The organism is Klebsiella sp. R390 (assembly GCF_051131745.1).
GTDB lineage: Bacteria > Pseudomonadota > Gammaproteobacteria > Enterobacterales > Enterobacteriaceae > Klebsiella.
This window is the reverse complement of sequence record NZ_CP180445.1, coordinates 1087263-1202605: the sequence shown is the minus strand read 5'-3', so window position 1 is coordinate 1202605 and position 115343 is coordinate 1087263. Positions and strand designations below refer to the sequence as shown.

General features: G+C 56.3%; 107 protein-coding genes, 12 tRNA genes, 1 other RNA gene, 1 pseudogene and 1 riboswitch (2 of these 122 cut by a window edge). Of the genes and pseudogenes, 69 read left to right on the top strand and 52 right to left on the bottom strand.

Features of this window, described 5'->3' with window-relative positions; genetic code table 11:
• Window positions 1-966, bottom strand: the 5' portion of a protein-coding gene (locus tag ACMYSP_RS05645; RefSeq protein WP_434585911.1) for a PhoH family protein. It extends 81 nt beyond the left edge of the window; 966 of the gene's 1047 nt are visible here — the first part of the coding sequence; it begins with the start codon at window positions 964-966; its stop codon lies off the left edge, out of view.
• On the opposite strand from ACMYSP_RS05645, the gene ACMYSP_RS05640 reads away from it, so the two are divergent.
• Window positions 959-1132 carry a hypothetical protein gene (locus tag ACMYSP_RS05640; protein ID WP_174508389.1) on the top strand — a complete coding sequence of 58 codons (174 nt, stop codon included), beginning with the start codon at window positions 959-961 and terminating at the stop codon, window positions 1130-1132. The two genes, ACMYSP_RS05645 and ACMYSP_RS05640, sit on opposite strands and share 8 nt — an antisense overlap.
• Here ACMYSP_RS05640 and miaB read toward each other — a convergent pair.
• Complete coding sequence (miaB, locus tag ACMYSP_RS05635; RefSeq protein ID WP_434585910.1) at window positions 1120-2553, bottom strand: tRNA (N6-isopentenyl adenosine(37)-C2)-methylthiotransferase MiaB; 1434 nt, start codon at window positions 2551-2553, stop codon at window positions 1120-1122. The two genes, ACMYSP_RS05640 and miaB, sit on opposite strands and share 13 nt — an antisense overlap.
• Window positions 2554-2852: 299 nt before the next feature.
• Between miaB and ubiF the strand changes: the two genes are divergently transcribed.
• A complete protein-coding gene (gene ubiF / locus ACMYSP_RS05630) occupies window positions 2853-4028 on the top strand; it encodes a 3-demethoxyubiquinol 3-hydroxylase (protein WP_434585909.1) in 1176 nt (391 codons plus the stop codon).
• 101 nt (window positions 4029-4129) lie between these two features.
• Here ubiF and ACMYSP_RS05625 read toward each other — a convergent pair.
• The 12 genes from ACMYSP_RS05625 to nagB form a co-directional block, all read right to left on the bottom strand.
• A tRNA-Gln gene (locus tag ACMYSP_RS05625) sits at window positions 4130-4204 on the bottom strand.
• Between the two features lie 35 nt (window positions 4205-4239).
• A tRNA-Gln gene (locus ACMYSP_RS05620) sits at window positions 4240-4314 on the bottom strand.
• Window positions 4315-4359: 45 nt separating this feature from the next.
• Window positions 4360-4436 (bottom strand) — tRNA-Met (locus tag ACMYSP_RS05615).
• Window positions 4437-4457: 21 nt separating this feature from the next.
• Window positions 4458-4532, bottom strand: a tRNA-Gln gene (locus ACMYSP_RS05610).
• 37 nt (window positions 4533-4569) lie between these two features.
• A tRNA-Gln gene (locus ACMYSP_RS05605) sits at window positions 4570-4644 on the bottom strand.
• Window positions 4645-4752: 108 nt separating this feature from the next.
• Window positions 4753-4837: transfer RNA gene (locus ACMYSP_RS05600), tRNA-Leu, on the bottom strand.
• 8 nt (window positions 4838-4845) lie between these two features.
• Window positions 4846-4922: transfer RNA gene (locus ACMYSP_RS05595), tRNA-Met, on the bottom strand.
• 225 nt (window positions 4923-5147) lie between these two features.
• Window positions 5148-6812, bottom strand: a complete 1665-nt coding sequence (gene asnB, locus ACMYSP_RS05590; RefSeq protein ID WP_123755957.1) for an asparagine synthase B — start codon at window positions 6810-6812, stop codon at window positions 5148-5150.
• A gap of 279 nt (window positions 6813-7091) precedes the next feature.
• The gene (locus tag ACMYSP_RS05585) at window positions 7092-7844 is read right to left on the bottom strand and encodes an HAD-IIA family hydrolase (RefSeq protein ID WP_123755958.1); all 753 of its coding nucleotides are present in this window, start codon (window positions 7842-7844) and stop codon (window positions 7092-7094) included.
• Window positions 7845-7890: 46 nt separating this feature from the next.
• On the bottom strand, window positions 7891-9111 hold the full coding sequence (gene nagC / locus ACMYSP_RS05580; RefSeq protein ID WP_434585908.1) for a DNA-binding transcriptional regulator NagC: 1221 nt from the start codon (window positions 9109-9111) through the stop codon (window positions 7891-7893).
• Between the two features lie 7 nt (window positions 9112-9118).
• Window positions 9119-10267: an N-acetylglucosamine-6-phosphate deacetylase gene (nagA, locus tag ACMYSP_RS05575; protein ID WP_434585907.1), complete on the bottom strand. Its 1149-nt coding sequence runs from the start codon at window positions 10265-10267 to the stop codon at window positions 9119-9121.
• A gap of 125 nt (window positions 10268-10392) precedes the next feature.
• Complete coding sequence (nagB, locus tag ACMYSP_RS05570; RefSeq protein ID WP_123755961.1) at window positions 10393-11193, bottom strand: glucosamine-6-phosphate deaminase; 801 nt, start codon at window positions 11191-11193, stop codon at window positions 10393-10395.
• Between the two features lie 312 nt (window positions 11194-11505).
• On the opposite strand from nagB, the gene nagE reads away from it, so the two are divergent.
• Together nagE and glnS are read left to right on the top strand one after the other, a co-directional pair.
• A complete protein-coding gene (nagE, locus tag ACMYSP_RS05565; RefSeq protein WP_434585906.1) occupies window positions 11506-13527 on the top strand; it encodes an N-acetylglucosamine-specific PTS transporter subunit IIBC in 2022 nt (673 codons plus the stop codon).
• Window positions 13528-13705: 178 nt separating this feature from the next.
• Window positions 13706-15373, top strand: a complete 1668-nt coding sequence (gene glnS, locus ACMYSP_RS05560; RefSeq protein ID WP_434585905.1) for a glutamine--tRNA ligase — start codon at window positions 13706-13708, stop codon at window positions 15371-15373.
• Window positions 15374-15501: 128 nt separating this feature from the next.
• Here glnS and ACMYSP_RS05555 read toward each other — a convergent pair whose 3' ends face one another.
• Complete coding sequence (locus ACMYSP_RS05555) at window positions 15502-16161, bottom strand: DUF1345 domain-containing protein (protein ID WP_434585904.1); 660 nt, start codon at window positions 16159-16161, stop codon at window positions 15502-15504.
• 475 nt (window positions 16162-16636) lie between these two features.
• Between ACMYSP_RS05555 and chiP the strand changes: the two genes are divergently transcribed.
• Window positions 16637-18040: a chitoporin ChiP gene (gene chiP / locus ACMYSP_RS05550; RefSeq protein WP_434585903.1), complete on the top strand. Its 1404-nt coding sequence runs from the start codon at window positions 16637-16639 to the stop codon at window positions 18038-18040.
• 47 nt (window positions 18041-18087) lie between these two features.
• Complete coding sequence (gene chiQ, locus ACMYSP_RS05545; RefSeq protein WP_434587021.1) at window positions 18088-18420, top strand: ChiQ/YbfN family lipoprotein; 333 nt, start codon at window positions 18088-18090, stop codon at window positions 18418-18420.
• 83 nt (window positions 18421-18503) lie between these two features.
• On the opposite strand, the gene fur is transcribed toward chiQ, so the two are convergent.
• From fur to ybfF, 4 genes are all read right to left on the bottom strand, one after another.
• Entirely contained in the window at window positions 18504-18956 is a 453-nt protein-coding gene (gene fur, locus ACMYSP_RS05540; protein ID WP_123755968.1) for a ferric iron uptake transcriptional regulator, read from the bottom strand.
• Window positions 18957-19248: 292 nt separating this feature from the next.
• Window positions 19249-19779, bottom strand: coding sequence for a flavodoxin FldA (gene fldA / locus ACMYSP_RS05535; RefSeq protein WP_174508395.1), 531 nt, complete (start codon window positions 19777-19779; stop codon window positions 19249-19251).
• A gap of 149 nt (window positions 19780-19928) precedes the next feature.
• Window positions 19929-20222, bottom strand: a complete 294-nt coding sequence (ybfE, locus tag ACMYSP_RS05530; RefSeq protein ID WP_434585902.1) for a LexA regulated protein — start codon at window positions 20220-20222, stop codon at window positions 19929-19931.
• A gap of 133 nt (window positions 20223-20355) precedes the next feature.
• Window positions 20356-21129, bottom strand: a complete 774-nt coding sequence (ybfF, locus tag ACMYSP_RS05525; RefSeq protein ID WP_434585901.1) for an esterase — start codon at window positions 21127-21129, stop codon at window positions 20356-20358.
• A gap of 183 nt (window positions 21130-21312) precedes the next feature.
• Here ybfF and seqA point away from each other — a divergent pair, with 183 nt between their 5' ends.
• Window positions 21313-21861 carry a replication initiation negative regulator SeqA gene (seqA, locus tag ACMYSP_RS05520; protein WP_434585900.1) on the top strand — a complete coding sequence of 183 codons (549 nt, stop codon included), beginning with the start codon at window positions 21313-21315 and terminating at the stop codon, window positions 21859-21861.
• A gap of 32 nt (window positions 21862-21893) precedes the next feature.
• Window positions 21894-23534: a phosphoglucomutase (alpha-D-glucose-1,6-bisphosphate-dependent) gene (pgm, locus tag ACMYSP_RS05515; RefSeq protein ID WP_434585899.1), complete on the top strand. Its 1641-nt coding sequence runs from the start codon at window positions 21894-21896 to the stop codon at window positions 23532-23534.
• Window positions 23535-23625: 91 nt separating this feature from the next.
• Here pgm and kdpE read toward each other — a convergent pair whose 3' ends face one another.
• The 6 genes from kdpE to kdpF form a co-directional block, all read right to left on the bottom strand.
• Complete coding sequence (gene kdpE, locus ACMYSP_RS05510; protein WP_123756234.1) at window positions 23626-24303, bottom strand: two-component system response regulator KdpE; 678 nt, start codon at window positions 24301-24303, stop codon at window positions 23626-23628.
• A 92-nt stretch (window positions 24304-24395) separates the two neighbouring features.
• On the bottom strand, window positions 24396-27083 hold the full coding sequence (gene kdpD, locus ACMYSP_RS05505; protein ID WP_434585898.1) for a two-component system sensor histidine kinase KdpD: 2688 nt from the start codon (window positions 27081-27083) through the stop codon (window positions 24396-24398).
• 1 nt (window position 27084) lies between these two features.
• Complete coding sequence (gene kdpC, locus ACMYSP_RS05500; protein WP_434585897.1) at window positions 27085-27660, bottom strand: potassium-transporting ATPase subunit KdpC; 576 nt, start codon at window positions 27658-27660, stop codon at window positions 27085-27087.
• A 10-nt stretch (window positions 27661-27670) separates the two neighbouring features.
• Window positions 27671-29719 (bottom strand): potassium-transporting ATPase subunit KdpB, encoded by a 2049-nt coding sequence (gene kdpB / locus ACMYSP_RS05495; RefSeq protein ID WP_434585896.1) that lies wholly within the window; start codon window positions 29717-29719, stop codon window positions 27671-27673.
• A gap of 20 nt (window positions 29720-29739) precedes the next feature.
• Complete coding sequence (gene kdpA, locus ACMYSP_RS05490; RefSeq protein WP_434585895.1) at window positions 29740-31419, bottom strand: potassium-transporting ATPase subunit KdpA; 1680 nt, start codon at window positions 31417-31419, stop codon at window positions 29740-29742.
• Window positions 31419-31508, bottom strand: a complete 90-nt coding sequence (kdpF, locus tag ACMYSP_RS05485; protein WP_123755977.1) for a K(+)-transporting ATPase subunit F — start codon at window positions 31506-31508, stop codon at window positions 31419-31421. Before kdpF ends, kdpA begins: the two co-directional genes overlap by 1 nt.
• Before the next feature lie 309 nt (window positions 31509-31817).
• Here kdpF and ACMYSP_RS05480 point away from each other — a divergent pair, with 309 nt between their 5' ends.
• The 3 genes and pseudogenes from ACMYSP_RS05480 to phrB all read left to right on the top strand — a co-directional run bounded on the left by ACMYSP_RS05480 (window position 31818) and on the right by phrB (window position 34075).
• Window positions 31818-32024 (top strand): DUF2517 family protein, encoded by a 207-nt coding sequence (locus ACMYSP_RS05480; RefSeq protein WP_123755978.1) that lies wholly within the window; start codon window positions 31818-31820, stop codon window positions 32022-32024.
• Window positions 32025-32152: 128 nt separating this feature from the next.
• Window positions 32153-32605: pseudogene (locus ACMYSP_RS05475) on the top strand (YbgA family protein); the annotation flags it as partial.
• A 27-nt stretch (window positions 32606-32632) separates the two neighbouring features.
• Window positions 32633-34075, top strand: a complete 1443-nt coding sequence (phrB, locus tag ACMYSP_RS05470; protein ID WP_434585894.1) for a deoxyribodipyrimidine photo-lyase — start codon at window positions 32633-32635, stop codon at window positions 34073-34075.
• On the opposite strand, the gene dtpD is transcribed toward phrB, so the two are convergent.
• Window positions 34047-35525 (bottom strand): dipeptide permease DtpD, encoded by a 1479-nt coding sequence (gene dtpD / locus ACMYSP_RS05465; protein WP_434585893.1) that lies wholly within the window; start codon window positions 35523-35525, stop codon window positions 34047-34049. The two genes, phrB and dtpD, sit on opposite strands and share 29 nt — an antisense overlap.
• A 270-nt stretch (window positions 35526-35795) precedes the next feature.
• Here dtpD and ACMYSP_RS05460 point away from each other — a divergent pair, with 270 nt between their 5' ends.
• From ACMYSP_RS05460 to nei, 8 genes are read left to right on the top strand one after another with little or no spacing between them, the layout of a single operon-like run.
• Window positions 35796-36539, top strand: coding sequence for a type 2 GTP cyclohydrolase I (locus tag ACMYSP_RS05460; protein ID WP_434585892.1), 744 nt, complete (start codon window positions 35796-35798; stop codon window positions 36537-36539).
• A gap of 14 nt (window positions 36540-36553) precedes the next feature.
• Window positions 36554-37210 (top strand): 5-oxoprolinase subunit PxpB, encoded by a 657-nt coding sequence (gene pxpB, locus ACMYSP_RS05455; RefSeq protein WP_434585891.1) that lies wholly within the window; start codon window positions 36554-36556, stop codon window positions 37208-37210.
• On the top strand, window positions 37204-38136 hold the full coding sequence (pxpC, locus tag ACMYSP_RS05450) for a 5-oxoprolinase subunit PxpC (RefSeq protein ID WP_434585890.1): 933 nt from the start codon (window positions 37204-37206) through the stop codon (window positions 38134-38136). The genes pxpB and pxpC overlap by 7 nt, the downstream gene beginning before the upstream one ends.
• The gene (gene pxpA, locus ACMYSP_RS05445; RefSeq protein ID WP_434585889.1) at window positions 38126-38872 is read left to right on the top strand and encodes a 5-oxoprolinase subunit PxpA; all 747 of its coding nucleotides are present in this window, start codon (window positions 38126-38128) and stop codon (window positions 38870-38872) included. Before pxpC ends, pxpA begins: the two co-directional genes overlap by 11 nt.
• A 59-nt stretch (window positions 38873-38931) precedes the next feature.
• Window positions 38932-39657: a DUF969 domain-containing protein gene (locus ACMYSP_RS05440; RefSeq protein WP_434585888.1), complete on the top strand. Its 726-nt coding sequence runs from the start codon at window positions 38932-38934 to the stop codon at window positions 39655-39657.
• Complete coding sequence (locus ACMYSP_RS05435) at window positions 39654-40649, top strand: DUF979 domain-containing protein (RefSeq protein ID WP_434585887.1); 996 nt, start codon at window positions 39654-39656, stop codon at window positions 40647-40649. The genes ACMYSP_RS05440 and ACMYSP_RS05435 overlap by 4 nt, the downstream gene beginning before the upstream one ends.
• Before the next feature lie 9 nt (window positions 40650-40658).
• The gene (gene pcp / locus ACMYSP_RS05430; protein ID WP_434585886.1) at window positions 40659-41303 is read left to right on the top strand and encodes a pyroglutamyl-peptidase I; all 645 of its coding nucleotides are present in this window, start codon (window positions 40659-40661) and stop codon (window positions 41301-41303) included.
• Between the two features lie 24 nt (window positions 41304-41327).
• Entirely contained in the window at window positions 41328-42119 is a 792-nt protein-coding gene (gene nei, locus ACMYSP_RS05425) for an endonuclease VIII (RefSeq protein WP_434587020.1), read from the top strand.
• A gap of 606 nt (window positions 42120-42725) precedes the next feature.
• On the opposite strand, the gene ACMYSP_RS05420 is transcribed toward nei, so the two are convergent.
• Window positions 42726-44012: a citrate synthase gene (locus ACMYSP_RS05420; RefSeq protein ID WP_434585885.1), complete on the bottom strand. Its 1287-nt coding sequence runs from the start codon at window positions 44010-44012 to the stop codon at window positions 42726-42728.
• A gap of 181 nt (window positions 44013-44193) precedes the next feature.
• Entirely contained in the window at window positions 44194-44325 is a 132-nt protein-coding gene (locus tag ACMYSP_RS05415) for a hypothetical protein (RefSeq protein WP_419144718.1), read from the bottom strand.
• A gap of 324 nt (window positions 44326-44649) precedes the next feature.
• On the opposite strand from ACMYSP_RS05415, the gene sdhC reads away from it, so the two are divergent.
• The 27 genes from sdhC to pnuC all read left to right on the top strand — a co-directional run bounded on the left by sdhC (window position 44650) and on the right by pnuC (window position 67350).
• Complete coding sequence (sdhC, locus tag ACMYSP_RS05410; RefSeq protein WP_165905667.1) at window positions 44650-45054, top strand: succinate dehydrogenase cytochrome b556 subunit; 405 nt, start codon at window positions 44650-44652, stop codon at window positions 45052-45054.
• Window positions 45048-45395, top strand: a complete 348-nt coding sequence (gene sdhD, locus ACMYSP_RS05405) for a succinate dehydrogenase membrane anchor subunit (protein ID WP_123755993.1) — start codon at window positions 45048-45050, stop codon at window positions 45393-45395. Before sdhC ends, sdhD begins: the two co-directional genes overlap by 7 nt.
• Window positions 45395-47161, top strand: a complete 1767-nt coding sequence (gene sdhA / locus ACMYSP_RS05400) for a succinate dehydrogenase flavoprotein subunit (RefSeq protein WP_123755994.1) — start codon at window positions 45395-45397, stop codon at window positions 47159-47161. The genes sdhD and sdhA overlap by 1 nt, the downstream gene beginning before the upstream one ends.
• A 15-nt stretch (window positions 47162-47176) precedes the next feature.
• Window positions 47177-47893 (top strand): succinate dehydrogenase iron-sulfur subunit SdhB, encoded by a 717-nt coding sequence (gene sdhB / locus ACMYSP_RS05395; protein ID WP_123755995.1) that lies wholly within the window; start codon window positions 47177-47179, stop codon window positions 47891-47893.
• 354 nt (window positions 47894-48247) lie between these two features.
• On the top strand, window positions 48248-51055 hold the full coding sequence (gene sucA / locus ACMYSP_RS05390) for a 2-oxoglutarate dehydrogenase E1 component (protein ID WP_434585884.1): 2808 nt from the start codon (window positions 48248-48250) through the stop codon (window positions 51053-51055).
• Window positions 51056-51069: 14 nt separating this feature from the next.
• A complete protein-coding gene (gene odhB / locus ACMYSP_RS05385) occupies window positions 51070-52293 on the top strand; it encodes a 2-oxoglutarate dehydrogenase complex dihydrolipoyllysine-residue succinyltransferase (RefSeq protein ID WP_434585883.1) in 1224 nt (407 codons plus the stop codon).
• A gap of 116 nt (window positions 52294-52409) precedes the next feature.
• Window positions 52410-53576: an ADP-forming succinate--CoA ligase subunit beta gene (sucC, locus tag ACMYSP_RS05380; RefSeq protein ID WP_434585882.1), complete on the top strand. Its 1167-nt coding sequence runs from the start codon at window positions 52410-52412 to the stop codon at window positions 53574-53576.
• Window positions 53576-54445 (top strand): succinate--CoA ligase subunit alpha, encoded by an 870-nt coding sequence (sucD, locus tag ACMYSP_RS05375; RefSeq protein WP_434585881.1) that lies wholly within the window; start codon window positions 53576-53578, stop codon window positions 54443-54445. Before sucC ends, sucD begins: the two co-directional genes overlap by 1 nt.
• Window positions 54446-55283: 838 nt before the next feature.
• The gene (gene cydA / locus ACMYSP_RS05370; protein WP_434587019.1) at window positions 55284-56852 is read left to right on the top strand and encodes a cytochrome ubiquinol oxidase subunit I; all 1569 of its coding nucleotides are present in this window, start codon (window positions 55284-55286) and stop codon (window positions 56850-56852) included.
• A 15-nt stretch (window positions 56853-56867) separates the two neighbouring features.
• Window positions 56868-58007, top strand: a complete 1140-nt coding sequence (gene cydB / locus ACMYSP_RS05365) for a cytochrome d ubiquinol oxidase subunit II (RefSeq protein ID WP_434585880.1) — start codon at window positions 56868-56870, stop codon at window positions 58005-58007.
• 15 nt (window positions 58008-58022) lie between these two features.
• Window positions 58023-58136: a cytochrome bd-I oxidase subunit CydX gene (gene cydX, locus ACMYSP_RS05360; RefSeq protein WP_004100325.1), complete on the top strand. Its 114-nt coding sequence runs from the start codon at window positions 58023-58025 to the stop codon at window positions 58134-58136.
• Window positions 58136-58429: a cyd operon protein YbgE gene (ybgE, locus tag ACMYSP_RS05355; RefSeq protein WP_434585879.1), complete on the top strand. Its 294-nt coding sequence runs from the start codon at window positions 58136-58138 to the stop codon at window positions 58427-58429. Before cydX ends, ybgE begins: the two co-directional genes overlap by 1 nt.
• A 160-nt stretch (window positions 58430-58589) precedes the next feature.
• Window positions 58590-58994, top strand: a complete 405-nt coding sequence (gene ybgC / locus ACMYSP_RS05350; RefSeq protein ID WP_004859689.1) for a tol-pal system-associated acyl-CoA thioesterase — start codon at window positions 58590-58592, stop codon at window positions 58992-58994.
• Window positions 58991-59683: a Tol-Pal system protein TolQ gene (gene tolQ / locus ACMYSP_RS05345; protein WP_123756003.1), complete on the top strand. Its 693-nt coding sequence runs from the start codon at window positions 58991-58993 to the stop codon at window positions 59681-59683. Before ybgC ends, tolQ begins: the two co-directional genes overlap by 4 nt.
• 3 nt (window positions 59684-59686) lie before the next feature.
• Window positions 59687-60115: a colicin uptake protein TolR gene (gene tolR, locus ACMYSP_RS05340; protein ID WP_434585878.1), complete on the top strand. Its 429-nt coding sequence runs from the start codon at window positions 59687-59689 to the stop codon at window positions 60113-60115.
• 103 nt (window positions 60116-60218) lie between these two features.
• Window positions 60219-61556 (top strand): cell envelope integrity protein TolA, encoded by a 1338-nt coding sequence (tolA, locus tag ACMYSP_RS05335; RefSeq protein WP_434585877.1) that lies wholly within the window; start codon window positions 60219-60221, stop codon window positions 61554-61556.
• 129 nt (window positions 61557-61685) lie between these two features.
• The gene (gene tolB / locus ACMYSP_RS05330) at window positions 61686-62978 is read left to right on the top strand and encodes a Tol-Pal system beta propeller repeat protein TolB (protein ID WP_434587018.1); all 1293 of its coding nucleotides are present in this window, start codon (window positions 61686-61688) and stop codon (window positions 62976-62978) included.
• Between the two features lie 34 nt (window positions 62979-63012).
• Complete coding sequence (pal, locus tag ACMYSP_RS05325; RefSeq protein WP_004859700.1) at window positions 63013-63537, top strand: peptidoglycan-associated lipoprotein Pal; 525 nt, start codon at window positions 63013-63015, stop codon at window positions 63535-63537.
• Window positions 63538-63546: 9 nt separating this feature from the next.
• Window positions 63547-64338, top strand: a complete 792-nt coding sequence (cpoB, locus tag ACMYSP_RS05320) for a cell division protein CpoB (RefSeq protein ID WP_434585876.1) — start codon at window positions 63547-63549, stop codon at window positions 64336-64338.
• Window positions 64339-64500: 162 nt separating this feature from the next.
• Window positions 64501-64576: transfer RNA gene (locus ACMYSP_RS05315), tRNA-Lys, on the top strand.
• 127 nt (window positions 64577-64703) lie between these two features.
• Window positions 64704-64779 (top strand) — tRNA-Val (locus ACMYSP_RS05310).
• A gap of 3 nt (window positions 64780-64782) precedes the next feature.
• A tRNA-Lys gene (locus tag ACMYSP_RS05305) sits at window positions 64783-64858 on the top strand.
• A gap of 45 nt (window positions 64859-64903) precedes the next feature.
• A tRNA-Lys gene (locus ACMYSP_RS05300) sits at window positions 64904-64979 on the top strand.
• Window positions 64980-65108: 129 nt separating this feature from the next.
• Window positions 65109-65184: transfer RNA gene (locus ACMYSP_RS05295), tRNA-Lys, on the top strand.
• A 31-nt stretch (window positions 65185-65215) separates the two neighbouring features.
• Window positions 65216-65341, top strand: a non-coding RNA gene (locus tag ACMYSP_RS05290) — RtT sRNA.
• Between the two features lie 209 nt (window positions 65342-65550).
• Window positions 65551-66594: a quinolinate synthase NadA gene (gene nadA, locus ACMYSP_RS05285; protein ID WP_123756008.1), complete on the top strand. Its 1044-nt coding sequence runs from the start codon at window positions 65551-65553 to the stop codon at window positions 66592-66594.
• 36 nt (window positions 66595-66630) lie between these two features.
• A complete protein-coding gene (gene pnuC / locus ACMYSP_RS05280) occupies window positions 66631-67350 on the top strand; it encodes a nicotinamide riboside transporter PnuC (RefSeq protein WP_434585875.1) in 720 nt (239 codons plus the stop codon).
• Here the strand turns inward: pnuC and zitB are convergent.
• Entirely contained in the window at window positions 67347-68285 is a 939-nt protein-coding gene (zitB, locus tag ACMYSP_RS05275; RefSeq protein ID WP_434585874.1) for a CDF family zinc transporter ZitB, read from the bottom strand. The two genes, pnuC and zitB, sit on opposite strands and share 4 nt — an antisense overlap.
• Window positions 68286-68682: 397 nt before the next feature.
• Here zitB and aroG point away from each other — a divergent pair, with 397 nt between their 5' ends.
• Window positions 68683-69735, top strand: coding sequence for a 3-deoxy-7-phosphoheptulonate synthase AroG (aroG, locus tag ACMYSP_RS05270; protein WP_434585873.1), 1053 nt, complete (start codon window positions 68683-68685; stop codon window positions 69733-69735).
• 89 nt (window positions 69736-69824) lie between these two features.
• On the opposite strand, the gene gpmA is transcribed toward aroG, so the two are convergent.
• The 7 genes from gpmA to modE form a co-directional block, all read right to left on the bottom strand.
• Complete coding sequence (gpmA, locus tag ACMYSP_RS05265) at window positions 69825-70577, bottom strand: 2,3-diphosphoglycerate-dependent phosphoglycerate mutase (protein WP_004859709.1); 753 nt, start codon at window positions 70575-70577, stop codon at window positions 69825-69827.
• Window positions 70578-70784: 207 nt separating this feature from the next.
• On the bottom strand, window positions 70785-71828 hold the full coding sequence (gene galM, locus ACMYSP_RS05260) for a galactose-1-epimerase (RefSeq protein ID WP_434585872.1): 1044 nt from the start codon (window positions 71826-71828) through the stop codon (window positions 70785-70787).
• Window positions 71822-72970 (bottom strand): galactokinase, encoded by a 1149-nt coding sequence (gene galK, locus ACMYSP_RS05255; RefSeq protein ID WP_434585871.1) that lies wholly within the window; start codon window positions 72968-72970, stop codon window positions 71822-71824. The genes galM and galK overlap by 7 nt, the downstream gene beginning before the upstream one ends.
• A 2-nt stretch (window positions 72971-72972) precedes the next feature.
• Window positions 72973-74019 carry a galactose-1-phosphate uridylyltransferase gene (galT, locus tag ACMYSP_RS05250; RefSeq protein WP_434585870.1) on the bottom strand — a complete coding sequence of 349 codons (1047 nt, stop codon included), beginning with the start codon at window positions 74017-74019 and terminating at the stop codon, window positions 72973-72975.
• 9 nt (window positions 74020-74028) lie between these two features.
• Window positions 74029-75045 (bottom strand): UDP-glucose 4-epimerase GalE, encoded by a 1017-nt coding sequence (gene galE / locus ACMYSP_RS05245; protein ID WP_434585869.1) that lies wholly within the window; start codon window positions 75043-75045, stop codon window positions 74029-74031.
• Window positions 75046-75250: 205 nt separating this feature from the next.
• Window positions 75251-76726 carry a molybdate ABC transporter ATP-binding protein ModF gene (gene modF / locus ACMYSP_RS05240; RefSeq protein ID WP_434585868.1) on the bottom strand — a complete coding sequence of 492 codons (1476 nt, stop codon included), beginning with the start codon at window positions 76724-76726 and terminating at the stop codon, window positions 75251-75253.
• A 67-nt stretch (window positions 76727-76793) separates the two neighbouring features.
• Window positions 76794-77582, bottom strand: a complete 789-nt coding sequence (modE, locus tag ACMYSP_RS05235; RefSeq protein ID WP_434585867.1) for a molybdenum-dependent transcriptional regulator — start codon at window positions 77580-77582, stop codon at window positions 76794-76796.
• Between the two features lie 153 nt (window positions 77583-77735).
• Between modE and ACMYSP_RS05230 the strand changes: the two genes are divergently transcribed.
• The 4 genes from ACMYSP_RS05230 to modC all read left to right on the top strand — a co-directional run bounded on the left by ACMYSP_RS05230 (window position 77736) and on the right by modC (window position 80560).
• Window positions 77736-77885: an AcrZ family multidrug efflux pump-associated protein gene (locus ACMYSP_RS05230; RefSeq protein WP_123756019.1), complete on the top strand. Its 150-nt coding sequence runs from the start codon at window positions 77736-77738 to the stop codon at window positions 77883-77885.
• 151 nt (window positions 77886-78036) lie between these two features.
• Complete coding sequence (gene modA / locus ACMYSP_RS05225) at window positions 78037-78810, top strand: molybdate ABC transporter substrate-binding protein (RefSeq protein WP_434585866.1); 774 nt, start codon at window positions 78037-78039, stop codon at window positions 78808-78810.
• Entirely contained in the window at window positions 78810-79499 is a 690-nt protein-coding gene (modB, locus tag ACMYSP_RS05220) for a molybdate ABC transporter permease subunit (RefSeq protein WP_123756021.1), read from the top strand. Before modA ends, modB begins: the two co-directional genes overlap by 1 nt.
• Before the next feature lie 2 nt (window positions 79500-79501).
• A complete protein-coding gene (modC, locus tag ACMYSP_RS05215; protein ID WP_434585865.1) occupies window positions 79502-80560 on the top strand; it encodes a molybdenum ABC transporter ATP-binding protein ModC in 1059 nt (352 codons plus the stop codon).
• Here modC and ACMYSP_RS05210 read toward each other — a convergent pair whose 3' ends face one another.
• Window positions 80561-81379 (bottom strand): pyridoxal phosphatase, encoded by an 819-nt coding sequence (locus ACMYSP_RS05210; RefSeq protein WP_434585864.1) that lies wholly within the window; start codon window positions 81377-81379, stop codon window positions 80561-80563.
• 310 nt (window positions 81380-81689) lie between these two features.
• On the opposite strand from ACMYSP_RS05210, the gene pgl reads away from it, so the two are divergent.
• Window positions 81690-82685 (top strand): 6-phosphogluconolactonase, encoded by a 996-nt coding sequence (gene pgl / locus ACMYSP_RS05205; protein WP_434585863.1) that lies wholly within the window; start codon window positions 81690-81692, stop codon window positions 82683-82685.
• Between the two features lie 385 nt (window positions 82686-83070).
• Here the strand turns inward: pgl and ACMYSP_RS05200 are convergent, their stop codons facing one another.
• From ACMYSP_RS05200 to ACMYSP_RS05165, 8 genes are all read right to left on the bottom strand, one after another.
• The gene (locus ACMYSP_RS05200; RefSeq protein ID WP_434585862.1) at window positions 83071-83700 is read right to left on the bottom strand and encodes an NrsF family protein; all 630 of its coding nucleotides are present in this window, start codon (window positions 83698-83700) and stop codon (window positions 83071-83073) included.
• Window positions 83687-84244, bottom strand: coding sequence for a sigma-70 family RNA polymerase sigma factor (locus ACMYSP_RS05195; RefSeq protein WP_434585861.1), 558 nt, complete (start codon window positions 84242-84244; stop codon window positions 83687-83689). The genes ACMYSP_RS05200 and ACMYSP_RS05195 overlap by 14 nt, the downstream gene beginning before the upstream one ends.
• Before the next feature lie 17 nt (window positions 84245-84261).
• Window positions 84262-85500, bottom strand: a complete 1239-nt coding sequence (locus ACMYSP_RS05190) for a protein-disulfide reductase DsbD family protein (RefSeq protein ID WP_434585860.1) — start codon at window positions 85498-85500, stop codon at window positions 84262-84264.
• Window positions 85501-85515: 15 nt separating this feature from the next.
• On the bottom strand, window positions 85516-86088 hold the full coding sequence (locus tag ACMYSP_RS05185) for a peroxiredoxin (RefSeq protein ID WP_434585859.1): 573 nt from the start codon (window positions 86086-86088) through the stop codon (window positions 85516-85518).
• 133 nt (window positions 86089-86221) lie between these two features.
• Window positions 86222-87025: an anti-sigma factor family protein gene (locus ACMYSP_RS05180; RefSeq protein WP_434585858.1), complete on the bottom strand. Its 804-nt coding sequence runs from the start codon at window positions 87023-87025 to the stop codon at window positions 86222-86224.
• Window positions 87022-87537 carry a sigma-70 family RNA polymerase sigma factor gene (locus ACMYSP_RS05175; protein WP_434587017.1) on the bottom strand — a complete coding sequence of 172 codons (516 nt, stop codon included), beginning with the start codon at window positions 87535-87537 and terminating at the stop codon, window positions 87022-87024. Before ACMYSP_RS05175 ends, ACMYSP_RS05180 begins: the two co-directional genes overlap by 4 nt.
• Before the next feature lie 22 nt (window positions 87538-87559).
• Window positions 87560-88111: a tetratricopeptide repeat protein gene (locus ACMYSP_RS05170; protein WP_434585857.1), complete on the bottom strand. Its 552-nt coding sequence runs from the start codon at window positions 88109-88111 to the stop codon at window positions 87560-87562.
• A gap of 212 nt (window positions 88112-88323) precedes the next feature.
• Complete coding sequence (locus ACMYSP_RS05165; RefSeq protein WP_434585856.1) at window positions 88324-89607, bottom strand: putative acyl-CoA thioester hydrolase; 1284 nt, start codon at window positions 89605-89607, stop codon at window positions 88324-88326.
• Window positions 89608-89931: 324 nt separating this feature from the next.
• Here ACMYSP_RS05165 and hutI point away from each other — a divergent pair, with 324 nt between their 5' ends.
• The 6 genes from hutI (at window position 89932) to ACMYSP_RS05135 (ending at window position 97775) form a co-directional block, all read left to right on the top strand.
• Window positions 89932-91191: an imidazolonepropionase gene (gene hutI, locus ACMYSP_RS05160; RefSeq protein WP_434585855.1), complete on the top strand. Its 1260-nt coding sequence runs from the start codon at window positions 89932-89934 to the stop codon at window positions 91189-91191.
• On the top strand, window positions 91188-92144 hold the full coding sequence (hutG, locus tag ACMYSP_RS05155; RefSeq protein WP_434585854.1) for a formimidoylglutamase: 957 nt from the start codon (window positions 91188-91190) through the stop codon (window positions 92142-92144). Before hutI ends, hutG begins: the two co-directional genes overlap by 4 nt.
• Before the next feature lie 56 nt (window positions 92145-92200).
• On the top strand, window positions 92201-92926 hold the full coding sequence (locus ACMYSP_RS05150; protein ID WP_434585853.1) for a histidine utilization repressor: 726 nt from the start codon (window positions 92201-92203) through the stop codon (window positions 92924-92926).
• A gap of 142 nt (window positions 92927-93068) precedes the next feature.
• Window positions 93069-94754 carry a urocanate hydratase gene (hutU, locus tag ACMYSP_RS05145; protein ID WP_434585852.1) on the top strand — a complete coding sequence of 562 codons (1686 nt, stop codon included), beginning with the start codon at window positions 93069-93071 and terminating at the stop codon, window positions 94752-94754.
• Window position 94755: 1 nt separating this feature from the next.
• A complete protein-coding gene (gene hutH / locus ACMYSP_RS05140; RefSeq protein ID WP_123756032.1) occupies window positions 94756-96288 on the top strand; it encodes a histidine ammonia-lyase in 1533 nt (510 codons plus the stop codon).
• Window positions 96289-96386: 98 nt separating this feature from the next.
• Entirely contained in the window at window positions 96387-97775 is a 1389-nt protein-coding gene (locus ACMYSP_RS05135) for an amino acid permease (RefSeq protein WP_434585851.1), read from the top strand.
• A 102-nt stretch (window positions 97776-97877) separates the two neighbouring features.
• Here ACMYSP_RS05135 and ACMYSP_RS05130 read toward each other — a convergent pair whose 3' ends face one another.
• The gene (locus tag ACMYSP_RS05130; protein WP_434585850.1) at window positions 97878-98354 is read right to left on the bottom strand and encodes a kinase inhibitor; all 477 of its coding nucleotides are present in this window, start codon (window positions 98352-98354) and stop codon (window positions 97878-97880) included.
• A 69-nt stretch (window positions 98355-98423) separates the two neighbouring features.
• Window positions 98424-99713: an adenosylmethionine--8-amino-7-oxononanoate transaminase gene (gene bioA / locus ACMYSP_RS05125; protein ID WP_434585849.1), complete on the bottom strand. Its 1290-nt coding sequence runs from the start codon at window positions 99711-99713 to the stop codon at window positions 98424-98426.
• An 85-nt stretch (window positions 99714-99798) separates the two neighbouring features.
• On the opposite strand from bioA, the gene bioB reads away from it, so the two are divergent.
• From bioB to bioD, 4 genes are read left to right on the top strand one after another with little or no spacing between them, the layout of a single operon-like run.
• The gene (bioB, locus tag ACMYSP_RS05120; RefSeq protein ID WP_434585848.1) at window positions 99799-100839 is read left to right on the top strand and encodes a biotin synthase BioB; all 1041 of its coding nucleotides are present in this window, start codon (window positions 99799-99801) and stop codon (window positions 100837-100839) included.
• Window positions 100836-101993, top strand: coding sequence for an 8-amino-7-oxononanoate synthase (gene bioF / locus ACMYSP_RS05115; RefSeq protein ID WP_434585847.1), 1158 nt, complete (start codon window positions 100836-100838; stop codon window positions 101991-101993). Before bioB ends, bioF begins: the two co-directional genes overlap by 4 nt.
• On the top strand, window positions 101977-102732 hold the full coding sequence (gene bioC / locus ACMYSP_RS05110) for a malonyl-ACP O-methyltransferase BioC (RefSeq protein WP_434585846.1): 756 nt from the start codon (window positions 101977-101979) through the stop codon (window positions 102730-102732). The genes bioF and bioC overlap by 17 nt, the downstream gene beginning before the upstream one ends.
• Window positions 102725-103447, top strand: coding sequence for a dethiobiotin synthase (gene bioD, locus ACMYSP_RS05105; RefSeq protein WP_434585845.1), 723 nt, complete (start codon window positions 102725-102727; stop codon window positions 103445-103447). The genes bioC and bioD overlap by 8 nt, the downstream gene beginning before the upstream one ends.
• Here bioD and ACMYSP_RS05100 read toward each other — a convergent pair.
• Entirely contained in the window at window positions 103389-104111 is a 723-nt protein-coding gene (locus ACMYSP_RS05100; RefSeq protein ID WP_434585844.1) for an ABC transporter ATP-binding protein, read from the bottom strand. The genes bioD and ACMYSP_RS05100 overlap by 59 nt on opposite strands.
• Before the next feature lie 736 nt (window positions 104112-104847).
• Between ACMYSP_RS05100 and uvrB the strand changes: the two genes are divergently transcribed.
• A complete protein-coding gene (uvrB, locus tag ACMYSP_RS05095) occupies window positions 104848-106869 on the top strand; it encodes an excinuclease ABC subunit UvrB (RefSeq protein WP_434585843.1) in 2022 nt (673 codons plus the stop codon).
• A gap of 219 nt (window positions 106870-107088) precedes the next feature.
• On the opposite strand, the gene pmrB is transcribed toward uvrB, so the two are convergent.
• The 4 genes from pmrB to yvcK all read right to left on the bottom strand — a co-directional run bounded on the left by pmrB (window position 107089) and on the right by yvcK (window position 111536).
• Complete coding sequence (pmrB, locus tag ACMYSP_RS05090) at window positions 107089-108198, bottom strand: two-component system sensor histidine kinase PmrB (protein ID WP_434585842.1); 1110 nt, start codon at window positions 108196-108198, stop codon at window positions 107089-107091.
• Between the two features lie 4 nt (window positions 108199-108202).
• Window positions 108203-108874 (bottom strand): two-component system response regulator PmrA, encoded by a 672-nt coding sequence (gene pmrA / locus ACMYSP_RS05085; RefSeq protein ID WP_174508433.1) that lies wholly within the window; start codon window positions 108872-108874, stop codon window positions 108203-108205.
• The gene (eptA, locus tag ACMYSP_RS05080) at window positions 108874-110517 is read right to left on the bottom strand and encodes a phosphoethanolamine transferase EptA (RefSeq protein ID WP_434585841.1); all 1644 of its coding nucleotides are present in this window, start codon (window positions 110515-110517) and stop codon (window positions 108874-108876) included. Before eptA ends, pmrA begins: the two co-directional genes overlap by 1 nt.
• Before the next feature lie 113 nt (window positions 110518-110630).
• Window positions 110631-111536: a uridine diphosphate-N-acetylglucosamine-binding protein YvcK gene (yvcK, locus tag ACMYSP_RS05075; protein WP_434585840.1), complete on the bottom strand. Its 906-nt coding sequence runs from the start codon at window positions 111534-111536 to the stop codon at window positions 110631-110633.
• A gap of 210 nt (window positions 111537-111746) precedes the next feature.
• Window positions 111747-111885, top strand: a riboswitch (molybdenum cofactor riboswitch).
• Between yvcK and moaA the strand changes: the two genes are divergently transcribed.
• The 6 genes from moaA to ACMYSP_RS05045 form a co-directional block, all read left to right on the top strand.
• Window positions 111873-112862 carry a GTP 3',8-cyclase MoaA gene (moaA, locus tag ACMYSP_RS05070; RefSeq protein WP_434585839.1) on the top strand — a complete coding sequence of 330 codons (990 nt, stop codon included), beginning with the start codon at window positions 111873-111875 and terminating at the stop codon, window positions 112860-112862. It overlaps the preceding riboswitch by 13 nt.
• A 22-nt stretch (window positions 112863-112884) precedes the next feature.
• The gene (gene moaB, locus ACMYSP_RS05065) at window positions 112885-113397 is read left to right on the top strand and encodes a molybdenum cofactor biosynthesis protein B (RefSeq protein ID WP_434585838.1); all 513 of its coding nucleotides are present in this window, start codon (window positions 112885-112887) and stop codon (window positions 113395-113397) included.
• A gap of 3 nt (window positions 113398-113400) precedes the next feature.
• A complete protein-coding gene (moaC, locus tag ACMYSP_RS05060; RefSeq protein WP_434585837.1) occupies window positions 113401-113889 on the top strand; it encodes a cyclic pyranopterin monophosphate synthase MoaC in 489 nt (162 codons plus the stop codon).
• Window positions 113882-114130: a molybdopterin synthase sulfur carrier subunit gene (moaD, locus tag ACMYSP_RS05055; RefSeq protein ID WP_434585836.1), complete on the top strand. Its 249-nt coding sequence runs from the start codon at window positions 113882-113884 to the stop codon at window positions 114128-114130. Before moaC ends, moaD begins: the two co-directional genes overlap by 8 nt.
• 1 nt (window position 114131) lies before the next feature.
• The gene (gene moaE, locus ACMYSP_RS05050; protein ID WP_434585835.1) at window positions 114132-114584 is read left to right on the top strand and encodes a molybdopterin synthase catalytic subunit MoaE; all 453 of its coding nucleotides are present in this window, start codon (window positions 114132-114134) and stop codon (window positions 114582-114584) included.
• Between the two features lie 193 nt (window positions 114585-114777).
• Window positions 114778-115343, top strand: the 5' portion of a protein-coding gene (locus ACMYSP_RS05045; protein ID WP_434585834.1) for a Bax inhibitor-1/YccA family protein. The gene runs 139 nt beyond the window's last position; 566 of the gene's 705 nt are visible here — the first part of the coding sequence; it begins with the start codon at window positions 114778-114780; its stop codon lies beyond the right edge, outside the window.

Here is a 115343-nt window from a genome sequence, read left to right as displayed (position 1 = left end):
TGCTTCATACGCATTGACGATACGGGCAACCACCGGATGGCGGACCACGTCTTCGCTGTGGAAGAAATTGAAGCTGATTTCATCGACTTCGGCCAGCACTTCAATGGCGTGGCGCAGGCCGGATTTGGTGCTGCGCGGCAGGTCAATCTGTGTGACGTCGCCGGTGATCACCGCTTTGGAGTTAAAACCGATACGGGTCAGGAACATCTTCATCTGTTCGATGGTGGTGTTCTGGCTTTCATCGAGAATAATAAAGGCATCGTTGAGCGTACGGCCGCGCATATAGGCCAGCGGGGCGACTTCGATAACGTTGCGCTCAATCAGCTTTTCGACTTTCTCGAAGCCAAGCATTTCGAACAGCGCATCGTACAGCGGGCGCAGGTACGGATCGACTTTCTGACTCAGATCTCCTGGCAGGAAGCCCAGTTTTTCCCCGGCTTCCACGGCAGGGCGGGTCAGCAGAATACGACGCACATCCTGACGTTCAAGCGCATCAACCGCCGCAGCCACTGCCAGATAGGTTTTCCCGGTCCCGGCCGGGCCGACGCCGAAGGTAATATCATGGTCGAGGATATTGGCGATGTATTGCGCCTGATTTGGCGTACGTGGCTTGATGACGCCACGCTTGGTCTTGATATTGATGGCCTTGCCATAGTCCGGCACGCTCTCAGCGCTTTGCTCCAGCACCCGGGCTTCTTTGATGGCCAGGTGGATCTGCTCCGGTTCAATATCCTGAATCTGGCCGCGCATAGGGGCGGTATCGACGTACAGGCTGCGTAAAATATCGGCCGCTGCGTTCACGCAGATCATGCGTCCGGTCAGTTTGAAGTGATTGTCACGACGATTAATTTCGATGCCCAGGCGGCGCTCCAGTTGCTTGATGTTGTCATCAAACGGGCCGCACAGCCCCAACAGGCGTGCGTTATCCGCTGGCTCCAGGGTTATTTCACGGGTTTCTATGTTCAAGCTGTTCCTCTTTACACGTTTTGCCGGACGGCGAACGTCTCCGGCCAGTAAGGAAATTATTCACGTCATGGAAAAATGGCGCAAGCATTGCGATAAATATTGGGCCAGGGAGAGGAAAAACAAGGCCCGCCAGGTTTGGCAGGCCTCTGCGGATCACGGCTGGTAAGTGCTCACGCCAAGATCGTTTTCTTTGCGGGTACGGGCGATAACGGATTCCGGAGATTCCACGATACGCAGCCCCATTTCCTCTTCAGTACGCACAATTTTGCCGCGTAGCGAATTGGTGTAGACGTCCACGATTTCGACATCGACAAACTTGCCAACCATATCCGGGGAGCCTTCAAAGTTGACCACGCGGTTATTCTCGGTGCGCCCGGAAAGCTCCATGATGCTCTTACGCGAGGTGCCTTCCACCAGAATACGCTGGGTGGTGCCGAGCATGCGTCGGCTCCAGGCCATGGCCTGCTGGTTGATGCGTTCCTGAAGAATATGCAGACGCTGTTTTTTAACCTCATCCGGCACGTCGTCAACCATATCAGCCGCCGGCGTACCCGGACGCGCGGAGAAGATAAAGCTGTAGCTGACATCCATATTGACGTCAGCAATGACCTTCATGGTTTTTTCGAAATCGTCGTTGGTTTCACCCGGGAAGCCGACGATAAAGTCGGAACTTATCTGGATGTCCGGGCGGGCTTCGTACAGCTTGCGGATGATGGCTTTATATTCCAGTACCGTGTGCGTACGGCCCATCATATTCAGTACCCGGTCAGAGCCGCTTTGTACCGGCAGGTGCAGGAAGCTCACCAGCTCTGGCGTATCGCGATAGACGTCAATGATGTCATCGGTGAATTCGATCGGATGGCTGGTGGTAAAGCGGATACGGTCAATGCCGTCGATCGCGGCCACCAGACGCAGCAGGTCGGCAAAGCTGCCGGTGGTCCCGTCGTAGTTCTCACCGCGCCAGGCGTTCACGTTCTGGCCCAGCAGGTTGACCTCACGGACGCCCTGAGCCGCCAGTTGGGCGATTTCAAACAGGATATCGTCAGAAGGGCGGCTGACTTCCTCACCGCGGGTGTAAGGTACCACGCAGTAAGTGCAGTATTTGTTGCAGCCTTCCATGATGGAGACAAAGGCCGTCGGACCTTCGGCTTTTGGTTCCGGCAGTCGGTCGAATTTTTCGATTTCCGGGAAGCTGACGTCGATGATCGGCTTACGATGATCGCGCATGCCGCGAATAGTGTCGATCATTTCCGGCAGACGGTGCAGAGTCTGCGGGCCAAAAATAATATCGACGTAATGCGCGCGCTGGCGGATGAGTTTACCTTCCTGAGACGCCACGCAGCCGCCAATGCCGATGATGACATCCGGGCGTTTGGCCTTAATCAGCTTCCAGCGTCCCAGTTGGTGGAAGACTTTTTCCTGTGCCTTCTCACGAATTGAGCAGGTATTGAGCAGCAGCACATCCGCTTCTTCAGCCACTTCGGTCAGTTGATACCCGTGCGTGGCATCCAGCAGGTCGGCCATCTTTGATGAATCGTATTCGTTCATCTGACAGCCCCAGGTTTTAATATGGAGTTTTTTTGTCATCGACTTGCTCATGCTTAATGATAGAAATTCAAAATGACGGGTACGTATACTTTTATTCTGTGAATGTCGAATTGCAGGAAGGCGGCAAGTCCGGGAAGCCACAGCAGTAGAGAAAACGTTCTCACTGAGGCCGGCGGGTGCTGCCAACACGTCTGCAATTTGAAAGACGACGAGTAAGCCCGAATTGCAGGACGGGTATTGTAATGCTTTGGTCGCGCCCTGACCAGTACGAGCGTTATCACCGCAAGGTGACGGAAAATCCGGTAAACTGAGCAGATTCTGGTTTAAGGATAATCACCATGACAATTCATGCAACAGATGTCGCCATTGTCGGTGGCGGAATGGTGGGCGGCGCCCTGGCGTTGGGGCTGGCGCAACACGGGTTTACAGTGACGGTCATTGAGCCGTCGATACCGCCGGCATTTGACGCTTCAGCAGCGCCGGATGTGCGTATTTCGGCCATCGGTGCCTCGTCGGTCGCGCTGCTCAAAAGCCTCGGCGTCTGGGATGCGATGCGCGCAATGCGCGTGCATGCCTATCGCCGTCTGGAGACCTGGGAGTGGGAATCTGCGCATGTGACGTTTGATGCGGCGGAGCTGAAGCTGCCCGAGCTGGGCTATATGGTTGAAAACAACGTGCTGCAGCTCGCCCTGTGGCAGGCGCTGGAGGCGCATCAGCTGGTCACGCTGCGGGTCGGGTCTGCGTTGCAGGCGATGCAGCGCGAGCCTACGGGCACGACGCTGCGACTGAACGATGGCAGCGAGTGTGCTGCGGCACTGGTGATCGGGGCGGATGGCGCAAATTCTCAGGTACGCCAGCTGGCCGGCATCGGCGTCCAGGCGTGGCAGTATCGGCAATCCTGCATGCTCATCAGCGTACAGTGCGCAAACGACCCCGGAGACAGTACCTGGCAACAGTTTACACCAACGGGACCGCGGGCTTTTCTGCCGCTGTTTGACGACTGGGCGTCGCTGGTGTGGTACGACACGCCAGCGCGTATTCGCCAGCTGCAGACTATGAGTATGCAGCAGCTACAGCTGGAGATTATGCGTCATTTCCCTTCGCGGCTTGGTCAGGTGACACCGCGTAACGCCGGAGCCTTTCCGCTGACCCGCCGCCATGCGATGCAGTATGTTCAGCCGGGACTGGCGCTAGTGGGGGATGCGGCGCACACCATTCATCCGCTGGCAGGGCAGGGCGTTAATCTGGGCTATCGGGACGTCGATGCGCTGTTGGACGTGCTGGCTGAGGCGAAAAGCCACGGCGAGACGTGGGCGGGGGTATCCGTGCTTGAGCGTTATCAGGCGCGACGTCGGGCGGATAATTTAATGATGCAGTCGGGGATGGATCTGTTTTACGCCGGCTTCAGCAACGATCTGCCACCTGTGCGGGTGTTGCGTAATATCGGCCTAATGGCGGCGGCCCGCGCCGGCGTCGTTAAGCGTCGGGCGTTAAAGTATGCGTTAGGTTTGTAATCCCGGGCTCCCGGCTGGCGTTGCGCGCCGTCGGGGGCTATCTAAAATGACCGACAGCAGAAAGCAAAAAAGCCCGCCGAAGCGAGCTTTTTTACTATAAGTGGCTGGGGTACGAGGATTCGAACCTCGGAATGCTGGTATCAGAAACCAGAGCCTTACCGCTTGGCGATACCCCAACGGGTGCGCTCACAGTGTGAACGACTTTTTAAATTGGCTGGGGTACGAGGATTCGAACCTCGGAATGCTGGTATCAGAAACCAGAGCCTTACCGCTTGGCGATACCCCAACAATTTTTTTAGATTTATCGAACTGAATCAATAAATACTTTATATGGTGGCTACGACGGGATTCGAACCTGTGACCCCATCATTATGAGTGATGTGCTCTAACCAGCTGAGCTACGTAGCCAAATACTATCATATTCTTCGATGGCTGGGGTACCTGGATTCGAACCAGGGAATGCCGGTATCAAAAACCGGTGCCTTACCGCTTGGCGATACCCCAATGACCGTCGCGGTGAACCGCAAATATCGAAGAAATATGGCTGGGGTACCTGGATTCGAACCAGGGAATGCCGGTATCAAAAACCGGTGCCTTACCGCTTGGCGATACCCCAACAGAAAATCTTTTACTGCCAGAAGAGGTATCTACAAACTTATTGCCGGTAGCCTTATGGCTATCTTACAACCAGGAGATACCCCATCCGTGCAACGCTTTGGGTGAATGGTGCGGGAGGCGAGACTTGAACTCGCACACCTTGCGGCGCCAGAACCTAAATCTGGTGCGTCTACCAATTTCGCCACTCCCGCAAAAAAGATGGTGGCTACGACGGGATTCGAACCTGTGACCCCATCATTATGAGTGATGTGCTCTAACCAGCTGAGCTACGTAGCCATCTTTTTTCGCGTTACCTTATCGGCGTTGCGGGGCGCATTATGCGTATTGGGCCTGCGAGCGTCAACCCCTTTTTCACGGAAAATCGCCGGAATGTGACTGTTTGGTTAGGTTGCGAACAGCGTGATGCAATAATCGGCAATTATTAGTTATTTCTCGTTTTTTATGCGGAAAAAAACCATAAAAAAAACGGACCCCTGAGGGTCCGTTGTCGCAGTAAAACGCTTATTTGTACGCTGACTGGTGAACGCCGACGGCGCGTCCTGATGGATCGTTCATGGTTTTGAACGCTTCATCCCATTCAATCGCTTTGGCGGAAGAACAGGCCACGGAAGGACCACCAGGCACGCATTCAGCGGCGCTAGGAACCGGGAACAGCTCTTCGAAGATTTCGCGGTACAGGTACGCCTCTTTTGATGACGGCGTGTTGTACGGGAAACGGAAGCTGGCGGTTTCCAGTTGCTGGTCAGTAACCTGTTTCGCTGCGACTTCTTTCAGCGTATCGATCCAGCTGTAACCTACGCCGTCAGAGAACTGCTCTTTCTGGCGCCAGGCGACGCTGGCCGGCAGGTAGGATTCAAAGCATTCACGCAGAATATGCTTTTCCATTTTGCCATTGCCGCACATTTTATCCTGCGGGTTGATGCGCATCGCGACATCAAGGAACTGTTTGTCCAGGAACGGTACGCGGGCTTCCACACCCCAGGCCGACATCGCTTTGTTGGCACGTGCGCAGTCAAACATATGCAGCGACTGGAGTTTACGCACGGTCTCTTCATGCAATTCTTTGGCGTTCGGGGCTTTGTGGAAATAGAGATATCCACCGAACACTTCATCAGAACCTTCGCCGGACAGCACCATTTTGATGCCCATGGCTTTGATTTTACGCGACATCAAATACATCGGCGTGGAAGCGCGGATGGTGGTCACATCATAGGTCTCGATGTGGTAGATAACGTCACGAATGGCATCAAGGCCTTCCTGCACGGTGAAGTGGATCTCGTGGTGTACGGTCCCCAGATGGTTTGCCACTTCCTGCGCGGCTTTCAGGTCCGGTGAGCCCTGCAGGCCGACGGCGAAGGAGTGCAGCTGCGGCCACCAGGCTTCACTGCGTTCCTGATCTTCAACCCGGCGCGCGGCAAATTTTTTGGTAATAGCAGAAATCACCGATGAATCCAGGCCGCCAGACAGCAGTACACCGTAAGGGACGTCGGACATCAGATGGCTTTTGACGGATTCTTCCAGCGCCTGGCGCAGTTCGTTTTTATCGGTGACGTTGTCTTTTACCGCGTCATAGTCAAACCAGTCGCGCTGATAGTACTCACGGATTTCACCGTCTTTGCTCCACAGGTAGCTACCTGCCGGGAACTCTTTAATGGTGCGGCAAACTGGCACCAGCGCTTTCATTTCAGAAGCAACGTAGAAGTTACCGTGTTCGTCGTGGCCCATATACAGCGGAATGATACCGATATGGTCGCGGCCAATCAGGTAGGCGTCCTGCTCACTGTCGTACAGGGCGAAGGCGAACATCCCCTGCAGATCGTCGAGGAATGCCGGGCCTTTCTCCTGATACAGCGCGAGGATCACTTCGCAGTCAGAGCCGGTCTGGAAGGTGTAGCGGTCGCCGTATTCTGCGCGCAGCGCCTGGTGGTTGTAAATTTCACCGTTGACCGCCAGGGCGTGGGTTTTTTGTTGGTTGTACAGCGGCTGAGCGCCGGCGTTCACGTCAACGATAGACAGACGCTCATGGACCAGAATTGCTTTATCACTGGCGTACACACCGGACCAGTCAGGACCGCGGTGGCGCATCAGGCGGGAAAGTTCCAGTGCCTTTTTACGCAGTTCGACCGCGTCAGTTTTAATATCCAGTACGCCGAAAATTGAACACATAACCTTCTCCATTACCCTATCGTGTTGTGATGTTGTGCAGACGTCGTCTTACTGCGATGTCTTAGTGCATGGATAAGAAAATGCCGCAAAGGAGAGAGGGGCGCAAGGGATTTAGGGTCGCTAAAACAAAAAACGCAATGACGATTGTTGAATAGTAAAAAAAGCACATCTTTTGAGCTTGTTTATTGACGAATTCTCAATAGTAAGACGTTTTTATTGGATGGGAGGGGTTTCTGGTGAGTTGTAAATGAAAAACCACGTCCTGAGACGTGGTTTTATTCAGAAAACATCAATTTCGGCGACGGAAGGATAGATCCACGATGGTCGGAACGGCAGGCTGTCGATATCGTCGAGGGTCGAGACGCCGGAGAGCACCAGGATTGTCTCCAGGCCTGCCTGGAACCCCGCCAGGATATCGGTCCGTAAGTTATCGCCGACGATGACCGTCTGCTCGGAATGCGCCTGCATTTTATTCAGCGCAGAGCGGATAATCCACGGGCTCGGTTTGCCCACGTAGAAAGGTTTGCGTCCGGAGATTTTCTCAATACCGGCACAGAGCGCGCCGCAGGCCGGGTAGAAACCGCGCCCGTGCGTATCCGGGTTGGTGGCAATAAAACGTGCGCCATTAGCGACGAAGAAGGCGGCTTTATGCATCATCTCCCAGTTAAAGGAGCGGGTCTCACCGACAATAACAAAGTCCGGATTAACGTCGGTAATGGTGAAGCCGGCTTTATACAGTTCGTGGATCAGCGCGCCTTCTCCGACGACGTAGGCTTTCTTGCCTTCCTGACGACGCAGGAAGTCCGCCGTCGCCATCGCGGAGGTGTAAAAGGCGCTATCCGGTACATCGATCCCGGCGGTGGCGAAACGGTTTGCCAGATCCTGTCCGGTCTGAGAAGGGTAGTTGGTCAACATCACCAACGGCATCCCTTTATCGAGGATACGTTTGATAAATTCAGCCGCGCCCGGTACGGCCACGTTGTCGTGCATCAGCACGCCGTCAATATCACAGATTACGTTTTGAATGGTCATCGACTGTCCGACATCATTAAAAGAAAGGCGAAACTATATAGCCGCATCAGCTTTCCAGCAAACGCTGGAGCAGAATACCGTTGAGCATGGCGCGTTTCACCAGGGCAAAAGCGCCGATGGCAGAACGATGATCCAGCGTGGATCGCACCACCGGCAAGTTTTTACGAAACGCCTTCAACGCCTGCGCATTAATGCAGCCTTCGATCGCGGGTAACAGCACTTTCTCTGCTTCGACAATCTCGCCCGCAATCACCACTTTTTGTGGGTTAAACAGGTTAATCGCAATCGCGATGGTTTTCCCGAGGTGGCGACCGACGTGTTCGACGACTTCACAAGCCAGCGCATCGCCCTTATTGGCGGCTTTGCAGATGGTTTTGATCGAGCAGTCATCGATGGTCAGCCGGCTCTGGTAACCCTGTTCGAGCAGGTGCTGTACGCGGTGCTCAATAGCAGCATTCGCCGCCACGGTTTCCAGGCAGCCGAAATTGCCGCAGTGGCAGCGCTCGCCGAGCGGGTCGACCTGGATATGGCCGATTTCACCAACGTTGCCGTTACGGCCGATAAAAATACGGCCATTGGAGATAATTCCCGCGCCGGTCCCGCGATGAACGCGCACCAGAATTGAGTCTTCGCAGTCCTGGCTTGCACCAAAATAGTGTTCTGCGAGTGCCAGACTACGAATGTCGTGTCCGACAAAACAGGTGACTTTAAAGCGTTTTTCCAGCGCTTCGACCAGCCCCCAGTTCTCGACCGGAATATGCGGCATGTAGCGAATCACACCGCTTTCCGGGTCAACCAGACCGGGAAGAATCACCGAGATGGCGATAAGCTCGCGGATTTTGCGCTGACAGCGTTCAATAAAGGCGGCAATGATGTTGAGCAGGGCGTGCTCCAGGGTTTCCTGGGTGCGCTCCGGCAGCGGGAAGTGCTCTTCTTCCAGCGTCTTACTGCTCAGATCGTACAGGGTCAGGGTGGCGTCATGGCGACCAAGACGTACCCCGATTGCGTGGAAATTACGGGTTTCCGCAATAATAGAGATGGCGCGGCGGCCTCCGGTGGAGGCCTGCTGATCGACTTCTTTGATCAGTCCGCGTTCAATCAGTTGACGCGTGATTTTTGTCACGCTGGCAGGGGCAAGCTGGCTTTGTTCCGCAATCTGAATGCGTGAGATAGGGCCGTGCTGGTCAATAAGCCGGTACACGGCCGCGCTGTTCAGCTGTTTTACGAGATCAACGTTACCAATTTGAGCATGTCCGCCTGCTGTCATACTTTACTTACTCAGTGACGACCTCGTTACCATTAACGATGGTCTTGATGATTTTATAATCGCGGGTAAAGGCGGTCAGGTTAGCGACCATTCCCGGTGCGATGCTGCCGAGCTGCTGTTCTACGCCGATTGCGCGTGCAGGGTAGAGGGTTGCCATTCGCAACACTTCGTCCAGTGCAATACCGCAATGTTCGACGAGGTTCCGGACACCTTCAATCATGGTCAGTGAAGACCCGCTGAGGGTACCGTTTTCATCTACGCACAGCCCATTCCGGTAGTATATTGTTTTACCAGCAAAAATGAACTGCTCAATCTCTGCACCCGCCGGGGCGGTGGCATCGGTAACGAGACACAGCTTGTCGCCTTTAAGGCGTTTTGCATTCCGCACGTTAGCATAATCGACGTGCATGCCGTCGACGATAATACCGCAGTAAACGTCCGGCTCGTCAAAAATCGCGCCCGCCAGGCCTGGTTCACGCCCGGTAATATACGGCATAGCATTATACAGGTGCGTGGCGAAGGTGATGCCAGCGCGGAAGCCTGCTTTTGCCTCTTTCAATGTGGCGTTGGAGTGCCCGGCGGAAACGACGATCCCGGCCGCGACTAACTGACGAATCACTTCGCTGTCGACGCGCTCAGGCGCAAGCGTCACCTTGGTAATCACATCGGCGTTTTCACACAGGAAATCGACCAGCGCCGCATCCGGTTTGCGAACAAAATCCGGGTTGTGCGTGCCTTTCTTCACCATGTTCAGCCACGGGCCTTCGAGGTGCAGGCCCAGCGCCTGGTTCGGATGTTTTTGCAGGTACTCGCGCATCACGCGCACGCCCTGTTTCATCAGGTCGTCGCTGGAGGTGATAAGCGTTGGCAGATAGCTGGTGCAGCCAGAACGTTCGTTGGCTTTTTGCATGATTTCCAGCGTGTCGACAGTGACCGCATCAGGGCTGTCGTTAAACTGCACGCCGCCGCAGCCATTCAGCTGGACGTCGATAAAACCGGGGGCAAGAATGGCGCCATTGACCGAGCGTTGCTCAATCCCAGACGGTAAATCAGCCAGTGAACAGATACGTTCGATAAGGCCATCAGCGATAACAATCGCATGGTCATCCAAAATTTCATGACCGGTATAAATCCGGCCTTGGGTTAATGCATACATTACGACCCCCGGTTCACACACGCTCCTGCCGCTGGCGTCTCCAGGTCTGGCCTGGGGCGCGCGAGGGGAGCGGGCGCATCAAAAAAATGAAATGTCCCGCGGACGTGCCGCAGGACCAGACTACCTTACAGCCCTTTGACGTTTTCGGCTTCTAATTCATTGAAGTATTTCAACGTCTTCACTTTCAGCTCCATGGTGGACGGTTCGTCACAGACCACAACCGCTTTCGGGTGCAGCTGCAGACAGGTGATGGTCCACATATGGTTGACGTTGCCTTCTACCGCCGCCTGCAGCGCCAGCGCTTTCTGATGGCCCAGCACCAGAATCATCACTTCTTCGGCATCCAGCAGAGTACCGACGCCAACGGTCAGGGCGTATTTTGGTACCAGGTCAACGTCGCCGTCGAAGAAGCGGGAGTTTGCCACGCGGGTGTCATGGGTCAGGGTTTTAATGCGGGTACGGGAAGCCAGAGAAGAGGCTGGTTCGTTGAACGCGATATGTCCGTCGTTGCCCACGCCGCCCATAAACAGGTTAATTTTGCCGTAAGAGCGGATTTTTTCTTCATAACGACGGCATTCTGCATCGATATCTGGCGCGTTGCCATTCAGAAGGTTAATGTTTTCCGCAGGAATATCAACGTGATCAAAGAAGTTACGATGCATGAAGCTATGATAGCTTTCCGGGTGCTCTTTCGGCAGACCAACGTATTCGTCCATGTTGAAGGTGACAACATGCTTGAAGCTGACCTGGCCTGATTTGTGCATCTCAACCAGCGCTTTGTAAGCGGTCAGAGGGGTACCACCGGTAGGCAGACCGAGGACAAACGGACGGTCCGCTGTCGGTTTGAACGCATTGATGCGATTAACGATATGGCGAGCGGCCCATTTGCCAACTTGTTCAGCGGTTACCAGGGGGATCAGTCTCATTCTTCACCTCTATAGTTAAATTAGAACCTGGCGGATTGGCGCCAGCATACTATTAAGAGTATTGCAGTCTCTACGCCGACCGGGGTCAATCCGTGTTGATTTTTTGAATGATAAAATAAGTTTTCGAAGTTAGCCAGTCATTGGGAGGGGTTAATACGATATTTGGTGATTATAGTCACAAAAAATACGTAATTAATTTGCGATACGAATTAATTTTCAACACACTTTACCAGTAAGTTAAAAATCTGACCTGGTTACACAATAAAAAAATGGCTTTACACGAGCCTTACGGGGTCTAATAGGGGGAATAAAGTGAGCATTCTAGGCTATTTACAAAAGGTTGGTCGCGCACTGATGGTGCCGGTCGCCACGCTGCCAGCGGCAGCGATCTTAATGGGTGTCGGTTACTGGATTGACCCGGTTAGCTGGGGTGGGGACAACGCACTTGCGGCGCTGTTCATCAAGTCCGGTTCTGCCATCATCGACAACATGTCCGTACTGTTCGCCATTGGTGTGGCTTATGGTATGTCCAAAGATAAAGATGGTGCTGCGGCACTGACCGGTTTTGTGGGCTTCCTCGTGTTGACCACGCTTTGTTCTCCTGCTGCGGTCGCGATGATCCAGAAGATCCCTGCGGACCAGGTTCCTGCTGCTTTCGGTAAAATCAGCAACCAGTTCGTTGGTATTCTTGTCGGTATTATCTCCGCCGAGCTGTATAACCGCTTCAGCGGCGTTGAACTGCCGAAAGCACTGTCGTTCTTCAGCGGTCGCCGTCTCGTGCCGATCCTCACCTCCTTTGTGATGATTGTCGTCGCGTTTATCCTGATGTACATCTGGCCGGTCATTTTTGATGGTCTGGTAAACTTCGGTGAACACATTCAGAAACTCGGCTCTGCTGGCGCAGGTATCTATGCGTTCTTCAACCGTCTGCTGATCCCGGTTGGTCTGCACCACGCGCTGAACTCCGTATTCTGGTTTGACGTTGCCGGTATCAACGATATTCCTAACTTCCTCGGCGGCGCACAGTCTATCGCTGCGGGTAAAGCGGAAATCGGTATCACCGGTCGTTATCAGGCGGGCTTCTTCCCAATCATGATGTTCGGTCTGCCGGGTGCGGCGCTGGCAATTTACCACTGCGCGCGTCCTGAGAATAAAGCGAAAGTGCTGGGTATTATGATGGCGGGTGCATTTGCTGCCTTCTTTACCGGTATCACCGAACCGCTGGAATTCTCCTTCATGTTTGTGGCGCCGGTGCTGTATTTCATCCACGCCGTACTGACGGGGATCTCCGTATTTATCGCGGCGAGCATGCACTGGATTGCCGGTTTCGGCTTCAGCGCCGGTCTGGTGGATATGTTCCTGTCCACCCGTAACCCGCTGGCAACTCACTGGTACATGCTGATCCCTCAGGGTCTGGTGTTCTTCGTGATTTACTACGTGGTGTTCCGCTTCACCATCACTAAATTCAACCTGATGACCCCGGGTCGTGAACTGGCGGTTGCCGGCAGCGAAGCGGATGGTCAGGATGTGAATGTGAGCGGTGATAAAGAGCAGGATGTTGCAGGCCTGGCGCGTCAGTACATTGCCGCCGTCGGCGGTTCTGACAACCTGACCGGTATCGACGCCTGTATCACCCGTCTGCGTCTGAACGTCAAAGACTCCGCATTAGTGAATGAAGCACTGGCGAAAAAACTGGGGGCTTCCGGCGTGATTCGCCTGAACAAAACCAGCGTCCAGATCATCGTAGGCTTCGTCGCCGAAAAAATTGCTAACGCGATGAAGAGCACGGGTCCGGTTGCAGCAGCAGCGGCCACGGCAAGTGCACCCGCAGCGACAGCGGCCGCAAAACCGCAGGCTGTGGCGAATGCTAAAACTATCGAGGCGCTGGTATCGCCAATCACCGGTGACATCGTGGCGCTGGAGCAGGTGCCTGATGAAGCCTTCGCCAGCAAAGCGGTCGGCGACGGTGTGGCGGTGAAACCGACGGATAAAACCGTGGTCGCACCAGCAGCAGGTACCGTGGTTAAGATCTTCAATACCAACCATGCGTTCTGTCTGGAAACCGAAAACGGCGCGGAAATTGTAGTCCATATGGGCATCGATACCGTCGCGCTGGAAGGCAAGGGCTTCAAACGTCTGGTAGAAGAGGGGGCGGAAGTCAAAGCCGGCCAGCCAATTCTGGAAATGGATCTCGACTTCCTGAATGCCAATGCACGCTCAATGATCAGCCCGGTAGTCTGTAGCAACAGCGATGACTACAGCGCGCTGGTGATTCTGGCGACCGGTAAGGTTATCGCCGGCCAGACGCCACTGTATGAGATTAAAGGCAAGTAAGGCTCCTGAGTAGAGTTTATGCCTGAGCGGCGGGGGGAAACCTCCGCCGCTTTTTTTTGCCGCAAATGACCCCATAATCATCTTCAGATAGCGATTTTGCGTAACTAATAGTTGTCACTACGCCCTGCTTGTAAGATCATGTGCCGTTATACGTTGTTTACGCTTTGAGGAACCCACGATGAGTGAGGCAGAAGCCCGCCCGACTAACTTTATTCGTCAGATCATTGATGAAGATCTGGCTACTGGTAAGCACACCACCGTTCACACGCGTTTCCCACCGGAACCGAACGGTTATCTGCACATTGGCCATGCAAAATCTATTTGCCTGAACTTCGGTATTGCTCAGGATTATCAAGGCCAATGCAATCTGCGTTTCGATGACACCAACCCGGTGAAAGAAGATATCGAATACGTTGAGTCGATTAAAAACGACGTGCAGTGGTTAGGTTTCCACTGGTCCGGGGAAGTTTGCTACTCGTCTGATTATTTTGATCAACTGCATCAGTATGCCGTTGAGCTGATTAACAAAGGCCTGGCCTATGTTGACGAACTGTCGGCGGATGAAATTCGCGAGTACCGTGGTTCGCTGAAAGCGCCGGGTAAAAACAGCCCGTACCGCGATCGCAGCGTCGAAGAGAACCTGGCGCTGTTTGAAAAAATGCGTGCCGGTGGTTTTGAAGAGGGTAAAGCCTGCCTGCGTGCGAAAATCGATATGGCCTCGCCGTTTATCGTGATGCGCGATCCGGTGCTGTACCGTATTAAATTCGCCGATCACCACCAGACCGGCAGCAAGTGGTGCATCTACCCGATGTACGACTTTACCCACTGCATCAGCGATGCGCTGGAAGGCATTACTCACTCGCTGTGTACTCTGGAGTTCCAGGACAACCGTCGCCTGTATGACTGGGTGCTGGATAACATCAGTATCCCGGTTCACCCGCGTCAGTATGAATTCTCGCGCCTGAATCTCGAATACACCGTGATGTCTAAGCGTAAGCTGAACCAGCTGGTGACCGAGAAACACGTTGAAGGCTGGGATGACCCGCGTATGCCGACCATTTCTGGTCTGCGTCGTCGTGGCTATACCGCTGAGTCCATCCGCGAGTTCTGCAAGCGCATTGGCGTGACCAAGCAGGACAACACCATTGAGATGGCGTCGCTGGAATCCTGCATCCGTGAAGACCTCAATGAAAACGCTCCGCGTGCGATGGCAGTGATCGATCCGGTTAAACTGGTTATCGAAAACTACCCGCAGGGCAGTAGCGAAATGGTGACGATGCCGAATCATCCGAACAAGCCGGAGATGGGCAGCCGTGACGTTCCGTTCAGCGCCGAGATCTGGATTGACCGCGCTGACTTCCGTGAAGAAGCCAACAAGCAGTACAAGCGTCTGGTGCTGGGCAAAGAAGTGCGCCTGCGCAATGCCTACGTGATCAAAGCCGAGCGCGTAGAGAAGGATGCAGAAGGTACTATCACTACCATCTTCTGTACCTATGATGCCGATACGCTGAGCAAAGATCCTGCCGATGGCCGTAAGGTGAAAGGCGTAATTCACTGGGTGAGCGCAGCACACGCGCTGCCGGTTGAAATCCGTCTTTACGACCGTCTGTTCAGCGTGCCGAACCCGGGCGCAGAGGACGATTTCCTGACGGTTATGAACCCGGAGTCACTGGTGATTAAGCACGGCTTCGCGGAGCCGAGCCTGGCGGATGCACAGGCCAGCAAAGCCTATCAGTTCGAGCGTGAAGGCTATTTCTGCCTCGATAGCCGTTATGCTACCGCTACCCATCTGGTGTTTAACCGCACCGTGGGCCTGCGTGACACCTGGGCGAAAATCGGCGCATAATCCGCGTCGCAGATTGCCATCAAAAACGCCGCGCTGAGCGGCGTTTTTTTTATCTCACCGTAACGACCTCTTCGCCGATAACAGCCGTTCAGACGAAGCCTGACGCATCCAGCCAGCCATTCCCGTCGCTAACTTAATAACCCGGCCCCGACATTTACCGATAGACCAAGAATAATGAGATTAAAGATGAATGAGATAACCGACTGGAGCAGGGTTATTTTACGCATGTCGGTGGTCCCGGTGGCCACATCTGCGGTTTGCGAGGCCACGGCGATAGTAAAGGAGTAGTAGAGAAAATCCCAATAACCCGGCGCGTCGGGCTTTTCCGGGAAAATCATCGGCGTGACCTTATCACTGAGGGTCAGGTAATGTCGGTGAGCGTAGTGCATGGCGAAAGAGCTTGGTAATAAGGTCCAGGAAGCAATCAGCGTGGTTGCCGTCAATACCAGATGCAGTACCCGGGTGCCACCGGTAAGGTCCTTCAGGGTGGAAAGCTCGCTGAGAATGGTAATGATGCTGGCCGAACAGGCCAGTATCATCAGGGTTAATACCAGCGTCGCGCTCTGGTCTTGTATTCTGGCAATACGCGGGATGTCGGTGACGTTGGTTAACAGCATTCTCAACCACATAAACAGCAGATATAGCCACGCCAGTACGTTCCAGCTAATCAACGCGCGCTGAATAGTCCCCAATCCTCGCGGTAGTAAGAAATAGCTTATTAATGCCGCGCACACCGCCAGCAGCAGCCAGAATCGCCCCTGAAAATAGGTCGTTAACTCAAAACGCATGGCTTCAATAACTTTATAAGGCAATGAATAGATTAACTGTAGATCATTGAATTTCGCCGGGAGGAGGGGACGACAAATATTCCCGCTGAAACGATGCGCCAACAAGCAGGGGCAGTAATTTTCGTGATGCGAATTAATCTTGTTTGCAGCTGGTTGAATTTTCCGCCGGGTCTGCCGGCGATGTTGGCGTGAAAAAGCGTTGTAAGCGCTTTCATTTCTTTTTTGTCCTGATTTTGCAAGCACTTCCGCGATAAAAGTATGACGGCTAATATTGTAACAAAAAGAAATAGAATATGTGCGCTTTGTCATAATCTTAAGCTTTGGTCGGCGAAAGAGATTGATAATTCGCGTCACGAAAAATAGTCTATCAATAGTGGTTATGCGGATTTTTACCGCTCCACTTTTTAGCAGTCTTATTTATTTTTTCGCGGTTTGCCCTTGGCACCGCTTTTAAAACGTCAAAGAGGATATGCACATGCGTACGTTTAGTGGCAAACGTAGTACGCTGGCGTTGGCTATTGCCGCCGTCACCGCGATGTCGAGCTGGATCGTTGTTCCGCAGGCCAGCGCAACAGGATTTATTGATGATTCCACATTAACCGGCGGTATCTATTACTGGCAGCGTGAGCGTGACCGTAAAGATGTGACCGACGGCGATAAGTACAAAACTAACCTTTCTCACTCCACCTGGAACGCCAACCTCGACTTCCAGTCTGGTTATGCTGCCGATATGTTCGGTATCGACGTGGCAGCCTTTACCGCCATCGAAATGGCGGAAAGCAGCGAAAGCGGACACCCGAACGAAATTGCCTTCTCTTCACGAAATAAAGCGTATGACGAAGATTACTCTGGCGATAAGAGCGGGATCAGCCTGTATAAGGCCGCGGCGAAATTTAAATACGGCCCGGTATGGGCGCGTGCTGGTTATATCCAGCCAACCGGGCAAACGCTGCTGGCTCCGCACTGGAGCTTTATGCCGGGTACCTACCAGGGTGCTGAAGCCGGGGCCAACTTTGATTACGGCGACGCCGGTGCGCTGAGTTTCTCCTACATGTGGACGAACGAATATAAAGCGCCGTGGCACATTGAGATGGATGAGTTCTATCAGAACGACAAGAAAACCAAAGTCGATTATCTGCACTCACTGGGCGCCAAATACGATTTTAAAAATGACCTCGTGCTGGAAGCGGCGTTTGGTCAGGCTGAAGGCTATATCGACCAGTATTTTGCCAAAGCCAGCTACAAATTTGATATTGCCGGTACGCCGTTAAACACCAGCTACCAGTTCTACGGTACGCGTGACAAAGTCAGCAACGGCGGCAGCAACGATATTTACGACGGCACCGCCTGGCTGCAGGCATTGACCTTCGGTTACAAGGTCGCTGATGTGCTTGACCTGCGTCTGGAAGGGACCTGGGTGAAAGCCGACGGTCAGCAGGGTTACTTCCTGCAGCGTATGACCCCAACCTATGCGTCGTCCAACGGTCGTCTTGATGTGTGGTGGGATAACCGCTCTGACTTCAACGCCAACGGTGAAAAAGCGGTGTTCTTCGGCGCGATGTATGACATGAAAAACTGGAACATGCCGGGCTGGGCGTTTGGCGCGTCATACGTTTACGCATGGGATGCTAAGCCGGGCAGAATGTCCACGCCGGACGCTTATTACAACGCGGATACCCGTCTGAAAGAGTCTGCCTACAGCCTGGATGCCATGTATACCGTCCAGGACGGGCGAGCCAAAGGTACGCTGTTCAAACTGCACTTTACGCAATACGACAACCACTCCGATATCCCGAGCTGGAGCGGTGGTTATGGCAACATCTTCCAGGATGAGCGTGACGTGAAATTCATGGTTATTGCCCCGTTCACTATTTTCTGATGCCGTCGCGGCAGGCCTGAACCTGCCGCAACTCTGAGAGGTTAATGATGAAGAAACTATTGCTCATCGCACTAATGGCATCAGGGCTGGTAGCCTGTACGCAGTCTCCTGCGCCGAAAGAAGATACAAAACTGAAAGATGCCTACAGTGCCTGCATTAATACGGCGGAAGGTAACCCGGACAAAGTCCAGGCCTGCCAGAGCGTGCTGGATGTGCTGAAAGAAGATAAGCAGCATCAGCAGTTCGCCAACCAGGAAAGCGTACGAGTCCTCGATTACCAGCAGTGTATTCTGGCGACCCGCACCGGCAACGATCAGGCGGTTAAGGCGCGTTGCGACCAGATCTGGAAAGAGATCCGCAGCAACAATACCAAACCCTGATAATCTCCCGCCAACTTCGCATAATCAGTGCATAAAAAAAGCCAACCGTCAGGTTGGCTTTTTGCTGTTTGCACGCGGGAAACTTATTTTTCCACCGCGTCGTGTGCATGCTCATCTTCGCGGCAATCGCCTTCTGCACAGTGGCCGTACAGGTACAGGCTGTGGTTGGTCAGACGGATGCCGTGACGGGTAGCGATTTCACGCTGGCGCGCTTCAATAGAGTCATCACTGAACTCGATCACTTTGCCGCAATCGAGGCAGATAAGGTGATCGTGATGATGCTGCTGCGTCAGTTCGAAAACAGATTTACCGCCTTCGAAATTATGGCGGGTAACAATGCCTGCATCATCAAACTGGTTCAGTACGCGGTAAACGGTAGCCAGACCAATTTCTTCACCCATGTCGATCAGGCGTTTGTATAAGTCTTCCGCACTGACGTGATGGTTATCCGGTTCCTGCAAAACTTCCAGGATTTTTAATCGTGGAAGTGTGACTTTCAGGCCAGCCTTCTTTAATGCGGTATTGTTGTCAGTCATGCGGAATCTGTCCTGTTGCTAATCGATCTACTTCCATCAGCGGAAGTAATACAGAGAATCACCCGATGTAATGCGTCTCATTATAGAACTGCCATGTTGAAATGAAAACCGCAAGCATCGTGCCTTGTATGCTGTTAAAAACGAGGTGCCAGTTACAAACTGCGTCACCTGACCTCATCGAATCAGAGGACATTGTACAGATATGTGGTTAAAAGTTAAAAACTTGTAGCTATTAGTTTTATTGCTTTTACCTATCAAAACGGCGAAACCATAAGGTAACGCCGTTTGATCATTATGCGTTTTTGATTTCTTCGAGATGCAGCTCTTCAGAAACCTGCTTCACCCACTGCGAGACACGTTCGTTGGTCAATTCAGGCTGGCGGTCTTCATCGATAGCCAGACCGACGAAGTGGTCGTCATCTGCCAGGCCTTTAGAGGCTTCAAAATGGTAGCCCGCCGTCGGCCAGTGGCCCACGATAGTGGCGCCGCGCGGCTCGATAATGTCGCGAATGGTGCCTAATGCATCACAGAAATATTCTGCATAGTCTTCCTGGTCGCCGCAGCCAAACAGCGCAGCCAGTTTACCGTTGAAGTCGACCTCTTCCAGTGTAGGGAAGAAATCGTCCCAGTCACATTGTGCTTCACCGTAGTACCAGGTAGGAATGCCGAGCAGCAGAATGTCGTAGGCTTCCAGATCTTCTTTGCTGCTCTTGGCAATGTCGTGAACATCAGCAACATCTTTACCAAGCTGCTTCTGAATCATTTTTGCAATATTCTCGGTGTTGCCCGTGTCGCTGCCAAAAAAGATGCCGATGATTGCCATGAGTAAAATAACCTCTTGAAACTTAATAATGTGGTAGTGGCGTAATGCCCGCAGATAACGGCAATCATAGCAGAACAGGCGAGGGCGCGGAAACAGCAATCACGCCCGACTGCACACTCTGCTACATGAAAGCGCTTTTTTGAGGATTTTCAGGCTTTATCCTGGTGATGCAGGGCTGCCAGCTGAGTCATGAGTATCTCTTCGATCAAATCGCTGCGGTTCATATTGCGTGCTTCCGCCAGCTCATTGAGTGCGTCTACTGCCTCCGCGTTGAGTTTTAGCTCAACACGCTTCAGCCCGCGAACTTTATCGCGCTTGAGCTGGTTACGTTTGTTGATGCGCAGCTGTTCATCGCGCGCAAGCGGATTGGTCTTTGGTCTTCCCGGGCGCCGCTCGGTTGCGAACAAATCTAATGTCGTACGGTCCGTTTGTTCTTTTGCCATGATTCTGAGTGACTTCGGGGAAACAGGTTGTCGGGCTATAGCCGACACAGATAGCGCGCCATAATACATCAGGCGAACCGCTGCGCCAACGACCGCGGGCATTCTGCTGCGCGGTCGGGCAGTTTTTAGCCAGTTAGGCCTGTCGCGTGCTCAGATAGCGGCGAATTGCGCGTAAAACGGCCTCCGGTTTCTCGGCATGGACCCAGTGACCGGCTCCGGCAATCACATGGGCCCGCGCCTGCGGGAACTGGGCGAGCAGGGTGTCACGATAGGCATCGGTGACGTAAGGTGAATTCCCGCCTGGGATAAACAGCGCCGGATGCGGCCACGCCGGGATGGGTTCCCAACCCACAATATGCGGGTACTGATCCCATAACACCGGCACGTTAAAGCGCCACTGGCCGTCGACGAAGGATTTCAGCAGGAACTGAATCACACCTTCTTCCTGCAAATGTTCACGCATAACGGCCGCTGCCTGCTGGCGGGTGGTCGCGGCGGCGGCGGTGACGGCATTAATGGCGGCAAAAATTTCGTCGTGGCGCCGCACGTGATAATCCACAGGGGCAATATCGATAGCGACCAGGCCATCAATGCGCCCGGCTGCCACGGCGCTGAGCGCCATCACTGCTTTGCCGCCCATCGAATGACCAATAAACGTGGCTTTCTCAATCTGCCGATCGTCCAGTGTATCGATCAGATCCTGCGCCATTGCCGCGTAGGTCATCTCTGACGAACGTGGGGAAAGCCCATGATTGCGCATATCAACCTGCACAACATCGTGGTCACTGACCAGATCGCGAGCGAGGATCCCGAGGTTGTCGAGACTGCCGAACAGACCGTGGACGAGGATAACAGGAGAATTATTGTGCGGATTTTGTGCAGATTGCGCGCGGCTATTTAATTTCATGGCAAAGTTCTTTTTTTCGCTTCGTCGGGTTAGGGTATTATGTTGGACATTCTGCCATCCGGCTGCAAGACCCAGAGCTATCTGAGTTTTACCGCCATCCTGGTTTGACGCTATTCGCGGTCAGGATTTGTCCTTATAATCCTGACAACTTGTATTCAGAATAAGATATCGCACTGGATTAAGATGAAAACAATTGAAGTTGATGATGATCTCTATCGCTATATTGCCAGCCACACCCAGCATATTGGTGAGAGTGCATCCGACATTTTACGGCGCATGCTGAAATTTTCCGCCGCTTCCCAGACTACCGCACCGATCGCGAAAGCGGTTCCGGCACCGTCAGCGACTCCTGTCGTTGAGGTTAAACCTGCGAACCCGGCGAAAGATAAAGTCCGCGCCATGCGTGAACTGCTGTTATCAGATGAGTACGCCGAACAAAAACGCGCGGTTAACCGTTTTATGTTGATCCTGACGACGCTCTATTCTCTGGATAATAAAGCGTTTTCCGAGGCGACCGAGTCTCTGCACGGACGTACCCGCGTCTACTTTGCCGAAGATTCACGGATCCTGCTGAAAAGCGGCAACCAGACCAAGCCGAAACAGGTTCCGGGTACGCCGTGGTGGGTCATCACCAATACTAATACCGGCCGCAAATGCAGCATGATCGAACACATCATGCAGTCGATGCAGTTCCCTGCGGAATTAATTGAGAAAGTCTGCGGCACGATCTAGTTTTATTCACCTTGCATCAGAAGGATCAGGCAATGGCAATCGATAAGCGTGCGGGGCAACCTGCACAACAGAGTGATTTGATTAACGTCGCTCAGTTGACCGCGCAGTACTATGTACTGAAGCCGGAAGTGGGCAATGCAGAGCATGCAGTGAAGTTCGGGACCTCAGGCCATCGCGGTAGCGCGGCTCGCCATAACTTCAATGAGCAGCACATTCTGGCGATCGCTCAGGCGATTGCGGAAGATCGCGCGAAGAACGGTATCACCGGTCCATGCTACGTTGGTAAAGACACCCACGCGCTCTCTGAACCTGCTTTTATTTCCGTACTGGAAGTGCTGGCGGCGAACGGTGTTGATGTTATCGTGCAGGAAAACAACGGTTTCACCCCGACACCGGCCATTTCCAACGCTATTCTGGTGCACAATAAAAAAGGCGGCCCGCTGGCTGATGGCATCGTGATTACGCCGTCCCACAACCCGCCGGAAGATGGTGGCATCAAATACAATCCGCCAAACGGCGGCCCGGCTGATACCAACGTCACCAAAGTGGTTGAGAATCGTGCCAACGAACTGCTGGCTGCCGGCCTGCAGGGCGTCAAGCGCATCTCTCTCGACGCGGCGCTGGCATCGGGTCATGTGAAAGAGCAGGACCTGGTGCAGCCGTTTATCGAAGGGCTGGCGGATATCGTCGATATGGCGGCAATCCAGAAAGCTGGCTTGAAGCTCGGCGTCGACCCGCTGGGCGGTTCCGGTATCGAATACTGGAAACGCATCGCTGAATTCTACAAGCTTGATCTGACCATCGTTAACGATCACGTCGATCAAACTTTCCGCTTTATGCACCTCGATAAAGACGGCGCGATCCGTATGGACTGCTCCTCTGAGTGCGCAATGGCGGGCCTGCTGGCACTGCGTGATAAGTTCGATCTGGCCTTTGCCAACGATCCGGATTATGACCGCCACGGTATCGTGACGCCGGCTGGCCTGATGAACCCGAACCACTACCTGGCAGTGGCGATCAACTACCTGTTCCAGCACCGTCCGCAGTGGGGACAGGATGTGGCCGTCGGTAAAACGCTGGTCTCTTCAGCGATGATTGACCGGGTGGTAAACGACCTGGGCCGCAAGCTGGTGGAAGTGCCGGTTGGCTTCAAATGGTTTGTTGACGGGCTGTTCGACGGCAGCTTCGGCTTCGGCGGCGAAGAGAGCGCCGGTGCATCGTTCCTGCGCTTTGATGGTACGCCGTGGTCGACCGACAAAGACGGGATCATCATGTGCCTGCTGGCCGCTGAAATCACCGCGGTCACCGGTAAAAACCCGCAGCAGCACTATGACGAACTGGCTGCCCGCTTCGGCGCGCCGAGCTACAACCGTCTGCAGGCATCGGCAACCTCCGCACAGAAAGCGGCGCTGTCGAAACTGTCTCCGGAAATGGTCAGCGCCAGCCAGCTGGCAGGTGACCCGATCACCGCCCGTCTTACTGCGGCACCGGGCAACGGCGCCTCGATTGGTGGTCTGAAAGTGATGACCGACAACGGCTGGTTTGCCGCGCGTCCGTCAGGCACGGAAGATGCCTATAAGATTTACTGCGAGAGCTTCCTTGGCGAAGCCCACCGCAAGCAGATCGAGAAAGAAGCGGTTGAGATCGTCAGCGAAGTGCTGAAAAACGCCTGAGTCAGGTGACAATCTGGCGCATGGGTTAAGCGGCAGATCGTGATAAAAGGGTTCCATGATTTTCATGGAGCCCTTTTTTGTTGCACCCGGATTACGGCATAAAGCGATAACCGATGCCGGTTTCGGTCAGCAGATGCTGCGGACGCGCCGGATCGACCTCCAGCTTTTGCCGCAGGTGCCCCATATAAATGCGTAAATAGTGGCTGTGTTCTACCGCATTCGGTCCCCACACCTGATTGAGCAGGTGACGTTGGGTGAGCACTTTGCCGGGATTACTCAACAGGGCGGTCAGCAGCCGAAACTCAATGGGCGTCAGGTGAATCTCTTCCTCGCCGCGAACAATTCGCCGGGCCGGGATATCGACCTGGATATCCGCGAAACGCACCACCGGCTCATCCGCCTGGGTCCCGCCGTGGCGGCGCAACGCCACCCGCAGTCGGGCCTGCAGCTCACCGATACCAAAAGGTTTACTGAGATAGTCATCGGCCCCAGCGTCCAGCGCCGCGATTTTATCGTGCTCCTCGGTGCGGGCCGACAGCACCAGAATCGGCATCTGGCTCCACTGGCGCACCTCACGGATAAATTCATTGCCGTCGCCATCGGGCAGGCCAAGGTCAAGGATCGTTAAGTCGGGTTTGCGGGTGGCGGCCTCAATCAGGCCCCGTTGCAGGGTATCGGCTTCAAATACGCGCATGCCGTCGGCTTCCAGCGCGGTGCGCAGAAAGCGGCGGATGGCATGTTCATCTTCGATAATGAGTACGTTAATCACCAGTTCTTCCCGTTCAGACAGATAAGCGATACTGCGCCTGAAACGCCCAGGATAAACACGGACTCGTACCGGGGAATGTCACCGCTGCCGGGTCAGGCAGCACCATGCCACTCATCCAGCTCCGGGGGCGTTTCTCGCGGCAGTGTAACACGGAAGCAGGCGCCGCCTTCCGGTCGCGTGTGGGCGCTGATGGTTCCACCGTGTACTTCGACGATTGCCCGGCAGATAGCCAGCCCCAGCCCAACCCCCGGGATTGCCGACTCTTTATGGCCGCGGGCGAACTTATCAAAGATAGCCTGTTCCTTGCCGCTTGGGATCCCGGGGCCGTTATCCCACACGCTCAACAGTAGCTGGTTCTCGTCGGCCTGTGCGGTAATGCCGATCTGCGCCTGGGAACCCGCATATTTCCAGGCATTCTCCAGCAGGTTGATCAGCACCCGTTCAAACAGCGGGCCATCGACGTGAACCAGCAGCAGCGGGTCGGGTAACGCCAGCTGAATATGTTGACCGCCAAGGCCCGGCTCCAGCATCCGTAAGGCACTGCCAATGACCTCTTCGAGGGTCAGCCACTCTTTATTCAGGTTAAAGCCGCCGGACTGGATGCGTGCCATATCCAACAGATTGTTCACCAGCCGGGTGGTGTTCAGCACGTGCTGGCGAATTTCATTGGCCTGGGGCGCATGTTTCGAGCCCTCGCTGGCGAGGTCGAGGGTCAGAATTTCCGCCTGGCCGAACAGCACGGTCAGCGGCGTACGTAAATCATGGGAGAGGGCTGCCAGCAGTGAGTTGCGTAAGCTTTCCCGCTCGCTGTTGAGCCGGGCCTGCTCCTCGCTGGCGGTCAGCGTCAGGCGCTCCAGCGCGCTGGCGACCAGCAGCGTAAAGGTCTCCAGCAGGCGCTGTTGTTCGGGGATCATTAACTGGCGCAGATTATCCGGCTCAACCACCAGCAGGCCCCAGGTGCGGGAGGCGCTTTTCAGCGGTAAAATTTGATAGGGAACGCCGGGCAGCGTGTCGGTACCGGCCCCGGCCGGCTGGCCCTTATCGAAGCTCCAGTGGGCGATGGCATCATCCCACGAGCTCAGGCCGGGCTGTTGGGTCAGCGGATGCAGTTTGCCGCTGCCGTCGGGCAGCAGTAGCTGGCCGCGGGCCTGAAAGGTCGAGGCGATAAAGCGCTCGCTGGTGGCGGCAATATCATCCTCGCTGCGCCCGACAGCCAGCGCTTTTGACATCTCATACAGATGACGGGTGCGCTGCTCGCGGTAGCGCGCGACACGCGCCTGATAGCGAACGCCGGCGGTGAGATTGCCGATCAGCAGGCCGACGGTCAGCATCACCCCGAAGGTCAGCAGGTATTGCACGTCGGAAACCGCGAGGGTGCCACGCGGCGAGACAAAGAACAGGTCGAAGCTGACCACGTTAATCACCGTCGCCAGCACCGACGGCCAGCGCCCGTACAGCAGGGCGATGATCACCACGCCGAGCAGATAGAGCATTACCAGGTTGGCGGCTTCGAAACCGACCAGCCATTGCATTGCCACCAGCGTAATCACTGCGCATAGCGCGAGTGCCACAAAGCAGCCCTGGATCTGCAGGCGCCACTTTTCCATGGTGGTTCGGCTATCGTTCGCCCGTGCGGGCAGGGGGGCGCTTTTTTCATCGAGGGCGATGACCACCAGATCGAGATCTGGCGCATAGCGCGCAAGGCGGTCTGCAAACCCGGTACGGTTCCACCAGCGGCGTTGACCCTGGCGGCCGATGACGATTTTGCCGAGGTTATGCTCCCGGGCGTAGTGCAGCACCGCCTTTTCTTCGTGCGGGTCGGAGAGGGTCGCCGTTTCCGCTCCCAGTTCCTGCGCGAGCCGCAGGGCCGCAAGGATAGCCCGGCGTTTGGCTTCCGGCAGGCGGTGCAGGGACGGGGTTTCGACGTACACCGCGTGCCAGATGCTGCCGAGTCGGGCCGCCAGACGCGCGGCGGCGCGCACCAGTTTTTCACTGCCGGTGTTGTGGCCAATGCACAGTAAAATGGTATCGCGGGTATGCCAGACTTTCTCCTGGCCCTGGTGGTCGCGCCAGGCGCGCATCTGTTCATCCACCCGGTCGGCGGTGCGCCGCAGCGCCAGCTCACGCAGGGCGATCAGGTTTCCTTTGCGGAAAAAGTTTTCGATAGCCCGCTCGGCCTGGCCGCCAATATAGACCTTGCCGTCGTTCAGGCGCTGGCGGAGATCGTCCGGAGGCAGGTCGACCAGCACCACGTCGTCGGCGGCGTCAAAGAAGGGATCGGGGACGGTTTCGCGCACCTGCACGCCGGTAATGCCGCTGACGACATCGTTCAGGCTCTCCAGATGCTGGACATTTACCGTGGTAAAAACGTCGATCCCGGCATCAAGCAGCTCTTCGACATCCTGCCAGCGTTTGGGATGACGCGATCCCGGGGCGTTGCTGTGGGCCAGTTCGTCCACCAGGATCAGTGCCGGGCGACGTGCCAGTGCGGCGTCGAGATCGAACTCGTGAACGTAGCGCCCACGATGCGAAAGGCGGCGCTGGGGGAGGGTACTAAGCCCCTCAAGCATCGCCGCGGTTTCTTTACGGCCGTGAGTTTCCGCCACGCCGATTAGAATATCCAGCCCCTGAGCGCGGAGCCGCTGCGCTTCCGCTAACATGGCCCAGGTTTTTCCGACCCCGGCACAGGCGCCAAAGAACACTTTTAGCTTGCCGCGATGCGGCTCGCCGGTATGTTGCAACAGGCGGTCCGGGTCAGGGCGCAGCGGCTCGTCACTCATGTTACTTATCCTTCAGGGCATCCAGTGCCATATTCAGTTGCACTATATTTACCACAGGTTGACCAAGAAAACTGACCAGCGGTTTTTGGGTTGCCTCATTGACCATCCGGGTTAGCTGTTCAGCGCTGAGGCCGCGGGCTTTGGCGATGCGCGGCACCTGCCAGAGCGCCGCCGGTGGCGTAAGATGATTATCCAGTCCGCTCGCCGACGCGGTGACCAGCTCTACCGGAACGCGTGGATCCGCATCCGGGTTGGCCTGACGCAGCGCGGCGACACGCTCGCTGATAGCCTTGTCCAGTGCTGGATTACTGGCGGCGAGGTTACTGCCGCCGGAGGCCAGCGGATTATCCGGCGTCCCGGAGGTGGCAGACGGGCGCCCCTGGAAATAGCCCGCGTCGGTAAAATTCTGGCCAATCAGGCTGGAGCCGCGCACTTCACCGGCGATACGGATCAACGAACCGTTGGCCTGCTGCGGGAACCACCACTGCCCGAGCGCGGTGGTCAGCAGGGGATAGACGCCGCCGGTGATCAGCATTAACAGAATAAATAGCACAAGTGCCGGTCGAATCAATGTCATGGTCATTTCCTCACAGCAGCCCGGTCAGGGTCAGTAACAGATCGATAGCTTTGATACCGATAAACGGCACCAGCAACCCGCCGAGGCCATAGACCCACAGGTTGCGTCGCAGCATGGCCGAAGCGGACAGCGGACGGTAGCTCACCCCCTTCAGTGCCAGCGGGATCAGGAAGACGATAATCAGCGCGTTAAAGATAACCGCGCTCAGAATGGCCGACGCCGGCGAGTGCAGGTGCATGACGTTCAGCATCGCGAGCTGCGGATAAACCGCGGCAAAGGCGGCCGGAATAATGGCAAAATACTTCGCCACGTCGTTGGCGATACTGAAGGTGGTTAACGAACCTCGGGTCATCAGCATCTGCTTACCGATATGGACCACTTCAATCAGCTTGGTCGGGTTCGAGTCGAGGTCCACCATGTTACCGGCCTCTTTCGCCGCCTGGGTACCGGAGTTCATCGCCACCGCCACATCCGCCTGCGCCAGCGCCGGGGCGTCATTGGTGCCGTCGCCGGTCATTGCTACCAGTCGTCCTTCGGATTGATACTGGCGAATCAGCGCCAGTTTGGCTTCCGGAGTCGCTTCGGCAAGGAAATCATCGACGCCCGCTTCGGCGGCAATCGCCGCGGCGGTCAGGCGGTTATCACCGGTGATCATCACCGTTTTGATGCCCATCTTACGCAGCTGAGCAAAACGTTCTTTAATCCCGCCTTTGACGATATCTTTCAGCGAAATGACCCCCAGCACGCGTTCACCTTCGGCCACCACCAGCGGCGTTGCCCCCAGACGGGCAACCTCTTCCACCTGCTTATCGACATCGGCCGGAAAGTGCCCGCCGTTGGCCTCAACGTGGCGACGAATGGCGTCGACGGAACCTTTACGGATCATGCGGCTATCGATATTAATGCCGCTCATTCGGGTCTGGGCGGTAAAGGGGACAAAGGTCGCGTGCAGCGACTGCAGATCCCGTTCACGCAGGTTAAAGCGCTGTTTCGCCAGCACCACGATGCTGCGTCCTTCCGGTGTTTCATCCGCCAGCGAGGAGAGCTGGGCGGCATCGGCGAGGGTTTTTTCTTCCACCCCCTGGGCCGGCAGGAAAGCCGAGGCCTGGCGGTTACCGAGGGTGATCGTACCGGTTTTATCCAGCAGCAGTACGTCAACGTCACCCGCCGCTTCCACCGCCCGCCCGCTGGTGGTGATGACGTTGGCACCCAGCATGCGGCTCATCCCGGCGACACCGATGGCGGATAGCAGACCGCCGATGGTGGTGGGGATCAGGCACACGAGCAGGGCGACCAGCACCGTGACGCTGACCGCGCTACCGCTCCAGGCCGAGAACGGCCAGATGGTGGCGGTGGCGAGCAGGAATACCAGCGTCAGGGCGATCAGCAGGATCGTCAGCGCAATTTCGTTGGGGGTTTTACGGCGTTGCGCGCCTTCCACCATGGCGATCATCCGGTCGAGGAAGGTTTCCCCGGGGTTGACGCTGCAGCGGATCACCAGCCAGTCAGAGAGAATGCGCGTCCCGCCGGTCACCGAGGCAAAGTCGCCGCCGGATTCGCGGATCACCGGCGCGGATTCGCCGGTAATGGCGCTTTCGTCCACCGAGGCGCCGCCTTCAATCACTTCGCCATCACACGGGATGATATCGCCGGCTTCTACCAGCACGATGTCGCCTTTGCGTAAATCGTCGGCCGGAATATGGTCGATGGGGGCATCATGCTGCGGCGCGCGCAGCTTACGGGCAAAGGCGGTCTTTTTAACCCCTTTGAGGCTATTGGCCTGAGCTTTACTGCGACCCTCGGCCATGGCTTCAGCGAAGTTGGCGAACAGTACGGTAAACCACAGCCAGATACTCACCGCGGCAGTAAAGCCGGCGCTGCCGGTGAGATGCCCGCTGGCCATCGCCACCGCCAGCAGGGGGGTGATCAGGCTGCCGATCCAGACGATGAACATCACCGGATTTCGCCACTGAACCATTGGGCTGAGTTTCTTCACCGCGTCCAGCAGCGCCTGGCGCACCAGCGTCGGCTCCAGCAGGGCTAATTGTTTGCGACTCATAACAGATTGCTCCGCATCACTTAAAGTAAGGAAAAGTGTTCCGCCAACGGGCCGAGCGCCAGTGCGGGAATAAAGGTCAGGGCGCCGACCAACAGCACGGTGCCAATCAGTAGACCGACAAACAGCACGTCGTGGGTGGCGAGGGTACCGGCGCCGGTGGGCTGGATTTTTTTCGTCACCAGCGAGCCGGCGATAACCATGACCGGCACGATGACGCCAAACCGACCGACCAGCATGCAAAATGCCAGCAGCAGGTTCCAGAACGGGGTGGCGGCGCCGAGACCGGCAAAGGCGCTGCCGTTGTTGTTGGCGGCGGAGGTCACGGCGTACAGCACTTCGCTAAAGCCGTGAGGGCCGGGGTTAAACATCCCTGCGCGTCCGGCGTCGGTCATCATCGCCAGCGCGGTGCCCAGCAGGACCAGCGTTGGCGTGACCAGGATCGCCAGAGCGATCATCTTCATTTCACGCACGTCGATCTTCTTACCGAGATATTCCGGCGTACGGCCGATCATCAGCCCGGCGATAAACACCGCCAGCATGACAAACAGCAGCATGCCGTACAGACCGGAACCGACGCCGCCGAAGACCACTTCACCGATCTGCATCAGCCACATTGGGACCATGCCACCGAGGGCGGTAAACGAGTCGTGCATGGCGTTCACCGCGCCACAGGAGGCGGCGGTGGTGATAACCGCAAACAGGCTGCTGGTTAAGATGCCAAAGCGGCTCTCTTTACCTTCCATATTGATGCTGCTGTCCGCGCCCAGCGTCAGCAAGTGCGGGTTACCCTGGGTTTCCGCCCACATCACCACCGCCACGCAGACGATAAAGATCAGGGTCATGGCCCATAAAATCGCATGTCCCTGGCGGCGATCGCCGACCACGTCGCCAAAGGCAAAGCACAGCGCCGCGGGGATCAAGAAGATCGCCAGCATTTGCACCATGTTGCTCAGCGCGGTGGGGTTCTCAAACGGGTGGGCGGAGTTGGCGTTAAAGAAACCGCCGCCGTTGGTGCCGAGCATTTTGATCGCTTCCTGTGAGGCGACTGGCCCCATGGGCAGCGACTGATGCAGGCCTTCCAGCGAGGTGAAAGCCTGATACGGCAGGAGGTTCTGCGGCACGCCCTGCTGGATAAAGAACACGGCAATCAGTAAGGAGAGCGGCAGCAGCAGCCACAGGGTGATGCGGGTGAGATCGACCCAGGCGTTGCCCAGGGTCGTGACCTGCTGGCGGGACCAGGCGCGGGTAAAGGCAAAAATCACCGCGATGCCGGTCGCCGCTGAGAGGAAGTTCTGTACCGTCAGCCCGACCATCTGACTGAGGTAGCTCATGGTGCTTTCCCCGGCATAGGCCTGCCAGTTGGTGTTGCTGATAAAGCTTACCGCGGTGTTCAGCGCCAGATCCCAGGAGAGTCCGGGCAGATGCTGAGGATTGAACGGTAGCGCCCCCTGGCACAGTAACAGGACGAACAGCACCAGCAGCCCGAGCGCATTGAACAGCAAAATGGCCAGCAGATACTGGCACCAGTTCATCTGCCGGGTGCCGATACCTGAGATCCGCCATATTCCACGTTCAATACCGGCAAGACCCGGGAGCGGGGTATCGTTGATCATCCTGGCAAGCAGCATCCCTGTGGGACGTGCCAGTACCATCAGCAGCAAAAGAAAACTGGCGATAAGTAAAAATCCTTGTGCGGCCATCAGAATGCCTCCGCATTTATCAAGGCGTAGACCAAATAAGCCAGCAACAGGAATACCAGCGTAACGCCAGCAATGACGCCTGCACTCACAATCCACCTCCGGGTGTCTTTACGATTTACCCGGAGGATAGGAATTTTGGTGCAAAGATTTTGCAAAAATCAGAATCGGCGGTGTAAAAAAAATATAAAAATTGCAAAAACCACAATTTAACCAATGGTTAGTATTAATTTAACCGTTTCGTAACTTATTTACCTGATGAATGTAAATAAAGGCTAAATCGACAGCTTTTAGTGGTCGGATGAGTAGTAAAATTACACGCAAAGCGGTATTATTTTAGCCAGAAAGACATTGTTACTTTACCGGCGTCGATTGCCGGCCTGACAAAGGGGAGAGAAATTATGACGTTGTACAAAAATTATCCTGCTCACGTAATCTTTTTACGTCGTGCCTTCGCCGTTGTGGCTGGCGTAGCGGCATTTCCGCTGATGCTGTTCTGGAAAGATCGCGCCCGCTATTACAGCTGGCTGCACCGCGTCTGGGCGAAAACCAGCGAGCAGCCGGTGTGGATGGCCCAGGCTGAAAAAGCCGCCGCTGACTTTTATTGATCGTCTCCGCCAGACACCACGACCGCCGGTTTTCCGGCGGTTTTTTTATGGTTTCTGACTACACTTATGGCGTGCAACCTTAAGGAGCAGCAATGAGTGAGAGTTGGTTAGAGGACGATGATAAAACCCGTTTGTACACCCTGCATGAACTGGATGCGCTACAGCGCGAGGGCCTGACCCGCGGCAAGCTGATCGATTTCCACAGTCGCTATAAACTTATCCTGCTGGCCCATTCACAACCTGAATATCGCAAAATCGGGCCGTTTGTTGCCGATATCGCACAATGGCCGTCGCTGGAGGCCTTTTTTGTCGCCTACCGTGAACGTCTGGTGAGCCTGCTGGCACACCCGTCAACCCGCCGCAATCATACTAACGTGCTGATGCACGTTCAGGGCTATTTCCGTGAGCATTTGAGCGCGTCGCAAAAGCAGGAGCTGGTCGCCTTGATTGATGACTATCGCCTGGGCCGACAGCCTCTGCTTGCGCCGGTGCGCCTCCTGCAACACTATATGACTGAATTTCCTGATACTTACCTTGCCGGGCAGCGTTATTTTAATCCCTGGCCGGAAGCATCGGACTAACACGACGTCACTGATTGCAGGAGTTTTATGGCCACTCATTTGGTCTGGTTTCGTGCGGACTTACGTATCCATGACAACCTGGCGCTGGCTGCGGCCTGTCGCGATCCCCACGCGAAGGTACTGGCGCTGTTTATCGCCACGCCGGAACAATGGCGCCAGCACGGCATGGCGTCGCGCCAGGCGGCATTTATCACTCAGCACCTGCACAGTCTGCAACTTGCGCTGGCCGAGCGCGGTATTCCGCTCGAGGTGATTGAGGCCGACGACTTCGCTGCCAGCGGCGAACGACTGGCGGCGTACTGCGATCGGCAGCAGGTGAGCCACCTGTTTTATAACTACCAGTACGAAATTAATGAGCGTCAGCGCGATGCACAGGTGGAAAAAAGGCTGAGCGGCCTGGTGTGTCAGGGATTTGACGATGCGCTGCTGCTGCCACCCGGCAGCGTGATGACCGGCAATCGTGAGATGTACAAGGTGTTTACGCCGTACAAAAATGCCTTCCTGCGCCGGCTACGCGAGGCGCTGCCGGAATGTGTTGCCGCGCCAAAAGTCCGTCCCGACGGGCCGTTGCAACCGCTGCAGCTGCCGGAGATTCGCTACCCGCAGCAGGCGTTTGATGCGCAGCTGTTTGCCGCCGACGAAAAAACAGCCATTGCCCGGCTACGCACCTTCTGCCAGCAGCAGGTCGCTGACTATGACCAGCAGCGTGATTTCCCCGCCCTGGAAGGCACCAGCCGGCTGTCGCCCTGTCTGGCCGTTGGCGTACTTTCTCCGCGTCAGTGCCTGCATCGCCTGCTGGTTGAGCAACCCGCGGCGCTCGATGGTGGGGCAGGGGCGGTGTGGCTGAATGAGCTCATCTGGCGTGAGTTTTACCGCCATTTAATGGTGTTCTACCCACGGTTATGCAAAGGGCGACCGTTTATCTCGTGGACCGATAACGTTGCGTGGCGGGACGATAAACAGGGGTTACAGGCGTGGCAAAACGGCCAGACTGGTTTTCCGATTGTCGATGCCGCCATGCGTCAGCTCAATGCCACGGGCTGGATGCATAATCGTCTGCGGATGATTGTCGCCAGTTTTCTGGTGAAGGATCTGCGCATCGACTGGCGTGCGGGCGAACGCTATTTTATCAATCAGCTGATTGATGGCGATCTGGCGGCCAATAACGGTGGCTGGCAGTGGGCCGCATCGACCGGTACCGATGCGGCGCCCTATTTTCGAATTTTTAATCCCACCACGCAGGGGGAGAAGTTTGATAAGGCGGGAGCGTTTATTCGTCAATGGCTGCCTGAGCTGGCGGAGGTGCCGGAGAAAGCGCTGCATCAGCCGTGGCTGTGGGCGGATAAGCAAGGCGTGACGCTGGCGTATCCGCGACCGCTGGTCGATCACAAGCAGGCGCGGCTGGAGACGCTGGCAGCCTGGGAGGCCGCCAGCAAAGGGTCTACTCCACCGCCAGCGCGCGAGTCTTAACGCGCAGGGCAGAGTACAGCCAGATCGCCAGCACCAGACCGACGCAGGCTAAGGCGCCCCAGGTGATCTGGCTGAAGACATGAATGTAGGCATCAATGGCGTAACCGGCCGCGCCGGCTTCATCAAAGGAACCCTGGGCGGTCTGGTCAGCAATCACTCCCGCCAGATAGTTGGCGATGGCCCCGGACAGCAGCATATAGATGCCGGTCAGCACGCCGGTCACGCCGGGGATCTCGATGCGGGTGATTTGCGCCATCGCCACCGGGTCGATAAACAGTTCGGCAAAGCCCATCACCGCCAGACCCAGCACCATTAACGGCATCGAAGACTGGCCGTAGGTCGCTGACCAGCGGGCGCTTAGGGTCAGAATGCAGAACCCGGCGCTCATCAGGCCGAGGCCGAGTGCAAACTTACCCCAGATCCGCACGGTGCGATTCCCGCTAACCGTCTCTTTCACCAGCCAGGCCAGCACCATTCCACAGAGCATCACCGCGAAGGCGTTCACCGACTGGAACATGGCCGTCGGAACTTCGTAGCTCATCACATGACGGTTAACAAAGCGGTCGATATACAGGCTGATAGAGCTACCACCCTGCTGCGCAAAGGCCCAGAACAGCAGACTGAAGCCGGTCAGAACGATAATCAGCCGCAGGTCGCTGCGCTGTTTTGCCGTTTCTGCCCGCCGATAAATACGGGCCAGCACCAGCAGACCAATGACGGTGGCGACAACCAGCGCATAGACCGACCACTCTTTCCAGAACAGAACGGTAATTAGCAGCGGTGCGGCGACCAGCAGCACCAGCAGCCAGCCCCAGTTCGGCAGCAGAAAGTGGCGTGCGCGCAGGGCTTCGCGATTGACGCCGGCGGTATGGCGGAAATGGCGGCCACCGCAGAGGAAGATAACCAGCCCGGCAATCATCCCGATGGCGGCGAGGGCAAAGCCCATGGCCCAGCTGTACTCTTCCTGTACGTAACCGCAGGCGATCGGGGCGACGATCGAACCGATATTCCCCGCGGCGTACATCAGCGAGAAGCCGCCATCGCGGCGCGGATCGGTCGGTTCATACAGTTCGCCCAGCAGGCAACTGACGTTGGATTTAAACAAACCGTAACCGCAGACGATGATCGCCAGCGACAGGTAGAGGAAGGTCGGGGCAATTTCGCTGGCGCCTAGCACCAGATGGCCGATGGCCATCAACAGCGCGCCAAGCATCACAGCCATCCGGTTGCCGAGCAGCTTATCGGCCAAAAATCCGCCGAGAATTGGCGTGACGTAAACCAGAGAGCAGTAGGCGCTGAACAGGGCATAGGCGTGGTTATCGTCATACTTAAGCTGATTGGTGAGGTATAAAATCAGCAGTGCCCGCATGCCGTAGAAACTGAAATACTCCCAGATTTGCAGCGCGACAACGTAATAAATTGCCCGCGGCTGCGATGATTGTCTGTTCATGTAACGTTTTATTCCTGCCAAAAAATGAAAGTCGATCTTTCTGCATGAATAGCGATTTCGTAGTGATATTCATGGCTTACCAGGCTTTCTGGTTATTTAATATGCTTTAATAGTGCATAAATATACACTAATGCGTTGCGGGGTGGGTAGACAAATTGCGGGTTTACGCTAAAAGTCAACATAGCGCGTGTTGCGCAGGTGCTATCGACGACCTCCGTGGATCCCGTTATGTTATGCCTGTGCACACGATGATGACCTGATGGAGCGGCAATGAAAAATAGCGAACTGGAACAACTGATTAACGAAAAGCTTAACAGCGCGACATTCAGCGACTACGGGCCAAACGGCCTGCAGGTCGAGGGGCGTGAAACGGTGCAAAAGATTGTCACCGGCGTGACCGCCAGCCAGGCGCTGCTGGATGAAGCCGTGCGCCTGCAGGCGGATGCGGTGATTGTCCATCATGGTTACTTCTGGAAGGGGGAATCGCCGATCGTTCGCGGCATGAAACGCCAGCGTCTGAAAACGCTGCTGGCTAACGATATCAACCTCTACAGCTGGCATCTGCCGCTGGACGCCCACCCGGAGCTGGGCAATAACGCCCAGCTGGCACAGCTTCTTGGCATCAACATCATGGGCGAAATTGAACCGCTGGTGCCGTGGGGCGAGCTGTCGATGCCGGTTTCCGGGCTGGAGCTGGCGTCGTGGATTGAGGCGCGTCTGGGGCGCAAACCGCTGTGGTGCGGCGATACCGGACCGGATAAAGTCGCACGGGTGGCCTGGTGTACCGGCGGCGGCCAGGGATTTATTGATAGCGCTGCCCGTTTTGGGGTGGATGCTTTTATTACCGGTGAAGTGTCGGAACAAACTATTCACTCCGCTCGCGAACAGTCCCTGCATTTTTATGCCGCCGGTCACCATGCCACCGAACGTGGCGGTATTCGCGCTTTAAGCGAGTGGTTGACGGAAAATAGCGATCTGGATGTGACCTTTATTGATATCCCTAACCCGGCCTGATGAGAGAGAAAAAAGTGCAGCGAGCGCGTTGTTATATGTTAGGCGAAACCGCCGTCGTCCTCGAACTTGAACCTCCGGTGACGCTGGAGAGCCAAAAGCGCATCTGGCGCCTGGCCCAGAGACTGGCGGATCACGAAGAGGCACTGGATGCGATTCCGGGGATGAATAATATTACCGTCGTCCTGCGCGATCCGCAGACGATGGCATGGGATGCTATTGAGCAGCTGCAACGCTGGTGGGAAGAGAGCGAAGCGCTGGAGCCGGAGTCCCGGGAGATGACGATCCCGGTGATCTACGGTGGTGAAGACGGGCCTGATTTGGCAGAAGTGGCGCGCCACTGCGGGCTGAGCGAGAAACAGGTGGTTGAGCTGCATTCCTCGGTCGAATACGTGGTGTGGTTCCTTGGCTTTCAGCCGGGATTCCCCTATTTGGGCGGGCTGCCTGAACAGCTGGCTACGCCGCGTCGGGCGGAGCCGCGACTGCTGGTTCCAGCAGGATCTGTGGGTATTGGTGGTGTGCAAACCGGGGTCTATCCTCTGGCCACCCCAGGAGGCTGGCAGCTGCTGGGCCGCACGCCGCTGGCGCTGTTTGACCCCACGCGACAGGAGCCGGTGCTGCTACGTTCCGGCGATAAAGTTCGCTTTGTACCGCAAAAGGAGGGGGTATGTTGAAGATGATCCGCGCCGGCATGTATTCGTCAATACAGGACGGTGGACGCGAAGGAAAGCGACAGTCGGGGATCAGCCTCTGTGGCGCTCTGGATACCCCCTCACTGGTGACCGCCAACCTGCTGGTGGGTAATGACCCCAACATGGCTGCGCTCGAGATTACGCTTGGCCAGGTCGATATCCAGTTTGAACGTGACTGCTGGTTTGCGTTGACCGGTGCCGCCTGTGAGGCGCTGCTCGACGACAAACCGGTGTGGGTGGGCTGGCGAATGGCAGCGAAGGCCGGCCAGCATCTGATATTGAAAACCCCGCAGTACGGTATCCGTAGCTACCTGGCGGTAGCTGGCGGCATCGATGTGCCGGTGGTGCTGGGGTCACGCAGTACCGACCTGAAGGTGGGCATTGGCGGCCTCGAAGGACGACGCCTGCAGGATGGCGATCGGCTGAAGCTGGGTAAAACGTCCCGTCAGTTCAAGGCGGCGCGCGGGGTTAAACAGCTGCCGTTGAGTAATCGTATTCGAGCGTTACCGGGGCCTGAATACCAGGAGTTTGATACGCCGTCTCAGGGGTCGTTCTGGCGTTCGCCCTGGCAGCTGAGTCCCCAAAGCAACCGGATGGGCTACCGTCTTCAGGGCCAGCCGCTCAAACGTACCACCGATCGCGAGATGCTTTCGCACGGCCTGCTGCCGGGCGTGGTGCAGGTTCCGCATAACGGTCAGCCGATCGTGCTGATGAACGATGCGCAGACCACCGGGGGCTATCCGCGTATCGCCTGCATTATCGACGCCGATATGTACCAACTGGCGCAAATTCCGTTGGGTCAGCCGATTCATTTTGTCCCCTGCACCCTGGAAGAGGCGTTGAAAGCGCGTGCCGATCAGCAGCGTTATCTGGAACAACTGGCGTGGAGGCTGAGCGATGATCATTGATTTGAATGCCGATCTGGGAGAGGGCTGTGCGAACGACAGCGCGTTGTTACAGCTGGTCTCCTCGGCCAATATCGCCTGCGGGTTCCACGCCGGCGATGCGTTGCTGATGCATCAATGTGTCCGTGAGGCGTTGAAAAACGGCGTCGCCGTTGGTGCCCATCCCAGTTTTCCCGACCGGGAAAACTTTGGCCGCACGGCGATGCAGCTGCCGCCGGAAACGGTTTACGCCCAGACGCTGTATCAGATTGGCGCGCTGGCGGCGATCGTTCGCGCTGAAGGCGGTGAGCTGAAGCACGTCAAACCGCACGGTATGCTCTACAACCAGGCGGCGAAAGAGGTGCCACTGGCCGAGGCGATTGCCAGAGCCGTACGCGATTTTGATCCAGCGCTGATCCTGGTGGGGCTGGCGGGCAGCGAGCTAATTCGCGCGGGCCAGCACTACAAGCTGACCACGCGGCAGGAGGTGTTTGCCGACCGTGGATATCAGGCCGATGGCAGTCTGGTGCCGCGTTCGCAGCCCGGCGCGCTGATTGACAGCGAAGAGCAGGCGCTGGCGCAGACCCTGGATATGGTCCAGCACAACCGGGTGCGCAGCATCACCGGGGAATGGGCGCCGGTGATTGCAGAAACCGTTTGTTTGCATGGCGATGGTGCGCACGCGCTGGATTTTGCTCGCCGTTTACGGGCCGCGTTTGCCGGACGCAACATTCAGGTCAGCGCGGAAACAACAGCATAAAACTATAATTATTAAGTCGTTAACAACACAACCAACACAACAACTAACAGGACGTTATTATGGGAGAGGCAATATCTCTTTGGCCACTGATCGGCATTGCCGTGATTGTGGTCGGGTTTATTCTACGTTTTAATCCGGTGCTCGTGGTCATTGTCGCCGGGATCGTCACTGGTGTGGCGGCACATATGCCGATCGCTACCATTCTGGAAAAGCTGGGGGAGGGGTTTCTCAACACCCGCAACCTGCCGTTTATTCTGTTGCTACCGCTGGCGGTGATTGGCTTGCTGGAACGGCACGGTCTGAAAGAACGCGCCCAGGCATGGATCGCGAAGATCCACAGTGCTACCGCTGGACGCCTGCTGATCGTTTATCTGTTTGTCCGTGAAGCGACCGCCGCGTTGGGCTTAACCAGCCTGGGGGGCCACCCGCAGATGGTGCGTCCGCTGCTGGCGCCGATGGCGGAAGGGGCGGCGGAAAAAACCTTTGGCCCGCTGCCCGGTAGCGTGCGCTATCGCCTGCGGGCAATGTCGGCGGCGACCGACAATGTTGGCCTGTTCTTCGGTGAGGATATTTTTGTCGCCTTCGGGGCGATTATCTTCATGCACAACTTTATGCTGGAATCCGGCGGCATCCAGACCGAACCATTGCACATTGCACTGTGGGGGATCCCTACCGCTATTTGCGCCTTCCTGATCCATTCCGCCCGTCTGTGGCGCCTCGATCGTCATCTTCAGCGTGAGCTGGATAAGGTTAACGCCGGGCAGGCAAAAGGCGGTGCGGTATGAATTTCCAACAAAACTGGCTGTACTGGCTGGCAGGACTGGTGCTGCTGGCAGTCGCGGTGATGTCCTGGCGCGACAAAAGCAACCCTCGTCGTCTGACTACCGGCCTGTTCTGGGGGCTGTATGGCGTGCTGTTCCTGTTGGGCGACTGGACTTATCAACTGGCGGGCGATAAGCGTACCATTCATATTGCCGTCGGCGTGGCGGTGGTGGTGCTGGCGCTGATTGCCGGCTTTGGCGGCGTGCGGTTGGGCAGCTATCACCAGCGCACTCAGGAGGAGCGCAGCGCCAGCGCGTCTCGTTTGGGTAACCGCTTATTTTATCCGGCACTGGCGATTCCGGTTGTCACGGTGATCGGCGTGCTGATGTTTAATAACCTGCCGTCGTGGCAGGTCTGGGTGTTTGGCCCGGGCAACCATGCCACGCTGATTACCCTGTTCTCGATGACCGCCGGCACGCTGATTGGTCTGGTGATGGCTATCCGTATGACCCGGGAGCACGTTGCTCAACCGCTGCAAGAGGCTCGTCGGCTGCTCGATTCAGTCGGCTGGGCCTTTATCCTGCCGCAGATCCTGGCGGTACTGGGATTGCTGTTTACCTCGGCCGGCGTGGGCAGCAGCATCGCCTGGCTGACCGAGCACTACCTGGCGGTGGATAGCCGCTTTATTGCCGTGGTGGTCTACACCCTCGGCATGGCGCTGTTGACGATGGTGATGGGCAATGCTTTTGCGGCGTTCCCGATTGTGACGGCGGGTATCGGTATTCCGATTCTGGTGCTCCAGCACGGCGGTAACCCGGCGGTGATGGCGGCAATTGGGATGTTCTCCGGCTACTGCGGTACGCTGATGACGCCGATGGCGGCCAACTTCAATATCGTACCCGCGGCCCTGCTGGAGCTGCCGGATAAAAACGCGGTCATTAAGGCGCAGATCCCGACCGGCGCGCTGCTGTTGATCGTCAACGTATTCTTACTTTATTTCCTGATGTTCCTGTAAGGAGGGGCGATGGCGGGCGTATTAATTACCGGATTTGAACCGTTTGGCGGCGAGGCCGTTAACCCTTCATGGGAGGTGGTTCGTCAACTTGATGGCGTCACTCTTGCCGGCGAGCGCGTGGTGGCGCTGCAGTTGCCCTGCGTCTTTGGCGAGGCGCTGGCGGTGTTGAGTGCGGCGTTAGAGGCGCAACAACCGCGGCTGATCATCGCGGTGGGGCAGGCAGGTGGCCGTGTCGACATTACCGTCGAACGGGTGGCGATCAACGTCGATGATGCGCGCATCCCGGACAATAAAGGCCAGCAGCCCATCGACGAGCCGATTGTCGCGGGTGGGCCAGCGGCGTATTTCAGCAGCCTGCCGGTTAAAGCCATTGTTGCGGCGCTGCGCGAGCAGGGGATCCCCGCTTCGGTGTCGCAAACGGCGGGGACGTTCGTCTGCAACCATGTGATGTATGGCCTGCTGGATGCGCTACAGGATAAAACCGGAACCAAAGGTGGCTTTATCCATATTCCGTACCTGCCAGAACAGGCGGCAGCCCACCCCGGTGAGGCGAGCATGGCGGTCGGGACGGTACGGGCAGCGCTGGAGACGGCAATCGCCGTCTCGCTACGGCAGGACGGTGACGTGAAAGCGGTCGGTGGGGCAACCCACTAATCGCCAGAACAAAAGGATAAGATGATGCCGGAAGGTCCGGAGATCCGCCGGGCGGCGGATAGCCTGGAGCAGGCGATCAAAGGCGAACCTCTGACCGAAGTGTGGTTTGCCTTTGCCGCGTTACAGGATTTTCAGTCGCAGCTGGTGGGCCAGCGGGTGACGCACATAGAAACCCGGGGCAAAGCTCTGCTGACGCACTTTTCCGGCGGGTTGACGCTGTACAGCCACAATCAGCTGTACGGCGTCTGGCGCGTGGTGGAGGCCGGGGAACAGCCGGTGACTCAGCGGGTGCTGCGGGTCAGGCTGCAGACCGCAGAGAAGGCGATTTTGCTCTACAGCGCGTCAGATATTGCTCTGCTGACGCCCGCACAGCTTGCGGTGCATCCGTTTTTGCTGCGGGTGGGGCCTGACGTGCTGGATATGCGCTTAACGACGGACGCCGTCAAAGCGCGTTTACTGTCGACCACCTTTCGTCGCCGACAGTTTGCCGGCTTATTGCTGGATCAGGCTTTTCTGGCCGGGCTGGGAAATTATCTCCGCGTTGAAATTCTCTGGCAGGTTGGGCTAACCGGGCGACATAACGCATCAGAGCTTGATGATGAGCAACTTGATGCGTTGGCCCATGCGCTGCTGGATATTCCTCGCTTGTCATATCGCACCCGCGGGACGGTAGATGAGAATAAGCATCATGGTGCGCTGTTCCGCTTTAAGGTTTTCCATCGTAATGGAGAGGCCTGTGAACGCTGCGGTGGGATTATTGAGAAAACGATGCTGTCGTCGAGGCCGTTTTACTGGTGTCCGGGATGCCAGCGTTAGCAACAGGGTGAGTCACAGGATCGCTCTTTTTTAGGCATCGGTCCCGTTTTACGCGAAAGTGGTCTATCGCGTAGGTTCCGTGGAGTATATCGTTCACTTTTGTGGCATGTTCCGTTCACGGTGAATCCGGCACTTTTCTCACACCCGCAGCGGGTGAACGGCATGGGGGGCGTTTCGCTCGCCCCCCATGGCCCCCGGCATTGCGCTGAAAACGGCCGCTACGCGGTATGCTCCACTCCGGCTTCATCTGGCGGACCGGGTCGGACTCGACGTCCCTGTCTCGACCGACCCTCTGACCACCGTCCTGGTGGTCAGTCCTGGATGTGCACCTGCGTTCCCGCCCGTTTTCTTGACGCGCCTTAACCCCCGAGCTGTCATACCTTGGCTGTTCCGACGCAGTATCATTGCGGCAGGAAACTGTCGCGTGCGGAACCTCACGTGAACGGAATATTCCACAGAACACATGCCCCGAAGTACGAAAATGACTTTCGCGCAAACTACCGTTTACCGGCATTCCTCAGGTCAGCGATTAGCCAAAAAAAAGCTGGCCACCTTAGGTGACCAGCTTTCCGCCCGAAGGCGTGCTTTTTTGCTTCAGTTCCGGACTTAGCCTTTGGCCACGTCGGATTTGAAATCGCGTTTTTCGTAGCCGGTATACAGCTGACGCGGACGCGCGATTTTCATACCGTCGCTGTGCATTTCGTTCCAGTGTGCAATCCAGCCCACGGTACGCGCCATCGCAAAGATAACGGTAAACATGGAGGACGGAATGCCCATCGCTTTCAGGATGATACCGGAGTAGAAATCGACGTTCGGGTAGAGTTTCTTCTCGATGAAATACGGGTCGTTGAGCGCAATATGCTCAAGCTCCATGGCCACTTCCAGCAGATCGTCTTTGGTACCCAGCTCTTTCAGCACTTCGTGGCAGGTTTCACGCATCACGGTGGCACGCGGGTCGTAGTTTTTGTACACGCGGTGGCCAAAGCCCATCAGGCGGAAAGAGTCGTTCTTGTCTTTCGCGCGACGGACAAATTCCGGAATGTGCTCAACGGAACTGATCTCTTCCAGCATCTTCAGTGCAGCTTCGTTCGCGCCACCGTGCGCCGGTCCCCACAGGGAAGCGATACCCGCGGCGATACAGGCGAACGGGTTCGCGCCAGAAGAGCCTGCGGTACGGACGGTAGAGGTCGATGCGTTCTGTTCGTGGTCAGCGTGCAGGATCAGAATACGGTCCATAGCGCGTTCCAGTACCGGGTTAACCTCATAGGTTTCACACGGTGTGGAGAACATCATATTCAGGAAGTTGCCCGCGTAGGAGAGGTCGTTGCGCGGATAGACGAAAGGCTGGCCGATTGAATATTTGTAACACATGGCTGCCATTGTCGGCATTTTAGACAGCAGACGGAACGCGGCGATATCACGGTGGCGTGGATTATTGACATCCAGGGAGTCGTGATAGAACGCGGCCAGCGCACCGGTAATACCGCACATCACCGCCATCGGGTGAGAATCGCGGCGGAACGCGTGGAACAGACGGGTGATCTGCTCGTGAATCATGGTGTGGCGGGTAACGATAGTCTTGAATTCTTCGTACTGTTCCTGGCTCGGTTTTTCACCGTTCAGCAGGATGTAACACACTTCGAGGTAGTTGGACTCGGTCGCTAACTGATCGATCGGGAAACCACGGTGGAGCAGGATACCTTCATCACCGTCGATAAAAGTGATTTTAGATTCACAAGATGCGGTTGAAGTGAAACCAGGGTCAAAGGTGAAAACCCCTTTTGAACCAAGACTACGAATATCAATTACATCCTGACCGAGCGTGCCCTTTAGCACATCTAGTTCGATAGCAGTATCACCGCCTAGGGTGATTTTTGCTTTAGTATCAGACATTTATGGTCTCCTTAGCGCCTTTATTGCTTAAGACTGCCTGGGGTGGATTTGCCTTCGGCCCGCGTCTGCTTACGTTACCAGTTTGTTATGTTGCACACAGCTCTGCGTCAGCGAAATGGGCAGGGTACAGAGCAAAGGCGCTTGATGGTACGTCTTCAGTCTACGACGAAATAGCAGCAAATCAGCGTTTTAGCAGTCCGAATTTGAAAATCTGTATACCACTAATAACTGTCCTGATTACATCGGTCAATACCAACACACTGTTGCATAACTTATTCTCAGGTGAAAGAGTGACCCCATAACTTTTGAGCATTATTGCATTTATCTGGTAATGGTTGTAACAAGAATGTTTAATATTTGTCAAATCAGGTGATTAAATTTTAAAATAATGTTGTTATCGTGACCTTGATCACTGTTCGGGACAAAACCCGACAAACTATATGTAGGTTAATTGTAATGATTTTGTGAACGTCCTATACTGCCGCCAGGTCTCCGGAACACCCTGCAATCCCGAGCCACCCAGCGTTGTCTGGTCACGTTTTAGCTCTTAATTAAGGGTTTAATCATGACCACAGGTTATAGAAAGGACGCTGTCTGACCCGCAAGCAGACCGGAGGAAGGAAACAATAAGAACAGCATGTGGGCGTTATTCATGGTAAGAAATGTGAAAAAACAAAGACCTGTCAATCTGGATCTGCAAACGATCCGGTTCCCAATCACTGCGATAGCGTCCATTCTCCATCGCGTTTCCGGTGTGATCACCTTCGTGGCGGTCGGAATTCTGCTTTGGTTGCTGGGCACCAGCCTTTCCTCTCCCGAAGGTTTCCTCGTGGCGTCATCCATTATGGATAGCTTCTTTGTGAAGTTTATCATGTGGGGCATTCTGACCGCGCTGGCATACCACGCCGTTGTGGGCATCCGCCACCTGATGATGGATTTTGGTTACCTGGAAGAAACCCTCGAAGTAGGGACACGCTCCGCTAAGATTTCTTTTGTTATTACTGTCGTGCTTTCACTTCTCGCAGGAGTCCTCGTATGGTAAGCAACGCCTCTGCACTGGGACGTAACGGCGTACATGACTTCATTCTGGTCCGTGCTACCGCCATCGTTCTGACCCTTTACATCATCTATATGGTCGGCTTCTTTGCCATCTCAGGTGACATTACATGGGAAGTCTGGACAGGCTTTTTCTCCTCCGCGTTCACAAAAGTCTTCACCCTGCTGGCTCTGATCTCCATTTTGATTCACGCGTGGATTGGGATGTGGCAGGTATTGACGGACTACGTTAAACCACTGGCTGTGCGCTTAGTTCTGCAACTGGTTATCGTTGCGGCGCTGGTGGCTTACGTTCTTTATGGATTTGTTGTGGTGTGGGGTGTGTGATGAAATTGCCAGTCAGAGAATTTGATGCAGTTGTGATTGGTGCCGGTGGCGCAGGTATGCGCGCGGCACTGCAGATTTCCCAGAGCGGCCAGACCTGTGCGCTGCTCTCCAAAGTGTTCCCGACTCGTTCCCATACCGTTTCCGCGCAGGGTGGCATCACCGTTGCGCTCGGTAATACCCATGAAGATAACTGGGAATGGCACATGTACGACACCGTTAAAGGGTCGGACTATATTGGCGACCAGGACGCCATCGAATATATGTGCAAAACCGGTCCGGAAGCGATTCTTGAACTGGACCATATGGGCCTGCCGTTCTCACGTCTTGATGACGGTACCATTTATCAGCGTCCGTTTGGCGGCCAGTCGAAGAACTTCGGCGGCGAGCAGGCGGCACGTACTGCGGCGGCGGCTGACCGTACCGGTCACGCACTGCTGCACACGCTGTACCAGCAGAACCTGAAAAACCACACCACAATTTTCTCCGAGTGGTATGCCCTGGACCTGGTGAAAAACGCCGATGGTGCCGTGGTGGGTTGTACCGCGCTGTGTATTGAAACCGGCGAAGTGGTTTACTTCAAAGCCCGTGCGACGGTGCTGGCGACCGGCGGTGCAGGTCGTATCTATCAATCCACCACCAACGCCCACATCAATACCGGTGACGGCGTCGGTATGGCTATCCGTGCCGGTGTTCCGGTACAGGATATGGAAATGTGGCAGTTCCACCCGACCGGTATTGCCGGCGCCGGGGTTCTGGTCACCGAAGGCTGCCGTGGTGAAGGTGGCTATCTGCTGAACAAACACGGTGAGCGCTTCATGGAGCGTTATGCACCGAATGCTAAAGACCTGGCGGGTCGTGACGTGGTGGCGCGTTCCATCATGATCGAAATCCGTGAAGGTCGTGGCTGCGATGGTCCGTGGGGCCCGCATGCGAAACTGAAACTTGACCACCTGGGTAAAGAAGTTCTGGAATCCCGCCTGCCGGGCATCCTTGAGCTCTCCCGTACCTTTGCCCACGTTGACCCGGTGAAAGAGCCGATTCCGGTTATCCCAACCTGCCACTATATGATGGGCGGTATTCCGACCAAAGTAAGCGGCCAGGCGTTGACCGTGAACGAGCAGGGCGAAGACGTGGTGATTCCAGGGCTGTTTGCGGTCGGTGAAATCGCCTGCGTATCGGTCCACGGTGCGAACCGTCTGGGCGGCAACTCGCTGCTTGACCTGGTGGTGTTTGGTCGTGCGGTGGGTCTGCATTTGCAGGAATCTATCGCCGAGCAGGGTGTACTGCGCGACGCCACCGAAGAAGAGATCGATGCGTCTCTGGAACGTCTGAATCGCTGGAACGGCAACCGTAACGGCGAAGACCCGGTCGAAATCCGCAAAGCGCTGCAGGAATGTATGCAGCACAACTTCTCGGTCTTCCGTGAAGGGGATGCGATGGCTAAGGGCCTTGAACAGCTGAAAGCGATTCGTGAGCGCCTGAAAAACGCCCGTCTGGATGACACATCCAGCGAGTTCAATACCCAGCGCGTTGAGTGTCTGGAGCTGGATAACCTGATGGAAACCGCTTACGCCACTGCGGTGTCTGCAAACTTCCGTACCGAGAGCCGTGGCGCGCATAGCCGCTTCGACTTCCCGGAACGCGATGACGAAAACTGGCTGTGCCATTCCCTGTATCTGCCAGAGTCGGAATCCATGACGCGTCGTAGCGTCAACATGGAGCCGAAACTGCGTCCGGCATTCCCGCCGAAGATTCGTACTTATTAATGCGGAGACAGGAATATGAAACTCGAGTTTTCAGTTTATCGTTATAACCCGGACGTAGACGATGCTCCGCATATGCAGGATTACACCCTGGAAGCGGAAGAAGGTCGTGACATGATGCTGCTCGATGCCCTGATGCAGTTGAAAGAAAAAGACCCGTCTCTCTCTTTCCGTCGTTCCTGCCGTGAAGGGGTCTGTGGCTCCGACGGTCTGAACATGAACGGCAAAAACGGTCTGGCGTGTATCACGCCGATCTCCGCGCTGAATCAGCCGGGTAAGAAGATTGTCATCCGTCCGCTGCCTGGTTTACCGGTGATCCGCGATTTGGTTGTGGACATGGGGCAATTCTATGCACAATATGAGAAGATTAAGCCTTACTTGTTGAATAATGGGCAAAATCCTCCGGCTCGTGAACATCTGCAGAAGCCAGAGCAGCGTGAAAAGCTCGATGGCCTGTATGAGTGTATTCTGTGCGCATGTTGTTCAACGTCTTGCCCGTCGTTCTGGTGGAACCCGGACAAGTTCATCGGTCCGGCCGGTCTGCTGGCAGCGTATCGTTTCCTGATTGACAGCCGCGATACCGAAACCGACAGCCGCCTGGAAGGGTTGAGCGATGCTTTCAGCGTATTCCGCTGTCACAGCATTATGAACTGCGTCAGTGTATGTCCTAAGGGGCTGAACCCGACGCGCGCCATCGGCCATATTAAGTCGATGCTGCTGCAGCGCAGTGCGTAAGTAGTAAGAGGGGAGCGCAGCTCCCCTCATCCTGACCCTTTCCCTAAGGGAGAGAAGACAGGTAGCAGGAAATCTTTAAAAACCGCCAAATATGTACCAGTAATCAAGGCGTTCAGAGCGAGGTAAGACGGCAACTGAGCGCATCCCCGGGAGCATAGTGAACTATGTGACCGGGGTAAGCGAAGGCAGCCAACGCAACCGCAGCCTGAACGCAGAAGATTAATGGCAGTTTTTAAAGGTTCCTTAGCGGATAGAACCACAACTCGTCCGCGACAAGTGAACCCCGGCACGCACAATTATTGTGCGTGGTAGTTTCTACGGCGAAATAAGCATATAAATGCTTAAGGGATCACGATGCAGAACGGCGCAATGAAAGCCTGGCTGGACTCTTCTTACCTCTCTGGTTCGAACCAGAGCTGGATAGAACAGCTCTATGAAGACTTCTTAACCGATCCTGACTCTGTTGACGCCAACTGGCGTTCTATGTTCCAGCAGTTACCTGGCACCGGAGTCAAACCGGATCAATTTCATTCGAAAACGCGTGATTATTTCCGTCGACTGGCGAAGGATGCCTCACGTTACACTTCTTCGATTTCCGACCCTGATACCAATGTGAAGCAGGTTAAAGTCCTGCAGCTCATCAACGCATATCGCTTCCGTGGTCACCAGCATGCGAATCTCGATCCGCTGGGACTGTGGAAACAAGACAAAGTAGCGGATCTCGATCCTGCCTACCACGATCTGACTGAGGCCGATTTCCAGGAAAGCTATAACGTAGGTTCTTTTGCCATCGGTAAAGATACGATGAAGCTGGGCGATCTGATCGCCGCGCTTAAGCAAACCTACTGCGGCGCAATCGGCGCAGAATACATGCACATCACCTCTACTGAAGAAAAACGCTGGATCCAGCAGCGTATCGAGTCAGTAGCAGGGAAAGCCAGCTTTACCGCCGACGAGAAAAAACGCTTCCTGACTGAACTGACCGCAGCGGAAGGGCTGGAACGTTATCTCGGCGCAAAATTCCCGGGTGCTAAACGTTTCTCGCTGGAAGGCGGCGATGCGCTGATCCCGATGCTCAAAGAGATGATTCGCCACGCTGGCAAGAGCGGTACCCGTGAAGTGGTTCTGGGTATGGCCCACCGTGGTCGTCTGAACGTACTGGTCAACGTGCTGGGCAAACGCCCGCAGGAACTGTTTGACGAATTCGCGGGCAAACATAAAGAACACCTCGGCACCGGTGACGTGAAGTACCACATGGGCTTCTCTTCTGACATGGAGACCGAAGGTGGCCTGGTGCACCTTGCCCTGGCGTTTAACCCGTCGCACCTCGAAATCGTTAGCCCGGTAGTTATCGGTTCCGTGCGCGCTCGTCTGGATCGCCTCGACGAACCAAGCAGCAATAAAGTACTGCCGATTACCATCCACGGCGATGCCGCAGTGACCGGCCAGGGCGTGGTTCAGGAAACCCTGAACATGTCCAAGGCGCGTGGTTATGAAGTTGGCGGTACCGTGCGCATCGTTATCAACAACCAGGTGGGCTTCACCACCTCGAACCCGCTGGATGCGCGCTCCACGCCATACTGCACCGACATCGGTAAAATGGTTCAGGCTCCGATCTTCCACGTTAATGCAGACGATCCGGAAGCGGTCGCTTTCGTTACCCGCCTGGCACTGGATTTCCGTAATACCTTTAAACGCGATGTCTTTATCGACCTGGTGTGCTACCGCCGTCACGGCCATAACGAAGCCGATGAGCCGAGTGCAACCCAGCCGCTGATGTATCAGAAAATCAAAAAACATCCGACGCCGCGCAAAATCTACGCCGACAAACTTGAGCAGGATAAAGTGTCGACGCTGGAAGATGCCACCGAACAGGTTAACCTCTACCGTGATGCGCTGGATGCTGGCGAATGCGTGGTTGAAGAGTGGCGCCCGATGAATCTGCACTCCTTTACCTGGTCGCCGTACCTCAACCACGAATGGGATGAGAGCTACCCGAGCAAGGTAGAGATGAAACGTCTGCAGGAGCTGGCCAAACGCATCAGCACCGTGCCGGACAGCATCGAAATGCAGTCTCGCGTGGCGAAGATTTATGGCGATCGTCAGTCAATGGCTGCCGGTGAGAAACTGTTCGACTGGGGCGCTGCTGAAAACCTGGCTTACGCCACGCTGGTTGATGAAGGGATCCCTATCCGTCTGTCCGGTGAAGACTCCGGTCGCGGCACCTTCTTCCACCGCCACTCGGTCATTCATAACCAGGTGAACGGTTCAACCTACACTCCGCTGCAGCATGTGCATAACAGTCAGGAACATTTCAAAGTCTGGGACTCTGTGCTGTCTGAAGAAGCGGTACTGGCCTTTGAATACGGCTACGCTACTGCAGAACCACGCACGCTGACCATCTGGGAAGCGCAGTTTGGTGACTTTGCCAACGGCGCTCAGGTCGTTATCGACCAGTTCATCAGCTCCGGTGAGCAGAAGTGGGGCCGTATGTGCGGTCTGGTGATGCTGCTGCCGCACGGTTACGAAGGCCAGGGTCCGGAGCACTCCTCCGCACGTCTGGAACGTTATCTGCAGCTGTGTGCTGAACAAAACATGCAGGTTTGCGTACCGTCAACCCCAGCTCAGGTTTACCACATGCTGCGTCGTCAGGCGCTGCGCGGTATGCGCCGTCCGCTGGTGGTGATGTCGCCGAAATCGCTGCTGCGCCACCCGCTGGCGGTTTCCAGCCTCGACGAACTGGCGAACGGGACCTTCCAGCCGGCTATCGGTGAGATCGACGATCTCGACCCGAAAGGCGTGAAGCGTGTTGTGCTGTGCTCTGGTAAGGTTTACTACGACCTGCTGGAACAACGCCGGAAGAATGACCAAAAAGATGTCGCTATCGTGCGCGTAGAGCAGCTCTATCCGTTCCCGCATCAGGCGGTACAGGAAGCGCTGAAGCCTTATGCTCACGTCCATGACTTTGTCTGGTGCCAGGAAGAACCGCTCAACCAGGGCGCGTGGTACTGCAGCCAGCATCACTTCCGCGAAGTGATTCCATTTGGGGCCTCTCTGCGTTATGCAGGCCGCCCGGCCTCTGCCTCTCCGGCAGTAGGGTATATGTCCGTTCACCAGAAACAGCAACAAGATCTGGTCAATGACGCGCTGAACGTCGATTAATTAAAGGATACATAATGAGTAGCGTAGATATTCTGGTTCCCGATCTGCCTGAGTCCGTCGCTGATGCGACCGTTGCGACCTGGCATAAAAAACCGGGCGATAGCGTCCAGCGTGATGAAGTGCTGGTAGAAATCGAAACTGACAAAGTGGTACTGGAAGTACCGGCTTCAGCGGACGGCATTCTGGATGCAGTACTGGAAGATGAAGGCGCCACCGTGCTTTCTCGCCAGATCCTTGGTCGCCTGCGTGAAGGCAACAGTGCGGGCAAAGAGTCTGCCGCGAAAGCCGATGCGAAAGAGTCCACTCCGGCTCAGCGTCAACAGGCGTCCCTGGAAGAGCAGAGCAACGACGCACTCAGCCCGGCGATCCGTCGCCTGCTGGCTGAGCACAGCCTCGATGCTAACGCGATCAAAGGTACCGGTGTTGGCGGCCGTCTGACCCGTGAAGATGTTGAGAAACATCTGGCAGCGGCACCGGCGAAAGCTGAAGCGAAAGCACCGGCAGCCGCAGCGGCTGCTCCAGTTGCACAGCTGGGTCACCGTTCAGAAAAACGTGTTCCGATGACCCGTCTGCGCAAACGCGTCGCCGAGCGTCTGCTGGAAGCGAAAAACTCTACCGCCATGCTGACGACCTTCAACGAAGTCAACATGAAGCCGATTATGGATCTGCGTAAGCAGTACGGCGATGCCTTCGAAAAACGTCACGGTATCCGTCTGGGCTTTATGTCCTTCTACGTGAAAGCTGTGGTTGAAGCGCTGAAACGCTACCCGGAAATGAACGCGTCCATCGATGGCGATGACGTGGTTTACCACAACTATTTCGACGTCAGCATGGCTGTGTCCACGCCGCGCGGCCTGGTAACACCGGTTCTGCGTGATGTTGACCTGCTGGGCATGGCGGACATCGAAAAGAATATTAAAGAGCTGGCAGTGAAAGGCCGTGACGGCAAGCTGACCGTAGATGACCTGATCGGCGGTAATTTCACTATTACCAACGGTGGCGTCTTCGGTTCTCTGATGTCCACGCCAATCATCAACCCACCGCAGAGCGCCATTCTGGGTATGCATGCCATTAAAGATCGCCCGATGGCGGTCAATGGCAAGGTAGAAATTCTGCCGATGATGTACCTGGCACTCTCCTACGACCACCGTCTGATTGATGGACGTGAATCGGTAGGCTTCCTGGTTGCTATCAAAGAGCTGCTGGAAGACCCGACTCGTCTGCTGCTGGACGTGTAGTGATAATGGCCCGGTAGCGTTCAGCTCACCGGGCCAATAAAAACATCATCAGCGCTGTGGGCCTGCGGGCTTTACAGACTACATGATAACGATTACCTGAAGGATGGACTGAACACATGAACTTACATGAATATCAGGCAAAACAACTGTTTGCCCGCTATGGCTTACCGGCGCCGGTGGGTTATGCCTGTACTACTCCGCGTGAAGCAGAAGAAGCTGCATCAAAAATCGGTGCGGGTCCGTGGGTAGTGAAATGTCAGGTTCACGCTGGTGGCCGCGGTAAAGCGGGCGGTGTGAAAGTAGTTAACAGTAAAGAAGACATTCGCGCCTTTGCCGAGCATTGGCTGGGCAAACGCCTGGTGACCTACCAGACAGATGCTCACGGTCAGCCGGTTAACCAGATCCTGGTTGAAGCTGCGACTGATATCGCGAAAGAGCTGTATCTCGGTGCTGTTGTGGACCGTAGCTCCCGTCGCGTAGTGTTCATGGCGTCCACCGAAGGTGGTGTGGAAATCGAAAAAGTGGCGGAAGAAACGCCGCACCTGATCCACAAAATTGCGATCGATCCGCTGGCCGGCCCGATGCCGTACCAGGGACGTGAACTGGCGTTCAAACTGGGTCTGGAAGGTAAACAGGTTCAGCAGTTCACCAAAATCTTCATGGGTCTTGCGACCATTTTCCTTGAGCGCGACCTGGCGCTGATCGAAATCAACCCGCTGGTTATCACCAAGCAGGGCGACCTGATCTGCCTCGATGGCAAACTGGGTGCTGATGGCAATGCGCTGTTCCGCCAGCCGGATCTGCGTGAAATGCGCGACCAGTCTCAGGAAGATCCGCGTGAAGCACAAGCGGCTCAGTGGGAACTGAACTACGTTGCACTGGACGGCAACATTGGCTGCATGGTTAACGGCGCTGGCCTGGCGATGGGTACTATGGACATCGTTAAGCTGCACGGCGGCGAACCGGCTAACTTCCTGGACGTTGGCGGCGGCGCAACCAAAGAACGCGTTACTGAAGCGTTCAAAATCATCCTCTCTGACGACAACGTTAAAGCGGTTCTGGTTAACATCTTCGGCGGTATCGTTCGCTGCGACCTGATTGCTGATGGCATCATCGGCGCGGTTGAAGAGGTGGGTGTTAACGTTCCGGTTGTCGTACGTCTGGAAGGTAACAACGCCGAACTGGGCGCGAGAAAACTGGCTGACAGCGGCCTGAATATTATTGCAGCGAAAAGTCTGACGGACGCAGCACAGCAGGTTGTTGCCGCAGTGGAGGGGAAATAATGTCAGTTTTAATTAATAAAGATACCAAGGTTATCTGCCAGGGCTTCACCGGTAGCCAGGGTTCATTCCACTCTGAACAAGCCATTGCTTACGGTACTCAGATGGTTGGCGGCGTTACGCCTGGTAAAGGCGGCACCACACATCTGGGCCTGCCGGTGTTCAACACCGTGCGCGAAGCCGTTGAAGCGACCGGCGCAACTGCGACCGTTATCTACGTTCCGGCTCCGTTCTGTAAAGACTCCATTCTGGAAGCGATCGACGCGGGCATTAAGCTGATTATCACCATCACCGAAGGTATCCCGACCCTGGATATGCTGACGGTTAAAGTGAAACTGGATGAAGCTGGCGTGCGGATGATCGGTCCGAACTGCCCTGGTGTTATCACCCCGGGCGAGTGCAAAATCGGCATCATGCCGGGTCACATTCACAAACCGGGCAAAGTGGGTATCGTTTCCCGTTCCGGTACGCTGACCTATGAAGCGGTTAAGCAGACCACCGACTATGGCTTCGGCCAGTCTACCTGTGTCGGTATCGGCGGTGACCCGATCCCAGGCTCTAACTTCATCGATATCCTGAAGATGTTCCAGGAAGACCCGCAGACTGAAGCGATTGTGATGATTGGTGAAATCGGCGGCAGCGCTGAAGAAGAAGCGGCAGCCTACATTAAAGAGCACGTGACTAAGCCGGTTGTCGGCTACATCGCGGGCGTTACCGCGCCGAAAGGCAAGCGTATGGGCCACGCAGGCGCCATCATCGCTGGCGGTAAAGGTACAGCGGATGAGAAATTCGCAGCGCTGGAAGCGGCGGGTGTGAAAACCGTGCGCAGCCTGGCTGATATCGGCGAAGCGCTGAAATCCATCATCAAGTAAACCCTCTCTGCTCTTTGTGAGCAGTTAAATGTCCGATTTCGACATGGTTGGCCACCGTCAGGTGGCCTTTTTTCTGCCTGTATTTCCCCGCATCAACCATCGTGACCGGGCTTTCACCGGAGCGTTTTTATCTTTCCTCTCAAAGAAACCTTTTCTATTGTATTGATTTAACACCTTATTTTTATAAATATTGCACGATTATTTCCAGGAAGGGGAGGGCATGAGCCTCGTGACTATTTTTGGTGAAAAAAGTAAAAGATAAAAATGATGACTTAATTGATGCCGTCTATTAGGCAAATTACTGTGAGGCGTCTAACATTATTCAGATCACCATTTTTTTCACTGAATTCGCCTTAACGTTAAAACGTATTACCTGTAATTCTCATATCTCTCTTTTTGGTAACTATTGTTGGCATGTTTTAAACATGTATTTAACATTAGATTCACCATTATTCTTTGTTGGGATACATAATTAACATGGATGGAAAAAATTGATTTATATCAAGACTTAAAGCTTGGAAAAAATCCCAAAAAATCGTTAAATTGTCGCCAATCAAATTGGCCTAAACCGGGCAAATTCGCTATATATTGATCACTGTCGTAAATGTAAAACAGATTCAATAAAATCCTGTTTATTGTAAGGTTATTGCGGCGTAATATATTGGGGAATCAATTGGGTTTTTCGTTAACGTATTTGTAACCTTTGCGAGGAGCTGTTTCATCTGGTGACGAAACGGTAACGAAGCGGGAAGCAAGTTATTTTGTATTGGGGCATGCGTATGAGCTTACTGCGGTGGGTTCATTCTCGGAGTCTTCATGCGATGAGCAAGGAGTCATGATGTTAGATATAGTCGAACTGTCGCGCTTACAGTTTGCCTTGACCGCGATGTACCACTTCCTTTTTGTGCCACTGACGCTCGGTATGGCGTTCCTGCTGGCCATTATGGAAACGGTTTACGTCCTTTCCGGCAAACAGATTTATAAAGATATGACCAAGTTCTGGGGCAAGTTGTTTGGGATCAACTTTGCGCTGGGTGTGGCAACCGGTTTGACCATGGAGTTCCAGTTCGGGACAAACTGGTCGTATTACTCTCATTACGTGGGCGATATCTTCGGTGCGCCGCTGGCGATTGAGGGCCTGATGGCCTTCTTCCTGGAATCTACCTTTGTCGGCCTGTTCTTCTTCGGCTGGGATCGTCTGGGTAAAGTGCAGCACATGGCGGTAACCTGGCTGGTGGCGCTGGGCTCCAACATGTCGGCATTGTGGATCCTCGTCGCTAACGGGTGGATGCAAAACCCGATCGCATCAGACTTCAACTTCGAAACCATGCGCATGGAAATGGTCAGCTTCTCCGAGCTGGTCCTGAACCCTGTTGCCCAGGTGAAATTTGTTCACACGGTAGCCTCCGGTTATGTCTGCGGTGCGATGTTCATTCTGGGCATCAGCTCCTACTACATGCTGCGCGGTCGTGACTTCGCCTTTGCTAAACGCTCCTTTGCTATCGCAGCCAGCTTCGGTATGGCGGCTATTCTCTCCGTTATTGTCCTCGGTGACGAATCCGGTTACGAAATGGGCGACGTGCAAAAAACCAAACTGGCAGCCATTGAAGCCGAATGGGAAACACAGCCGGCTCCAGCGGCCTTTACCCTGTTTGGTATTCCTGACCAGGATGCACAAACCAACCACTTCGCGATTCAGATCCCTTACGCGCTGGGTATTATCGCCACTCGTTCGGTTGATAAGCCGGTCATTGGTCTGAAGGACCTGATGGCACAGCACGAAGAGCGTATCCGTAACGGGATGAAAGCTTACAGTCTGCTGGAAGAGCTGCGTGCTGGCTCCACCGATCAGGCGGTTCGCGATCAGTTCAACCACGTGAAGAAAGATCTGGGCTACGGTCTGCTGCTGAAACGTTATACCCCGAACGTTGCAGATGCGACGGAAGCTCAAATCCAGCAGGCAACCAAAGACTCTATCCCACGCGTTGCGCCGCTGTACTTCGCATTCCGTATCATGGTTGCCTGCGGCATCCTGATGCTGGGGATCATTGCCGCTTCCTTCTGGACGGTACTTCGTAATCAGGTTGGCGAGAAGAAATGGCTGCTGCGCATCGCGCTGTATGCGATTCCACTGCCATGGATTGCTATCGAATCCGGCTGGTTCGTGGCGGAATACGGCCGTCAGCCGTGGGCGATAGGTGAAGTGTTGCCGACTGCGGTGGCAAACTCGTCGCTGAGCGTGGGCGATCTGCTCTTCTCGATGCTGCTGATTTGTGGTCTGTACACCCTGTTCCTGGTGGCTGAATTGTACCTGATGTTCAAATTCGCACGCCGTGGACCAAGCAGCCTGAAAACTGGTCGCTACCACTTTGAGCAGTCTTCCACGACTACTCAGCCGGCACGCTAAGACAGGAGTCGTGAAATGATCGATTATGAAGTATTACGTTTAATCTGGTGGCTGCTGATCGGCGTACTGTTGATTGGTTTTGCCGTCACCGATGGTTTCGACATGGGGGTGGGCATGCTCACCCGCTTCCTCGGTCGCAATGACACCGAGCGTCGAATCATGATTAACTCCATCGCCCCGCACTGGGACGGAAACCAGGTGTGGCTGATCACCGCGGGCGGCGCGCTGTTTGCGGCCTGGCCGACGGTGTATGCTGCGGCGTTCTCCGGCTTTTATGTGGCGATGATCCTGGTGCTGGCTTCCTTGTTCTTCCGTCCGGTAGGCTTTGACTATCGCTCGAAGATTGAAGATACCCGCTGGCGTAACATGTGGGACTGGGGCATTTTCATCGGTAGCTTTGTACCGCCGCTGGTGATTGGTGTCGCATTCGGTAACCTGCTGCAGGGTGTACCGTTCCATATGGACGAGTATATGCGCCTGTACTACACCGGAAACTTCTTCCAGCTGCTGAACCCGTTTGGTCTGCTGGCCGGTATTGTTAGCGTGGCGATGATCCTGACCCAGGGCGCGACTTATCTGCAGATGCGTACCGTGGGTGAACTGCACCTGCGTGCACGCATCACCTCGCAGGTTGCGGCGCTGGTTACGCTGGTGTGCTTCCTGTTGGCAGGGGTGTGGGTGGTTTACGGTATCGATGGTTACGTGGTGACCACCGCTATCGATCACTCTGCGCCATCTAACCCGCTGACGAAAGAAGTCGCTCGCCAGGCTGGTGCATGGCTGGTTAACTTCCAGAACATGCCGGCACTGTGGATTATCCCGGCGCTGGGTGTAGTTCTGCCGCTGCTGACCATTGTGACTTCACGTCTGGAAAAAGGTGCGCTGGCGTTTGTCTTCTCTTCCGTGACTCTGGCGTGCATCATCCTGACCTGTGGGATTGCCATGTTCCCGTTCATCATGCCGTCCAGCACAATGATGAACGTTAGTCTGACTATGTGGGATGCAACCTCCAGCCAGCTGACGTTGAACGTGATGACCTACGCGGCGATTGTCTTCGTGCCGATTATTCTGGCGTACACCACCTGGTGTTACTGGAAAATGTTTGGCCGCATCACTCGCGAAGACATCGAAAAGAACACCCACTCGCTGTACTAAGGTAAGGAGCTATAAATGTGGTATTTCGCATGGATTTTGGGAACGCTTCTTGCCTGTGCTTTTGGCGTGATTACTGCGTTAGCGCTTGAGCACGTTGAAGCGACCAAAGCAGGTAAAGAAGAACATTGATGAGTAAAGTTATCGCAATGATGTACGCGATAATGGACAAGCGCCCGTTAAGGGCGCTTTCCTTATTGATGGCGCTGCTGCTGGCAGGGTGCATCATGTGGGATCCGTCGCGCTTCGCGGCGAAAACCAGTTCACTGGAAATCTGGCACGGGTTCCTGCTGATGTGGGCCGTGTGTGCCGGGGTTATCCACGGTGTGGGTTTCAGCCCGCGAGCCGTCCACTGGAAAGGGATTTTTTGTCCACTTATCGCTGATATTGTCCTCATTACAGGGCTGTTTTTCTTCTTCTTTTGAAAGAGAAGAGAATAAGAGAACTCTGTTATCCTTATGGGCTTGCATAAGCCCATAAAAATTTACTCGCTGTTTACTTTCTCCCATTCCCAACCACGTTCCCCGCGCGTATAGTAGCGAAGTTTGAAAGCACTACTCTTTTTTTGCATTACCGGGATGTAAAGTGAATACAACGCTGTTTCGATGGCCGGTACGTGTCTACTATGAAGACACCGATGCCGGTGGTGTGGTTTACCACGCCAGCTACGTCGCTTTTTATGAAAGAGCACGCACAGAGATGCTGCGCCACCATCACTTCAGTCAGCAGGTTCTGCTGGCTGAACGAGTTGCCTTCGTGGTTCGCAAAATGACGCTGGAATATTTTGCGCCCGCCAGACTCGACGATATGCTCGAAATCCAGACAGAAATCACCTCAATGCGAGGCACCTCTTTGGTTTTCACGCAGCGAATCGTCAACGCAGAGAATACAGTTTTGAATGAAGCTGAAGTTCTCATTGTGTGCGTTGATCCACTCTTAATGAAGCCTCGTGCGCTTCCCAAGTCTATTGTCGCGGAGTTTAAGCAGTGACTGACATGAATATCCTTGATTTGTTCCTGAAGGCGAGCCTTCTGGTTAAACTTATCATGTTGATTTTGATTGGTTTTTCTATCGCTTCCTGGGCTATCATTATTCAGAGAACGCGTATCCTCAATACGGCAAGCCGCGAAGCGGAAGCTTTTGAAGACAAATTCTGGTCGGGCATCGAGCTGTCGCGCCTGTATCAGGAAAGCCAGGGGCGTCGCGATAACCTGGTGGGGTCTGAACAGATTTTTTACAGCGGTTTCAAGGAGTTCGCTCGTTTGCATCGCGCAAACAGCCATGCGCCTGAAGCCGTGGTTGAGGGCGCGTCGCGTGCGATGCGTATCTCCATGAACCGCGAGCTGGAAACCCTGGAAACGCATATTCCGTTCCTCGGAACCGTCGGCTCCATCAGCCCGTATATCGGTCTGTTCGGTACCGTCTGGGGGATTATGCACGCCTTTATTGCACTCGGTGCGGTAAAACAGGCGACACTGCAGATGGTTGCACCGGGTATCGCGGAAGCGCTGATCGCCACGGCAATCGGCCTGTTTGCGGCAATCCCGGCGGTCATGGCCTATAACCGTTTGAACCAGCGCGTGAACAAACTTGAACTGAACTACGACAACTTTATGGAAGAGTTCACCGCGATTCTGCACCGTCAGGCGTTTACCAGCAGCGAAAGCAATAAGGGGTAAGCCATGGCCAGAGCACGTGGACGCGGACGTCGCGAACTGAAGTCCGAGATCAACATCGTTCCGCTGCTGGATGTCCTGCTGGTGCTGTTGCTGATTTTTATGGCGACCGCGCCGATCATTACGCAGAGCGTAGAGGTCGACCTGCCGGATGCGACGGAATCACAAGCGGTGAAAAGCAATGATGATCCGCCGGTGATCGTTGAGGTTTCCGGCATCGGGCAGTACAGCGTAAAAGTGGGCCCGGAGACGCTGTCGCAGCTGCCGCCAGAGCAGGTTATTGCTGAAGCGAAACGCCGACTCGACGCGAACGAGAAAACGGTGTTCCTGATCGGCGGTGCGAAAGACGTACCTTACGATGAAATTATTAAAGCGCTTAACCTGTTGCATAGCGCAGGGGTTAAATCGGTTGGCTTAATGACCAAGCCTATTTAATCGCTTCAGATATGTGCGCCCGTGAGGCCGTTGGCGGCGAGAGTGACTGGCTCGCTGCCAGCGAGAATAGCGGGAACAGGCGAACAGTTTTTGGGAACCGATAGTGTCAAAGGCAACCGAACAAAACGACAAGCTTAAACGAGCGATCATAGTTTCAGTCGCGCTGCACATCATTCTGATCGCGCTGCTGATCTGGAGTTCGTTCGATGAGCATCTGGATACCTCAGCCGGTGGCGGTGGGGGCTCCTCCATTGATGCAGTAATGGTTGATCCTGGTGCGGTCGTGAATAACTACAACCGTCAGCAGCAGCAGCAGGCCAGCTCGCGTCGTGCCGCTGAGCAGCGCGAAAAGCAGGCTCAGCAGCAGGCGGAAGAATTGCGTGAAAAACAGGCTGCAGAGCAAGAGCGTCTGAAGCAGCTTGAGCAGGATCGTCTGCAGGCGCAGGAAGCCGCTAAAGAAGCAAAAGAACAGCAGAAGCAGGCTGAAGAAGCGGCGGAGAAAGCGGCCGCTGCCGCGAAAGCCAAAGCAGATTCTCAGGCCAAAGAAGCGCAGGAAGCAGCAGCAAAAGCTGCGGCTGACGCGAAGGCGAAAGCCGATGCTCAGGCGAAAGTAGCGGAAGCTGCGGCAGCTAAAGCCGCTGCTGATGCGAAGAAACAGGCTGAAGCCGAAGCGGCAAAAGCGGCTGCAGATGCTCAGAAGAAAGCGGAAGCTGTAGCAGCGAAAGCCGCCGCCGATGCCGCGAAGAAAGCACAGCAGCAGGCTGAAAAGCAAGCTCAGCAGGAAGCAGCCAGGCAGGCAGCGGCCGAGAAAGCCGCGGCTGAAAAAGCCGCCGCCCAAAAGGCCGCTTCTGAGAAAGCTGCCGCGGAAAAAGCAGAAAAAGCCGCAGCAGCCAAAGCCGCAGCAGCGGAAAAAGCCGCCGCGGATAAAGCAGAGAAAGCTGCAGCAGCCAAAGCAGCGGCAGCGGAAAAAGCTGCTGCCGATAAAGCTGCTAAGGCCGCCGCTGCAAAAGCAGCAGCAGCGAAAAAAGCGGCTGCCGCCAAAGATGCTGATGGCGTCGACGACCTGCTGGGTGACCTGAGCTCAGGTAAGAATGCGCCGAAAGGCGGCAGTGCAAAAGGTCAGGGGCAACCTGCCAATGCGGCAGGAACATCGGGCAGTAATGGTGGGGCTTCTGGGGCTGATATCAGCGCTTATGCATCGCAAATTCGAAATGCTATTCAAAGCAAATTGTATGGTGCAGACCTGTATGCTGGTAAGTCTTGTGTGTTGCATATTAAGCTAGGATCTGATGGTCAACTGCTTGATGTTCAACAAGAAGGTGGGGATCCGGCGCTTTGTCAGGCTGCGGTGACAGCCGCGAAGACGGCGCGAATTCCTAAGCCGCCTAGCCAGGCTGTTTATGAGAAAATTAAAGATGCCAAACTAGACTTTAAACTGTAATGATTTCCCCCGTGCAAGCGGGGCAAAACAATCTATGGTAGTCACTGGGTTTTGGTAGTTTTGTATATTTGAGTTTGTTAACATTCTGCTAAATTATCGTGGGCCTTCCGCCCGGATAAGGGAGATATGATGAAGCAGGCATTACGAGTAGCATTTGGTTTTTTAATGCTGTGGGCGGCTGTGCTGCACGCAGAAGTACGTATCGAGATCACCCAAGGGGTGGACTCGGCACGCCCGATCGGCGTTGTGCCGTTCCAGTGGGCTGGGCCGGGTGCTGCACCTGAAGATATTGGCGGTGTCGTGGCGGCTGACCTGCGTAACAGCGGTAAGTTCAACCCACTGGATCGCTCGCGTCTGCCTCAGCAACCGGGTACGGCACAAGAAGTGCAGCCGGCGGCATGGTCTGCGCTGGGTATCGATGCGGTCGTGGTTGGTCAGGTCACTGGTAACCCGGATGGTTCGTACAACGTTGCGTACCAACTGGTCGATACCGGTGGTGCTCCGGGGACAATTCTGGCGCAAAACTCTTATAAGGTCACTAAACAGTACCTGCGCTATGCGGCTCACACCGCCAGCGACGCGGTATTTGAGAAGCTGACTTCTATTAAAGGTGCGTTCCGTACTCGTATTGCTTACGTGGTGCAGACCAACGGCGGCCAGTTCCCTTACGAACTGCGCGTCTCTGACTACGATGGCTACAACCAGTTCACCGTTCACCGTTCACCACAGCCGCTGATGTCTCCGGCATGGTCTCCGGACGGTTCTAAACTGGCTTACGTCACCTTCGAAAGCGGTCGTTCGGCGCTGGTTGTGCAGACGCTGGCTAACGGCGCGGTACGTCAGATTGCCTCTTTCCCGCAGCATAACGGTGCGCCGGCTTTCTCGCCGGATGGCTCTAAACTGGCCTTTGCGCTGTCAAAAACCGGTAGCCTGCAGCTGTATGTGATGGAACTGGGATCTGGCCAGATTCGTCAGGTAACCACCGGTCGCAGCAACAACACCGAGCCAACCTGGTTCCCGGACAGCCAAAACCTGGCCTTTACATCTGACCAGGCCGGTCGTCCGCAAGTGTACAAAGTCAGCATTGGCGGCGGTACTCCGCAGCGTATCTCCTGGGAAGGTTCTCAGAACCAGGATGCGGATGTCAGCAGCGACGGTAAATTTATGGTAATGGTGAGCTCGGCCAGCGGTCAGCAGCACATTGCCAAACAAGATCTGGTAGCGGGTGGCGTACAAGTTTTGTCGTCAACGTTCCTGGATGAAACGCCAAGTCTGGCACCTAACGGCACTATGGTAATCTACAGCTCTTCTCAGGGGATGGGATCCGTGCTGAATCTGGTTTCTACAGATGGGCGTTTCAAAGCGCGTCTTCCGGCGACTGATGGACAGGTCAAATTCCCTGCCTGGTCTCCGTATCTGTGATAATAAATAATTGATTATTAAAGGAATCAAAGAAATGCAACTGAACAAAGTGCTGAAAGGGCTGATGATCGCTCTGCCGGTTATGGCAATCGCGGCGTGTTCTTCTAACAAGAATGCCAGCAACGACCAGAGCGGTGAAGGCATGTTGGGTGCCGGCACTGGTATGGATGCTAACGCTAACGGTGGCAACATGTCTTCCGAAGAGCAAGCTCGTCTGCAAATGCAGCAGCTGCAGCAGAACAACATCGTTTACTTCGATCTGGACAAGTACGATATCCGTTCTGACTTCGCTGCAATGCTGGATGCGCACGCTAACTTCCTGCGTAGCAACCCATCCTACAAAGTGACTGTTGAAGGTCACGCGGATGAGCGCGGTACTCCGGAATACAACATCGCTCTGGGTGAGCGTCGTGCTAACGCCGTTAAGATGTATCTGCAGGGCAAAGGTGTTTCCGCCGACCAGATCTCCATCGTTTCTTACGGTAAAGAAAAACCTGCAGTACTGGGTCACGACGAAGCGGCTTACGCTAAAAACCGTCGCGCCGTACTGGTTTACTAAGAGAATTGCATGAGCAGTAACTTCAGACATCATCTGTTGAGTCTGTCGTTACTGGTTGGCATAGCGGCCCCCTGGGCCGCTTTTGCTCAGGCGCCAATCAGTAGTGTCGGCTCTGGCTCGGTCGAAGACCGCGTCACTCAGCTCGAGCGTATTTCTAACGCTCACAGCCAGCTTTTAACCCAACTTCAACAACAGCTCTCCGATAACCAAAATGATATTGATTCCCTGCGCGGTCAGATTCAGGAAAGCCAGTATCAGTTGAATCAGGTTGTTGAACGCCAGAAACAAATCCTGCTACAAATCGACGCTCTTGGTAGCGGCGGTGCAGCAGCAGGTGCCCAGACCTCATCGTCTGCGGGTGATCAGGGCGCAGCAGCAGCTACCGCGGCGCCAGCAGCCTCCTCAGGCGCTCCGGCGTCGAGCGGTGATGCAAATACTGATTACAACGCGGCGATTGCGCTGGTGAAGGATCCTTCGCGCCAGGATGACGCGATGGCGGCATTTCAGACTTTCGTTAAACAGTACCCGGATTCAACATATCAGCCGAACGCCAACTACTGGCTCGGTCAGTTGAATTACAATAAGGGGAAAAAAGACGATGCCGCGTACTATTTTGCTTCCGTGGTGAAAAATTACCCGAAATCCCCTAAAGCGCCAGATGCGATGTTTAAGGTTGGCGTGATCATGCAGGACAAAGGGGATACGGCGAAGGCAAAAGCCGTCTACCAGCAGGTCGTGAGTAAATTTCCCGGCACCGATGGTGCAAAACAAGCTCAGAAACGTCTTAACACGCTGGGATGATTATGGCATGACCAGAAATCGCATTATTTCTGGTCTTGTCGCGTGAATCCTAAGCAGTCAGATGTTTTTTATCGAAATACTTGTTGCGCTGAATTCTTAAATCAGTAATATATGCCGCCGTTGCCAAGGGATATCGAACAAGCCTGAAGCGGCAAAAAAAGTGGGTCGTTAGCTCAGTTGGTAGAGCAGTTGACTTTTAATCAATTGGTCGCAGGTTCGAATCCTGCACGACCCACCAATTAAAAAGTGGAATGCGGTAGTAAAACGTGAAGGATAACGTTGCGAAAGCAACGGCCCGTAGGGCGAGGCGAAGCCGAGTCATCCTGCACGACCCACCACTAATTAGCAGTATCCAGCGTAGTATCGGGTGATTAGCTCAGCTGGGAGAGCACCTCCCTTACAAGGAGGGGGTCGGCGGTTCGATCCCGTCATCACCCACCACTCGGGTCGTTAGCTCAGTTGGTAGAGCAGTTGACTTTTAATCAATTGGTCGCAGGTTCGAATCCTGCACGACCCACCAATTTTATTGGTGACGAGTGAAGAATAATTCAGGTTGTACCCGAGCGGGTCGTTAGCTCAGTTGGTAGAGCAGTTGACTTTTAATCAATTGGTCGCAGGTTCGAATCCTGCACGACCCACCAATTTAACATCGAATGTTGATGTTAAACGTGAAGGATAACGTTGCACAGCAACGGCCCGTAGGGCGAGCGAAAGCGAGTCATCCTGCACGACCCACCATCCTGAATGATTAAAGCATCAAAACCCGAAAGGGGTCGTTAGCTCAGTTGGTAGAGCAGTTGACTTTTAATCAATTGGTCGCAGGTTCGAATCCTGCACGACCCACCAATGTAAAAAGGCGCCCTAAAGGCGCCTTTTTGCTATATACAGAATTTGAAGATTCGAACCTGCCGCAGGTTCGGGTCAAGCGCAGCGAGACAACGGAGCCGTTTACGGCGACGGCCCGAAGGACGAGCGATAGCGAGTCATCCTGCACGACCCACCAATGTAAAAAGGCGCCTTTTTGCTATGCGCCGTTTTCTCCCGTCACATGCTTATCCTCCTGCTGTAGCCCCTGGCTGACCGCAAATTCCACACGACATTTTCTGTACAATCCGTTATCTTGTTTAGCATATAAAACACCACAGCCGTCGCTATGCCATCTTCGGGCATATTAACGGTTTTTTCGTTAAGCCAGTAAAACGAGATTGCAAGATGAGCGTAATGTTTGACCCTGAAACGGCGATTTATCCTTTTCCGCCCAAACCGTTGCCACTCAGCCGCGACGAAAAGCACTTTTATCGTGAAAAGATTAAACGTCTGCTGCGTGAACGTGATGCGGTCATGGTTGCCCACTACTATACCGACCCAGAAATTCAGCAACTGGCAGAGGAAACCGGCGGGTGCATCTCTGACTCACTGGAGATGGCCCGGTTTGGCGCCCGCCACCAGGCATCAACGCTGTTGGTCGCCGGGGTGCGCTTTATGGGTGAGACGGCAAAAATCCTCAGCCCGGAAAAAACGATCCTGATGCCAACCTTGCACGCCGAGTGCTCGCTGGATCTCGGCTGTCCGATCGAGGAGTTTTCCGCATTCTGCGATGCGCACCCTGACCGCACCGTCGTGGTCTACGCCAATACCTCTGCGGCGGTCAAAGCACGCGCCGATTGGGTGGTGACCTCAAGCATTGCGGTGGAACTGATTGAACACCTTGATAGTCTGGGCGAAAAAATTATTTGGGCGCCGGACCGCCATCTCGGCAATTATGTGCAAAAACAGACCGGTGCCGACGTACTGTGCTGGCAGGGCGCCTGTATTGTGCATGATGAGTTTAAAACCCAGGCGCTGACGCGGATGAAAGCACTGTATCCCGATGCCGCTATTCTGGTGCACCCGGAGTCACCGCAGTCGATCGTGGATATGGCGGATGCGGTAGGCTCGACCAGCCAGTTGATTAACGCCGCGAAAACCCTGCCGCAGCGCCAGCTCATTGTGGCAACCGACCGTGGGATTTTCTACAAAATGCAGCAGGCCGTCCCGGATAAAGAGCTGCTGGAAGCGCCGACCGCGGGCGAGGGGGCAACCTGTCGCAGCTGCGCTCACTGTCCGTGGATGGCAATGAACGGCCTGAAAGCTATTGCTGAAGGGCTGGAGCGTGGGGGCAAGGAGCATGAAATCCATGTAGATGAAACGCTGCGCGCCGGTGCATTAATTCCGCTTAACAGAATGCTGGATTTTGCCGCTACACTTCGGGGATAGTGGTTTATCACATCATCAATACTGTTCGGGGAAAATATGGACTTTTTTAGTACACAGAACATCCTGGTGCACATACCCATCGGTGCCGGAGGATACGACTTATCATGGATTGAAGCGGTCGGTACGGTTGCCGGGCTGCTGTGTATCTGGCTGGCGAGTCTGGAAAAGATCAGCAACTATGCTTTCGGGCTGATCAACGTCACACTGTTTGCCATTATTTTCTTCCAGATTCAGCTGTATGCCAGCCTGCTGCTGCAGGTGTTTTTCTTCGCGGCCAACGTGTACGGCTGGTATGCCTGGTCCCGTCAGACCAGCAGTCATGAAGCGGAGCTGCAGATTCGCTGGCTGCCTCTGCCTAAGGCGCTGGGCTGGCTGACGGCCTGCGTCGTGGCCATTGGCTTGATGACGGTGTTCATTAACCCGGTGTTCGCGTTCCTGACGCGGATTGCGGTCACGCTGATGCAGGGGCTTGGGCTGCAGGTCACGATGCCGGAACTACAGCCGGATGCCTTCCCGTTCTGGGACTCCTGCATGATGGTGCTGTCGATTGCGGCAATGATTTTAATGACCCGCAAATACGTCGAGAACTGGTTACTGTGGGTGATCATTAACGTCATCAGCGTGGTGATTTTTGCGCTTCAGGGCGTCTATGCCATGTCGCTGGAATACCTGCTGCTGACCTTCATTGCTCTCAACGGTAGTCGGATGTGGATGAACAGCGCGCGTGAGCGAGGTTCTCACGCGTTTTCCCGTTAGTGATGGTGGTGATGCTCATGCCCGGCATGCGTCATGTTGAGACGGCATTCCGGGCCACTGCAGGGCTGATACTCCATCTGCACGGTCACGTGTTCAATCGCATATTTGTGATGTAAAAATTCCTGAATGCGGTTAAGCAAGGCGTCGTGATCGTGCGGGGGGACCACCTGCACATGCAGCGTCATCACCGTTTTTTCGCCAACCAGCCATACGTGCACGTGATGGACGTCGCGGACTTCCGCAACGGAGCGGCGCAAATCCCGCTTGAGTCCCTCAACATCCAGCGAGCGCGGCGCCCCTTCCAGCAGTTCGTTCATACTCTCCTGCAACAGCCGCCAGGCGCTGCGCAACACCAGACACGACACCAGCACCGACAGGATCGGATCAATCGGCGTCCAACCGGTGGTGATAATCACGATGGCGGCGACGATCGCCCCGACCGATCCCAGCAGGTCGCCCAGGACGTGTAATGCGGCGGCACGCACGTTGAGATTTCGCTCCTCACTACCGCGATGGAGGATCCAGAATGCCAGGATATTCGCCAGCAGCCCGGCCACGGCGATCACCATCATGGCGGTGCCCGCCACCGGCTGCGGATGATTGAAACGCTGAATCGCTTCCCAGACGATCAGGATAGTGATTACGACCAGCGCAATGGCGTTAACGAAAGCCGCCAGGGTGGTCAGGCGCAGCCAGCCGAAGGTATGGCGGGTGTTAGGCGGGCGGCTGGCAAAGCGCACTGCCAGCAGCGCAAACAGCAGGGCGGCTGAGTCGGTCAGCATATGACCGGCATCGGCCAGCAGCGCCAGAGAACCAGAGACGACGCCGCCAATAGCTTCAATAATCATAAAGCCGGCGGTGACGATGAAAGCCTGAAGCAGACGTTTTTCGTTACCGTTATCCGTGGTCTGCGAAGAGGTATGAGCGTGGGCCATCGAAGCATCCTGTCATTATGTTATCAGTGAGTATCCGACCTGCTGACAGAGTAGCGGTAATTATGCATCGATTCCATCAGACCATATCATCGGTGATGTGCGCCGGGTTTTCATAACAGTCTGGCACGATAAAATAGTGAAAACAGAAGGCCCGGAAGCATGATTGTATGATGACGTAAAATAGGCGATATATAATATTTATTCACGCGTTGTTTGTAGTGTTTATTACTGATTATGCGCTTTGTTTTTCGCTAATTCTTACTGTTTGTATTGTTTTTTTCTATTTAATCAGTGAATTAATGTGCTGACTGTAAAATCCAGTTTACACTTTTCTGGCGGCGAGTTAGATTGAAAGCATTGCACTCAATTGATTAAGTATGGCAACGCTGGAAATAAAATGAATTATCAGAACGACGATTTACGTATTAAAGAGATCAACGAATTATTACCACCCGTTGCGCTCCTGGAAAAATTCCCCGCTACCGAAAATGCTGCTAACACCGTGGCACACGCACGTAAAGCGATCCATCAGATCCTGAAAGGCAATGACGATCGTTTGTTGGTGGTGATTGGCCCATGTTCTATTCACGATCCTGCCGCGGCGAAAGAGTATGCGGAACGTCTGCTGGCGCTTCGGGAAGAGCTGAAAGGCGAACTGGAAGTCGTGATGCGCGTCTACTTTGAAAAGCCGCGTACCACGGTGGGCTGGAAAGGGCTGATTAACGATCCGCATATGGATAACAGCTTCCGCATCAACGACGGCCTGCGCATTGCCCGTAAGCTGCTGCTGGAGATTAACGACAGCGGCCTGCCTGCTGCGGGTGAGTTCCTTGATATGATCACCCCGCAGTACGTTGCCGACCTGATGAGCTGGGGCGCCATCGGCGCGCGTACCACCGAATCTCAGGTGCATCGTGAACTCTCTTCAGGCCTCTCCTGCCCGGTTGGTTTTAAAAACGGCACGGACGGCACCATTAAGGTCGCTATCGACGCCATTAACGCCGCCGGTGCGCCGCACTGCTTCCTGTCGGTGACCAAATGGGGTCACTCGGCGATTGTGAACACCAGTGGGAACAGCGATTGCCATATCATCCTGCGCGGCGGTAAAGAGCCGAACTACAGCGCGAAGCATGTGGCTGAAGTGAAAGTCGGGCTGGCAAAAGCCGGCCTGCCATCGCAGATCATGATCGATTTCAGCCATGCCAACTCCAGCAAGCAGTTTAAAAAGCAGATGGAAGTTGGTGCGGACGTTTGCCAGCAGATTGCCAACGGCGAACAGGCGATTATGGGCGTGATGATTGAAAGCCACCTGGTCGAAGGCAGCCAGAGCCTGGAAAGCGGTGAACCGCTGACCTACGGCAAGAGCGTTACCGATGCCTGTATTGGCTGGGAAGATACCGATATCATCCTGCGCCAGCTGGCGGAAGCGGTAAAAGCCCGTCGCGGTTAATACGGCTTACCATCGCCCGGCGGCAATGACGGCGGGCAAATAAAAAGGCGTGGACGAATCCACGCTTTTTTTATGGGGGTCAGCGACGATTACTTCGCTTTACCCTGGTTTGCTACTGCTGCAGCTTTAGCGGCGATTTCATCCGCGTTGCCCAGATAGTAGTGTTTGATCGGCTTGAAGTTTTCATCGAACTCATAAACCAGCGGTACGCCGGTCGGGATGTTCAGTTCGAGGATTTCGTCTTCGCCCATGTTGTCCAGGTATTTCACCAGGGCACGCAGGGAGTTACCGTGAGCGGCGATAATCACGCGCTCACCGCTTTTCAGACGCGGCAGAATGGTTTCGTTCCAGTAAGGCACGACGCGCTCGATGGTCAGCGCCAGGCTTTCGGTAACCGGCAGCTCTTTATCGGTCAGTTTTGCATAACGCGGATCGTGGCCCGGGTAGCGCTCGTCGTCTTTGGTCAGCTCCGGCGGAGTAATGGCAAAGCCACGGCGCCACTGTTTAACCTGCTCATCACCGTATTTTTCCGCGGTTTCAGCTTTGTTCAGGCCCTGTAATGCACCGTAGTGACGCTCGTTCAGTTTCCAGGACTTCTCAACCGGCAGCCAGGCCTGATCCAGTTCATCCAGCACGTTCCACAGGGTGTGGATGGCACGTTTCAGCACAGAGGTGTAAGCAAAATCGAAGCTGAAGCCTTCATCTTTCAGCAGTTTACCAGCGGCTTTTGCTTCACCAACGCCTTTCTCAGACAGATCAACATCGTACCAACCGGTGAAACGGTTTTCGTTGTTCCATTGGCTTTCGCCGTGACGAACCAGTACCAGCTTAGTTACAGCCATACACTTACTCCTCAAGCTTTGTTTGAATGATAACAATTCTCATTATATTGCCGTGATTTGCGTCTCGGCAATGCTTATCCCTAACCATAGCGAAAATAGTGGCTCAGTGTAAGATCCATGTAAATCGACGGTTATGTTTTTGTCTGTAAGTGGCGTATTTTTCAACGAAAGGGCGAAAAAAAAGCCCTCCAACAGGAGGGCGGGGGATTATCCGGCGATAAACTGATATTCCGTCAGGCTGACGTACTCCTCGCCCGGGCGTAATACGCAGTCGGGTTGCGGCCATTCCGGATGATTGGGGGAGTCCGGCAGGAATTCACTTTCCAGCGCCAGGCCTTGCCAGTCAACGTACGGTTGCTCCGTTCGTGACGGGGTGCCGCCCAGGTAGTTGCCGGAATAAAACTGCAGCGCCGGGGCGGAGGTATACACCGTCATCTGTAGCTTTTTATCCTGTGACCAGACATGGGCCGCTGCGTTGCGGGCATCGCCTTTCGCCTGCAGCAGGAAGGCGTGATCGTAGCCCTTCACCTTGCGCTGATCTTCATCACGCAGGAAATCGTCCGCCACCGTTTTCGGCGTGCGGAAATCAAAGCTGGTCAGGGTCACATTCTGCAGTGGTCCGCCCGGAATGCCGTCGCTCTCAACCGGCAGATAGCTGTCGGCAAAAATTTGCAGCTGGTGGTTGCGAACGTCCGTTTGCCCGCCGTCGAGGTTGAAGTAAACATGGTTGGTCAGGTTGACCGGGCAGGGCCGGTCAACCGTGGCACGATACTCGATGGCAATGCGGTTATCTTCTGTAAGACGATAGTGCGCCGTCGCCGTCAGGTTGCCCGGGAATCCCTGGTCGCCGTCATCGGACGTTATGGCAAACAGCACCTGATGCTCATCGGCGCTGACGATTTGCCAGCGACGTTTGTCAAAGCCGTCAGGCCCGCCGTGCAGCTGATGACCGGCCTCGTTAGAGGGGATCAGATTGACGGTCTGCCCATCGAGGCTAAAGCGGCTGTTGGCGATACGGTTGGCATAGCGGCCCACGGAGGCACCAAGATAGGCCGCCTGGCGGGTGTAATCTTGCGGCGACGCGCACCCAAGCAGCGCTTCACGGACTTCACCATCGGCCAACGGCACCTGGGCGGAGAGCAACGTAGCGCCCCAGTCCATTAGGGTAACGACCATCCCGCCGGTATTACGCAGGACGATCAGATTCCACGGCTGCCCGTCGGGCGCCCGTTCTGTTGTCTGGTTTAGCACTGGCCGGCCCCCTGGGATGGTTTGCACACATAGAAGGTCTCTTTAATACCGGTTTTGGCTTCATACTGCTGCGCTACGGCCTGCTGAACGGTGGCCACCAGATCTTCCGGCACCAGCGCCACGATGCAACCGCCGAAACCGCCGCCGGTCATGCGTACGCCACCTTTATCACCGATGGTGGCTTTGACGATGTCAACCAGGGTGTCAATTTGCGGCACGGTGATTTCAAAATCATCGCGCATTGAGGCATGCGATTCGGCCATCAGCTCGCCTATGCGTTTCAGATCGCCTTTTTCCAGCGCGGTAGCGGCTTCGAGCGTCCGGGCGTTTTCGGTCAGTACGTGGCGGACGCGTTTCGCCACCACCGGGTCCAGTTCACTGGCGACGGCATTGAATTCGGCAAGGGTGACGTCACGCAGTGCCGGCTGCTGGAAGAAACGCGCGCCGGTTTCACACTGTTCGCGGCGCGTGTTGTATTCGCTACCCACCAGAGTACGTTTAAAATTACTGTTGATGATCACTACCGCGACGCCTTTCGGCATGGAGACGGCTTTGGTGCCTAACGTACGGCAGTCGAGCAGCAGGGCGTGATCTTTTTTACCCAATGCGGAGATCAACTGATCCATGATGCCGCAGTTACAGCCCACGAACTGGTTCTCTGCTTCCTGGCCGTTGAGGGCGATTTGCGCGCCGTCCAGCGGCAGATGGTACAGCTGCTGGAACACGGTCCCGACCGCCACTTCCAGCGACGCAGAGGAGCTTAAGCCCGCCCCTTGTGGGACGTTGCCGCTGATGACCAGATCCGCACCATTGAACTGGTTGTTACGCTGTTGCAGATGTTTCACGACGCCGCGGACATAGTTTGACCACTGCTGGTTGTCGTGGCTGACGATCGGCTTATCCAGGGAAAATTCGTCGGTCTGATTATCGTAATCGGCCGCAATCACCCGCACGATACGGTCCGTACGCGGCGCACAGCTGATCACCGTCTGGTAATCAATGGCGCAGGGCAGCACGAAGCCGTCGTTGTAGTCGGTGTGCTCGCCGATCAGGTTAACGCGACCCGGCGCCTGAATCACGTGGGTGGCAGGGTAGCCGAATTTTTCAGCAAACAGGGCTTGGGTGGTTTCTTTCAGACTCATTGTTATTCTCCGGATTCGCGAAAATGGACGTCGCTGACTGCCCGCAGGCTCCCGGCGGCTTGTTCTGCCGTCAGGTCACGCTGGGTTTCGGCCAGCATTTCGTAGCCGACCATAAATTTGCGCACCGTCGCAGAGCGCAACAGCGGCGGATAAAAGTGAGCGTGCAGCTGCCAGTGATGGTTGTCTTCGCCAGTAAACGGTGCGCCGTGCCAGCCCATGGAGTAGGGGAATGAACACTGGAACAGGTTATCGTAGCGGCTGGTCAGCTTTTTCAACGCCAGCGCAAGATCGCTGCGCTGTGCTGGGGTTAAATCGGTCAGACGCAACACATGCGCTTTCGGCAGCAGCAGCGTCTCGAATGGCCATGCGGCCCAGTAAGGCACTACCGCCAGCCAGTGTTCAGTTTCCACCACCGTGCGGCTGCCGTCGGCTAATTCACGCTGCACGTAATCCACCAGCATCGGCGAACCCTGTTCAGCGAAGTAGGCTTTTTGCAGACGATCTTCGCGTTCGGCTTCATTTGGCAGGAAGCTGTTCGCCCAGACCTGGCCGTGCGGGTGCGGGTTGGAGCAGCCCATCGCCGCCCCTTTATTTTCAAACACCTGCACCCACGGGTAGCGTTGACCCAGTTCGGCGGTCTGTTCTTGCCACGTTTTAACCACGCCTTCCAGCGCTTCTACGCTCAGCTCAGGCAGCGTTTTGCTGTGATCTGGCGAGAAGCAGATGACCCGACTGGTGCCACGGGCACTCTGACAACGCATCAGCGGATCGTCGCTTTCAGGTGCATCGGGGGTATCGGTCATCAATGCCGCAAAGTCATTGGTAAACACGTAGGTACCGGCGTAATTCGGGTTGGTGTCGCCAGTGACGCGGGTATTCCCCGGGCACAGGAAACAATCCGGATCGTGCGCCGGCAAGGTCAGCCTGGCCGGCGTTTCCTGCGCCCCTTGCCAGGGGCGCTTGGCGCGATGCGGTGATACCAGAATCCACTGCCCGGTTAACGGGTTATAACGACGATGCGGATGGTCGACGGGGTTAAATACGCTCATGACGGTTCCTTAGTCTGGGTAACCCTGAGGATGACGGGACTGCCAGTGCCAGGTGTCCTGCGCCATCTCGTCAAGGTTGCGCGTAACGCGCCAGTTAAGCTCGCGGTCGGCCTTTTCGGCATCCGCCCAGTAGGCCGGGAGGTCGCCATCGCGGCGCGGCGCGAAGTGGTAATTAACAGATTTGCCGCAGGCTTTGCTGAAGGCATTGATGACGTCCAGGACGCTGCTGCCGACGCCTGCGCCGAGGTTATAAATGTGTACGCCTGCACGATCCGCCAGTTTTTCCATGGCGGCAACGTGACCATCAGCCAGGTCCATGACGTGGATATAGTCACGCACGCCGGTACCATCTGGGGTCGGATAATCATTGCCGAAGACCGCCAGCGAGTCGCGACGACCGACCGCCACCTGGGCGATATACGGCATCAGGTTGTTCGGGATACCCTGCGGGTCTTCGCCCATGTCGCCTGACGGATGCGCGCCAACCGGGTTGAAATAACGCAGCAGCGCAATGCTCCACTCCGGCTGGGCTTTTTGCAGGTCGGTCAGGATTTGCTCGACCATCAGTTTGCTTTTGCCGTACGGGCTTTGCGGCGTACCGGTCGGGAAACTTTCGACATAAGGGATCTTTGGCTGATCACCGTAGACGGTGGCGGAGGAGCTGAAGATGAAGTTCTTCACGCCAGCGGCGCGCATGGCGGAAACTAATTTGAGTGTACCGGTGACGTTATTGTCGTAGTATTCCAGCGGCTTCGCGACGGATTCGCCGACGGCTTTCAGTCCCGCGAAGTGGATAACCGCTTCAATCGCGTGATCGTGAAGAATTTCGGTCATCAGCGCTTCATTACGAATATCGCCTTCGACAAAGGTGGCCGTTTTCCCGCCAAGACGTTCAATGATCGGCAGGACGCTGCGCTTGCTGTTGCAGAGATTGTCGAGAATAACCACATCGTGTCCCTGCAGTAGCAGCTGAACGCAGGTATGACTTCCAATGTAACCGCTACCACCTGTAACCAGTACTTTCATGATTCGCTCCAATAGGCTTATCGTGTGTGATGAAGATAGCATATCAAAGAAGTCAAAAGTGTGACACAGGCCAAATTGGTGGAATCGTTTACACTAAAATACATAATGCAAATATTTAAATTTTTTTGTTTAAAAACAGTATGATGTGGTGGTTTTTAGATGTTTTTCTGAAAATAGACCGGGGCCTGCAGACCCCGGTATTGCCTTAATCGGTGAGTGGACCGACCTCGTAAGTGTAACCGTCTCCACTACGGATAAACGCCAGACGGTGGGTAATGCAGTCCGGCGCATCTTCGGCATGGTGGGAGACAAACAGCAGCTGGGTAGCGCCTTCGCTAATCAGCACATCAACAAAACGACGCACCAGCTGGCGGTTGAGCGGATCCAGCCCCTGCAGCGGCTCGTCAAGAATCAACACCGTTGGGTGTTTTACCAGCGCCCGGACGATCAGCGCCAGCCGTTGCTGCCCCCAGGAAAGGCTATGGAACGGCGCATCGGCAGTGCGCCTATCGATACCCAGAATATCCAGCCAGTTCTGCACCAGCTTGTGCTGCTTATCTGAAACCGCCTGGTAAATGCCAATAGAGTCAAAATAACCCGACAGAATCACATTACGCACCGTTGTACTGACACGGTACTCAAGATGCAGGCTGCTGCTGACATAGCCAATATGCTTTTTAATATCCCAGATGGTTTCACCGCTGCCGCGGCGGCGGCCAAACAGAGAGAGATCGTTGCTGTAGCCCTGCGGGTGATCGCCGGTGACCAGGCTCAGCAGGGTCGATTTGCCGGCGCCGTTAGGGCCGACGATCTGCCAGTGTTCGCCGGGGTTAACCGTCCAGCTCAAATGGTCGATGATCGGCCGATCGTTATACGACACCACGCCATCTTTCAGCACGATAAGCGGCGCGTCGGCATCCAGGGCGTGACGGGCGGCCGGGGCATCCGGCTCAGGCAGGGTCATGCCATCCAGTTTTTCACTGTGCGCCAACTGGGCAATCAGCGCCTGTTGCAGCAGGCGCTGCTTTTCGCCGGTTTCGGTCAGGGTGCAGTCCGCCAGCACGCCGGCAAACTGAATAAACGACGGAATTTCATCGAAGCGATTGAGCACCAGCACCAGGGTGATCCCTTCGCCGTTCAGCGTCTCCAGTAGCCCGGCAAGCTGCTGGCGGGAGCCAACGTCGAGGCCATCAAAGGGTTCATCGAGGATCAGCAGATCGGGCTGCGCCATCAGGGCCTGGCACAGCAGCGTTTTCCGTGTTTCCCCGGTGGAGAGGTATTTAAAGCGGCGCTGGAGCAGGCCGGAGATGCCAAACAGCTCGGCAAGGTGCGCGCAACGCCCGGCATCTTTAACCTCTTCCTGGATGATTTCCTGCGTCGTGCGGCCGGTGTCTTCTTCGCCAGGACTGAGCAAATCGGTATTGTTGCGCTGCCATTCGTCGCTGACCAGTTTCTGCAACTGCTCAAACGACAGGCGGGTAATGCGGGAGAAACGGCTTTCACGCTGGCCGGTGAGCAGGGTGAGCTCGCCGGAAAGCGCGCGGGCCAGCGCGGATTTCCCGCTGCCGTTGCTGCCGACGAAAGCCCAGCTTTCACCCGCGTTCACGCTGAGGTGTTCGATAGCGAGCGTCTTTGTATCGCTCAGGCGAAATATGCCTTGCGAAATTTGCAATGATGACATTGTGTATCCCATTTTTTGCAGCGAGTTGTCACAGGGATACGACGTCACGGGTCTGATGTCAATCCCGTCAGCACAACGTGGCGAGAATGATTCGATCGGCGTTAAAATATGCTATTGCCTCAGCACCTTCTTCCAGTTTTCGGGTCTGTTCCAGCGGTAAGGTCGCGCACAAACTCTGACCGTCCGGCAGCGCCATCAGGACTTCACACTGCTCCGGGCCGTATTCTATATGGCTGATTTTCCCGGCCAGCTGGTTATCGGCCTCCCTGGCAACCGCCGGATCCAACGTGATCCCCACCCAGGGCGCCTTCAGCAGTACCAGCACTTCCTGACCTTCATCCAGGCCAAGGCGCTCTGCGCTTTGCGCGGTAATCGCAACTTTAAAGCGGGTCTGGCGATCGGCAAGCAGTACTTCGACGTGCTGCTGCACCTGCTGGTGGTCGCGGCCGGTAATGGTGCCGAACCACTGATTACGAGCGCTGGTCTGCAGCGAGAAGCGTGAAATAGCGGCCAGCAGACTGTCGAGGGGCAGGGCGTCATCGTCGCTCAGCACGTCGAAGGCTTTCTGCTGAATCTGCGCCAGCAGGTCATACAGCTGAATCAGTCGTTGGCCGTAGCGTGTCAGCACCGCGCCGCCGCCGCCTTTGCCGCCGGTGGCTCTATCGACCAGCGTCTGTTCGCTGAGCTGATTCATCTCGTTGATGGCATCCCAGGCGCTTTTATAGCTGATGCCGGCGTTTTTGGCCCCCTGGCTGATAGAGCCGGTGATATCGATTTGTTTTAACAGAGCGATACGGCGAGGATCGGCGAACAGGCGCTGCTGTAACTTGAGGGTCAGAAGAATTTCGGCCTGCATAATGATATCCTGGCAAAAAAGAGTATTGTGACCGATAGTGGTCATCTTGCAAGGTGCATCTGTCATCGTTGTCGGCCAGCCACCGCACAAATGGGGCGTGTTTTTCCCGCTGAAGCGGTTACAATAAAGCATTCGTACTTTCTGGAGCCAACCATGTTAGAGCTATTGAAAAGTCTGGTTTTTGCCGTTGTGATGGTCCCGGTGGTGATGGCCATCATTCTGGGCCTGATTTACGGCCTTGGCGAAGTGTTCAACATCTTCTCCGGCGTCGGTCACAAAGATCGCGGCCAGCAAAATCATTGATTTCCCAACGCCCGGTTCTCCGGGCGTTTTTATTTTCCCTCTCTTTTCCTCCTGTCTTTGATCCTCCTCTACCTACTCCCAATTCGCGCTGGGAAAACCCCATTCTTGTCGCTATATTAGCTCCTACATAACGCACATAAAGGAGTTTCAGATGGCACGTCAATGGTTACGCTTGTTTGCCGGAGCAACGTTAACGCTCTCCGTTGCTGGTCATGCGCTGGCGGACGAAGGGAAAATTACGGTGTTTGCTGCTGCATCGTTAACGAACGCGATGCAGGATATTGCGAAGGCCTATAAGAAAGAGAAAAACGTCGATGTTGTCTCGTCGTTTGCCTCTTCATCGACGCTGGCACGGCAAATTGAAGCGGGCGCGCCTGCGGACCTGTTTATCTCTGCCGACCAAAAATGGATGGATTACGCGGTTGAGAAAAAAGCGATTGATACCGCCTCGCGTGAAACGCTGCTGGGCAACAGCCTGGTGGTAGTGGCCCCAAAAGCCAGCGCGCAGGGTGATATCACCATCAACAGCAGCACCGACTGGACCAGCCTGCTGAAAGGCGGCCGCCTGGCGGTTGGCGATCCGGAGCACGTCCCGGCAGGTATCTACGCCAAAGAAGCGCTGCAGAAACTGGGTGCCTGGGAGACGCTGTCCCCGAAACTGGCACCGGCTGAAGACGTACGCGGTGCGCTGGCGCTGGTGGAGCGTAACGAAGCTCCGTTGGGGATCGTTTACGGTTCCGACGCAGTGGCGAGCAAAGGGGTGAAAGTGGTCGGGACGTTCCCGGAAGATTCCCACAAGAAAGTTGAATATCCGCTGGCGATCGTCGACGGGCATAAAAACGCGACCGTTACCGGCTTTTATGACTACCTGAAAGGGCCACAAGCGGCTGCCATCTTTAAACAATACGGATTCACCACCCGCTAATGTTCTTAAGCGATCCCGAATGGCAGGCGGTACTGCTGAGCCTGAAAGTCTCATCCCTGGCGGTGGTATTAAGTCTGCCTTTTGGGATCTTTATCTCCTGGCTGCTGGTGCGGCGCAACTTTCCTGGAAAGGCGCTGCTCGACAGCATTATCCACCTGCCGCTGGTGCTGCCGCCGGTGGTGGTGGGGTACCTGTTGTTGATTGCCATGGGACGACGCGGTTTTATCGGCAGCTGGCTGTATGACTGGTTCGGTCTGACCTTTGCCTTTAGCTGGCGCGGGGCTGTGCTGGCGGCAGCGGTGATGTCGTTTCCGCTGATGGTGCGGGCCATTCGCCTGGCGCTGGAAGGGGTGGACGTTAAGCTGGAACAGGCGGCACGGACCCTCGGCGCTGGACGCTGGCGGGTCTTTTTCACCATTACGCTTCCGCTGACGCTGCCGGGCATTATTGTTGGCACCGTGCTGGCCTTTGCTCGTTCGCTAGGGGAATTTGGCGCCACCATTACTTTTGTCTCCAACATTCCCGGCGAGACGCGGACCATTCCTTCCGCGATGTACACCTTGATCCAAACGCCGGGCGGCGAAGGCGCCGCGGCGCGCCTGTGCCTGATCTCTATCGTCCTGGCGCTGATTTCGCTGCTGGTCTCTGAATGGCTGGCGCGGCTCAGTCGGGCGCGGACGGGGAAATAATTATGCTCGAACTCAATTTTACCCAGACGCTGGGGACGCACTGCCTGAGCATCAATGAAACGCTGCCCGCCAGCGGGATCACCGCTATTTTTGGCGTTTCCGGCGCGGGGAAAACCTCGCTGATAAACGCTATCAGTGGCCTGACCCGGCCACAGAAAGGACGGATCGTACTTAACGGCAGGGTGCTGAATGATGCCGATAAACGGATCTGCCTGGCACCGGAAAAACGACGCGTTGGCTATGTCTTCCAGGATGCGCGGCTGTTTCCGCACTACAAGGTGCGCGGCAATCTGAAGTACGGCATGGCGAAAAGCATGGCCGGTCAGTTTGATAAGCTGGTGGCGCTGCTCGGCATTGAAGCGCTACTGGATCGCCTGCCGGGCAGCCTGTCCGGTGGGGAAAAGCAGCGGGTGGCGATAGGCCGGGCGTTACTGACCGCCCCGGAACTGCTGCTGCTGGATGAGCCGCTGGCGTCGCTGGATATTCCGCGTAAGCGCGAACTGCTGCCTTATCTCCAGCGACTGGCCCGTGAAATTCATATCCCGATGCTGTACGTCAGCCACTCGCTCGATGAGATTCAGCATCTGGCGGATAACGTGCTGGTGCTGGAAGCCGGGAGCGTAAAAGCGTTTGGCGATCTGGAAACGGTGTGGAGCAGCAGCGTGATGCACCCCTGGCTGCCGGCGGATCAGCAGAGCACGATCCTCAACGTGGCGGTGGTCGCCCAGCATCCACACTATGCGATGACCGCGCTGGCTCTTGGCGAGCAGCGGATATGGGTGAACCACCTTGACCGGCCTCTCGGTGAAGCGACGCGTATTCGTATTCAGGCGTCAGATGTATCGCTGGTGCTGGCACAGCCGCAGCAGACCAGCATTCGCAATATTTTGCCGGCGCGGGTGGTGCAGTGCATCGATGCCCACGGGCAGATTGAAGTTCAGCTCGATATCAGCGGCCGCACGCTGTGGGCTCGCATCAGCCCATGGGCGAGAGATGACCTGGGCGTTACGCCAGGCCAATCTCTGTATGCGCAAATTAAAAGCGTGTCGATTGCCGCCTGATTACAGCAGGTGGCGGTTGATGTAGTCGGCAATACTGTTTTTTTCGTTGTCGCCAATGACCACATTGGCGCGCGTTTTTACCTCTTCGACCGCATTGCCCATCGCCACTCCGGTGCCGGCGGCTTCCAGCATGCTCAGGTCATTATAGTTGTCGCCAAAGGCCACGACGTCCTGCATCGACAGCCCCTGGGCGGTGACCCATTGCGCCAGGCGCTTGCCTTTGCTGTTGCCGGCGCGGGCGATATCCACCTGATCGTGCCACGACCATTCGCACTCCAGACCGAGGGTTTTACCGACATCCAGGGAGAACTGCTGCAGTTTCGGGATATCTTCGTCGGTCAGGGCAAACTTCCATACCGCCTGCACGTCGCGTGCGGCCTGGGCCAGGGAATCAACCTGCGTGAAGACCGGGCGCTGATCGACCGGCAGAGACTGCGCCCAGTTGGTGGTGCGAATCACATGTCCGGTCGGGCGTTCATACAGCATGGCGTCGTCAACGTACATCAGGCCATGGATATCGTGGGTCGCCAGCATTTCGGTCAGGCTCAGGGCTTTGTCCACCGGCATCGGATCGGACTGCAAAACCTTTTTTGCATGATAATCATACAAATAAGTGCCATTACAACAAATTGCAGGTGTATCCAGAGCCAGTGCCTGATAAAAAGGATGAATCGCAACGTGATGTCGGCCTGTGACGACGATCACCTGGTACCCCGCGGCTCGGGCGCGCGCCAGCGCTTCCAGTGAGGCGGGCAGGATAGTTTTGTGAGAGGTGAGTAGGGTGCCGTCTAAATCCAGTGCAATCACGCGTGAAGTCATGTGTGGTTTCCGGTTAATGGTGACAAGTAAGCAGGCCATGATGGTACACCGCTCTGCTTCAGGGGCAAATTTTTCAGCATCGACCGTTAAAAGAGTTATACATTGCATCAATGCAGCAGACAGATGAATGCGTTGATGAACAAAAATGCATACCCTAAATAATTCGAGTTGCAGGAAGGCGGCGACGCAGGGAATCCCCAGGAGCTTACTAAAGTAAGTGACTGGGGTGAACGAGGAAAGCCAACGCACATGTAACTTGAAGTATGACGGGTATTTACGTTTTCCATGTGCAGTGAGGAAAGGAGCAGTCATGAAACAAACCGTTTATACCGCCAGCCCGGAAAGCCAGCAGATTCATGTCTGGAGTCTGGATCATGAGGGTAACCTGAAGCTTGTACAGGTGGTGGATGCCCCAGGCCAGGTTCAGCCGATGGTGGTAAGCCCGAATAAAGAGTATCTCTATGTTGGCGTGCGTCCGGAGTTTCGCGTCCTGGCTTACCGCATTGCGCCTGATAACGGTGCGCTGACCTTTGCCGGCGAAGCGGCTCTGCCGGGTAGCCCGACGCATATTTCGACCGATCATCAGGGGCGTTTTATCTTCAGCGCCTCTTACAACGCCGGCTGCGTGAGCGTGACGCCGCTGATTGACGGCCTGCCGGGTGAAACGGTTGCGGTGGTGGAGGGTCTGGAAGGGTGCCATTCGGCCAATATCTCCCCGGATAACCGCACTCTGTGGGTTCCGGCACTGAAGCAGGATCGTATCTGCCTGTTTACCCTCAGCGACGATGGGTTCCTGGCCGCGCAAGACCCGGCGGAAGTCACGACCGTTGAAGGCGCTGGCCCGCGCCATATGGTGTTCCACCCGAATCAACAGTACGGCTACTGCGTGAATGAGCTGAACAGCTCCGTCGATGTGTGGGAGCTGAAAGATCCGCACGGTAAGATTGAGTGCGTCCAGACGCTGGATATGATGCCTGCTGGCTTTAGCGACGTGCGCTGGGCGGCGGACATTCATCTGACCCCGGATGGCCGTCATCTGTATGCCTGTGACCGTACCGCCAGCATTATCACCGTCTTCAGCGTGTCCGAAGATGGCAGCGTGTTGTCTATTGAAGGCTTCCAGCCGACCGAAGCGCAACCGCGTGGTTTCAACCTCGATCACAGCGGTAAATATCTGATCGCCGCGGGGCAGAAATCGCACCATATCGCGGTCTATGAGATAGCCGGTGAGCAGGGGCTGTTGACAGAGAAAGGGCGTTATGCGGTTGGTCAGGGCCCAATGTGGGTGGTGGTTAACGCGTATTAACCGGTGGACAGAATACCCTTCAGTGGGCTGTTCCGTTCACGATGGGTCCGGCATCTTTTCTTAACGCCGTTGCGGGTGAACGGCCAGGGGGGCGTTTCGCTCGCCCCCCTGGACCCCCGGCATTGCGCTGAAAATTGCCGCTTCGCGGTGTGCTCCACTCCGGCTTCATCTGGCGGACCGGGCTGGACTCGACATCCCTGTCTCGACCTGCCCTCTGGCCACCGTCCTGGTGGCCAGTCCTGGATGCGCACCTGCGTTCCCGCCAATTTTCTTTATGCGCCAACCCCCTCGCTGTCAGATCGTAGCCAACAACATTTCCCGCACGGCGGTGGGATCGAGTAAACATTGCGGGGTCAATGACCTCCAGGACCCCATACCCATTGCGCTATGTCAGTGAGACCCAGCGTTTCCCCACGAGCACCGTCAGCGCCACTATCGTCACTATCGCCGCCAGGTGCATCACAAAATCCATCGCGTGCAGATGCACCGGATGACAAAACGCCAGCAGGCTGACCGCCATGCAGGCGACCCCCAGTCCGGCGGTCACCAGGCTGCGCACCGGATGCAGCGAGCGGCTGCGGCGCAGGCTGGCAATCATCAGCACCATCATCGGCAGGCTGACCACCAGTAAAAAGGTAAAACAGGTTACGCTGTCGCTTTCCACTACCGGTAGCGACGGATGCGGAATGCTGCTGAGACTCAACCCCAGCCACAGCAACCCAATCGGCAGCAGCGCTTTCCAGCTTAGCGTGCGGCGACCGGCGATGCTGAGAGTGAAGGCGCTGCGGATTGCCAGCGTGCCGAGCAAAAAGGCCAGCAGCAGCTGAAATACCGCCATCAGGGCGCCGGGCTGCGACCAGTCGGTCGGGCTGCGCTGTACCAGAAAACTGGCGGCAACCGCGCACGGCAGCGCCGCTGCCAGCCAACGCAACACGCGCCAGCCGGTTGAAGGCAGTCGTTTTACCGGGCGCATATCGCGCCCCAGTTTTTCAATTAACAGGTCATGATTGGTCATGGTGAGCTCCAAAACGGCGCAGGTTTTTCAGCGCCCGATGCAGCAGTGATTTCACTGCTGCGACACTCAGATTGTTATGCGCGGCCGCTTCCGTCAGGCTCATTTCACGCAAATGGACATGTTCAACAATGGCTCTTTGGCGTGAGGGGAGCTGGCGTAAATAGCCTGCCAGCTCCTCCCGGCTATCCCGTTTTTGCAGCTCCGGAGAGGTTACCGGTTCCGGCAGCGTCTCTTCGGGGATCTCCCATTGCTGATAGCGGCCGCGGCGGCGCAGCGCATCCACGGCGCGGGCGGAGATAATAGCCATCAACCAGGGCAGAAAAGGGAATGCCGGATCGTAGGTATGACGCACCCGATGCACCGTCAGCAGCACATCCTGAACCACATCTTCGACCAATGCCCCATCGGCGATGCGCTTGCGAACCTGCGAACGAATTACCGGCACCAGCGCTTTTAACAGCCGGGTGTAGGCGTGCTGATCGCCCGCCTGCGCCTGCTCCATTAGCGCGGGCCAGCTTTCACGCGCGCTATCATTTGTTTCCATAATCCGCCTTGTTGCGTTTACGCTTTTTTGCCGATGGCCTGGTTCAGCGCGTTCACGACAATGCCTGGCGTTAGCACCTGCGGCAGCACTGTCGGCGGTCCGCCGTCGGCAGGGTAGACCACGTACAGCGGCAGGCCGCCCTGACCAAACTGATTCAGCGCATCATCGACGTCCGGATTAAATTTAGTCGAATCTGCCACCATATACAGCGTCCCGGTTTTCGCCAGCGCATCTTTGACCGTCTGGGTTGAAAGCGACGTCTTCTCATTCACCTGGCAGGTGATGCACCAGGAGGCGGTAAAGTTTACAAAGATGGCCTTGCCGTGTCCGCGCTGCGCCGCGACGGCCTGTGGCGTCCATTTCTCCGCGGCGGTATCAGTGGCCGCCACTGTTTGTGCGCCGGGCGATGCTGAACCGGGATGAATCAGCCCGGCCAGTGGGGCAATGACCACGATGGCGAGTACGGCGGTGACGGCGAACAGGCTCCTGTGTCCTTTGCCTTGAAAGCGCCGACGCTGGGCGATGCCGTACAGCCAGGCGGCGAAGCTCAATACCACGGATACCGCGAGCAGCGTCGCCAGCGCACTGCTACCGGCCTGCTGCGCAAGCACCCAGACCAACCAGGCGTAAGCGCCAAACATCGGAAATGCCAGCGCGCGTTTGAGGGTGTCCATCCAGGCCCCCGGACGTGGCAGCCATGACGCCAGGGCCGGAAAGAGTGAGATCAGGGTGAACGGCGCGGAAAACCCCAGTGCCAGAGCGAAGAAAATGACCAGCGCTGTGGCCGGAGGCTGCACCAACGCGTAGCCAATCGCGCTGGCCATAAACGGCGCAGCGCAGGGGGTGGCGACCACGATAGCTAGAGCGCCGGTCATCGCCGAGCGGAAAAACGCGCCACGACCGATATCCAGCGCGCCGACCCGCTGCGCCGAGAGTCCGACTTCGAACACACCCAGCAGGTTGAGTGCCGCGGTGAGGATCACCAGTGAAAGCAGGGCAATCACCAGCGGTGACTGCAGCTGGAACCCCCAGCCGACGGCCGCACCACCCGCGCGTGCGGCCAGCAGAATACCGGCCAGCAGCATCATGGTGACGATCACGCCGAGTAAAAACGCCAGCCCTTCACGCCGCGCGCTGGCGGCATTGTCTGAGTGACGCAGAAGACCGAGCGCTTTCAGGGAGATCACCGGAAAAACGCAGGGCATAAAGTTGAGTATGATGCCGCCAATAAAGGCGGCCAGCATGGCGGTGAGCATGGCTGGCCTCCTGGCTTAGTGAGCTTGTGGATGTGCGGTGTCGTACTGTTTGACCGCCGCCAGGGTTTTCTCAATATGGCTGTCCGGGTTTCTGTCGGTAAAGCTGAGCAGAATCGTGCTGTCTGGCGCAATGACGTACGATGTCCGGTCAGAGACGGTCTTGCCTTTCATCTCCATCAGCGTTTGATACTGCGCCGCCACTTTGGCGCCCGGATCGGCGGCGACGGCGAACTTATCCCGGCACTCAAGTTTAGAGAAATCGCTCACCTGGTCAGTGTTCCCGGCGGTCACGCCAATGACGGTGGCACCCATCTTTTTGAACTCATCGGTGGCTTCGGCAAAATCGTGGGCCTCAATGGTGCAGCCTGCGGTAAATGCCGCCGGGAAGAAATAGAGTACCACCGGGCCTTTTTGCAGGGCCTGCTGCAGGGAGAAGGTAATCGGCTTGCCGGCCAGCGCCCCTTGCAGTTCAAAGGTCGGGGCTTTGGCGCCAACGGGCAGTGCCGCATTTGCGTTAAACGCAGTGGTGGACAGGCCCAGTGCGGCAGTCAGGGTGAGGATACGAGCAACGTTTTTTATCAGTTTCATTATCAGCTCCAGCGATGTCAGGGCGTTATGGTCAGGTGACTCTGTTAATCAGTTCGCCAGAGTGAGAGCGAAAGTTTCGCTGGAGCAAAAATAATTAGCGGTCGGTAGCGTAACCGCCTTTCTGGCGAAATAGTTATGCCAGTAAGCTCTGCAATGTGCGCGCGTCATCGTGCAATTGCGCGGCAGGATTGCGGCCAATCAGCACGAACTGGTATCCGCGGGCGTACCACCAGGCGAGATTCATCCCATGCCGTTGTTCGGTACTCACCTTCCCACCGCCCAGTGAGTCAGCCGGTGAAATACACAGCGCCATCGGACCATATGCCGCATGGATCCAGGCAATCTGTGCGATAGCCGTGCGCTCGTAGCGCAGCATGCGCACCATTTTTAACTCGGCACCCGGGAGTATGAGCTGCCGCTGGTTGAGCGGGAGACCGATATCCTCGACGGTACGCGCCAGGCCGCGCTGGATAACTGCCGGTGAACTGTCCATGTCGAGCAGCGTTTCCGCGCTGTAGAGCGACATGTAACGGGCTTCAAGATCGCGAATGTTCTCGCTCTCGTCAGGCTCGCCGCTGCCCGGCTGGGCCAGATACCCTAAGCCGCTGCCAAGTAGTAAAAAAGTGAGCGAGGCGGCAATCATGGCACGGCGACTAAAGGCCGAAGGGGGGATGGCACTTTCCGACTCAGGCAGCGTGGCCAGCCAGGTATTAAGTCGCTCCTGCATCCTGGGCACGGGAGCCTGTTCGAGCAGTGAGGCAAACGCCTGCGGATAGTTTCGATTGCTGCGCATTAATTCGTCTGCGCGGGCAGCCAGCTGACGATCGTCTCTGAAGGCCGCCTCAAACCGGCGGGCGTCGGAGGCATTCATTTCGCCATCCAGCCAGGCGACGATGGCTTCGTCGCTATAGGGAGGGGTAAACACGGATGATTTCATGAGCGTTTCTCCCTGGATGAGGTCGGGGCCGCTGTCGATTTTACGAGCGTCAATCGTGCCGCCGCCAGCCGGCTCATCACCGTGCCGATGGGGATTGATAGCGTGTCGGCCGCCTCCTGGTAGGTAAAACCTTCGACATAAACTAAAAAGACGGCATTGCGCTGGGCTTCCGGAAGGGCGCTAACCTGGCGCATAAGCTGCTGATACTGGAGGCGATCTTCATTCATCTCGCGGTCATCGGGGGCGAGCAACTGGTCACTTTCCGCGAAGCCTTGTCCCATCCGGACATGACGCGCCCGCAGCTCGGAAATCCAGATCGAGTGGAGAATGGTGAACAGCCATCGGTCGATGCGGGTGCCTGGCGTAAACTGCGCGCTCTTTTCGAGCGCGCGCACGCAGGTCGACTGAACCAGCTCTTCGGCAATATCGCGATTGTGCGACAGAATCAGCCCGTAGCGCCAAAGACGGGCCAGATGGGCAGCAAGCTGTGAGCGAACTTCGCTGGTTGTAATTTTCTTACCCTCGCGACGGTCTTCAGGATTCCGGATGCCCGTTTATGGCGGCCTGCAAATCGCGATACTCTTCGCAGCTTTGACCGCAAATACCGGCAATGACGTTAAGCTGCTCCTGCGCCAGATCCCGGCGGCCTTTTATCATCCAGGCTTCGCCCAGATACTCGCGTGCTTTCGCGTAGTTGGGCTCAAGCGCCAGCGAGCGTTGATAATAACCAATCCCTTCATCCGTGCGTCCGAGCTTACGGGTGGCATAGCCGCGATAGTTCCAGGCTTCTGCCGTGTTGCCGTTTTTCAGCGAATCCAGCAGATTCAATGCCGCCTGATATTCCCCTTTTTTGGCCAGGTGGTAGGCGTAGTTGGTTTTATCCTGGTCACTCAGGCTACTGGTTTTTTCCGGTACGCATTTTTTGCTGACGCTGTCGTAAACCTGTCCACTGGGGCAATCCGGGGTTTTGCTCTCAGTGCTGTTATCACCCATGGCAAACGACGGAGATGCATATAACAAACATAGCAGTGCCGGCACCACTAAGCGGCGTGACGTCGGCAGAATTGATGAGGTGAGCGCGTTCATTTTTCGTCTCCAGAAGCGGCGAAGCAGGTAGCCAGACGGCATGTCATATACGGCAATGGGCCATACCGAAGGGCGGTGTGTTCTTACAGTGAGTAAACGCGGCTGCGGGGATTTTTATTCGGAAGATATTTTTGGTTATCAGACCTGAGGTTCGGTCGAGGGCGTACAGCGGGATAGCAGAAAAAGGGGGAGAGGCTCCCCCTTGATAAGATTTACTGTTTTGGCTCGGCGACAATCACGCTGCCCACGCCGCGGTTGTTGTATTCCCACATGCGGTTGAAGCTGTTGTCGTTGAGATTACGCTGCACAGCGCCTTTCTCGTCTGCTGCACCGGTGTTGCCGCTAAATGCGCGGTTCGATACCGTCGCATCGGCCCACGGTCTGGCGACGTTGAAGCCTTCGTTGATCGCGCTGTCGCGGATAACAACCTGACCATTGGTGTTGCCGTCGACGTCCAGAGAACGACCCAGCTGCGCCACGCCATCGCCGGAAGCGGTAAAGCGGCTGTTGACGGCCAGGAAGCCATAGGTGACGCTCTTCAGGGTTGCCGGCGCAAAGACGTAGGCTTCTTTCTGCGTGCGGGAATTGACGACGCGGAACTCGGTGTTATCAAACACCACGGCGCCGCGGCCGGCCACGATATCCACATCGCCTTCAATGTAGCTGTTGCTCACCAGCGTGCGGGTCTGACGATCGTTCTGCAGACGGTTCTGCACGCCGCTGTTGGTGACGAAGAAGGTGTTCTGACGACCGAGGATGTTGACCTTGTTAACCTGCACCTGGTCACCGTCGCTGCGCAGGGCAACCGCCTGGTGAGTACCGGCATCGACGCTGTCGCCCAGGTTGTTGGCGATGGTCAGGTTCTGCAACTGCAGGCCGTTGTTCTGTGACCAGAATACCGCTGAGCACATCACGCCCACGGTGGCCGCGCGTTTGCTCTGGCAGCTGTCAAACATGTACCACGCCGGTTTGCCCGGCATATATTTACCGGCCGGGTTGACCAGATGGCGCCAGGTGTTCAGGTCCATCTCGGAATCAATGGCCTGGCTGATTTTTACGTCCAGCGGTTTTTCGCCGGTACCGTACAGGGTCAGCGCGCCAGGGGCGGCCGGAACATACACGGTGCCTGCGTATTCGCCAGGCAGGATCGCAATATACTGACGACGGTCAGAGTGGCGTGCGATAGCGGCATCTACCGCGGCCTGGATGGTGGTATGGGTTACGCCCTGGCCGCCTGCCGGGCCGACCACGAAGTCAGGCTGTGCCGGTGTGCTGATAGCCGATGGGGTCCACGCCGCCGCATTCGGATCCAGAGACTGGAAATAGCTGGCCTGGGTGAAGTTTTTCGCTTCATCGGCGGTTAATACCGGGCGAGAGGCGGTACCCGGCGCAGCCTGCGTCGAAGGCCGTTGGTCGGCAGGGGTTGAGCTACAGGCGGACAACGTCACGCCGAAGGCCAGTGCCAGCGTCAGGCGAGATACTGAGAATGTGTTCATGTTGCTCCGGGCAAGAATCAATTAACAAGACCTGTCATTCTTCAGGTTGCCTTTCTATCGGCGCAGGTGTTGATTTTCGCCTTAAAGCAACCCGAATGATTTGGGTAGGCATTATACAAAAAACATCCAGACGGCGTCAGGCCGATAAGGAATGAATTACGCGTATAACGTCCTTTAAAACCTGCTTTTTATACTAAGTTAAGCGAAACGGGAAGACGCAGCGTTAAAAAGTTAGCGTAAATCGTTGAGATTCACCGGGCTTCCCTCGTGTTTGGTCACAAAAAAATAACAATTACCCCCGCGTTGATTGACATTCCACGCGGAATGAAAATAAATGTCTATACAACCCATGACAAGTTGACCGGTATGACTGAAGCCACCTCCGAACGCGTTATCTGGCGAAATGCTCGCCTCGCCACCCTGAACCCTCACGACTCACAACCCTATGGCTTGCGGGACCACCACGTGCTGCTGGTGCGCGATGGTCGGATTGAAGCCATTGTGCCTGAACATGACGCCCCGGCCGGGCGGAGCATCGATCTGGGCGGCAGATTGCTGACGCCGGGGCTGATTGACTGCCATACCCATCTGGTCTTCGGCGGCAGCCGGGCGCAGGAGTGGGAGCAGCGGCTGAACGGCGTCTCTTACCAGACGATCAGCGCCAACGGCGGCGGCATTAACTCCACGGTGCGCGCTACCCGCGAAAGCAGTGATGAACAGCTGCTGGCTCTGGCCCAGCAGCGGCTGGACCGCCTGCTGCGCGAAGGGGTGACCACGCTGGAGATTAAGTCCGGCTACGGGCTGGATCTGGAAAACGAACGCAAAATGCTGCGGGTTGCGCGCCGGCTCGGCGAAAATAATGGGCTGGAGCTTTCGCCAACGCTGCTGTCCGCTCACGCCACGCCGCCGGAGTATAAAGACCGCCCGGACGACTACATTACGCTGGTGTGCGACACCCTGCTGCCGACGCTGTGGCAAGAGGGACTGTTTGAAAGCGTGGACGTGTTCTGTGAAAACGTCGGCTTCAGCCCGCAGCAAACCGAACGCGTCTTCCAGGTCGCTCAGGCGCACGGTATTCCGGTTCGCGGTCACGTGGAACAGCTTTCTTCCCTTGGCGGGGCGCAGCTGGTGAGCCGCTATCGTGGCCTCTCTGCCGACCATATTGAGTATCTGACGGAAGAGGGTGTCGCGGCGATGAGCCGCAGCGCGACGGTGGCGGTGCTGCTGCCCGGCGCGTTCTACTTCCTTAATGAAACCCGCAAACCGCCGGTCGAACTGCTGCGGCAGTATCAGGTCCCGATGGCGGTGGCGACCGACTACAACCCGGGTACCAGCCCTTTTGCCAGCCTGCATCTGGCGATGAATATGGCCTGCGTGAAGTTTGGCCTGACGCCGGAAGAGGCGTGGGCCGGGGTGACCCGTCATGCCGCGCAGGCGCTGGGGCGGCACAACAGCCACGGCCAGCTGGCTGAGGGGTTTGTCGCTAACTTTGCTATCTGGGACGCCGAACATCCGGTGGAGATGGTGTATGAACCCGGGCGCAGTCCGCTCTGGCATCGCGTCGTGCGAGGAGAAATACAATGATGTTATGGCAACCAACGCCCACGGATATCTGGCAAGGGCGAGACGACAGCGCGGAAGCCGCTAATGCGCTGCGCCTGTTTCAGACCATCGTGCGCGCCGAAGCCTTTACACCCGCCGCGCTGGCAGGGGATATCGCGCTATTGGGATTCGCTTGCGATGCCGGGGTACGACGCAATCGCGGGCGCACCGGTGCGGAAAAAGGGCCGGAGGCTTTACGTCGGGCGCTGGCGAATATGGCCAGCCATCGCGGTCACGAGCGCTGCGTGGATATGGGGACCATCAGCGTTGTGGGTGACGCGCTGGAGGCGGCCCAGCAGGCGTTGCGCGACGCGGTAATGGCCTGCCAGCAAGCAGGCAAGCGTACGCTGGTGCTGGGGGGCGGGCATGAAACCGCCTTCGCTCATGGGGCCGGGGTGCTTGACGCTTTTCCGGGCGAAAAAGTCGGGATTATCAACCTCGATGCGCACCTGGATTTACGTGTGAGCGAGCAGGCCAGTTCGGGAACGCCGTTCCGCCAACTGGCACTGACCTGCGAGGCGCAGCAGCGTGGTTTTCACTATACCTGCATAGGCGTCAGCCGGGCGGCGAATACCCAGGCGCTGTGGGACGAAGCCGCGCGCCGTCAGGTGCAGGTGATTGAAGACCTCGAGGTGCTGGAAGCTTTTGAATCACGCGTGATGCCGGAAATCGCGCGCAATATTGCGTGCTACGACAGACTCTACCTGACCATCGACCTGGACGTGCTCCCGGCGCGCGAAATGCCGGCGGTGTCGGCGCCCGCCGCACTGGGCGTGCCGCTGGCGACGCTGCTGCGGATCGTCGAACCGCTGTGTCGCAGCGGGAAGCTACAGGCGGTGGATCTGGTGGAATTTAATCCGCAGTTTGACATCGACAGCCAGGGCGCCCGCGCGGCGGCGAGGCTGGCGTGGCAAATCGCCCATTGGTGGCGCTGACGATTCAGTATATTGTGATCGTTTTGCCGCCCATTGCGAATAAGGAAAGCCAGGCTATGTTTTCACCACAACCTCGAACCGCGCCTGCCCCGTTCTATGAAAAGGTTAAGCAGGCGATCAGCGAAAAGATCCAACGTGGGGTCTGGCGTCCTCATGACCGAATTCCCTCCGAGGCGGAGCTGGTGGCGCAGTTTGGCTTTAGCCGTATGACCATCAATCGGGCGCTGCGTGAACTCACGGATGAAGGTTTACTGGTCCGGTTGCAGGGGGTGGGCACTTTTGTGGCGGAGCCGAAGGGACAGTCTGCGCTGTTTGAAGTCCGCAGCATCGCCGACGAAATCGCCGCCCGTCACCATCAGCACCGCTGCGAGGTTCTGCTGCTGGAGGAGACCGAGGCGGATCTGGTTCAGTCGGCGGCGCTGAACGTCGCCGAGGGGACGCGGATTTTCCATTCGCTGATGGTCCATTTCGAAAATGATATTCCGGTGCAGATTGAGGACCGCTGCGTGAACGCGGCGGTAGTCCCGGCGTATCTCCATCAGGACTATACCCTGACCACCCCGCATGATTACCTGTCGCTGATTGCGCCGCTCACCGAAGGTGAGCACATTGTCGAAGCGGTGCAGGCCAGCGCACGAGAGTGCGAGCTGCTGCATATCCATGCCCACGATCCCTGCCTGTTGATCCGTCGTCGCACCTGGTCTACCACCCACATTGTCTCCCACGCCCGTCTCCTGTTCCCAGGCAGTCGTTACCGGCTGCAGGGGCATTTTGGCTCCTGATAATACCCGGCGTCAGTAAAACGTGATTGCTGACGCAATATAGCAAAATTGTATCATTTCTGTTAAATCCTGGCTTGCGCATGCTTGTATAGACAAGTATATGTATCTACATCAACAACGTTCATTGTCAGGAGAACCCCCGATGTCGCAAAGCAAATATCGCCAGCAAGACGTACGTGCACCGCGAGGCACAACGTTGAATGCCCGGAGCTGGTTGACCGAAGCACCGCTGCGCATGCTAATGAATAACCTTGATCCCGATGTTGCCGAGAACCCGCATGAGCTGGTGGTCTACGGCGGCATTGGTCGCGCGGCGCGCAACTGGGAATGCTATGACGCTATCGTGAAGGCGCTGAAAAACCTGGAGAGCGATGAGACACTGCTGGTGCAGTCCGGCAAACCGGTTGGCGTTTTTAAAACCCATGAAAATTCACCGCGCGTGCTGATTGCCAACTCCAACCTGGTACCGCACTGGGCCACCTGGGAACATTTCAACGAACTGGACGCGAAAGGTCTGGCGATGTACGGACAGATGACCGCCGGCAGCTGGATCTATATCGGCAGCCAGGGCATCGTGCAGGGCACCTATGAAACCTTCGTCGAAGCGGGTCGTCAGCATTATCAGGGCAGCCTCAAAGGGCGCTGGGTACTGACTGCCGGTCTGGGCGGCATGGGGGGCGCGCAGCCGCTGGCGGCGACCCTCGCCGGGGCCTGCTCGCTGAACATCGAATGCCAGCAGAGCCGCATTGATTTCCGTCTGCGTACCCGCTACGTCGACGAGCAGGCGACCTCGCTGGATGATGCGCTGGCGCGTATCAAGAAATACACCGCAGAAGGCCGGGCTATCTCCATCGCGCTGTGCGGCAACGCCGCCGAAATCGTGCCGGAAATGGTGAAACGTGGCGTGCGCCCGGATATGGTCACCGACCAGACCAGCGCCCACGACCCGCTGCACGGCTATCTGCCGAAGGGCTGGAGCTGGGAAGAGTATCAGGAAAAAGCGGTCTCCGATCCGCAGGGCACCATTGAGGCGGCCAAACGCGCCATGGCTGACCACGTTCAGGCGATGCTGGCCTTCCATGAAATGGGCATCCCGACCTTCGACTACGGCAACAACATTCGCCAGATGGCCCAGGAGATGGGGGTGACAAACGCCTTCGACTTCCCTGGTTTCGTCCCGGCCTATATTCGTCCGCTGTTCTGCCGCGGCATCGGCCCGTTCCGTTGGGTGGCGCTTTCCGGCGATCCGCAGGATATCTATAAAACCGATGCCAAAGTGAAAGAGATCATCAGCGACGATCATCATTTGCACCACTGGCTGGATATGGCGCGTGAGCGCATCAGTTTCCAGGGGCTGCCGGCGCGTATTTGCTGGGTGGGACTGGAGTGGCGGCAGAAACTGGGGCTGGCCTTTAACGAAATGGTGCGCAGCGGTGAAGTTTCCGCGCCGATTGTCATTGGTCGTGACCATCTGGACTCCGGCTCGGTAGCCAGCCCGAACCGTGAAACCGAATCGATGCGTGACGGGTCGGACGCCGTGTCCGACTGGCCGCTGTTGAATGCGCTGTTGAATACCGCCAGCGGCGCCACCTGGGTGTCACTGCACCACGGCGGTGGCGTAGGAATGGGCTTCTCACAGCACTCCGGGATGGTTATCGTCTGTGACGGTACCGACGATGCCGCCGCGCGCATCGCCCGTGTGCTGCATAACGACCCGGCGACCGGGGTAATGCGCCATGCCGATGCCGGTTATGACATCGCGATTGAGTGCGCAGCAGAACAAGGTCTGAATCTTCCTATGGTGGCAGCAACGCAGGGGCAACGCTGAAATGAAAAACTTAACACTGATTCCTGGTCAACTGAGTCTGGCGCAGCTGCGCGAGGTATATCTCCAGCCGCTGACGCTGACCCTGGATGAACGCGCGTTTGCCGCCATTGATGAGAGCGTAGCTTGCGTCAACGCGATTCTGGCAGAAGGGCGTACGGCCTACGGCATTAACACCGGTTTTGGTCTGCTGGCGCAAACGCGGATTTCGACGGACGACCTGGAAAACCTGCAGCGCTCGCTGGTGTTGTCCCACGCGGCGGGGATTGGCGAACCGCTGGATGATGAGATGGCGCGCCTGATTATGGTGCTGAAGATCAACAGCCTCTCTCGTGGCTTCTCCGGTATTCGTCTGAGCGTGATTCAGGCCTTGATTCAGTTGGTGAACAAAGGCGTTACGCCGTGGATCCCGGCGAAAGGATCGGTTGGTGCTTCCGGTGACCTGGCGCCGCTGGCTCACATGTCGCTGACCTTGTTGGGTGAGGGCAAAGCACGCGTTGACGGCGAGTGGATGCCCGCTCGTCAGGCGCTGGAAAAAGTCGGCCTGGCGCCGATTACCCTTGCGGCAAAAGAGGGGCTGGCGCTGCTCAACGGCACTCAGGCGTCAACGGCGTTTGCCCTGCGTGGCCTGTTTGAAGCGGAAGATCTGTTTGCCGGAGCGGTGGTGTGCGGTGCATTAACCACCGAAGCCGCGCTAGGCTCCCGTCGTCCGTTTGACCCGCGTATCCACGATGCGCGTGGCCAACGCGGGCAAATTGATGCAGCGGCACTGTATCGCCACGTGCTGACCGAGGACAGCGAAATTTCCCGGTCGCATCATAACTGTACGAAAGTCCAGGACCCGTACTCTCTGCGCTGTCAGCCGCAGGTGATGGGCGCCTGCCTGACCCAGATTCGCCAGGCCGCTGAGGTTCTGCTGGTTGAAGCCAACGCGGTCTCCGATAACCCGCTGGTCTTTGCCAGTGAGAACGAGGTTATCTCTGGCGGCAACTTCCACGCCGAGCCGGTGGCGATGGCCGCAGACAATCTTGCGCTGGCGATCGCTGAAATCGGTTCGCTGTCAGAGCGCCGTATTGCGCTGATGATGGACAGCCATATGTCGCAGCTGCCGCCGTTCCTCGTCAAAAATGGCGGTGTGAACTCCGGCTTTATGATTGCCCAGGTCACCGCCGCCGCGCTGGCCAGCGAGAACAAAGCGTTGTCGCATCCGCACAGTGTTGACAGCCTGCCGACTTCGGCAAACCAGGAGGATCACGTTTCTATGGCACCGGCTGCCGGGCGTCGTCTGTGGGCGATGGCTGAAAACACCCGCGGCGTGCTGGCCGTCGAGTGGCTGGCCGCGGTGCAGGGGCTGGACATGCGCGAAGGACTGGCCAGCAGCCCGCTGCTGGAAGAGGCCCGCCATCTGCTGCGTGAACGGGTCTCGCATTACACCCAGGATCGTTTCTTCGCGCCGGATATTGAACAGGCTATCGCCCTGCTGGCGGCACGCCACCTGACCCGACTGCTTCCTGCCATCTTGCCTGGTCAGATCTGACCCTTCGTATTTCTGTACCCGTGTTGGGGGGATAATCTCCCCCCGACCGTCCTACACGCATATTTGTCGTCATACAAAAATTATCAGGACACTCGCATATGCAACAACAACCATCGCCACAAAAGCCACACCTGCTGCGCGGGCTGAATGCCCGACATATTCGTTTTATCGCGCTGGGTTCCGCTATCGGGACCGGGCTGTTTTATGGTTCTTCGGCCGCGATCAAAGCCGCGGGACCGGCGGTCCTGCTGGCCTATCTGATCGGCGGCCTGGCAGTATTTATCGTCATGCGTGCGCTGGGGGAAATGGCGGTACGCCAGCCGGTTTCCGGCTCCTTCGGTAGCTATGCCCGGCAGTATCTCGGGCCGCTGGCCGGGTTTATTACCGGCTGGACCTACACCTTCGAGATGGTGATCGTCGCTCTGGCGGACGTCACCGCGTTTGGTATCTACATGGGGCTCTGGTACCCCGATGTGCCGCGCTGGATTTGGGTGCTGAGCATTATCTTCTTCATTGGCGCGATGAACCTGTGCCACGTGCGCATCTTCGGCGAAATGGAGTTTTGGCTGTCGCTGGTGAAAGTCGTGGCGATTATCGCGATGATCGTCGCGGGCGGCAGCATCATCTTCTTTGGCTTTGGTAACAGCTTCCCGGCGACCGGGCTGGAAAACCTGTGGAGCCACGGCGGTTTTGCCCCGAACGGCTGGCAGGGGATAATCGCCTCGCTGGGGATCGTGATGTTCGCCTTTGGTGGCGTTGAAATTATCGGCGTCACCGCCGCCGAAGCGCAGAACCCGAAGAAGGTGATCCCGCAGGCCATCAATACCATCCCGCTGCGTATCGTGCTGTTCTACGTCTGTACGCTGGCGATCCTGATGGCGATTTTCCCGTGGAACAGCTTCGGCGAGCAGGGCAGTCCTTTCGTGTTGATTTTTAGCGGCCTGGGGATCCCTGCGGCGGCAACCATCCTGAATATCATCGTCATCAGCGCCAGTATTTCGGCGATTAACAGCGATATCTTTGGCGCCGGTCGCATGATGTACGGCATGGCCAAAGAGGGGATGGCACCGAAAAGCTTCCTGCGCATCGCCAGCAACGGCGTGCCGTGGATGACGGTGGTGGTGATGGGCGTGGCGCTGCTGGCGGCGGTGGTGCTGAACTACCTGATGCCGGAGCAGGTGTTCGTGCTGATTGCCTCTCTGGCGGCATTTGCCACGGTGTGGGTGTGGTTGATGATCCTGCTGTCGCACTTTGCCATGCGTCGCGGTTTGTCGGAGCAAGAGCGTCGTCAGATTGAGTTCCCGGTGCCGTTCTGGCCGGTGGCACCGCTGCTGACGCTGCTGTTTATGGGGATGGTTATTGCGGTGCTGGGCATGGTCGAAGAGACGCGTATCGCGCTGATCGCCGGTCTGGTCTGGCTGGGGCTGCTGACCACGGTATGGTTTGCGCGAGTGCGCAAAAATGCCGTGCTGGCGGTAACAGAGTAGTCATTGTTTTGGTTTTCCCGGGTGGCGGCTGACGCCTTACCCGGGCTACCAAATCGCACGAATCTGTAGCCCGGATAAGGCGTTTACGCCGCCATCCGGGGGTTAGATAAACAGTGCGGTGAGGGATGCGCTGCCCAAAGAATGGAAATGGACGTTAAAGCCAACCATCGCGCCGCTGGCGCCTTCATCGACATCAATTTTATCAACATCCAGCGCATGTACGGTAAAGATATAGCGATGGCTTTCTCCCTTCGGCGGCGCCGCGCCGCCGTAGCCCGGCAGGCCGAAATCGGTGCGGGTCTGAATCGCTTCTTCGGGCAGTTCCGCCTGACCTGAACCGGCACCCTGCGGCAAAACGCGGGTATCAGCAGGAAGGTTGGCCACAATCCAGTGCCACCAGCCGGAGCCGGTCGGCGCATCCGGGTCAAAGCAGGTCACCACGAAGCTTTTGGTTCCCTCAGGGACTTCGTCCCACGCCAGATGGGGTGAAATATTGTCGCCATCGTAGCCCATGCCGTTGAATACATGACGATTGGGCAGCTTTGCGCCATCCAGCAAATCATGACTGATTAATTTCATCGCCTCTCCTCAGGTTAATCTACTGATTAGCAAAGAAGTGTAGCGCGTGTGGCGCAGCATTACCGTCCCTTATTCGCTAAAAAATATTTCTTCCTGAACCGCAGCGTTCACCGCCTGCGTCAGGCGACTCAATTGTTCTGGCGTAATGATATACGGCGGCATCAGGTAAATCAGGCGGCCGAACGGGCGGATCCATACCCCTTGCTCGACGAAGAACCGCTGCAGTGCCGCCATGTTGACCGGGCGGCGGGTCTCCACCACCCCGATGGCGCCCAGCACCCGGACATCGGCCACCAGCGGTGATTCCCGCGCCGGGGCCAGTTCGGCGTTGAGCTGTGTTTCAATGGCCGCCACCTGCTGCTGCCACTCGCCGGTCTGGAGGATGCTCAGGCTTTCAGCCGCCACCGAGCAGGCCAGCGGGTTGCCCATAAACGTCGGGCCGTGCATAAAGCAGCCCGCTTCACCATTGCTGATGGTCTCCGCAACGTCCCGGGTGGTCAGGGTGGCCGACAGCGTCATGGTCCCGCCGGTCAGCGCTTTACCGAGACACAGAATATCCGCCGCAATTCCTGCGTGTTCGCAGGCAAACAGCTTGCCGGTACGGCCAAATCCGGTGGCGATCTCATCGGCAATCAGCAGGATGCCTTCACGGTCGCACATCTGACGAATGCGCTTCAGCCACTGCGGGTGATACATCCGCATTCCGCCCGCCCCCTGGACTATCGGTTCGAGGATCACCGCGGCAATCTCTTCGCGATGGGCCGCCATCAGTCGGGCAAATGCCACCATATCCCGCTCATCCCATTCCCCGTCAAAGCGGCTCTGGGGCGCCGGGGCAAACAGGTTATCCGGCAGATAACCCTGCCACAGGCTGTGCATGGAGTTGTCCGGATCGCAGACCGACATCGCGCCAAAGGTGTCGCCGTGATAGCCGTTGCGGAACGTCAAAAACCGTTGGCGCGGCTGGCCTTTCGCCTGCCAGTACTGCAGGGCCATTTTCATTGCCACTTCCACCGCCACCGAGCCGGAGTCGGCGAGGAACACGCACTCCAGCGATGCCGGGGTCATCGCCACCAGCTGACGGCACAGTGCGACTGCCGAAGGGTGGGTAATGCCGCCAAACATCACGTGTGACATCTGGTCAATCTGCGCTTTCATCGCCGCGTTCAGGCGCGGGTGATTGTAGCCGTGGATCGCCGCCCACCATGACGACATGCCGTCAACCAGCTGCTCACCGCTGGCGAGGGACAGCTCGCAGCCGTGAGCAGCCACCACCGGATAAACCGGCAAAGGGGAAGTCATTGAGGTATAGGGGTGCCAGATGTGGCGCCGATCGAAGGCGAGATCGTCCGTTGTCATAAGCGACTTGTAAACCATTATGAAAACATTTAGGTTTACGAGTATAAACCGAACCGACAATTAACAAAACCCTTTGGAGAGGCCAATGGCTCACCACGCACGCTGGACAATGTCGCAAGTTACTGAGTTATTTAATAAACCATTCCTGGAGCTGCTGTTTGAAGCGCAGCAGATCCACCGCCAGCACTTTGACCCGCGCCAGGTCCAGGTCAGTACGCTGCTGTCGATTAAAACCGGCGCCTGCCCGGAAGACTGCAAATATTGTCCGCAGAGCGCACGCTACAAAACCGGGCTGGAATCTGAGCGCCTGATGGAAGTGGAGCAGGTGCTGGAATCAGCGCGTCAGGCGAAAAACGCCGGTTCAACCCGTTTTTGCATGGGGGCCGCGTGGAAAAACCCGCACGAGCGCGATATGCCGTATCTCGAGCAGATGGTCAAAGGGGTCAAGGCGATGGGGCTGGAGTCCTGTATGACCCTCGGCACCCTGACCGATGACCAGGCACAGCGTCTGGCGGGAGCCGGTCTGGACTACTACAACCACAACCTGGATACCTCACCGGAATTCTACGGCAACATCATCACTACCCGTACCTACCAGGAGCGTCTGGATACCCTCGACAAAGTGCGCGATGCCGGGATTAAGGTCTGTTCAGGCGGGATCGTCGGCCTCGGCGAAACGGAGAAAGACCGCGCCGGGCTGCTATTGCAACTGGCAAACCTGCCGACGCCGCCGGAAAGCGTCCCTATCAACATGTTGGTCAAGGTTAAGGGGACACCGCTGGCCGATAACGACGACGTCGATGCCTTTGATTTTATTCGCACCATCGCGGTGGCGCGCATCATGATGCCATCCTCCTATGTGCGACTGTCCGCTGGACGTGAGCAGATGAGCGAGCAGACCCAGGCGATGTGCTTTATGGCTGGCGCCAACTCGATTTTCTACGGTTGCAAACTGCTGACCACGCCAAACCCGGAAGAGGACAAAGACCTGCAGCTGTTCCGCAAGCTCGGACTTAATCCGCAACAGACGGCGGTTCTGGAAGGCGATAACGAACAGCAGCAGCGCCTCGAGCAGGTATTACGTACTCCGGACACTGAGGAATATTACAACGCGGCGGCGCTATGAGCTGGCAGCAACGTATTGACCAGGCGCTGAGCGAGCGACGGGAGGCGGATGCCTTTCGCCACCGTCAGCCGGTGGAGCAGGGAGCCGGACGCTGGCTTACCCGCGACGGCCAGCGCTGGCTCAATTTCTCCAGCAATGATTATCTTGGGCTGAGTCAACACCCGGAAATTATCGCCGCCTGGCAACAAGGGGCGATGCGCTACGGTGTTGGCAGCGGCGGCTCCGGCCATGTCAGCGGCTACAGCGAGGCGCATCACCAGCTGGAAGCGTCGTTGGCGGAGTGGCTGGGCTATCCGCGCGCGCTGCTGTTTATCTCCGGATTTGCCGCCAATCAGGCGCTGATTGCCGCGCTGCTCGGCAAGGACGACCGCACGGTGGCGGACCGGCTGAGCCATGCTTCTCTGCTGGAAGCCGCCAGCCTGAGTCCGGCTGCGCTCAGGCGTTTTGCGCACAACGACGTGCAGCAACTGAGCGAATTACTGAACAAGCCACTGGCGGGACAACAGCTGGTGGTGACGGAAGGGGTATTCAGCATGGATGGCGACAGCGCTCCGCTTGCCGCCGTTGCTCAGGCGACCCGGGCCGCCGACGGTTGGCTGCTGGTGGATGATGCCCACGGAATTGGTGTGGTGGGTGAGGAGGGGCGCGGTAGTTGCCATGCGCAGAACGTCCGCCCTGAGCTGCTGGTGGTGACCTTCGGTAAAGCTTTTGGCGTCAGCGGCGCGGCGGTGCTGTGCGACGACGCGCTGGCGGACTATCTGCTGCAGTTTGCCCGTCACCTGATTTACAGCACCGCGATGCCGCCGGCTCAGGCAGTGGCGCTGAGCGCCGCGCTGGCGGTGATCCGCAGCGATGACGGTCAGCAGCGGCGGGAAAAACTGGCGCGTCATGTGGCGCAGTTCCGCGACGGCATGGCCACATTCCCAGGGATGCTGAGCGCATCACGCAGCGCGATTCAACCGCTGATTGTCGGTGACAACGGCCGGGCCTTACGGCTGGCGGCGCGTCTGCGTGAACAGGGCTGCTGGGCATCGGCCATTCGTCCTCCGACGGTACCGACGGGAAGCGCGCGCCTGCGCCTGACGCTGACCGCCGCGCATGACGACACTGACATCAGCCGACTGCTGGAGGTGCTGCATGGCGAGGGTCAATAAACACGCGGTTGCCGCAGCCTTTGGCCGGGCGGCCAGCCATTATTCGCAACACGACGCGCTCCAGCGCATCAGCGCCGCACGCCTGCTGCATCAGCTCAATGGTCGGGCCTTTACTGCGGTGCTGGATGCCGGCTGCGGTCCTGGCAGCATGAGCCGCTACTGGCGCGAGGCGGGAAGCGAGGTCACCGCACTGGATCTTTCGGCTGAAATGCTGGCCCAGGCGCGGCATGACCAGTGCGCCGACCGTTACGTGGAGGGCGATATCGAGTCGCTGCCGCTGCCTGATGCCTGCGTCGATCTGGCTTGGAGCAACCTGGCGGTACAGTGGTGCGACAGCCTTGTCGGCGCTATTGACGAGCTGTGCCGAGTGGTGCGTCCCGGCGGCAAGGTGGCATTTACCACGCTGCTGTCCGGTTCTTTGCCGGAGCTGAATCAGGCCTGGCGCGCCATCGATAATCATCCGCATGCCAATCGCTTTCTCAGCGAGCAGGCGGTGCGCGAGGCGCTGAACGGGCGGCGGGCCGTCGGGCAGGTCCATGAGATCAGCTTGCCGTTTGTCGATGCCCTGAGCGCGATGCGCTCGTTGAAAGGGATCGGCGCCACGCATCTGCATCAAGGGCGCCATACCGCACCGCTGAGCCGGGGAAAACTGCATCAGCTGCAGCTGGCCTGGCCACAACAGCAGGGCCAGTGCCCGCTGACGTACCATCTTTTTACAGGAGTCATCGAACGTGACTAAACGTTTTTTTGTCACCGGAACCGACACTGAAGTCGGGAAAACCATCTCCAGCTGCGCGTTATTACAGGCGGCGAAGCTGTCGGGGCTGAAAAGCGCGGGCTATAAGCCGGTAGCGTCCGGAAGCGAGCTGACGGCGCAGGGGCTGCGCAATGACGATGCGCTGGCGTTGCAGCGCAACAGCGCCGTGGCGCTGAGCTACGCCCAGGTGAACCCGCTGACCTTCGAGGAACCGACGTCACCGCATATCGTGAGCGCGGAGGAGGGGAGGCCGATTACGGCCGGGGCGCTGTCTGCCGGTCTGCGCGAGCTGGAAAATCTTGCCGAGTGGGTGTTGGTGGAAGGTGCTGGCGGCTGGTTCACGCCGCTATCTCCTACGCTGACCTTTGCCGACTGGGTACGCGATGAGCAGCTGCCGGTTATTCTGGTGGTGGGCATCAAACTGGGGTGCATCAACCATGCGCTGCTCACCGCCCAGGCGGTACGCCAGGCGGGGCTGCCGTTAGTCGGCTGGATCGCCAACGATATTCAGCCGCCGGGCAGGCGCCATACCGAGTATCTGGCGACCCTGAAACGCCTGCTGCCGACGCCGTTTTTGGGGGAGATCCCGTGGCTTTCGGACGCCGCGCAGCGCGACGACCTCGGACAGTATATTGACCTTAACGCGCTGGATCAGGCGTCATCCATTGCGCCAGCAGCGGTTCATCCAGCTGAATAACGCTGCCCTGCGCCACGTTACGCCCACGGTGTAGCAGGCAAAAACGATCCGCCACCCGGCGAATAAACGGCAGGTGCTGTTCAGCGAGCAGCACCGTTAAGCCGATATCGCGGTTCAGACGCACCAGTAAGTCCCCCAGCTTATGCATGAAGTGATGGCCGCTGCCGCGCGACGGTTCATCAAGGATCAGCAGGCGCGGCTGGACAATCAGCGCTCTGGCCAGCGCCAACTGGTACTGGTCATCCTCGGTCAGCATCGCGCCTTTATGCTGGCGCTGACCGTACAAATCCGGGAATAAATCGTAAATCTCACCTTTCACCACCGCCCCTGGGTTGCCGCCGGCTGCTAGCGCAATATGCAGATTATCTTCCACGCTGAGCTGTGAAAAAATCCGCTTGTCCTGCGGCACATAGCCGATGCCAATAATCGCCCGGGATTGCGCGGAGAGCGGCGTGATATCGCAGGGTGGCGAACCGATCTCTTGCCAGGTCATGCTGCCGCTGGCGACCGGGAGATGGCCGGTAATACAGTTAATGAGCGTGGTTTTCCCCATTCCCTGAAGTCCCATCACACAGGTGCACTCGCCGGACCGTAGTTCAAGGTCGACATTCCATAGTGTGTGCTGGCTTCCGTAATACTGATTGACTGCGCGTAGACTCAACATAGACGTTTTCTCCTTTTCGGGGATAGTGAGCGACATGAAGATTCTGCAAATCTCTTGCCAGGAAAAAGATGTTCCGGTTTTTTCTGTCAGAACAGGTATCACAGGCCATGACGGCGCTGGGTCAACGAGACGGTTGCACTTTCCCGGTGCTAAAGCGCATGAAAAATGGTGCAGAAAGCAACAAAAAGGCAGGCGTCTTTAGCTGATAAATATCAAAAATAATTCGATAATTTTTTTTAGGCGCTGGTTTTTGACGGCCGGTCGATTTCGGCGGGGTGGCAGTGGTCTTGGGCTGCAGACACTTATCCACTATTCCTGTGGATAACCTTGTGTATTAGAGTTAGAGAACTTGCGGTAAGCTAGAGATTACGCGGCCTGCGGCTGAATTGGCGCGAAACCCATCTTTTGTTTAATATCATTAAATATCAAATAGTTGAATAAAAGCAATGGCTGTAAGGAAAGTGTCACCTGCTGCCATAAAAGATTCATTACCTTGCTTGACAAATGTTAAATGATAAATTTTTCTGGGGATAACCCTACTGTCTGGCGGATTATTCTGCAAGATGGTCAGCTTTCACCCCAAAATGAGTCATCTTCCCGCCACGGTAAGCATAAACAATAATGCGATACTGGTTTTATGTACAGTATTATTTGTTGGCAAAAGCTGGCGCGAAGGGTAGAATTAAACACCTGCCGCATACCACCAGGCGTACCATCCTTCTTCAGGGTCAGACATATGAGTAAAACGTTCACGCTGCATTCCCCATTCCGTCCCTCTGGTGACCAGCCGGAAGCCATTCGGCGTCTGGAAGAGGGGCTGGAAGATGGCCTGGCGCATCAAACCCTGCTGGGGGTGACCGGGTCGGGTAAGACCTTCACCATCGCTAACGTGATTGCCGATCTCCAGCGCCCGACCATGGTGCTGGCGCCGAACAAAACGCTGGCGGCACAGTTGTACGGTGAAATGAAAGAGTTCTTCCCGGACAACGCGGTGGAGTATTTCGTCTCCTACTACGACTATTATCAGCCTGAAGCCTACGTGCCGAGCTCTGACACCTTCATTGAGAAAGACGCGTCGGTGAACGAACACATCGAGCAGATGCGCCTCTCGGCGACCAAGGCGCTGCTTGAGCGGCGCGATGTGGTGGTGGTGGCATCGGTGTCGGCCATTTACGGCCTGGGCGATCCGGATCTTTACCTGAAGATGATGCTGCACCTGACTACCGGGATGCTCATCGACCAGCGCGCGATTTTGCGCCGGCTGGCGGAGCTGCAGTATACCCGCAACGATCAGGCCTTCCAGCGCGGCACCTTCCGCGTGCGCGGAGAAGTAATTGACGTCTTCCCGGCAGAGTCAGACGACGTTGCGCTGCGGATCGAACTGTTTGATGAAGAGGTCGAGCGGCTGTCGCTGTTTGACCCGCTCACCGGCCAGGTTGAATCCACCATCCCGCGCTTTACCATCTACCCGAAAACGCACTACGTCACGCCGCGTGAGCGTATTGTGCAGGCGATGGAAGAGATCAAAGTCGAGCTGGCGGAAAGGCGCAAAGTGCTGCTGGACAACAATAAGCTGCTGGAAGAGCAGCGGCTGTCGCAGCGTACGCAGTTTGACCTCGAGATGATGAACGAGCTGGGGTACTGCTCCGGCATCGAAAACTACTCGCGCTATCTCTCCGGGCGTGGTCCGGGCGAGCCACCGCCAACGCTGTTCGATTACCTGCCGGCAGACGGTTTGCTGGTTATCGATGAATCCCACGTCACCATCCCGCAAATCGGCGGCATGTATCGTGGGGACCGGGCGCGTAAAGAGACTCTCGTGGAGTACGGCTTCCGACTGCCTTCCGCGCTGGATAACCGTCCAATGAAATTTGAAGAGTTTGAGGCGCTGGCGCCGCAGACTATCTACGTGTCGGCAACGCCGGGGCCGTATGAGCTGGAAAAATCTGGCGATGAGGTGGTCGATCAGGTGGTCCGTCCGACCGGGTTGTTGGATCCCATTATCGAAGTGCGTCCGGTGGCTACCCAGGTTGATGACCTGCTGTCAGAAATTCGTACCCGGGTGGTCATCAACGAACGTGTACTGGTGACCACCCTGACCAAACGCATGGCGGAAGACCTGACGGAGTACCTCGAAGAGCACGGCGAGCGCGTGCGCTACCTGCACTCTGATATCGACACCGTTGAGCGCATGGAAATCATCCGCGACCTGCGGCTGGGCGAGTTTGACGTGCTGGTGGGCATCAACCTGCTGCGTGAAGGGCTGGATATGCCGGAAGTCTCACTGGTGGCGATCCTCGATGCTGACAAAGAAGGTTTCCTGCGTTCCGAACGCTCGCTGATTCAGACCATTGGCCGTGCGGCGCGTAATATCAACGGTAAAGCGATTCTGTATGGCGACAAGATCACCGCCTCGATGGCGAAAGCCATCAGCGAGACGGAGCGTCGTCGTGAGAAACAGCAGCGCTATAACGAAGAGCACGGTATTACCCCGCAGGGGCTGAATAAAAAAGTGGTCGATATTCTGGCGCTGGGCAGCAACATCGCTAAGACCAAAGCCAAAGGGCGCGGCAAATCACGTTCGCCGGTCGAGGCAGATACCCCGGAAGTGGTGCTGACGCCGAAAGCGCTGCAGCAGAAAATTCACGAGCTGGAAGGGTTGATGATGCAGCACGCGCAGAACCTCGAGTTCGAAGAGGCGGCGCAGATACGCGACCAGCTGCATCAACTGCGCGAGCTGTTTATTGCCGCTTCGTAACCTGGATTGCGGAAATCATCGCGCTGGACCGGCAGTACGGTGTGACGGCGCGTTGATTTTTTACCTTTCGTGCTGCATTTACTGGCTGGCTTAATGTCAGCTTAATCTTGCCAGGCGACACTATCCTCATACTGATGAGGATAGTGTCATGCAAAAATCAAACTTCCGTGAATACCTGGCCGTCACCTGTGCGTTTATCGTGGTGGTCGCCTTTTTCCATCAGTGGGTTTTGACCTTCTGACGTGAGACTTCTGGAAACAGAATCCAGCCCCGTACACCAGGGCCCGGCTGGCGGTTATGTAAAAAGAACTGGGCATCATGTAGCTGGACGATGCGTGTCACAATACTTAACCCCAGACCAATCCCGCCATAGCGGCTGTCCATGCGCACAAACGCTTTGCTCAGCTCACCGCTTTTCGCTTCATCAATCCCCGGCCCCTGATCTTCCACCGCGATAACCGGCGTGGCGCCCGCCTGAATGGAGATTCTGACTACCGACTCTGTCGGGCTGTAACGATGGGCATTTTCCACCAGATTACGCAGCGCTACCCGCAATAACGTCGCGTCGCCGGAGACAATCACGTCCTCACAGCCACTCTCAGACAGGCAGACGACTTCCAGCGTTTGCTGGCGTTGTTCGAGCATCGTCTCCAGCTCATCACGAACCGGTTCAATCACATCTTCGCGCAGCGCAACACGCTGATAGCTACCGGCGGAAAACGACTGACCAACACGGGCCAGCTGCAACAGCTGCGAGATGCTGTTGGTCATCAGGTCCAGACGTTGGATCAGCGGCGTCACCTCGACGTTGTGTGCCCTGGCCATCAGCTCCAGGTGCAGGCGCAGACCGGCTAACGGCGTGCGCAGCTCATGGGCGACATCGGCGGTGAACAGCCGTTCACGGTCGAGCGTCAGGTTCAGTCGGGACACCAGCTGATTGATGGCCGTCGTCACCGCCGTCACTTCCGGTACCGACTCCGTCAAGGTGATGGGCTGCAGGTTGTCCGGGGTGCGGCTTTCGAGTTCACATTGCAGCGTCGACAGCGGACGGGTGATCTTTCTCACCGCCAGCATGCTGATGTACAGCGCCAGGCCGACGATCAGCAGGCTGGGGATCAGTAAGCTGGCAACCGCTTCACGCACTTCGTGCTCAACGTGTTTCTGGTTGTTATGTCCTTCAATGGCGCTAGCCACCAGCAGCTGGATCTGCTCTTTGCTTTCATGCCACAGCCAGAAGACGCTGATCAGTTGGCAGACCACCAGAATGGTGCCAATGGTCAGCAGCAGGCGATGACGCATCGTCCAGTTTTCACTATTGAACAGTGCCATGGCGTTATTCCGTCTCTGATTGCTTCACCAGCATATAGCCAAATCCCCGGACCGTACGAATACGGGCCTTGCCGACTTTATCGCGCAGGTTATGGATATGCACCTCCAGCGTGTTGGTGGCCGGCTCGTTGTCCCAGCTGTAGATATCGTTGTAGAGGATTTCGCGATGCACCGGGCTACCCGCTTTCATCATCAGGCGTGAGAGCAGGGCATACTCTTTCGGCGTCAGATCCAGCGCATTATCCCCCAGCCAGACCTGACGACGGGTGATGTTCAGCCGCAGATCGCCGACGGACATCTCATTGTCGCCCTGGTTATTATGGCGGCGGAGCAGGGCGCGGATGCGGGCATTCAGCTCCTCCAGGGCGAACGGTTTCACCAGATAGTCATCTGCCCCGGTATCGAGACCGCTAATCCGATCGTCGACGGTGTCGCGGGCGGTAAGGATCAGTACCGGCTGGGTGAATTTTTCCCGGCGCATGCGCGCCAGGAAGTGCAGGCCGTCTTCATCCGGCAGACCCAAATCCAGCACGATCAGGCTGTAGTGGTTGCTGGCAAGAGACAGCGCGGCCTCATGGGCGGTGGCGACGCCATCGCAGACGTACCCCTCGCTTTGCATCGCCAGAATCAACCCTTGTAACAGGAGTGCGTCGTCTTCAATGACTAAGATTTTCATCAACCGGCCTCGCTTCTGCATGGCGTTAAAATATCGTCAGTTGCCCGGTACTCGTGGGTGTTGACCCCCAGCAGCCCGAGCAGGGTGGAGAACAGATTATCCTGAGAATAAGAATCTGTTTTAGCTCTCTGTTGCAGACACTGGTTGGAGACGCCATAGCGCTGCTGGTAATCCGGGGACAGCCAGATCAGCATCGGCACATGTTTTTGCGTATCCGGCGCGATGGACCACGGCAGTCCGTGTAAATAGACTCCATCTTCGCCCAGCGACTCACCGTGGTCGGAGAGATACACCAGGCTGGTGGTAAATTTATCCTGCTTTGACTGCAATAATTTGATGGCTTTATCCACCACATAATCGACATACAAGATGGTGTTGTCGTATGTATTGGTCAACTGCTGCTGGCTACAACTCTGGATTTCGTTGGTCTCGCAGGTTGGGGTAAATTTCTTGAATTCAGCAGGATAGCGATTGTAGTACGTCGGACCATGGCTGCCGATAGTGTGCAGCACGATAATACCGTCCTGTTGCAAATTATCGATGTAGCTCTCCAGATTATGGAACAGCACTTCATCGTAACATTCGCCATCGATGCACTGACCGGTCAGCTTCAGATCGGTGACATTCTGATGGGGTACGCGGTCACAGGCGCCCTTACAACCGCCGTCATTGTCGTTCCACAGCACCTGAACGCCGGCGCGTTGCAGGATATCCAGCACGCCTTCCTGATGGTGCGCCAGTTCTTCATCATAATGGGCGCGCGGCATATTGGAGAACATGCAGGGTACTGATACCGCGGTGGCGGTACCGCATGAGGTGGTGTTGGCGAAGTAGGCCACATCGTCTTGTTTCAGGCGTGGGTTGGTTTCGCGCTCGTAGCCGCCGAGGGAAAAGTTTTGCGCTCGTGAGGTTTCGCCGAGCACCAGAATGGTTAAATTCTTGCGCGGCCCCTGACGCATTTCCGCTTTCTGGGTGGCATCTTCGCCAATTTTCACCAGCGGCAGATTGTCCATCTTGTTATGGGAATACCACGAGTTAATCGCCACGATGCTGTTCGACGGGCTCAGTGACTTCACCAGCTCTTTGTTATTGCGAAATACCGAGGCGTAATCTTTATAAAACAGCGCCGCGACCACCATAATCAGCAACGCAGAGACAACGATGCTCAGCAGGCGCATCAGGATGCCGCGCCATACCGTCTTCGGCTTAGCAATTTTTACCCACCAGGCCAGCGCGACCATCAGTACACCGGACAAGCCAAGCGTCAGGACCATCTTGCCAGACATCAGGGCAAAGCTTTCTGCCGGCGTGGTATCCAGAATGTTGGTGATCATGGCGCGGTCAATCACCACTCCGAAGGTCCAGATAAAATACTGTGCCGAAGCGCTGAGCAGAATGAACAGGCTAATAACCAGACGGTCGAGCTTAAGGAAAGAGGCCAGTGTCGTGAGAATATTCATCACGCTGAAAGCGACCACCGGCATGCTGAGGAACACCAACCAGTTATGCAGGCTGTTGACCGGCAACAGCGTGAAGACCTGGCGATAGAACGCGAGGTTCAGCAGCAGCCCGATATACAGCGCAAAGAGAATCAGATACAGCGTCCGGCTCATGATCGGCCGACGTAGAGACAAAAGCGACATAACAACTATCCTGGGAGTATGATAGTTGCCATGGTGCCACTGTTTATTTAAGACAACCTTAAGATTTTAAGATAACGATGGCAGCCCTGGCGTCACCGTTATCTTATGGTTCATCAACCCATTGCCTGGATGGCTTCCTCCAGCGCGTTGCGCAGGCGCGCCCGGTCATGACGATAGGGAACATCAACCGCATCCAGCCGCGTCTGAACGATGGTCCGGTTCTCCAGACCGCTGATATCGGTGTTCTGCCCGACGATCAGCGCATCAATCACCTGCTTGCCGATATAGTGTTCCATAATCCCGACGCGGTCTGCCAGCGTCAGGCTGGCGGCCGGGCTGTGCTCTTTGCCAAGGTTGTCGATAAACACCATCGCGGCGGGCGTGCGGCGCAGGGCCTGGGCCATCTCATCCAACAGAAGAATAGGCAGCAGGCTGGTGTAGAAACTGCCCGGCCCAATCAGGATTAAATCGGCTTGTGCAATGGCCTGCACTGCTTCACGGGTGGTGGGCACCGGTGGGAAAAGCATCAGTTCTCGCGGGACGCAGGGCAACTGGTCAATATTGACCTCGCCGTAAACTTCATGGCCTTCATGGTCAATGGCCATCAAATCCACCGGTTGTTCCGACATCGGGATCAAAAAGGCGTCCACTTTCAGCAGATTTCTGATCAAATTGATGGCCTCTAAAGGCCGCACGCTCAGGTGGTCGAGCGCCTTTAACATCAGATTTCCGAGGTTATGGCCTGAAAGTTCGCCATTACCGGCAAAACGATACTCAAACATTGCCGACGCGATGCTGGGTTCGGCGATCAACTGGTTAATACAGTTGCGCATATCACCCCAGGCAATACCGCCCTCGGAGCGACGAATACGACCCGTCGAACCGCCGTTATCGGTGGTTGTGACAATACCAGTCAGGCGCGATCCGAGCGAAGAGAGCGACGACATCACCCGGCCCAGACCGTGCCCGCCGCCCAGTGCCACCACGCGATCGAGATCGGCGAACGTACGAGTACGCATAGAGATTCCTTAATATCAATTAAACGGGCTCACAGTAACCGATCTACCCCTAAAAGACGATGGGCGGATCCTGACAAACTGACCGATATCAATGCAAAAGCCTGGTTTTTGGCTATTCTGTAACGAAAATGCACGATCGTATCGATATATACATAATTATATAACGAAATGGAAAATGGCGAAACCGTCGTATCCGCGCTACTATCGGCATTAACCTGTTAACACTCTAGCCCCTGTACCTGTGTCGCAAGATATGGTGCTTTGGCCGTGACGGCTCCGCCTGTCACCAGGGCGTGGAAAGAAATGACCGCGTCTCCCGTATTTGGAAAGGTGTATATGGCTTCCCAGCTTACCGACGCGTTTGCGCGTAAGTTTTATTACTTGCGCCTGTCAATTACCGATGTGTGTAACTTTCGTTGCACCTACTGCCTGCCGGATGGCTACAAGCCCGGCGCGGTCACCAACAAAGGCTTTCTCAGCGTTGACGAAGTGCGTCGCGTGACGCGTGCCTTTTCGTCCCTCGGCACGGAGAAAGTGCGCCTGACCGGCGGTGAACCGTCGTTACGTCGTGATTTTGCTGACATTATTGCCGCGGTGCGTGAAAACAGTGCTATTCGCCAGATTGCGGTTACCACTAACGGCTATCGTCTGGCGCGTGACGTGCAGCAGTGGCGTGACGCCGGGCTGACGGCGATTAACGTCAGCGTCGATAGCCTTGATGCGCGTCAGTTTCACGCGATTACCGGCCAGGATAAATTTCAGCAGGTGATGGACGGTATCGACGCCGCCTTCGCCGCCGGTTTCGAAAAAGTGAAGGTCAATACCGTGCTGATGCGCGATGTGAACCATCATCAGCTCGACACCTTCCTGGCGTGGATCCAACCGCGCCGCATCCAGCTGCGCTTTATTGAACTGATGGAAACCGGCGAGGGCAGCGACCTGTTTCGCCGTCACCATATCTCCGGCATGGTCCTGCGCGATGAGCTGCTGCGCCGCGGCTGGATCCACCAGATTAGCCAGCGCAGTGACGGCCCGGCGCAGGTGTTTTGCCACCCGGATTATGCCGGTGAAATTGGCCTTATCATGCCGTACGAGAAAGATTTCTGCGCCACCTGTAACCGGCTTCGCGTCTCCTCGGTGGGTAAACTGCATCTGTGTCTGTTTGGCGACGGTGGCGTGGATTTACGCGATCTGCTTGCCGAAGACCAGCAGCAGGCGGCGCTGGAAGCACGCATTTCTGAAGCCTTAACCCATAAAAAGCAAACCCATTTCCTGCATCAGGGCAACACCGGTATTACGCAAAACCTGTCGTATATTGGCGGATAATTGATTCTAAAGGAGCGAACAAATGAGTCAGGCCAGCGCTGAGTTTACCCCGACCCGTATTGCTATTCTCACCGTATCCAGCCGTCGTGGCGAAGAGGACGACACCTCAGGCCACTGGCTGCGTGACGCGGCGCAGGAGGCGGGCCACCACATCGCCGATAAGGCTATCGTGAAAGAGAACCGTTATGCCATTCGCGCCCAGGTGTCAGCGTGGATTGCCAGCGATGACGTCCAGGTGGTGCTGATTAACGGCGGGACCGGTTTTACCGATGGCGATCAGGCGCCGGAAGCGCTCCGGCCGTTGTTCGATCGTGAAGTGGAAGGGTTTGGTGAAGTCTTTCGCATGCTCTCCTTCGAGGAAATAGGCACCTCGACTCTGCAATCCCGGGCCATTGCCGGGGTGGCGAACCATACCCTGATTTTTGCCATGCCGGGTTCAACCAAAGCCTGCCGTACCGCATGGGACAACATCATTGCCCCGCAGCTGGATGCGCGCACGCGCCCGTGCAACTTTATCTCTCATCTTAAGAAATAAGCGATGTCACAACTGACGCATATTAACGCCGCTGGCGAAGCGCACATGGTGGACGTCTCCGCCAAAGCGGAAACCGTACGTGAAGCCCGGGCCGAAGCCTGGGTCGAGATGCAGCCAGCGACGCTGGCGATGATCGTCGACGGCAGCCACCATAAAGGCGATGTTTTCGCCACCGCCCGTATTGCCGGTATTCAGGCCGCCAAACGGACCTGGGAGCTGATCCCGCTGTGCCACCCGCTCATGCTGAGCAAGGTTGAAGTCAACCTGCAGGCGCTGCCGGAACAGAACCGGGTACGCATCGAGACGCTGTGCCGCCTGACCGGGAAAACCGGGGTCGAGATGGAGGCGCTGACCGCGGCCTCCGTCGCGGCGCTGACGATTTACGATATGTGCAAAGCGGTGCAAAAAGATATGGTGATTGGCCCGGTTCGCCTGCTGGCGAAAAGCGGCGGCAAATCCGGTGATTTTAAGGCGGACGAGACCCATGATTAAGGTTCTGTTTTTTGCTCAGGTGCGCGAACTGGTCGGTACCGATGCCCTGACGCTTGAGGCCGACGCGCCGCTGACGGTGGAAGCCATTCGCCAGCAGCTCGCCAGCCAGGGCGATCGCTGGGCGCTGGCGCTGGAGGCGGGCAAGCTGCTGGCGGCGGTCAATCAGACGTTGACCCGCTTTGACCACCCGGTGACTTCCGGTGACGAAGTGGCGTTTTTCCCACCGGTCACGGGGGGTTAAGATGACGCAGACCCGCATTGTCGTCAGCCCCGCACGCTTTTGCGTGGGTGACGAATACCCATGGCTGGCCGAACGCGATGAAGACGGCGCGGTAGTGACCTTTACCGGCAAAGTGCGTAACCACAATCTTGGCGATAGCGTGAAGGCGCTGACCCTTGAACACTATCCGGGGATGACGGAAAAGTCGCTGGCGGAAATCGTCGAACTGGCGCGGGAGCGCTGGGCGTTGGGTCGGGTGACGGTGATTCACCGCATCGGCGAAATGTGGCCGGGCGAAGAGATTGTGTTTGTCGGCGTGACCAGCGCGCACCGCAGCAGCGCTTTTGAGGCCGGGGAGTTCATTATGGACTACCTGAAAACCCGTGCGCCGTTCTGGAAGCGTGAAGCGACACCGGAAGGCGAACGTTGGGTGGACGCCCGCGATAGCGATCGTCAGGCGGCAGAGCGCTGGTAGTGTGATACGCTTAGAGCCTATCCCAGTAGGCGTAGATTGTTGCAGCTAGTTTGGGCTCGGACAGCGCGGAACAACCGGAGCGTACACGCAGTACGTGAGGATGGTGAGCACTGCCCAGGACCAAAATGGCAAATAAAATAGCCTAATGGGCCAGGCTCTTAATCAGAGATACCGTGTTAATCAGGAGATAGCCATGGACAGATTCCCACGTTCAGATTCCATCGTTCAGGTGCGAAGCGGCCTGCAAACCTATATGGCTCAGGTTTACGGCTGGATGACGGTCGGCCTGCTGCTGACCGCCTTTATTGCCTGGTTTGCCGCCAATACCCCGGCGGTGAGGATGTTTATCTTCTCCAGCCAACTGGTCATTATCGGGTTGGTTATTGCCCAACTGGCGCTGGTTTTCGTGCTTTCCGGGATGATACAGCGGCTGAGTGCAGGGGTGATGACCACGCTGTTTATGCTCTATTCGGCGTTGACCGGGCTGACGCTATCCAGCATTTTTCTGGTCTACACCTACTCGTCAATTGCCAGCACCTTTGTGATCAGCGGCGGAATGTTTGGCATCATGAGCCTGTACGGCTATACCACTAAACGCGATCTCAGCGGCTTCGGTAACATGCTGTTTATGGCCTTGATTGGTATTGTGCTGGCGTCGCTGGTCAACTTCTGGCTGAAGAGTGAAGCCTTGATGTGGGTGATTACCTACATCGGGGTGATTGTCTTTGTCGGCCTGACCGCTTATGACACCCAGAAGCT

Coding starts and splice junctions, on each gene's coding strand:
- modC (WP_434585865.1), top strand. CDS start 79,502: ATGCTCGAACTCAATTTTACCCAGACGCTGGGGACGCACTGCCTGAGC.
- ACMYSP_RS05135 (WP_434585851.1), top strand. CDS start 96,387: ATGCAACAACAACCATCGCCACAAAAGCCACACCTGCTGCGCGGGCTG.
- ACMYSP_RS05190 (WP_434585860.1), bottom strand. CDS start 85,500: ATGCTCACCGCCATGCTGGCCGCCTTTATTGGCGGCATCATACTCAAC.
- ACMYSP_RS05640 (WP_174508389.1), top strand. CDS start 959: ATGTTCAAGCTGTTCCTCTTTACACGTTTTGCCGGACGGCGAACGTCT.
- ACMYSP_RS05440 (WP_434585888.1), top strand. CDS start 38,932: ATGGGAGAGGCAATATCTCTTTGGCCACTGATCGGCATTGCCGTGATT.
- ACMYSP_RS05585 (WP_123755958.1), bottom strand. CDS start 7,844: ATGACCATTCAAAACGTAATCTGTGATATTGACGGCGTGCTGATGCAC.
- moaD (WP_434585836.1), top strand. CDS start 113,882: ATGATTAAGGTTCTGTTTTTTGCTCAGGTGCGCGAACTGGTCGGTACC.
- ACMYSP_RS05415 (WP_419144718.1), bottom strand. CDS start 44,325: ATGCTCAAAAGTTATGGGGTCACTCTTTCACCTGAGAATAAGTTATGC.
- ACMYSP_RS05435 (WP_434585887.1), top strand. CDS start 39,654: ATGAATTTCCAACAAAACTGGCTGTACTGGCTGGCAGGACTGGTGCTG.
- kdpD (WP_434585898.1), bottom strand. CDS start 27,083: ATGAGTGACGAGCCGCTGCGCCCTGACCCGGACCGCCTGTTGCAACAT.
- modF (WP_434585868.1), bottom strand. CDS start 76,726: ATGTCATCATTGCAAATTTCGCAAGGCATATTTCGCCTGAGCGATACA.
- galK (WP_434585871.1), bottom strand. CDS start 72,970: ATGAGTCTGAAAGAAACCACCCAAGCCCTGTTTGCTGAAAAATTCGGC.
- sdhC (WP_165905667.1), top strand. CDS start 44,650: ATGTGGGCGTTATTCATGGTAAGAAATGTGAAAAAACAAAGACCTGTC.
- hutG (WP_434585854.1), top strand. CDS start 91,188: ATGATGTTATGGCAACCAACGCCCACGGATATCTGGCAAGGGCGAGAC.
- ybfF (WP_434585901.1), bottom strand. CDS start 21,129: ATGAAATTAAATAGCCGCGCGCAATCTGCACAAAATCCGCACAATAAT.
- galE (WP_434585869.1), bottom strand. CDS start 75,045: ATGAAAGTACTGGTTACAGGTGGTAGCGGTTACATTGGAAGTCATACC.
- ACMYSP_RS05460 (WP_434585892.1), top strand. CDS start 35,796: ATGAAAAATAGCGAACTGGAACAACTGATTAACGAAAAGCTTAACAGC.
- modE (WP_434585867.1), bottom strand. CDS start 77,582: ATGCAGGCCGAAATTCTTCTGACCCTCAAGTTACAGCAGCGCCTGTTC.
- ACMYSP_RS05150 (WP_434585853.1), top strand. CDS start 92,201: ATGTTTTCACCACAACCTCGAACCGCGCCTGCCCCGTTCTATGAAAAG.
- sdhB (WP_123755995.1), top strand. CDS start 47,177: ATGAAACTCGAGTTTTCAGTTTATCGTTATAACCCGGACGTAGACGAT.
- nagC (WP_434585908.1), bottom strand. CDS start 9,111: ATGACAGCAGGCGGACATGCTCAAATTGGTAACGTTGATCTCGTAAAA.
- pgl (WP_434585863.1), top strand. CDS start 81,690: ATGAAACAAACCGTTTATACCGCCAGCCCGGAAAGCCAGCAGATTCAT.
- zitB (WP_434585874.1), bottom strand. CDS start 68,285: ATGGCCCACGCTCATACCTCTTCGCAGACCACGGATAACGGTAACGAA.
- moaC (WP_434585837.1), top strand. CDS start 113,401: ATGTCACAACTGACGCATATTAACGCCGCTGGCGAAGCGCACATGGTG.
- pmrA (WP_174508433.1), bottom strand. CDS start 108,874: ATGAAAATCTTAGTCATTGAAGACGACGCACTCCTGTTACAAGGGTTG.
- sucD (WP_434585881.1), top strand. CDS start 53,576: ATGTCAGTTTTAATTAATAAAGATACCAAGGTTATCTGCCAGGGCTTC.
- nagB (WP_123755961.1), bottom strand. CDS start 11,193: ATGAGACTGATCCCCCTGGTAACCGCTGAACAAGTTGGCAAATGGGCC.
- ACMYSP_RS05170 (WP_434585857.1), bottom strand. CDS start 88,111: ATGAACGCGCTCACCTCATCAATTCTGCCGACGTCACGCCGCTTAGTG.
- pal (WP_004859700.1), top strand. CDS start 63,013: ATGCAACTGAACAAAGTGCTGAAAGGGCTGATGATCGCTCTGCCGGTT.
- hutU (WP_434585852.1), top strand. CDS start 93,069: ATGTCGCAAAGCAAATATCGCCAGCAAGACGTACGTGCACCGCGAGGC.
- asnB (WP_123755957.1), bottom strand. CDS start 6,812: ATGTGTTCAATTTTCGGCGTACTGGATATTAAAACTGACGCGGTCGAA.
- ACMYSP_RS05200 (WP_434585862.1), bottom strand. CDS start 83,700: ATGACCAATCATGACCTGTTAATTGAAAAACTGGGGCGCGATATGCGC.
- ACMYSP_RS05130 (WP_434585850.1), bottom strand. CDS start 98,354: ATGAAATTAATCAGTCATGATTTGCTGGATGGCGCAAAGCTGCCCAAT.
- bioF (WP_434585847.1), top strand. CDS start 100,836: ATGAGCTGGCAGCAACGTATTGACCAGGCGCTGAGCGAGCGACGGGAG.
- odhB (WP_434585883.1), top strand. CDS start 51,070: ATGAGTAGCGTAGATATTCTGGTTCCCGATCTGCCTGAGTCCGTCGCT.
- ACMYSP_RS05230 (WP_123756019.1), top strand. CDS start 77,736: ATGTTAGAGCTATTGAAAAGTCTGGTTTTTGCCGTTGTGATGGTCCCG.
- ACMYSP_RS05420 (WP_434585885.1), bottom strand. CDS start 44,012: ATGTCTGATACTAAAGCAAAAATCACCCTAGGCGGTGATACTGCTATC.
- galT (WP_434585870.1), bottom strand. CDS start 74,019: ATGAGCGTATTTAACCCCGTCGACCATCCGCATCGTCGTTATAACCCG.
- fldA (WP_174508395.1), bottom strand. CDS start 19,779: ATGGCAATCATCGGCATCTTTTTTGGCAGCGACACGGGCAACACCGAG.
- pcp (WP_434585886.1), top strand. CDS start 40,659: ATGGCGGGCGTATTAATTACCGGATTTGAACCGTTTGGCGGCGAGGCC.
- moaB (WP_434585838.1), top strand. CDS start 112,885: ATGAGTCAGGCCAGCGCTGAGTTTACCCCGACCCGTATTGCTATTCTC.
- gpmA (WP_004859709.1), bottom strand. CDS start 70,577: ATGGCTGTAACTAAGCTGGTACTGGTTCGTCACGGCGAAAGCCAATGG.
- moaA (WP_434585839.1), top strand. CDS start 111,873: ATGGCTTCCCAGCTTACCGACGCGTTTGCGCGTAAGTTTTATTACTTG.
- bioC (WP_434585846.1), top strand. CDS start 101,977: ATGGCGAGGGTCAATAAACACGCGGTTGCCGCAGCCTTTGGCCGGGCG.
- modB (WP_123756021.1), top strand. CDS start 78,810: ATGTTCTTAAGCGATCCCGAATGGCAGGCGGTACTGCTGAGCCTGAAA.
- sdhD (WP_123755993.1), top strand. CDS start 45,048: ATGGTAAGCAACGCCTCTGCACTGGGACGTAACGGCGTACATGACTTC.
- ACMYSP_RS05195 (WP_434585861.1), bottom strand. CDS start 84,244: ATGGAAACAAATGATAGCGCGCGTGAAAGCTGGCCCGCGCTAATGGAG.
- cydX (WP_004100325.1), top strand. CDS start 58,023: ATGTGGTATTTCGCATGGATTTTGGGAACGCTTCTTGCCTGTGCTTTT.
- pgm (WP_434585899.1), top strand. CDS start 21,894: ATGGCAATCGATAAGCGTGCGGGGCAACCTGCACAACAGAGTGATTTG.
- bioB (WP_434585848.1), top strand. CDS start 99,799: ATGGCTCACCACGCACGCTGGACAATGTCGCAAGTTACTGAGTTATTT.
- phrB (WP_434585894.1), top strand. CDS start 32,633: ATGGCCACTCATTTGGTCTGGTTTCGTGCGGACTTACGTATCCATGAC.
- ACMYSP_RS05180 (WP_434585858.1), bottom strand. CDS start 87,025: ATGAAATCATCCGTGTTTACCCCTCCCTATAGCGACGAAGCCATCGTC.
- nei (WP_434587020.1), top strand. CDS start 41,328: ATGCCGGAAGGTCCGGAGATCCGCCGGGCGGCGGATAGCCTGGAGCAG.
- ybgE (WP_434585879.1), top strand. CDS start 58,136: ATGAGTAAAGTTATCGCAATGATGTACGCGATAATGGACAAGCGCCCG.
- hutI (WP_434585855.1), top strand. CDS start 89,932: ATGAAAATAAATGTCTATACAACCCATGACAAGTTGACCGGTATGACT.
- ACMYSP_RS05185 (WP_434585859.1), bottom strand. CDS start 86,088: ATGAAACTGATAAAAAACGTTGCTCGTATCCTCACCCTGACTGCCGCA.
- nagA (WP_434585907.1), bottom strand. CDS start 10,267: ATGTATGCATTAACCCAAGGCCGGATTTATACCGGTCATGAAATTTTG.
- fur (WP_123755968.1), bottom strand. CDS start 18,956: ATGACTGACAACAATACCGCATTAAAGAAGGCTGGCCTGAAAGTCACA.
- hutH (WP_123756032.1), top strand. CDS start 94,756: ATGAAAAACTTAACACTGATTCCTGGTCAACTGAGTCTGGCGCAGCTG.
- miaB (WP_434585910.1), bottom strand. CDS start 2,553: ATGACAAAAAAACTCCATATTAAAACCTGGGGCTGTCAGATGAACGAA.
- chiQ (WP_434587021.1), top strand. CDS start 18,088: ATGAAGAAACTATTGCTCATCGCACTAATGGCATCAGGGCTGGTAGCC.
- ubiF (WP_434585909.1), top strand. CDS start 2,853: ATGACAATTCATGCAACAGATGTCGCCATTGTCGGTGGCGGAATGGTG.
- pxpA (WP_434585889.1), top strand. CDS start 38,126: ATGATCATTGATTTGAATGCCGATCTGGGAGAGGGCTGTGCGAACGAC.
- pmrB (WP_434585842.1), bottom strand. CDS start 108,198: ATGGCACTGTTCAATAGTGAAAACTGGACGATGCGTCATCGCCTGCTG.
- sucA (WP_434585884.1), top strand. CDS start 48,248: ATGCAGAACGGCGCAATGAAAGCCTGGCTGGACTCTTCTTACCTCTCT.
- ACMYSP_RS05100 (WP_434585844.1), bottom strand. CDS start 104,111: ATGTTGAGTCTACGCGCAGTCAATCAGTATTACGGAAGCCAGCACACA.
- kdpA (WP_434585895.1), bottom strand. CDS start 31,419: ATGGCCGCACAAGGATTTTTACTTATCGCCAGTTTTCTTTTGCTGCTG.
- pnuC (WP_434585875.1), top strand. CDS start 66,631: ATGGACTTTTTTAGTACACAGAACATCCTGGTGCACATACCCATCGGT.
- ACMYSP_RS05165 (WP_434585856.1), bottom strand. CDS start 89,607: ATGAACACATTCTCAGTATCTCGCCTGACGCTGGCACTGGCCTTCGGC.
- aroG (WP_434585873.1), top strand. CDS start 68,683: ATGAATTATCAGAACGACGATTTACGTATTAAAGAGATCAACGAATTA.
- sucC (WP_434585882.1), top strand. CDS start 52,410: ATGAACTTACATGAATATCAGGCAAAACAACTGTTTGCCCGCTATGGC.
- modA (WP_434585866.1), top strand. CDS start 78,037: ATGGCACGTCAATGGTTACGCTTGTTTGCCGGAGCAACGTTAACGCTC.
- tolR (WP_434585878.1), top strand. CDS start 59,687: ATGGCCAGAGCACGTGGACGCGGACGTCGCGAACTGAAGTCCGAGATC.
- chiP (WP_434585903.1), top strand. CDS start 16,637: ATGCGTACGTTTAGTGGCAAACGTAGTACGCTGGCGTTGGCTATTGCC.
- glnS (WP_434585905.1), top strand. CDS start 13,706: ATGAGTGAGGCAGAAGCCCGCCCGACTAACTTTATTCGTCAGATCATT.
- ACMYSP_RS05555 (WP_434585904.1), bottom strand. CDS start 16,161: ATGCGTTTTGAGTTAACGACCTATTTTCAGGGGCGATTCTGGCTGCTG.
- cydB (WP_434585880.1), top strand. CDS start 56,868: ATGATCGATTATGAAGTATTACGTTTAATCTGGTGGCTGCTGATCGGC.
- tolB (WP_434587018.1), top strand. CDS start 61,686: ATGAAGCAGGCATTACGAGTAGCATTTGGTTTTTTAATGCTGTGGGCG.
- yvcK (WP_434585840.1), bottom strand. CDS start 111,536: ATGCGTACTCGTACGTTCGCCGATCTCGATCGCGTGGTGGCACTGGGC.
- pxpC (WP_434585890.1), top strand. CDS start 37,204: ATGTTGAAGATGATCCGCGCCGGCATGTATTCGTCAATACAGGACGGT.
- cydA (WP_434587019.1), top strand. CDS start 55,284: ATGTTAGATATAGTCGAACTGTCGCGCTTACAGTTTGCCTTGACCGCG.
- ACMYSP_RS05210 (WP_434585864.1), bottom strand. CDS start 81,379: ATGACTTCACGCGTGATTGCACTGGATTTAGACGGCACCCTACTCACC.
- uvrB (WP_434585843.1), top strand. CDS start 104,848: ATGAGTAAAACGTTCACGCTGCATTCCCCATTCCGTCCCTCTGGTGAC.
- nadA (WP_123756008.1), top strand. CDS start 65,551: ATGAGCGTAATGTTTGACCCTGAAACGGCGATTTATCCTTTTCCGCCC.
- kdpB (WP_434585896.1), bottom strand. CDS start 29,719: ATGAGTCGCAAACAATTAGCCCTGCTGGAGCCGACGCTGGTGCGCCAG.
- eptA (WP_434585841.1), bottom strand. CDS start 110,517: ATGTCGCTTTTGTCTCTACGTCGGCCGATCATGAGCCGGACGCTGTAT.
- bioA (WP_434585849.1), bottom strand. CDS start 99,713: ATGACAACGGACGATCTCGCCTTCGATCGGCGCCACATCTGGCACCCC.
- moaE (WP_434585835.1), top strand. CDS start 114,132: ATGACGCAGACCCGCATTGTCGTCAGCCCCGCACGCTTTTGCGTGGGT.
- dtpD (WP_434585893.1), bottom strand. CDS start 35,525: ATGAACAGACAATCATCGCAGCCGCGGGCAATTTATTACGTTGTCGCG.
- cpoB (WP_434585876.1), top strand. CDS start 63,547: ATGAGCAGTAACTTCAGACATCATCTGTTGAGTCTGTCGTTACTGGTT.
- ybfE (WP_434585902.1), bottom strand. CDS start 20,222: ATGGCAAAAGAACAAACGGACCGTACGACATTAGATTTGTTCGCAACC.
- seqA (WP_434585900.1), top strand. CDS start 21,313: ATGAAAACAATTGAAGTTGATGATGATCTCTATCGCTATATTGCCAGC.
- ACMYSP_RS05480 (WP_123755978.1), top strand. CDS start 31,818: ATGACGTTGTACAAAAATTATCCTGCTCACGTAATCTTTTTACGTCGT.
- kdpC (WP_434585897.1), bottom strand. CDS start 27,660: ATGACATTGATTCGACCGGCACTTGTGCTATTTATTCTGTTAATGCTG.
- sdhA (WP_123755994.1), top strand. CDS start 45,395: ATGAAATTGCCAGTCAGAGAATTTGATGCAGTTGTGATTGGTGCCGGT.